Annotated in this window: 117 protein-coding genes and 1 tRNA gene (2 of these 118 cut by a window edge); 59 read left to right on the plus strand and 59 right to left on the minus strand. The window is 64.9% G+C overall.

The features are described from left to right. The 4 genes from clpA to AM2010_RS11160 form a co-directional block, all read left to right on the plus strand. Window positions 1–12, plus strand: the 3' end of a protein-coding gene (clpA, locus tag AM2010_RS11145) for an ATP-dependent Clp protease ATP-binding subunit ClpA (protein ID WP_047807120.1). The gene continues 2364 nt to the left of window position 1, outside the view; the window shows 12 of its 2376 coding nt (coding positions 2365–2376); its start codon lies beyond the left edge, outside the window; it ends in the stop codon at window positions 10–12. 111 nt (window positions 13–123) lie between these two features. Continuing rightward, entirely contained in the window at window positions 124–1128 is a 1005-nt protein-coding gene (locus AM2010_RS11150; protein WP_047807121.1) for a ligase-associated DNA damage response exonuclease, read from the plus strand. Window positions 1129–1130: 2 nt separating this feature from the next. Then, complete coding sequence (locus AM2010_RS11155; RefSeq protein WP_047807122.1) at window positions 1131–2723, plus strand: cisplatin damage response ATP-dependent DNA ligase; 1593 nt, start codon at window positions 1131–1133, stop codon at window positions 2721–2723. 34 nt (window positions 2724–2757) lie between these two features. Next, on the plus strand, window positions 2758–3399 hold the full coding sequence (locus AM2010_RS11160; protein WP_047807123.1) for a YoaK family protein: 642 nt from the start codon (window positions 2758–2760) through the stop codon (window positions 3397–3399). Here AM2010_RS11160 and AM2010_RS11165 read toward each other — a convergent pair. The 6 genes from AM2010_RS11165 to AM2010_RS11190 form a co-directional block, all read right to left on the minus strand. After that, entirely contained in the window at window positions 3396–3689 is a 294-nt protein-coding gene (locus AM2010_RS11165) for a DUF167 domain-containing protein (protein WP_047807124.1), read from the minus strand. The two genes, AM2010_RS11160 and AM2010_RS11165, sit on opposite strands and share 4 nt — an antisense overlap. Then, window positions 3670–4257 carry a gamma carbonic anhydrase family protein gene (locus AM2010_RS11170; RefSeq protein ID WP_047807125.1) on the minus strand — a complete coding sequence of 196 codons (588 nt, stop codon included), beginning with the start codon at window positions 4255–4257 and terminating at the stop codon, window positions 3670–3672. The genes AM2010_RS11165 and AM2010_RS11170 overlap by 20 nt, the downstream gene beginning before the upstream one ends. Continuing rightward, window positions 4239–4796 (minus strand): GNAT family N-acetyltransferase, encoded by a 558-nt coding sequence (locus tag AM2010_RS11175; RefSeq protein ID WP_047807126.1) that lies wholly within the window; start codon window positions 4794–4796, stop codon window positions 4239–4241. The genes AM2010_RS11170 and AM2010_RS11175 overlap by 19 nt, the downstream gene beginning before the upstream one ends. Beyond that, window positions 4789–5346, minus strand: a complete 558-nt coding sequence (locus tag AM2010_RS11180; RefSeq protein ID WP_047807127.1) for a GNAT family N-acetyltransferase — start codon at window positions 5344–5346, stop codon at window positions 4789–4791. The genes AM2010_RS11175 and AM2010_RS11180 overlap by 8 nt, the downstream gene beginning before the upstream one ends. A gap of 2 nt (window positions 5347–5348) precedes the next feature. After that, window positions 5349–6344, minus strand: coding sequence for a porphobilinogen synthase (gene hemB, locus AM2010_RS11185; RefSeq protein WP_047807128.1), 996 nt, complete (start codon window positions 6342–6344; stop codon window positions 5349–5351). Between the two features lie 73 nt (window positions 6345–6417). Then, the gene (locus tag AM2010_RS11190) at window positions 6418–8043 is read right to left on the minus strand and encodes a M23 family metallopeptidase (RefSeq protein WP_236699454.1); all 1626 of its coding nucleotides are present in this window, start codon (window positions 8041–8043) and stop codon (window positions 6418–6420) included. 191 nt (window positions 8044–8234) lie between these two features. Between AM2010_RS11190 and AM2010_RS11195 the strand changes: the two genes are divergently transcribed. The 6 genes from AM2010_RS11195 to AM2010_RS11220 all read left to right on the plus strand — a co-directional run bounded on the left by AM2010_RS11195 (window position 8235) and on the right by AM2010_RS11220 (window position 13617). Then, window positions 8235–10772, plus strand: a complete 2538-nt coding sequence (locus AM2010_RS11195; protein ID WP_420834978.1) for a helicase-related protein — start codon at window positions 8235–8237, stop codon at window positions 10770–10772. Beyond that, a complete protein-coding gene (locus tag AM2010_RS11200) occupies window positions 10772–11095 on the plus strand; it encodes an RNA-binding S4 domain-containing protein (RefSeq protein ID WP_047807129.1) in 324 nt (107 codons plus the stop codon). The genes AM2010_RS11195 and AM2010_RS11200 overlap by 1 nt, the downstream gene beginning before the upstream one ends. Then, entirely contained in the window at window positions 11092–11430 is a 339-nt protein-coding gene (gene fdxA / locus AM2010_RS11205; RefSeq protein ID WP_047807130.1) for a ferredoxin FdxA, read from the plus strand. Before AM2010_RS11200 ends, fdxA begins: the two co-directional genes overlap by 4 nt. 244 nt (window positions 11431–11674) lie before the next feature. Further along, the gene (locus AM2010_RS11210; RefSeq protein ID WP_047807131.1) at window positions 11675–12208 is read left to right on the plus strand and encodes a CarD family transcriptional regulator; all 534 of its coding nucleotides are present in this window, start codon (window positions 11675–11677) and stop codon (window positions 12206–12208) included. A gap of 175 nt (window positions 12209–12383) precedes the next feature. After that, entirely contained in the window at window positions 12384–13214 is an 831-nt protein-coding gene (locus AM2010_RS11215; RefSeq protein WP_047807132.1) for a head GIN domain-containing protein, read from the plus strand. Between the two features lie 67 nt (window positions 13215–13281). Beyond that, the gene (locus AM2010_RS11220) at window positions 13282–13617 is read left to right on the plus strand and encodes a hypothetical protein (RefSeq protein ID WP_047807133.1); all 336 of its coding nucleotides are present in this window, start codon (window positions 13282–13284) and stop codon (window positions 13615–13617) included. Between the two features lie 29 nt (window positions 13618–13646). Here AM2010_RS11220 and AM2010_RS11225 read toward each other — a convergent pair whose 3' ends face one another. Then, a complete protein-coding gene (locus AM2010_RS11225) occupies window positions 13647–14597 on the minus strand; it encodes an L-threonylcarbamoyladenylate synthase (RefSeq protein WP_047807134.1) in 951 nt (316 codons plus the stop codon). Window positions 14598–14637: 40 nt separating this feature from the next. Between AM2010_RS11225 and AM2010_RS11230 the strand changes: the two genes are divergently transcribed. After that, window positions 14638–16383: an acyl-CoA dehydrogenase family protein gene (locus AM2010_RS11230; RefSeq protein ID WP_047807135.1), complete on the plus strand. Its 1746-nt coding sequence runs from the start codon at window positions 14638–14640 to the stop codon at window positions 16381–16383. Beyond that, on the plus strand, window positions 16383–17210 hold the full coding sequence (locus AM2010_RS11235) for an ATP-binding protein (protein ID WP_047807136.1): 828 nt from the start codon (window positions 16383–16385) through the stop codon (window positions 17208–17210). The genes AM2010_RS11230 and AM2010_RS11235 overlap by 1 nt, the downstream gene beginning before the upstream one ends. Window positions 17211–17257: 47 nt before the next feature. On the opposite strand, the gene AM2010_RS11240 is transcribed toward AM2010_RS11235, so the two are convergent. Further along, complete coding sequence (locus AM2010_RS11240; protein WP_053044070.1) at window positions 17258–18715, minus strand: PQQ-dependent sugar dehydrogenase; 1458 nt, start codon at window positions 18713–18715, stop codon at window positions 17258–17260. A gap of 62 nt (window positions 18716–18777) precedes the next feature. Between AM2010_RS11240 and AM2010_RS11245 the strand changes: the two genes are divergently transcribed. Further along, window positions 18778–19260: a GAF domain-containing protein gene (locus AM2010_RS11245; RefSeq protein ID WP_047807138.1), complete on the plus strand. Its 483-nt coding sequence runs from the start codon at window positions 18778–18780 to the stop codon at window positions 19258–19260. Window positions 19261–19379: 119 nt separating this feature from the next. After that, entirely contained in the window at window positions 19380–20285 is a 906-nt protein-coding gene (locus AM2010_RS11250; RefSeq protein WP_047807139.1) for a glycine zipper 2TM domain-containing protein, read from the plus strand. A 90-nt stretch (window positions 20286–20375) separates the two neighbouring features. Here the strand turns inward: AM2010_RS11250 and AM2010_RS11255 are convergent, their stop codons facing one another. From AM2010_RS11255 to AM2010_RS11280, 6 genes are all read right to left on the minus strand, one after another. Further along, entirely contained in the window at window positions 20376–21350 is a 975-nt protein-coding gene (locus AM2010_RS11255; protein ID WP_047807140.1) for a ParB/RepB/Spo0J family partition protein, read from the minus strand. Further along, the gene (locus AM2010_RS11260) at window positions 21347–22123 is read right to left on the minus strand and encodes a ParA family protein (RefSeq protein WP_047807141.1); all 777 of its coding nucleotides are present in this window, start codon (window positions 22121–22123) and stop codon (window positions 21347–21349) included. Before AM2010_RS11260 ends, AM2010_RS11255 begins: the two co-directional genes overlap by 4 nt. Further along, complete coding sequence (rsmG, locus tag AM2010_RS11265) at window positions 22120–22752, minus strand: 16S rRNA (guanine(527)-N(7))-methyltransferase RsmG (RefSeq protein ID WP_047807142.1); 633 nt, start codon at window positions 22750–22752, stop codon at window positions 22120–22122. Before rsmG ends, AM2010_RS11260 begins: the two co-directional genes overlap by 4 nt. Next, window positions 22749–24608, minus strand: a complete 1860-nt coding sequence (gene mnmG, locus AM2010_RS11270) for a tRNA uridine-5-carboxymethylaminomethyl(34) synthesis enzyme MnmG (protein ID WP_047807143.1) — start codon at window positions 24606–24608, stop codon at window positions 22749–22751. The genes rsmG and mnmG overlap by 4 nt, the downstream gene beginning before the upstream one ends. Window positions 24609–24701: 93 nt before the next feature. Further along, window positions 24702–25985 carry a tRNA uridine-5-carboxymethylaminomethyl(34) synthesis GTPase MnmE gene (mnmE, locus tag AM2010_RS11275; RefSeq protein WP_047807144.1) on the minus strand — a complete coding sequence of 428 codons (1284 nt, stop codon included), beginning with the start codon at window positions 25983–25985 and terminating at the stop codon, window positions 24702–24704. 11 nt (window positions 25986–25996) lie between these two features. After that, window positions 25997–26251, minus strand: coding sequence for a DUF6489 family protein (locus AM2010_RS11280; RefSeq protein WP_047807145.1), 255 nt, complete (start codon window positions 26249–26251; stop codon window positions 25997–25999). 136 nt (window positions 26252–26387) lie between these two features. Here AM2010_RS11280 and AM2010_RS11285 point away from each other — a divergent pair, with 136 nt between their 5' ends. Further along, on the plus strand, window positions 26388–27086 hold the full coding sequence (locus AM2010_RS11285; protein WP_047807146.1) for a dienelactone hydrolase family protein: 699 nt from the start codon (window positions 26388–26390) through the stop codon (window positions 27084–27086). A 13-nt stretch (window positions 27087–27099) separates the two neighbouring features. Further along, entirely contained in the window at window positions 27100–28716 is a 1617-nt protein-coding gene (locus AM2010_RS11290) for an FMN-binding glutamate synthase family protein (RefSeq protein WP_047807147.1), read from the plus strand. A gap of 25 nt (window positions 28717–28741) precedes the next feature. On the opposite strand, the gene AM2010_RS11295 is transcribed toward AM2010_RS11290, so the two are convergent. The 5 genes from AM2010_RS11295 to hemE form a co-directional block, all read right to left on the minus strand. Beyond that, entirely contained in the window at window positions 28742–29230 is a 489-nt protein-coding gene (locus tag AM2010_RS11295; RefSeq protein ID WP_053044071.1) for a BLUF domain-containing protein, read from the minus strand. Between the two features lie 52 nt (window positions 29231–29282). Then, window positions 29283–29822, minus strand: coding sequence for an AAA family ATPase (locus AM2010_RS11300; protein ID WP_047807148.1), 540 nt, complete (start codon window positions 29820–29822; stop codon window positions 29283–29285). Window positions 29823–29831: 9 nt separating this feature from the next. Then, a complete protein-coding gene (rho, locus tag AM2010_RS11305) occupies window positions 29832–31097 on the minus strand; it encodes a transcription termination factor Rho (RefSeq protein WP_047807149.1) in 1266 nt (421 codons plus the stop codon). 197 nt (window positions 31098–31294) lie between these two features. Next, window positions 31295–31738 (minus strand): CopD family protein, encoded by a 444-nt coding sequence (locus tag AM2010_RS11310; RefSeq protein ID WP_047807150.1) that lies wholly within the window; start codon window positions 31736–31738, stop codon window positions 31295–31297. Window positions 31739–31769: 31 nt separating this feature from the next. Then, window positions 31770–32795 (minus strand): uroporphyrinogen decarboxylase, encoded by a 1026-nt coding sequence (hemE, locus tag AM2010_RS11315; protein WP_047807151.1) that lies wholly within the window; start codon window positions 32793–32795, stop codon window positions 31770–31772. Window positions 32796–33125: 330 nt separating this feature from the next. Between hemE and AM2010_RS11320 the strand changes: the two genes are divergently transcribed. The 10 genes from AM2010_RS11320 (at window position 33126) to AM2010_RS11365 (ending at window position 39588) form a co-directional block, all read left to right on the plus strand. Then, the gene (locus AM2010_RS11320; protein ID WP_047807152.1) at window positions 33126–33980 is read left to right on the plus strand and encodes a pyruvate, water dikinase regulatory protein; all 855 of its coding nucleotides are present in this window, start codon (window positions 33126–33128) and stop codon (window positions 33978–33980) included. Next, window positions 33977–34555, plus strand: a complete 579-nt coding sequence (locus AM2010_RS11325) for a Maf family protein (RefSeq protein WP_047807153.1) — start codon at window positions 33977–33979, stop codon at window positions 34553–34555. Before AM2010_RS11320 ends, AM2010_RS11325 begins: the two co-directional genes overlap by 4 nt. Then, window positions 34552–35406 (plus strand): shikimate dehydrogenase, encoded by an 855-nt coding sequence (gene aroE / locus AM2010_RS11330; RefSeq protein WP_047807154.1) that lies wholly within the window; start codon window positions 34552–34554, stop codon window positions 35404–35406. The genes AM2010_RS11325 and aroE overlap by 4 nt, the downstream gene beginning before the upstream one ends. Further along, window positions 35403–36002 carry a dephospho-CoA kinase gene (coaE, locus tag AM2010_RS11335; RefSeq protein WP_047807155.1) on the plus strand — a complete coding sequence of 200 codons (600 nt, stop codon included), beginning with the start codon at window positions 35403–35405 and terminating at the stop codon, window positions 36000–36002. The genes aroE and coaE overlap by 4 nt, the downstream gene beginning before the upstream one ends. A 55-nt stretch (window positions 36003–36057) precedes the next feature. After that, window positions 36058–36747, plus strand: a complete 690-nt coding sequence (gene dnaQ, locus AM2010_RS11340) for a DNA polymerase III subunit epsilon (RefSeq protein ID WP_047807156.1) — start codon at window positions 36058–36060, stop codon at window positions 36745–36747. Between the two features lie 44 nt (window positions 36748–36791). Then, complete coding sequence (hpf, locus tag AM2010_RS11345; RefSeq protein WP_047807157.1) at window positions 36792–37361, plus strand: ribosome hibernation-promoting factor, HPF/YfiA family; 570 nt, start codon at window positions 36792–36794, stop codon at window positions 37359–37361. A 128-nt stretch (window positions 37362–37489) separates the two neighbouring features. Continuing rightward, on the plus strand, window positions 37490–37951 hold the full coding sequence (locus AM2010_RS11350; RefSeq protein ID WP_047807158.1) for a PTS sugar transporter subunit IIA: 462 nt from the start codon (window positions 37490–37492) through the stop codon (window positions 37949–37951). After that, window positions 37938–38408, plus strand: a complete 471-nt coding sequence (locus AM2010_RS11355; protein ID WP_047807159.1) for a PaaI family thioesterase — start codon at window positions 37938–37940, stop codon at window positions 38406–38408. The genes AM2010_RS11350 and AM2010_RS11355 overlap by 14 nt, the downstream gene beginning before the upstream one ends. A gap of 1 nt (window position 38409) precedes the next feature. Next, a complete protein-coding gene (locus tag AM2010_RS11360; protein WP_047807160.1) occupies window positions 38410–38748 on the plus strand; it encodes a DUF1491 family protein in 339 nt (112 codons plus the stop codon). 201 nt (window positions 38749–38949) lie between these two features. Beyond that, complete coding sequence (locus AM2010_RS11365) at window positions 38950–39588, plus strand: cell wall hydrolase (protein WP_047807161.1); 639 nt, start codon at window positions 38950–38952, stop codon at window positions 39586–39588. A gap of 48 nt (window positions 39589–39636) precedes the next feature. Here the strand turns inward: AM2010_RS11365 and xth are convergent, their stop codons facing one another. From xth to AM2010_RS11380, 3 genes are all read right to left on the minus strand, one after another. Further along, the gene (xth, locus tag AM2010_RS11370) at window positions 39637–40410 is read right to left on the minus strand and encodes an exodeoxyribonuclease III (protein WP_082132900.1); all 774 of its coding nucleotides are present in this window, start codon (window positions 40408–40410) and stop codon (window positions 39637–39639) included. 108 nt (window positions 40411–40518) lie between these two features. Beyond that, window positions 40519–40848, minus strand: coding sequence for a HesB/IscA family protein (locus AM2010_RS11375; protein WP_047807162.1), 330 nt, complete (start codon window positions 40846–40848; stop codon window positions 40519–40521). Between the two features lie 31 nt (window positions 40849–40879). Next, entirely contained in the window at window positions 40880–41311 is a 432-nt protein-coding gene (locus AM2010_RS11380) for a CBS domain-containing protein (protein WP_047807163.1), read from the minus strand. 89 nt (window positions 41312–41400) lie between these two features. Here AM2010_RS11380 and AM2010_RS11385 point away from each other — a divergent pair, with 89 nt between their 5' ends. Further along, complete coding sequence (locus AM2010_RS11385; RefSeq protein ID WP_047807164.1) at window positions 41401–41700, plus strand: hypothetical protein; 300 nt, start codon at window positions 41401–41403, stop codon at window positions 41698–41700. 33 nt (window positions 41701–41733) lie between these two features. Here AM2010_RS11385 and AM2010_RS11390 read toward each other — a convergent pair whose 3' ends face one another. The 3 genes from AM2010_RS11390 to AM2010_RS11400 form a co-directional block, all read right to left on the minus strand. Further along, window positions 41734–43539, minus strand: a complete 1806-nt coding sequence (locus tag AM2010_RS11390; protein WP_047807165.1) for an AMP-dependent synthetase/ligase — start codon at window positions 43537–43539, stop codon at window positions 41734–41736. Between the two features lie 128 nt (window positions 43540–43667). Next, window positions 43668–45401: a gamma-glutamyltransferase gene (gene ggt, locus AM2010_RS11395; protein ID WP_047807166.1), complete on the minus strand. Its 1734-nt coding sequence runs from the start codon at window positions 45399–45401 to the stop codon at window positions 43668–43670. A 10-nt stretch (window positions 45402–45411) separates the two neighbouring features. Further along, entirely contained in the window at window positions 45412–46440 is a 1029-nt protein-coding gene (locus AM2010_RS11400) for a quinone-dependent dihydroorotate dehydrogenase (RefSeq protein WP_047807167.1), read from the minus strand. A 301-nt stretch (window positions 46441–46741) separates the two neighbouring features. Between AM2010_RS11400 and AM2010_RS11405 the strand changes: the two genes are divergently transcribed. From AM2010_RS11405 to AM2010_RS11450, 11 genes are all read left to right on the plus strand, one after another. Continuing rightward, the gene (locus tag AM2010_RS11405; protein ID WP_047807937.1) at window positions 46742–48547 is read left to right on the plus strand and encodes a DUF885 domain-containing protein; all 1806 of its coding nucleotides are present in this window, start codon (window positions 46742–46744) and stop codon (window positions 48545–48547) included. Between the two features lie 114 nt (window positions 48548–48661). Then, on the plus strand, window positions 48662–49129 hold the full coding sequence (locus AM2010_RS11410; protein ID WP_047807168.1) for an SUF system Fe-S cluster assembly regulator: 468 nt from the start codon (window positions 48662–48664) through the stop codon (window positions 49127–49129). Continuing rightward, window positions 49126–50607, plus strand: coding sequence for a Fe-S cluster assembly protein SufB (sufB, locus tag AM2010_RS11415; RefSeq protein WP_047807169.1), 1482 nt, complete (start codon window positions 49126–49128; stop codon window positions 50605–50607). Before AM2010_RS11410 ends, sufB begins: the two co-directional genes overlap by 4 nt. Next, on the plus strand, window positions 50604–50759 hold the full coding sequence (locus AM2010_RS14230; protein ID WP_156178738.1) for a hypothetical protein: 156 nt from the start codon (window positions 50604–50606) through the stop codon (window positions 50757–50759). Before sufB ends, AM2010_RS14230 begins: the two co-directional genes overlap by 4 nt. Further along, on the plus strand, window positions 50756–51301 hold the full coding sequence (locus AM2010_RS11420) for an endonuclease domain-containing protein (RefSeq protein ID WP_047807170.1): 546 nt from the start codon (window positions 50756–50758) through the stop codon (window positions 51299–51301). Before AM2010_RS14230 ends, AM2010_RS11420 begins: the two co-directional genes overlap by 4 nt. Next, complete coding sequence (sufC, locus tag AM2010_RS11425) at window positions 51301–52044, plus strand: Fe-S cluster assembly ATPase SufC (RefSeq protein ID WP_047807171.1); 744 nt, start codon at window positions 51301–51303, stop codon at window positions 52042–52044. Before AM2010_RS11420 ends, sufC begins: the two co-directional genes overlap by 1 nt. Then, window positions 52041–52442 (plus strand): hypothetical protein, encoded by a 402-nt coding sequence (locus AM2010_RS11430; protein ID WP_047807172.1) that lies wholly within the window; start codon window positions 52041–52043, stop codon window positions 52440–52442. The genes sufC and AM2010_RS11430 overlap by 4 nt, the downstream gene beginning before the upstream one ends. Further along, window positions 52439–53197 (plus strand): SufD family Fe-S cluster assembly protein, encoded by a 759-nt coding sequence (locus tag AM2010_RS11435; protein ID WP_047807173.1) that lies wholly within the window; start codon window positions 52439–52441, stop codon window positions 53195–53197. The genes AM2010_RS11430 and AM2010_RS11435 overlap by 4 nt, the downstream gene beginning before the upstream one ends. A gap of 2 nt (window positions 53198–53199) precedes the next feature. Then, the gene (locus AM2010_RS11440; RefSeq protein ID WP_047807174.1) at window positions 53200–54390 is read left to right on the plus strand and encodes an aminotransferase class V-fold PLP-dependent enzyme; all 1191 of its coding nucleotides are present in this window, start codon (window positions 53200–53202) and stop codon (window positions 54388–54390) included. After that, complete coding sequence (locus AM2010_RS11445) at window positions 54387–54911, plus strand: SUF system Fe-S cluster assembly protein (RefSeq protein WP_047807175.1); 525 nt, start codon at window positions 54387–54389, stop codon at window positions 54909–54911. Before AM2010_RS11440 ends, AM2010_RS11445 begins: the two co-directional genes overlap by 4 nt. Then, window positions 54911–55270: a HesB/IscA family protein gene (locus AM2010_RS11450; RefSeq protein ID WP_047807176.1), complete on the plus strand. Its 360-nt coding sequence runs from the start codon at window positions 54911–54913 to the stop codon at window positions 55268–55270. The genes AM2010_RS11445 and AM2010_RS11450 overlap by 1 nt, the downstream gene beginning before the upstream one ends. Here the strand turns inward: AM2010_RS11450 and AM2010_RS11455 are convergent. The 3 genes from AM2010_RS11455 to AM2010_RS11465 all read right to left on the minus strand — a co-directional run bounded on the left by AM2010_RS11455 (window position 55260) and on the right by AM2010_RS11465 (window position 57116). Further along, window positions 55260–55898, minus strand: a complete 639-nt coding sequence (locus AM2010_RS11455) for a hypothetical protein (protein ID WP_150115280.1) — start codon at window positions 55896–55898, stop codon at window positions 55260–55262. The genes AM2010_RS11450 and AM2010_RS11455 overlap by 11 nt on opposite strands. Before the next feature lie 83 nt (window positions 55899–55981). Next, a complete protein-coding gene (locus AM2010_RS11460) occupies window positions 55982–56245 on the minus strand; it encodes a hypothetical protein (protein WP_420834960.1) in 264 nt (87 codons plus the stop codon). A 163-nt stretch (window positions 56246–56408) separates the two neighbouring features. After that, on the minus strand, window positions 56409–57116 hold the full coding sequence (locus AM2010_RS11465; protein ID WP_047807178.1) for an EI24 domain-containing protein: 708 nt from the start codon (window positions 57114–57116) through the stop codon (window positions 56409–56411). 189 nt (window positions 57117–57305) lie between these two features. On the opposite strand from AM2010_RS11465, the gene AM2010_RS11470 reads away from it, so the two are divergent. Beyond that, on the plus strand, window positions 57306–58247 hold the full coding sequence (locus AM2010_RS11470) for an adenosine kinase (RefSeq protein ID WP_082133001.1): 942 nt from the start codon (window positions 57306–57308) through the stop codon (window positions 58245–58247). A gap of 19 nt (window positions 58248–58266) precedes the next feature. On the opposite strand, the gene purD is transcribed toward AM2010_RS11470, so the two are convergent. Next, on the minus strand, window positions 58267–59559 hold the full coding sequence (purD, locus tag AM2010_RS11475; protein WP_047807180.1) for a phosphoribosylamine--glycine ligase: 1293 nt from the start codon (window positions 59557–59559) through the stop codon (window positions 58267–58269). Between purD and xseA the strand changes: the two genes are divergently transcribed. The 4 genes from xseA to AM2010_RS11495 are packed head-to-tail and all read left to right on the plus strand — an operon-like array spanning window position 59558 to window position 63238. Beyond that, a complete protein-coding gene (gene xseA / locus AM2010_RS11480; RefSeq protein ID WP_047807181.1) occupies window positions 59558–61054 on the plus strand; it encodes an exodeoxyribonuclease VII large subunit in 1497 nt (498 codons plus the stop codon). The genes purD and xseA overlap by 2 nt on opposite strands. Window positions 61055–61072: 18 nt before the next feature. Further along, window positions 61073–61279, plus strand: coding sequence for a DUF2093 domain-containing protein (locus AM2010_RS11485; protein WP_047807939.1), 207 nt, complete (start codon window positions 61073–61075; stop codon window positions 61277–61279). Beyond that, window positions 61276–62238, plus strand: a complete 963-nt coding sequence (locus tag AM2010_RS11490) for a M23 family metallopeptidase (protein ID WP_053044073.1) — start codon at window positions 61276–61278, stop codon at window positions 62236–62238. Before AM2010_RS11485 ends, AM2010_RS11490 begins: the two co-directional genes overlap by 4 nt. Window positions 62239–62254: 16 nt before the next feature. After that, window positions 62255–63238, plus strand: a complete 984-nt coding sequence (locus AM2010_RS11495) for an esterase-like activity of phytase family protein (RefSeq protein ID WP_047807182.1) — start codon at window positions 62255–62257, stop codon at window positions 63236–63238. 105 nt (window positions 63239–63343) lie between these two features. On the opposite strand, the gene rpmB is transcribed toward AM2010_RS11495, so the two are convergent. Further along, a complete protein-coding gene (gene rpmB, locus AM2010_RS11500; protein ID WP_047807183.1) occupies window positions 63344–63631 on the minus strand; it encodes a 50S ribosomal protein L28 in 288 nt (95 codons plus the stop codon). Between the two features lie 133 nt (window positions 63632–63764). Between rpmB and tadA the strand changes: the two genes are divergently transcribed. Beyond that, window positions 63765–64220 (plus strand): tRNA adenosine(34) deaminase TadA, encoded by a 456-nt coding sequence (tadA, locus tag AM2010_RS11505; protein ID WP_047807184.1) that lies wholly within the window; start codon window positions 63765–63767, stop codon window positions 64218–64220. Between the two features lies 1 nt (window position 64221). Here the strand turns inward: tadA and AM2010_RS11510 are convergent, their stop codons facing one another. From AM2010_RS11510 to AM2010_RS11525, 4 genes are all read right to left on the minus strand, one after another. Further along, complete coding sequence (locus AM2010_RS11510; RefSeq protein ID WP_047807185.1) at window positions 64222–64929, minus strand: ribonuclease T2 family protein; 708 nt, start codon at window positions 64927–64929, stop codon at window positions 64222–64224. Further along, window positions 64926–65789 carry a carboxylating nicotinate-nucleotide diphosphorylase gene (gene nadC / locus AM2010_RS11515; RefSeq protein WP_047807186.1) on the minus strand — a complete coding sequence of 288 codons (864 nt, stop codon included), beginning with the start codon at window positions 65787–65789 and terminating at the stop codon, window positions 64926–64928. The genes AM2010_RS11510 and nadC overlap by 4 nt, the downstream gene beginning before the upstream one ends. A gap of 87 nt (window positions 65790–65876) precedes the next feature. Next, window positions 65877–66674, minus strand: a complete 798-nt coding sequence (locus AM2010_RS11520) for a LytR/AlgR family response regulator transcription factor (protein WP_047807187.1) — start codon at window positions 66672–66674, stop codon at window positions 65877–65879. Next, on the minus strand, window positions 66671–67882 hold the full coding sequence (locus AM2010_RS11525) for a sensor histidine kinase (RefSeq protein WP_047807188.1): 1212 nt from the start codon (window positions 67880–67882) through the stop codon (window positions 66671–66673). Before AM2010_RS11525 ends, AM2010_RS11520 begins: the two co-directional genes overlap by 4 nt. 95 nt (window positions 67883–67977) lie before the next feature. Between AM2010_RS11525 and AM2010_RS11530 the strand changes: the two genes are divergently transcribed. Further along, on the plus strand, window positions 67978–68577 hold the full coding sequence (locus AM2010_RS11530) for an HD domain-containing protein (protein ID WP_047807189.1): 600 nt from the start codon (window positions 67978–67980) through the stop codon (window positions 68575–68577). A 19-nt stretch (window positions 68578–68596) separates the two neighbouring features. On the opposite strand, the gene AM2010_RS11535 is transcribed toward AM2010_RS11530, so the two are convergent. The 4 genes from AM2010_RS11535 to AM2010_RS11550 form a co-directional block, all read right to left on the minus strand. Continuing rightward, window positions 68597–69595 (minus strand): PDZ domain-containing protein, encoded by a 999-nt coding sequence (locus AM2010_RS11535; RefSeq protein ID WP_236699457.1) that lies wholly within the window; start codon window positions 69593–69595, stop codon window positions 68597–68599. Further along, window positions 69592–70290 carry a DsbA family protein gene (locus AM2010_RS11540; protein WP_053044074.1) on the minus strand — a complete coding sequence of 233 codons (699 nt, stop codon included), beginning with the start codon at window positions 70288–70290 and terminating at the stop codon, window positions 69592–69594. Before AM2010_RS11540 ends, AM2010_RS11535 begins: the two co-directional genes overlap by 4 nt. A gap of 11 nt (window positions 70291–70301) precedes the next feature. Next, a complete protein-coding gene (locus tag AM2010_RS11545) occupies window positions 70302–71657 on the minus strand; it encodes a M48 family metalloprotease (protein ID WP_047807190.1) in 1356 nt (451 codons plus the stop codon). 91 nt (window positions 71658–71748) lie between these two features. Beyond that, window positions 71749–73230: a PAS domain-containing protein gene (locus tag AM2010_RS11550; protein WP_047807191.1), complete on the minus strand. Its 1482-nt coding sequence runs from the start codon at window positions 73228–73230 to the stop codon at window positions 71749–71751. 226 nt (window positions 73231–73456) lie between these two features. On the opposite strand from AM2010_RS11550, the gene AM2010_RS11555 reads away from it, so the two are divergent. After that, window positions 73457–74794 carry a cytochrome P450 gene (locus AM2010_RS11555; protein WP_047807192.1) on the plus strand — a complete coding sequence of 446 codons (1338 nt, stop codon included), beginning with the start codon at window positions 73457–73459 and terminating at the stop codon, window positions 74792–74794. A 53-nt stretch (window positions 74795–74847) separates the two neighbouring features. Further along, a complete protein-coding gene (gene msrB, locus AM2010_RS11560) occupies window positions 74848–75348 on the plus strand; it encodes a peptide-methionine (R)-S-oxide reductase MsrB (protein ID WP_047807193.1) in 501 nt (166 codons plus the stop codon). On the opposite strand, the gene AM2010_RS11565 is transcribed toward msrB, so the two are convergent. From AM2010_RS11565 to AM2010_RS11580, 4 genes are all read right to left on the minus strand, one after another. Beyond that, the gene (locus AM2010_RS11565) at window positions 75345–75980 is read right to left on the minus strand and encodes a PilZ domain-containing protein (RefSeq protein ID WP_047807194.1); all 636 of its coding nucleotides are present in this window, start codon (window positions 75978–75980) and stop codon (window positions 75345–75347) included. The two genes, msrB and AM2010_RS11565, sit on opposite strands and share 4 nt — an antisense overlap. 122 nt (window positions 75981–76102) lie before the next feature. Further along, window positions 76103–76188 (minus strand) — tRNA-Leu (locus tag AM2010_RS11570). Window positions 76189–76229: 41 nt separating this feature from the next. Then, window positions 76230–76511, minus strand: coding sequence for an integration host factor subunit beta (locus AM2010_RS11575; protein ID WP_047807195.1), 282 nt, complete (start codon window positions 76509–76511; stop codon window positions 76230–76232). A 171-nt stretch (window positions 76512–76682) separates the two neighbouring features. Next, window positions 76683–77024, minus strand: a complete 342-nt coding sequence (locus AM2010_RS11580; RefSeq protein WP_047807943.1) for a GntR family transcriptional regulator — start codon at window positions 77022–77024, stop codon at window positions 76683–76685. A gap of 256 nt (window positions 77025–77280) precedes the next feature. Here AM2010_RS11580 and AM2010_RS11585 point away from each other — a divergent pair, with 256 nt between their 5' ends. The 5 genes from AM2010_RS11585 to AM2010_RS11605 are packed head-to-tail and all read left to right on the plus strand — an operon-like array spanning window position 77281 to window position 82943. After that, a complete protein-coding gene (locus tag AM2010_RS11585; protein WP_047807196.1) occupies window positions 77281–78891 on the plus strand; it encodes a peptide MFS transporter in 1611 nt (536 codons plus the stop codon). A gap of 59 nt (window positions 78892–78950) precedes the next feature. Next, a complete protein-coding gene (locus tag AM2010_RS11590) occupies window positions 78951–80330 on the plus strand; it encodes an amidohydrolase (protein WP_047807197.1) in 1380 nt (459 codons plus the stop codon). Then, complete coding sequence (locus AM2010_RS11595) at window positions 80327–81706, plus strand: amidohydrolase family protein (RefSeq protein ID WP_047807198.1); 1380 nt, start codon at window positions 80327–80329, stop codon at window positions 81704–81706. Before AM2010_RS11590 ends, AM2010_RS11595 begins: the two co-directional genes overlap by 4 nt. A gap of 4 nt (window positions 81707–81710) precedes the next feature. Further along, the gene (locus tag AM2010_RS11600; RefSeq protein ID WP_047807199.1) at window positions 81711–82244 is read left to right on the plus strand and encodes an FKBP-type peptidyl-prolyl cis-trans isomerase; all 534 of its coding nucleotides are present in this window, start codon (window positions 81711–81713) and stop codon (window positions 82242–82244) included. Between the two features lie 24 nt (window positions 82245–82268). After that, window positions 82269–82943 carry an NnrU family protein gene (locus tag AM2010_RS11605; RefSeq protein WP_047807200.1) on the plus strand — a complete coding sequence of 225 codons (675 nt, stop codon included), beginning with the start codon at window positions 82269–82271 and terminating at the stop codon, window positions 82941–82943. Here the strand turns inward: AM2010_RS11605 and AM2010_RS11610 are convergent. From AM2010_RS11610 to rpe, 8 genes are all read right to left on the minus strand, one after another. Next, a complete protein-coding gene (locus AM2010_RS11610) occupies window positions 82869–84179 on the minus strand; it encodes a S41 family peptidase (protein WP_150115281.1) in 1311 nt (436 codons plus the stop codon). The genes AM2010_RS11605 and AM2010_RS11610 overlap by 75 nt on opposite strands. After that, the gene (dxs, locus tag AM2010_RS11615) at window positions 84176–86107 is read right to left on the minus strand and encodes a 1-deoxy-D-xylulose-5-phosphate synthase (RefSeq protein WP_047807201.1); all 1932 of its coding nucleotides are present in this window, start codon (window positions 86105–86107) and stop codon (window positions 84176–84178) included. The genes AM2010_RS11610 and dxs overlap by 4 nt, the downstream gene beginning before the upstream one ends. Window positions 86108–86170: 63 nt before the next feature. After that, a complete protein-coding gene (locus tag AM2010_RS11620; RefSeq protein ID WP_047807202.1) occupies window positions 86171–86641 on the minus strand; it encodes a Fur family transcriptional regulator in 471 nt (156 codons plus the stop codon). Between the two features lie 55 nt (window positions 86642–86696). Continuing rightward, window positions 86697–87368: a peptide-methionine (S)-S-oxide reductase MsrA gene (gene msrA / locus AM2010_RS11625; protein ID WP_047807203.1), complete on the minus strand. Its 672-nt coding sequence runs from the start codon at window positions 87366–87368 to the stop codon at window positions 86697–86699. Continuing rightward, window positions 87365–87502 carry a hypothetical protein gene (locus AM2010_RS14235; RefSeq protein WP_156178740.1) on the minus strand — a complete coding sequence of 46 codons (138 nt, stop codon included), beginning with the start codon at window positions 87500–87502 and terminating at the stop codon, window positions 87365–87367. Before AM2010_RS14235 ends, msrA begins: the two co-directional genes overlap by 4 nt. Window positions 87503–87657: 155 nt before the next feature. Beyond that, the gene (gene purH / locus AM2010_RS11630) at window positions 87658–89247 is read right to left on the minus strand and encodes a bifunctional phosphoribosylaminoimidazolecarboxamide formyltransferase/IMP cyclohydrolase (protein WP_082132901.1); all 1590 of its coding nucleotides are present in this window, start codon (window positions 89245–89247) and stop codon (window positions 87658–87660) included. A gap of 9 nt (window positions 89248–89256) precedes the next feature. After that, window positions 89257–91119, minus strand: coding sequence for a heparinase II/III family protein (locus AM2010_RS11635; protein ID WP_047807205.1), 1863 nt, complete (start codon window positions 91117–91119; stop codon window positions 89257–89259). Continuing rightward, window positions 91119–91781 (minus strand): ribulose-phosphate 3-epimerase, encoded by a 663-nt coding sequence (gene rpe / locus AM2010_RS11640; RefSeq protein WP_047807206.1) that lies wholly within the window; start codon window positions 91779–91781, stop codon window positions 91119–91121. The genes AM2010_RS11635 and rpe overlap by 1 nt, the downstream gene beginning before the upstream one ends. A gap of 270 nt (window positions 91782–92051) precedes the next feature. Here rpe and AM2010_RS11645 point away from each other — a divergent pair, with 270 nt between their 5' ends. Continuing rightward, window positions 92052–92549 carry a DUF2141 domain-containing protein gene (locus AM2010_RS11645; protein WP_047807945.1) on the plus strand — a complete coding sequence of 166 codons (498 nt, stop codon included), beginning with the start codon at window positions 92052–92054 and terminating at the stop codon, window positions 92547–92549. Between the two features lie 52 nt (window positions 92550–92601). Here the strand turns inward: AM2010_RS11645 and AM2010_RS11650 are convergent, their stop codons facing one another. Together AM2010_RS11650 and AM2010_RS11655 are read right to left on the minus strand one after the other, a co-directional pair. Further along, window positions 92602–93492, minus strand: a complete 891-nt coding sequence (locus AM2010_RS11650) for a hypothetical protein (protein ID WP_047807207.1) — start codon at window positions 93490–93492, stop codon at window positions 92602–92604. Further along, window positions 93489–94463, minus strand: coding sequence for a diacylglycerol kinase family protein (locus tag AM2010_RS11655; protein ID WP_047807208.1), 975 nt, complete (start codon window positions 94461–94463; stop codon window positions 93489–93491). The genes AM2010_RS11650 and AM2010_RS11655 overlap by 4 nt, the downstream gene beginning before the upstream one ends. A gap of 84 nt (window positions 94464–94547) precedes the next feature. Here AM2010_RS11655 and AM2010_RS11660 point away from each other — a divergent pair, with 84 nt between their 5' ends. Then, entirely contained in the window at window positions 94548–95762 is a 1215-nt protein-coding gene (locus AM2010_RS11660) for a M20 metallopeptidase family protein (protein ID WP_047807209.1), read from the plus strand. A gap of 113 nt (window positions 95763–95875) precedes the next feature. Continuing rightward, the gene (locus AM2010_RS11665; protein WP_047807210.1) at window positions 95876–98119 is read left to right on the plus strand and encodes a TonB-dependent receptor; all 2244 of its coding nucleotides are present in this window, start codon (window positions 95876–95878) and stop codon (window positions 98117–98119) included. Window positions 98120–98183: 64 nt separating this feature from the next. On the opposite strand, the gene AM2010_RS11670 is transcribed toward AM2010_RS11665, so the two are convergent. From AM2010_RS11670 to glpD, 5 genes are all read right to left on the minus strand, one after another. After that, window positions 98184–99359: a saccharopine dehydrogenase family protein gene (locus AM2010_RS11670; protein ID WP_047807211.1), complete on the minus strand. Its 1176-nt coding sequence runs from the start codon at window positions 99357–99359 to the stop codon at window positions 98184–98186. Between the two features lie 65 nt (window positions 99360–99424). Then, complete coding sequence (gene dcd, locus AM2010_RS11675) at window positions 99425–99979, minus strand: dCTP deaminase (protein WP_047807212.1); 555 nt, start codon at window positions 99977–99979, stop codon at window positions 99425–99427. 83 nt (window positions 99980–100062) lie between these two features. Beyond that, the gene (locus AM2010_RS11680; RefSeq protein WP_047807213.1) at window positions 100063–100593 is read right to left on the minus strand and encodes a hypothetical protein; all 531 of its coding nucleotides are present in this window, start codon (window positions 100591–100593) and stop codon (window positions 100063–100065) included. Window positions 100594–100658: 65 nt separating this feature from the next. Beyond that, window positions 100659–103805: a bifunctional proline dehydrogenase/L-glutamate gamma-semialdehyde dehydrogenase PutA gene (putA, locus tag AM2010_RS11685; protein WP_047807214.1), complete on the minus strand. Its 3147-nt coding sequence runs from the start codon at window positions 103803–103805 to the stop codon at window positions 100659–100661. A 64-nt stretch (window positions 103806–103869) separates the two neighbouring features. Next, window positions 103870–105393 (minus strand): glycerol-3-phosphate dehydrogenase, encoded by a 1524-nt coding sequence (gene glpD / locus AM2010_RS11690; RefSeq protein WP_047807215.1) that lies wholly within the window; start codon window positions 105391–105393, stop codon window positions 103870–103872. A 57-nt stretch (window positions 105394–105450) separates the two neighbouring features. Between glpD and AM2010_RS11695 the strand changes: the two genes are divergently transcribed. The 3 genes from AM2010_RS11695 to ftsH all read left to right on the plus strand — a co-directional run bounded on the left by AM2010_RS11695 (window position 105451) and on the right by ftsH (window position 108596). Further along, window positions 105451–105903, plus strand: a complete 453-nt coding sequence (locus tag AM2010_RS11695) for a MaoC family dehydratase (protein WP_047807216.1) — start codon at window positions 105451–105453, stop codon at window positions 105901–105903. 43 nt (window positions 105904–105946) lie between these two features. Further along, window positions 105947–106543 carry an exopolysaccharide biosynthesis protein gene (locus AM2010_RS11700; RefSeq protein ID WP_047807217.1) on the plus strand — a complete coding sequence of 199 codons (597 nt, stop codon included), beginning with the start codon at window positions 105947–105949 and terminating at the stop codon, window positions 106541–106543. A 91-nt stretch (window positions 106544–106634) separates the two neighbouring features. Further along, window positions 106635–108596 (plus strand): ATP-dependent zinc metalloprotease FtsH, encoded by a 1962-nt coding sequence (ftsH, locus tag AM2010_RS11705; RefSeq protein ID WP_047807946.1) that lies wholly within the window; start codon window positions 106635–106637, stop codon window positions 108594–108596. A 45-nt stretch (window positions 108597–108641) separates the two neighbouring features. Here the strand turns inward: ftsH and AM2010_RS11710 are convergent, their stop codons facing one another. Then, entirely contained in the window at window positions 108642–109721 is a 1080-nt protein-coding gene (locus AM2010_RS11710; RefSeq protein ID WP_047807218.1) for a DUF3667 domain-containing protein, read from the minus strand. A gap of 24 nt (window positions 109722–109745) precedes the next feature. Continuing rightward, the gene (ung, locus tag AM2010_RS11715) at window positions 109746–110429 is read right to left on the minus strand and encodes a uracil-DNA glycosylase (protein ID WP_047807219.1); all 684 of its coding nucleotides are present in this window, start codon (window positions 110427–110429) and stop codon (window positions 109746–109748) included. An 80-nt stretch (window positions 110430–110509) separates the two neighbouring features. Here ung and AM2010_RS11720 point away from each other — a divergent pair, with 80 nt between their 5' ends. Further along, window positions 110510–110775: the start of a ribonuclease D gene (locus AM2010_RS11720; RefSeq protein WP_047807220.1), read on the plus strand. It continues 352 nt past the right edge of the window; the window shows 266 of its 618 coding nt (coding positions 1–266); the start codon lies at window positions 110510–110512; the stop codon falls past the right edge of the window.

Raw genomic sequence — 110775 nt, forward strand, 5'->3', positions numbered from 1 at the left:
AAAAGCGAATAACGCTGCACAACGTCCATTCGATGCACCGAACGCGGCCGCTGCGGCGACCGCGTTCGGGTATCGCCCAGCCCGCCGGCGGAACCGCAACCACGCAGCGCCATTCTTAGCGATATGGCGCGCGATTTCGCATGGATCCGGCCCGAGCCGCACGGCATCCATGTCGTCCCCGCCGACTGCTGGATCGACCCCTCGCAGGCCGTGGACTGCGCGCTCGTGACCCACGGTCATGCCGACCATGCCCGCGGCGGTCACGGACGGACCGTCGCCACGCCTGAAACGCTGGCGATCATGAAGTTGCGCTACGCGACTTCGGATGGGGCAACCCCGGTCGCCTATCACGAAACGATTCGCCTGCCCGGCGGCGTGGATGCGACCTATATCCCCGCCGGGCATGTGCTCGGCAGTGCCCAGATCCTGCTCGAACATGCCGGCGAACGTGTCGTGGTGACGGGCGATTACAAGCGCATGCCCGATCCGACTTGCCCGCCTTTCGCGGTGACGGCATGCGACGTGTTCATCACCGAAGCGACCTTCGGCCTCCCGGTGTTCTGCCATCCGCCGATCGGTGCCGAAATCGGCAAGCTGCTCGACCGCCTGGCCGCCCACCCGGATCGCTGCGTACTGGTCGGTGCCTATGCCCTCGGCAAAGCCCAACGCGTGATCGCGGAACTGCGCGCGGCCGGACACCACGACCCGATCTATATCCACGGCGCGATGGAGAAGATGTGCCGTCTCTACCAGGATTTCGGCGTGGATCTGGGCGAACTGCGGCTTGTGAGCGAAGCGGACAAGGATGCCATGCGCGGCCATGTCGTGGTCTGCCCGCCGTCGGCGCTCAACGACCGGTGGAGCCGCCGCCTGCCCGACCCGATCACCGCCATGGCGTCAGGCTGGATGCGCGTGCGCCAGCGCGCTCGCCAGCGCAACGTCGAACTGCCACTGGTCATATCCGACCATGCGGACTGGGGCGAACTGACCCGCACGGTGGAAGAAGTCGATCCGTACGAGACCTGGATCACCCACGGCCGCGAGGAGGCCCTGCTGCGCTGGCACCAGCTCCACCAGCGGCGCGCCCGCGCCCTCGCGCTGGTCGGTTACGAGGATGAGGACGACTAGCGGTGGAGCAGCTTGCCGCATTGCTCGATGCACTGGTCTATACGCGGAGCCGGAACGAGAAACTGCGCCTGATCGCCGAGTATCTGCGCGAAGCCGGCGATCCCGACCGGGGCTGGACCCTCGCTGCACTGACCGGCGGGCTCGATTTCCCTGCCGTCAAGTCGTCAACCATCCGCAACCTTCTCAGGGAACGGATCGACCCCGTTCTATGGACGTTGAGCCGCGATTTCGTGGGCGATACGGCGGAAGCCGCCAGCCTTCTGTGGCCATCGGGCGAAGTGCCGCACGATCCGCCATCGGTGACGGAGGCGGTCGAAGCGCTGACCGCGATGACCCGCAGGAGCGCCCCGGTCGAGCTCGCGAACCTGCTCGACCGGCTCGACGCCTCGGGCCGCTACGCCCTGCTGAAAATGGCAACCGGCGGGATGCGGATCGGCGTGTCGTCGCGCCTCGCCAAGGTCGCGTTCGCCCGGGCATTCGCCGTGGCGGTGGAGGAAGTGGAGGAACATTGGCATGGCCTCGCTCCGCCCTACTCCGCACTGTTCGCCTGGGCCGCGGAAGGTGCCGCGCCGCCCGATACGGCAAACCTGCCCACCTTTCGCCCCTTCATGCTGGCCCATCCGCTGGAAGACACCGTGGTCGACCTGGCGGACTATGCTGCGGAATGGAAATGGGACGGGATCCGGGTCCAGCTCGTCCGAATCGGGGGCGAAAGCCGCCTCTATTCGCGTGGCGGCGACGATATTTCCGCGACTTTCCCCGAACTTCTCGATGCGCTTCCCGTCGATGCCGTTCTGGACGGCGAGCTGCTCGTGCGGGGCACGACCCAGGGCGGTGAGAAAGGCGGCGCGGCCAGCTTCAATGCATTGCAGCAGCGGCTGGGCCGCAAGACGGTAAGCCGAAAAATGCTGGCCGAGGCGCCCGCATTCGTCAGGTTGTACGACGCGCTGATCGTGGATGGCGAGGATCTGCGCGAATTGCCCTGGGCCAAGCGGCGCGCCCGGCTGGAAGCGCTGATGCCGCGCCTGCCGGCAACCCATTTCGACCTGAGCGATCTGGTCGAGGCGGGCAGCTTCGATGATCTGGCGCAGATCCGCCAAGGCGCGCGTGACGATGCTATCGAAGGGCTGATGCTCAAGCGCCGCGATTCGCCTTACGTCGCGGGCCGCCGCACCGGGCTGTGGTACAAGTGGAAGCGCGATCCCCTGCTGATCGATTGCGTGCTGATGTATGCCCAGCGGGGCAGCGGGCGGCGATCGAGCTTCTTTTCCGATTATACTTTCGGCTGCTGGGACGGCGACCCCGACGCCGGGGCCGACCTGCTGCCGGTCGGCAAAGCCTATTCCGGCTTCACCGACGAGGAGCTGAAGCGCCTCGACCGGCATGTGCGCACGCACACGATCAATCGCTTCGGTCCGGTACGCGAAACCGACAGGTCGCTCGTGTTCGAAGTCGCCTTCGATTCGGTCCACGAAAGCCGCCGGCACAAATCCGGCCTCGCCATGCGCTTCCCCCGCATCCACCGCATCCGCTGGGACAAACCGGTCCACGAAGCCGACCGGATCGAGACACTGCGCGCATTGGTCCGGGATTGAAATCGCGGCAGCTTGGCGGCATGATCTGCGGATCATGCATCGCTACGACGTTTCGCGCCGCTCGCTGGCCTATGGCATAGCGGGGCTGGCAGGCTTCGTGGATGCGGCAGGCTTCCTCGCGGCCAATGGTTATTTCGTCTCGTTCATGTCGGGAAATACGACCCGGCTCGGTGTCGAAACCATCATGCAACCCGATGCAACTCTGTTGCCGATCCTTTTAATCGCGTGCTTCGTGGCCGGAGTCACAAGCGGCGCCGTGGTCGCCGACAAGAGCGAGAAATCCGCGACCACGTCCGTACTGGCACTCTCAACACTATTGATAGCTGCTGGAGCCATTGCCCATGCCGCAGGTACGACCGCCCTGTTTCTGGGCGCCTCGGCGCTCGCAATGGGCGCGATCAACAACGCTTTCCGCCGTGAAGGGGAGGTTGCGGTCGGCGTGACATACATGACCGGCGCACTGGTCCGGTTCGGGCAGGGTCTGGCCGCACGGCTTACCGGCCGGAGGCAACGCGGGGATCTGGCCCATCTTCTACTGTGGGCCAGCCTGGCCGTCGGGGCGGTTCTTGGAGCAGCAGCGACCACGGCGTTGCCGGCCATCGCGCCCTGGATGCCGCTGTTGTATGCAGCCGGCCTGTTCGGTCTCGCCAGACGGGTCGAGCGGGCCAGGGCCTAACCCGCGTCCCGCCCCGGCAACTGAATCAACTTGTCCCGCGAAGTTGCGCCGCGCAACATTCGCAGCCGCGACCCGCCGACACCCAGCGCCTTACTCAACAGCGCCAGAACGGCGGCATTGGCGGCCCCGTCCGAAGGCCGCGCACGCACTTTCACCAGCAGTCGACCGCCGTCGATCACCATACTTTCGCTGCGCGCGCCCGGCGTGACACGCAAGGCCAGGCGACCTTGCCCATCGGCCAGAGCGAAAATCGCCGGTGCGGGTGGAAGCTCAAGCCCTGGACGCGCCATCGAGAGCGGCCGCATGTGCCTTCCCATTTTCGACATAGTGGGCGACGCCGGCCCGCATGCCGGCGATCGCCGCATCGTCGAGGTCGCGCATCTTGCGTGCCGGGCGGCCGCCCCACAGCTCCCGCGCAGCCATGGCCTTGCCTTCGGTGAGCATTGCGCCGGCCGCCAGCATGGCGTCGGAACCGATCACGGCCTTGTTCATCGCGATCGCGCCGAGGCCCACGAAGCCGCGATCCTCGATCGTGCAGCCGTGGATCATCGCCATGTGCCCGATCAGCACATCATCGCCGATCAGCAGCGGCGAGCCGTCGGGATCGCCGGGCCGTTCGGGGTCGCAATGCAGAACGCTACCGTCCTGCACGTTGCTGCGCTCGCCGATCACGATTCGGCTGACATCGGCGCGCAGCACGCAATTGTACCAGATCGAGCTGTCGGCCCCGATGGTCACGTCCCCGATGAGGACACAGCCGGGCGCGACAAAGGCACTGTCATGAATGGTCGGGGTCTTGCCGTGAATCGGAACGATCGTCACGCCGGGGCGGCTGGTCGTCACTGTGCGCTCTCCCATTGGTCTTTCGTGAGCGAATACTGGATCGTCGGGTTATCCTGCGGCGGAAACGCCGGGTCTTCGAAATCGAGATCCTTGCGCCGCACCATGCCCAGCTTCTGCATCAGTTTCCAGCTTCCGACATTGGCCTCGCTGGTCAGGGCAACGACGTGGGGTGCGCCGACACGCGTAAATGCCCAGTCGAGCACCGGCCGCATGGCTTCTTCGGCATAGCCCCTGCGCCAGCGATCCTCGCGCACCAGCCAGCCGATTTCATGGTCGCCCTGATTGGGCGCGAGCGGATTGTCGACCCGCTTGATGCCGCAATGGCCGACCATCTCGCCGCTGGCCTTCTCGATCATGAAGAGGAAGCTGAAGCCTTCTCGCGCGTAGAGCGCCATGCCCCTGGCGTGCTTCGCTTCGATCTCGTGCAGTTCCTTGACGCCGCCAAGACGGGCCATGACCGAAGGCGTGTTCAGCAGACGATACTGGAGCGCGGCGTCGCCTTCCTCGATCGTGCGCAGAACGAGGCGGTCCGTTTCCGCAATAATATCAGCCACTGCGGCTTTCCCACGTGGCGCGGTCGATCGAGTAGACGATGATGAACGGGTCCTGCTCGTCGAATTCGGCACTTTCGAAGTCGAGATCTTCGCGACGGCGCATGCCGAGGCGCTTCATCAGCCCCCAGCTCCCTTCGTTGCGCTGCACGGTAATGGCGATAACCTCGTCTGCATCGAAACGATCGAAGGCAAGGTCGAGCGACGCCCGCGCCGCCTCCTTCGCGTAGCCTTTGCCCCATGCGTCCTCCCGCAAGCGCCAGCCGACTTCCATCATGCCGATCGGGCCGCCGGGCTGGTTCGACCGCTTGAGGCCGCAAAAGCCGAGAATTTCGCCGTCTTCGCGCCGCTCCAGACACCAGAAGGTGTGCCCGTGCTCGCGCCGGTAGGAGAGGAACCGTTCCTGCGCAGCGCGGCACTTCGCTTCATCGCCTACACCGCCCAGCCAGCGCATCACAGCCGGGGTGTTCGTGCCTTCCCAGAAGGCCGGCCAATCCTCCTCGCGCCAGTCACGCAGGATGAGCCGTTCCGTTTCGTGCCGAAATTCAGCCATGCCTAAGCCCCCAGCAGCCGCGCGGCATGGGCCGCGTGATACGTCAGCACGCCGCTGCATCCTGCCCGCTTGAAGGCCGTCAGCGTTTCGAGAACCAGCGCATCGCGGTCGCCTGCGCCAGCCGCGGTGGCGGCCTCGATCATCGCGTATTCGCCGCTGACCTGGTAGGCGAAGACCGGCACCTCGAACCGCTCCTTCACCCGGCGCACGATATCGAGATAGGGCAGGCCCGGCTTGACCATGACGCTGTCGGCCCCTTCGGCAAGGTCGAGTGCAACCTCGCGCAGCGCCTCATCCCCGTTGGCCGGGTCCATCTGGTAGGATTTCTTGTCGCCTTTCAGGAGGCCGCCCGATCCCACCGCATCGCGAAACGGGCCGTAGAAGGCGCTGGCATATTTGGCGGCATAGCTCATGATCTGGACATTGTGGTGCCCACCCATTTCCAGCGCCATGCGGATCGCCTTCACCCGCCCGTCCATCATATCCGACGGGGCAATGACGTCGGCCCCGGCCTGCGCCTGATTGACCGCCTGATCGACGAGAACGGCGACCGTATCGTCGTTGACGACGTAGCCATCGCCGTCGAGCAGCCCGTCCTGCCCATGCGCAGTATAGGGATCGAGCGCGACATCGGTGAGAATACCGATATCGTTTCCGCAAGCATCCCTGATCGCACGGATTGCGCGGCACATGAGGTTGTCGGGGTTGAGCGCTTCCGCGCCGTCGTCGCTACGCCTGTCGGTCTGGGTGTTGGGAAACAGCGCCAGACAGGGAATGCCGAGATCGACTGCCTCTTTCGCCCGGGCGGCAATGCCGTCGAGCGACCAGCGCGACACGCCGGGCAGGCTTGCAACCGGTTCTTCCACCCCCGAACCTTCGGTGACGAACAGAGGCCAGATCAGATCGGCGGGAGTCAGCACGATTTCGCGGTGCAACGCACGGCTCCAGGCGGCCGCGCGCGTGCGACGCATCCGGAGGGAGGGATAGGAACCAGTCATGGCGATCTGTTGCCGGAATTGCCCGCAGCGGACAAGCCGCGAGTCTGACGCCGGGCGATATCGATCGCGCCGGTTACCGAATGCGCTGAGGGTCTTCGAGCCGATCGATTTCGCGCACCGGTTCCGCCGCGGCAGCTTCGGAACTGGTCGGTGCCAGGTTCTCCAGCGCAGCGCCGGGCTCCACCGTTCGAAGATCGGCAAGCGCGGCGCGGAAACGGCGCAGTTCCGCACCCGACAACTGCGCGCGCGTGACGAAGCGAACCGAGGCGGGATTCACCGCGCGCCCATTGCGATACATCTCGTAGTGAAGGTGCGGCCCGGTCGACAGGCCAGTGGAACCGACATAGCCGATAACCTGCCCCCGGCGCACGCTTTGGCCCGACCGCACCGCCATGCGGCTCATATGGCAATAGCGTGTGGCCAGCCCGCCACCATGGTCGAGGCGTACCGCATTGCCGCATCCCCCCGCGCGGCCAGCACTGGTGACGCGCGCGTCGGCCACCGCGACGATCGGCGTGCCGTAACCGGCGCGAAAGTCCATGCCCGAATGCATCCTGCGATAGCCGAGGATGGGATGTCGCCGCATACCGAAGCGGGAAGAGATCGGCCCCGGCACCGGGGCGACCAGGCCGTTGCGCTGTTCGCCCACGCCGGATGCCTCGAAAAATCGCCCTTTGCTGCCCCAGCGCATCAGCTGCGTGCTCGGCTCGCCGCCGCGCTCGATACCCGCGTAGAGAAGATCCCCCGCCTGCCGGTCTCCGGCCGCTGCGCGGCGGTACTGCACGATCATGTCGAAGGTGTCGCTCGAACGCACGGCGCGGTCCATATCGACCTGATCGCTCAGCGCCTTCAGATACTGCTGCACGGCGCTTGCCGGGGCACCGGCGGCGCGCATCGAACGGTAGAGGCTCGATCCTACCGTACCGCGAATGCGCAGCGGCGTATCGTCCACTCGGATCGGCTTGCGTGAGAGAGCGAGGTTGCCGGCGCTATCGCGGGCGATCTCCAGTTCGAGATCGAAACGGGCACGAAATGCAAGCGAATCGAGCGGCCGGGACGCGCCCGGTTGCGGCCGGCGGCCCAGCGTTATGTCGACTTGCGTGCCGGGTTCGATCGTATCGAGCGCGATAGAGCGCGCCACGAGATCCGCGACCCGCTCGGCATCGCCCGTACCGACGCCGGCACGCTGCAACATGCGGGTGAAACTGTCCCCGCGGGACAATGTGGCCAGCAATTCGACCTGCGGCCGTTCGGGCGCGGATTTCAGCGGGACGACGCGCTGCGTTGCCCCCATGCGCCGCCCGCTATCCGCCCCCAGCGCCAGGGGCATGATCATCTGACTGCGAAACTCGTCGCGCGCACTGTCGGTCATGGCCATTGCGGGGGCCGCCTCGACCGGGGTGAAATCGGGCCAGAATGCCATTGCCAGCGCCGCAAGACCGATCATGGTGCCAAGGCCGCGGAACCAGCGCCGGCTACCGATCGCTTCCGCCAGATCGGGGGCAATATCGAGGGCCGCCAGACGGGCGGAGGCATCCTCGCGCCAGGTATCCAGCCTTTCTGCGAATGTCTGCGCCCGCGGGATAACCTGGGACGTTGCGCCGGACAGGATCTGCGCATGCGACAGGGTCGCAGGACGCCACGGATCATCGCCGCAATCGGCGGCAATGCGTGCGTCTCCATCGCCCTGCTTGTACACCGCGCCTCCTCCGGCCGGTTGCGGGGAATGCCGCAACCCGATCTCCGGCGTGACCTAAGCCGCAATCCCTGCCGGATTAAAGTAAACACGCACTTAACCCGCGACAAAGCGAGTCGCGGCCGCGACGATCCGTGGGAACTGCCTCGCCTCAGCGATCGGAACGGTTGTCGCAGACGCCCCGCGATGCCACATTGCCCCGTGTGACCTCCAATCCAGAAGGCTCCCGCATAAAGGCGGTCCTCGGGCCGACCAACACGGGCAAGACTCACCTCGCGATCGAGCGGATGTGCGCCCATTCGAGCGGTGCGATCGGTTTCCCGCTGCGGCTGCTGGCGCGCGAGGTCTACGATCGCGTCGTGGCGATAAAGGGGGAAGCGCAAGTTGCGCTGATCACGGGCGAAGAGCGGATCGAACCGCCCGGCGCGCGCTATTTCCTGTGCACGGTGGAAGCGATGCCGTTGCGCAGCACAGTGCGGGCATCGGGAGACGACGGCTCTCTGGCGTTCGTCGCGCTCGACGAAGCGCAACTCGCGGCCGACCGCGAGCGTGGCCACGTGTTTACCGACTGCCTCCTCCACGCCCGCGGGCGTGAGGAAACGATGCTGCTGGGCGCCGCGACGATCGAACCCCTGGTTCGCTCGCTCGTGCCCGAAGCAGCGATTGAATCCCGGCCGCGCTTTTCGACGTTGCGCCATATCGGCGCGCGCAAGCTTTCGCGCCTGCCGCCCCGCAGCGCGATCGTCGCATTTTCGGTGGAGCAGGTCTATGCCGTGGCGGAAATGCTGCGCCGCTATCGCGGGGGCGCGGCCGTGGTCATGGGCGCGCTGAGCCCCGAAACCCGCAACCGGCAAGTCGCCATGTTCCAGTCGGGCGAAGTCGACTACATCGTCGCCACCGATGCGATCGGCATGGGTCTCAACCTTGACGTCACCCATGTCGCCTTCGCTTCGCTGACCAAGTTCGACGGTGTACGCCAGCGGCGGCTCATCCCCGCGGAGATGGCGCAGATTGCCGGGCGTGCGGGGCGGCACCAGACCGACGGCACGTTCGGCACACTCGCCGGCATCAAGGGCCCGGCACCGGAATTTTCCGAAGAAGAAGTCTACGCGATCGAGGAACATCGCTTCGCTCCGCTGACGAAATTGTTCTGGCGTGAAGCGCAGCCCCGGTTCGACACGCTGGCGACGCTGATTGCCGATCTGGAAGCTTCGCCCGACAGGCCGGAACTGGCCCCGGCAGTCGAGGCAATCGATCTCGCAGTGCTGAAGAGATTGGCCGCAGAAGACCTTGCCGATGGCGTCAAGGGCCCGGGCATGGTGCGCCGGTTCTGGGAAGCCTGCTCGCTCCCGGATTTTCGCCAGCTGGGGCCCGATGTCCATGCCCGCTTCGTCGCCCGGTTGTGGCAGGATCTGCGGGGCGGCTATCTCGGCGCCGACTACGTCGCGGCGCGCATTGCCGAACTGGACCGGGTTCAGGGCGATATCGACACGCTGCAGGGGCGCATCGCAGCCATTCGCAGCTGGGCCTATATCTGCCAGCGGCCGGACTGGGTTCTCGCTCGCGATGAAATGGCGGCGCGTGCAAGGGCAGTGGAAGCGCGCCTGTCCGATGCGCTACACGGTCGGCTGACCGAACGTTTCGTCAACCGAAGGACTGCGATACTGATGAAAACTCTGGGCACCGATCCGGCCCTTCTGCCTGTCAGCCTTGCACAGGATGGAAACCTGCTGGTGGAAGACGAACCGATCGGGCGCATCGACGGCTTCCGTTTCTCCGTGGATCACTCTGCCAGCCATGATGATCGCAAGATGCTGCTGGCGGCAGGTGAGAAGGCGTTGCCCCGCATCCTGAGCGAGCGCGCGGAAACGCTGATCGCGTCCGATATGGCCGACGTTTCCATCGCCGGCGGGGCGCTGCACTGGGAAGGGCACCAGCTCGCCCGGATTGAAGATTCGGGCGACCCGCTCGATCCGCGACTGGACCCGGCACGAGAGCTGGGATTTCTTCCCGAAGCTGCGCGCGCGCGGCTGATGGCAGCCCTCTCGCAATGGCTGGCGGCCAAACTGTCCCCGCTCGCGCCCCTGGCGAAGCTGGCCGAAGCTGCGAAGAACCCGGCAGCGGGATCGCAGGCCCGTGCGCTCCTTCTCAACCTGTTGGCCGGACACGGAGTGGTGGCGCGCGAGAACGCAGGGATCGAGCATTTGCCCAAAGAGATGCGACCTTTCCTGCGTCGCCTTGGCGTCACGTTCGGGGCTCTCGACGTGTTCGCGGGCGCCTTGCTCAAACCCGCGCCGCGCACGCTGCTTCACGCCCTGGGGCGCGATCGTCGGCCAGTGCATGACACGATGCAGCCGGTGATCGAGGCAGGCCGCCGCTTGCCCGCAGGGTACCGGTCTGTCGGCAGGCAGGCAGTGCGGGTCGATGTCGGCGAGAAAATTCTGCGGGCGGCGCACCAGACCCGGGCCGAGAAGGCAAAACGTCGCTTCGTGCTCGATCCCGCTCTGGCCATTTCGACCGGCCTTACCCCTGAAAGCTGGCGGAAACTGCTGGCAGCGGCAGGTTTCCGCTATCAGCCGGCCCGCCAGCTTGCAGAAGGTGCCTTCGGTCCGCCCGCGCCCGGGACCTGGCAATGGCAGCCCGGCCGCAACCGCAAGCCGCCGACGAAACCGGCAGCGAAAGTGCCGGCCAACAGCGCCTTCGCCGCTCTGGCGGACCTGAAGGTGCCCTGATGCGGATCGACCGGCTGCTGTGCCAGTTGCGGTTCTTCAAGACACGCAGCCGCGCGCAGGCGCTGGTCGAAACCGGTCAGGTGCGGCGAAACGGCCAGCGCGTGATGCGCGCCAGCGAAGCGGTCGCCTGCGGCGATACCCTCACTTTTCCGCTCGGCAAGGCGGTGCGCGTGATCGAACTGATCGCCCTTCCCACCCGGCGAGGACCGCCTGAGGAAGCACGTGCCTGCTATCGCGTGCTTGACCCGGAGGGGCAAAGCGCCATAGCAGCGACCGGGCCCCTGTTTCGGGCCCCAGCCAGGAAGGAAAGCGATCCGAAATGACCTATGTCGTCACCGATGCCTGCATCAAGTGCAAGTACACCGATTGTGTCGAGGTCTGTCCGGTCGACTGTTTCTACGAGGGCGAGAACATGCTGGTGATCAATCCCAGCGAGTGCATCGACTGCGGCGTTTGCGAGCCGGAGTGCCCGGCCGAGGCGATCCTGCCCGATACCGAGGATGGGCTGGAGAAGTGGCTCGAGCTCAACACGAAGTATTCGGCCGAATGGCCCAATATCACGACCCAGAAGGAACCGCCGGCCGATGCCGACGACCACAAGGGTGAAGATGGCAAGTTCGATAAGTTCTTCTCGCCCGAACCCGGCGAAGGCGACTAACGCGCGCGCAGCGTCCGCCGCCTCGAACGGGCGGTGAGTCTCATGCCGGACTCGCAATTTTGTTACGAGTGTGTTATATAATACACCAACTGCATCGGCGTTCGTCCGATCGCAGGCGTGACATGTGGAAAGGTCCGGCCCAATCGCGACAGGACAAGTTGGCAGTCGCCCGCGCGTTAGAGAGTGCGGTCGATACCGATTTGACTCGTCGTGTGGAGGCTCCGACCGCAGAAAGGACTTGTGCATGGCCAGCAAGGCTCCCGCCTTCGATGTCGGCGACTATGTCGTATATCCCAAGCACGGCGTAGGCCGTGTGATCGAGCTGCAGAACGAAGAAATCGCCGGAATGCAGCTCGAACTCTATGTTCTCCGGTTCGAGAAGGAGCGCATGACCCTGCGCGTTCCCACGAACAAGGTCGAAGCGATCGGCATGCGCAAGCTGTCGAGCGACAAGACGCTGAAGGAAGCGATGGAAACGCTCAAGGGCAAGCCCAAGGTCAAGCGCACGATGTGGAGCCGCCGGGCGCAGGAATACGAAGCGAAGATCAATTCAGGCGATCTGGTTTCGATCGCGGAAGTGACCCGCGACCTGTTCCGCCCCGACGATCAGCCCGAACAGTCCTATTCCGAACGGCAGATTTTCGAGGCGGCCTCAAGCCGGCTCGCACGCGAACTGGCCGCGATGGAAAAGACCGACGAGCCTGCTGCGCTCGAAAAGATCCTCGCGGTCCTGCGCGAACATGCGCCCCAGTATTACGAAAATGCCGAGGAAGCCTGACGCTTCCCGTTTCGACGAAACGCCGGCGTAAGCCGATCAAGGGCCGCTCTAACGAGCGGCCCTTTTTGCATGACTGTTGCGTAACCCCGAGCGCTGTATTACATCAGCAATACGGGCTGGGAGATCCGAGAGCGTCATGCTGGGCGCTCGGGTCCCGATATGAGGACAAACACGAATGCTGCACAAGATCCTGAAGAGTATGGTTCCGATCGCCGCGATGATACTGGCATCAGGCTGCAACGGAACGATCAACATCGGCGGTTCGGACGGGGTGCCCCTTTCCGAACTCGACACAACCGGCAAGACGCCGGTCGAAGTTGTTCTGGCCGGCCCGGACGACGTTGTCGTGGCCCGGGGCGACACATTCGACATCTCGGTAAGCGGTGACGATGCGGCGATAGACGAACTGCGTTTCACGCTCGACGACGAAACGCTGGGCATCATGCGCGAAAGCGACGGTCTGCGCAGCGCCGATGGAAAGGCAACGGTGCGCGTCACCCTGCCCCGGGTCGAGAAGCTGGTCCTTGCCGGATCGGGAACGATCGAGGCCGACATGCTCGATGGCGATGCGGAAGTCACCATCGCCGGCAGTGGCACTGCGCGCACCGCGAGAGTCGATGCCGGCACCTTGAATGTGACGATTGCCGGATCGGGCACCTATCACGCAGCAGGACGAGTGGATTCACTCGAACTGAAGGTCGCCGGTTCCGGCAAGGCGGAAATGGACGGCCTGCAGGTCGGCAACGCCGAAATCACGATTGCCGGTGCCGGCGATGCGGCATTCGCTTCGGACGGAACCGTCGAAGCCACCATCATGGGATCGGGCGACGTCACGGTTTCCGGCTCCGCCCGCTGCACGGTCAACACGATGGGTTCGGGCACGCTTACCTGCAAGAACGGGAATGCCGCTGGCACAGCCGACAATGCAGCCCCATCGCCGCCTGAGCCGCCGGCCGCACCGGAGCCGCCTGCGGCGCCCGAACCCCCGCAGGCGCCGCAAACGTAACAAAGTTGGCGATCGTTCATCGCACCTGCGCAAACAATCGGCTATGCCGCGCTCAAGGAGGCCTTCCATGCGCGGCATAGCTTTGATTTCGACCCTGCTCCCCCTGTCGCTCGCTCTTAGCGGGTGCCTCGCCAAGACGGCTTTCGATGTGGCGACAGCGCCGGTGCGCGTCGCCGGCAAGGCTATCGACGTCGCTACCACCAGCCAGTCCGAAGCGGACGAGAAGCGCGGGCGCGAACTGCGCAAGCGCGAAGAAGAGCTTGGCCGGCTGGAAAGGCAGTACGACAAGGAAATGCGCGAATGTGCCGACGGCGACCGTCGCGCCTGCGACAAGGCACGCAAGACCTACGCGGAAATTCAGGTTCTCCTGCCCAGCGTTCCGCGCGAGCCTGAACCGCGCTAGCTCGCCCGGCTAGACTCGCACGGCTGCGTTCAGGCGGCTGCGCGGCGAAGCCGGTCGTTGATCGCGATACCGATCCCATCGCCGGGGACCGGCGCAACCGCGATCCGGGGCTTATCCGATCGCGCGGCATCGTGCAGGCAGGAATAGAGGCGCGCAGCCGCTTCCGCCAGATCACCTGCAGCGGACAAGCTGACATCGCCAGGAATCGACCCGAAGCCGATCATAAACTCCTCAGACGTCGGCTCCTGACTGTTCAGCCTGACAGGCTTGCCCGGCGCATAATGGCTGGCAAGCTGCCCCGGTGCCTCCACCGGCGCGCCAGCCGGGTCCGCCGGTGCCCCCGTCGCCGGCAGACCACGCAAAGCGGTGAGATCGAAGGGGCCGGGACGCAGTTCCTCCCAGCTACCATCCTCGCGGATCGCAAGGATGGTCGATTCAACGCCCGCCGGACAAGCCCCGGCATCGAGCACCAGGTCGATCTTTCCGTCGAGCGAAGCCAGCACGTGGGCGGCAGTCGTGGGCGAGATGAACCCGCTGCGGTTGGCCGACGGAGCGGCCAGGGGAAAATCGCATTCGGCAAGCAACGCGCGCATTATGGGATGGCTCGGCACGCGCATCGCCACCGTCGGCAGACCGGCGCTCACCGCCGGCGCCAACCCGGCATCGGTGCGACGCGGAAGCACAAGCGTCAGCGGCCCCGGCCACCATGTGCCGGCAATCCGCGCAGCGGTACCGCTCAGCGTGGCATAGCGTGCCGCCTGGTCGGCATCGCGCACGTGAACGATCAATGGGTTGAAATCCGGCCGGCCCTTCGCGTGGTAGATTTTCTCCACCGCCGGGGCGCTGTCGGCCCGCGCGGCGAGGCCGTAAACGGTTTCGGTCGGGACCGCGACAAGCCCCCCGGCGCGCAGTATCGACGCGGCGCGAGCGATACCCGCCCGGTTTGCCGGTGCCGTTTCCGTAACGTATTTGCCGCTCATGCCCGAGCGCTATATCTGCCAATGCGCAAAGCCAAGAGGAATGCCTGTGAACTACACCCCCGCAACCGCCGATCAACTGCTCGCGATCCACGCCAATGCCGACATCGCCGGGCTCGCCGCGTCCGAACGATTCGCCGCGGCAGAACCCGACATGGTGGAAGCGATCGTTGAGGGAATCGGGCAATTCGCGAGCGGCGAATGGGCTCCTCTCAACCGCTCCGGCGACGAGGCAGGGGCGATCCTCGACAACGGGACAGTGCGCTCGCCCGAAGGCTTTGCCGAGGCCTATCGTCACTATGTCGAGCAAGGATGGAACGCGATCGCCGGCCCGACCGCGTTCGGCGGCCAGGGGCTTCCCTTCACGCTTGCCTGCAACGTGCTGGAAAATCTCGGTACGGCCAATATGGCCTTCAGTCTCCTGCCGATGCTGTCCGTCGGCGCGACCGAAGCTCTCGAACATCACGGCAGCGAGGCGCAGAAGGCGAAATACCTGCCGAAGCTGGTCAGCGGCGAGTGGTCCGGCACGATGAACCTGACCGAGCCTCAGGCAGGCAGCGACCTCGGCGCTTTGCGCGCCACCGCAACGCCGATCGAAGAGGGCGAACACGCCGGCAAGTACCGCATCGCCGGCCAGAAGATCTTCATCACCTGGGGCGAGCACGAACTCGCCGAGAATATCATCCATCTGGTGCTGGCCCGATTGCCCGATGCGCCTGAGGGAAGCCGCGGAATCTCGCTGTTTCTCGTCCCCAAATACCATGTTGCGGACGATGGTACGCTGGGCGCGCGAAACGACCTGCGTTGCGTCAGCCTGGAACACAAGCTGGGCATCCATGCCTCCCCCACTTGCGTCATGAGCTATGGCGACGAGGGTGGCTGCATCGGCGAACTCGTAGGGGCGGAAAATCGCGGTCTCATGGCGATGTTCACGATGATGAACAACGCCCGCATCAACGTCGGCAGCCAGGGCGTGCAGATGGGCGAACGCGCAACGCAGGCAGCGGTCGCCTATGCGCGCGACCGGGTCCAGTCGGCACGCGCAGGATCGGGGGACAAGACCCCTGTGGCGATTATCGAACATCCCGACGTGCGCCGAATGCTCATGCGGATGAAGGCCCTGACGGAGGGGATGCGCGCCCTGCTCTACCACACTGCGGGCCAGGTCGACCGGGGGACGCTGGGCGACGAAGCGGCCCAGCGCAGGGCGGAAATCCTGGTTCCCCTGATCAAGGCATGGGGCACCGATGCCGGAGTGGAAGTGGCCAGCCTGGGCATACAGGTCCACGGCGGCATGGGATTCATCGAGGAAACCGGCGCGGCGCAGCTCTATCGCGACGCGCGGATTGCCCCGATCTACGAAGGGACGAACGGTATCCAGGCCGCGGACCTTGTCACGCGCAAGCTCGGGCTGGAAAACGGCGCTGTTTTCGCCGGGCTGATGGACGATATCGCGCGTGATGCCGGCGGGGAAGACGGTCTCGTGCAGCTGGCGACCACTTGCCGTGCGATCGGTGAATGGATGCGTGATGAGGCCAGCCTGGACGATCGCTTGGCCGGCAGCGTGCCATTCTGCACGATGAGCGCGGTCGCCGTCGCCGGATGGCAACTGATGCGACAGCTGCGCACAATCGACGATGGCGATTTCGCGGGGCTGGCAGACGCCAAGAAGGCCACTGTCCGGTTCTTCCTGGATCGCATCGTGCCCGAGGCCGCCGGCCTTCGCGCATCGGCAACGGCAGGGGCGGAAAGTCTGTACGTGCTCGATAGCGCGCAATTCGCTCGCTGATGGCCGATCAGGGCGATCCGCTTGCGCGCATTGCCGACGCGCTTGAACGTCTTGCCGGGTCTTCGCCAGCCATTGCCGACTGGCGGGACGCACCGGCCTATGTCTGGGATGGGACCACCGGCCGCGCGCTGGAAACGTTCGCGTCCATCAGGCTCGACCTGCTGCGCGGGGTGGAGGCGCAGCGCGATGCGGTCGCCGCCAATGTGGCGCGCCTGGCTCGCGGCCATGCGGCTCACGACATGCTGCTGTGGGGCGCGCGCGGGATGGGAAAATCGGCGCTGGTGCGCGCAGCAGTCGCCGAAGCGCAGAAGGATACCGGCCAGTCGCTCGCTCTGGTCCAGGCCGGCACAGATGCGCTCGACACGCTGCCTCAGCTGTTCTCCGAACTGGCCCGCGTTGAGCGGGGCTTTCTCGTGTTCATCGACGATCTGGGGTTTGCGGACGACGATTCGGTCGGCCCGCGTCACTTGCGTTCATGGCTGGAGGGCGGGGTCGAAGCGCGCCCGGGCAATGTACGGCTGGCGGTGACCGCGAACCGGCGGGCGATCGTGCCGCGTCAGGCCAGCGAGCAGGATGACCCGATCAATCCGCGCGACGCGGTGGACGACAAGCTGGCGCTGGCGGATCGTTTTGGCCTCACGCTCGGATTCCACAATTGCGGGCAGGACGACTATCTCGCAATCGTCGCAGGCTATGCCGAAGAGTATGGCCTCGACTGGGACCAGGCCGAAGCCATCGCCTGGGCACACCGCCGCGGCGCCCGGTCGGGCCGCACTGCGTGGCAGTATATCGTGGAACTGGCCGGTCGTTCAGGGCGCGCGCTCTAGCCAAGCACGACGCCCGCCTTTTGGGCGTTGCACCCTGAGGCCAGGGATTAAGGCTGAACCCCTTCGCGGGCGTAATCGTCGCTGAAGGTCGCGCTGGAATTGCCGCCCAGTTCGCGCTGCGGCGGGAGCGATGTGCCTCTGATCCGCTCTATGGCCGCGGCCGGCTCGGAACCGGGCGCAACCACGCGCCAGATGATCCCGCCTGTGTCGTCGCTGACCAGCAGCGCGCCGTCACCGGCCCACGCAACCCAGGTCGGGCGCCCGCGCGTCGTACCCTCGCCCGTCAAAAAGCCTGTAAGCACGGGCAACGGCTTGCCCAGCGGATTGCCGCGCTCGTCGAAAGCGACATAGACGACGTCATAACCCGCAGCGGGAATACGGTTCCACGAACCGTGGCGCGCGATAAAGGCGCCGCTGTCGAACCGCGGCCCCATTCGCGCACCTTCCTCGCTGAAAGCCAGCCCAAGGGCGGCCACATGCGGGCCCAGGGCATATTCCGGCCGGCGCGTATATTCGACCAGGAAGTTCGGCATCGGGGCGGTCACGCGCCGATCGAAATTGTCTTTCCAGTAGACCCAGGGCCAGCCGTACTGCGCCCCGATCGGCACGTTGGTGAGATAATCGGGCACCAGGTCCGAACCGAGCATGTCGCGCTCGTTCACCGTGGTCCACAGTTCGCCGCTCCAGGGGTTCCAGTCGAGCCCATTGGGGTTGCGAAGACCGGTGGCGAACAGGCGCTGGCGGTCTTCCGCCAGATCATATTCCCAGATGGCGGCGCGGCCTTCTTCGGCCTCCATCCCCTTTTCCCCGATGTTCGACGCCGATCCGACCGCGACGTAGACATGCTCTCCCTCAGGATCGAGCGCGATGTTGCGCATCCAGTGGTTGCCGGCTGCCGGCAATGCCATCAGCTGGCGCGGTTCGGCGGTGATCTGGGTCGAGCCAAGCTCGTACGGCACTGCAATCAGGGCATCGTGATTGGCAATGTAGAGCGTGTCTTCCGCCCAGGCGATCCCCGATGGCGAATCGAGCGAATCGGTAAGGACGAACCGCTGTTCCGCCGCGCCATCGCCGTCGCCATCGCGCAGGAGAACGAGCTGGTTCGGCGAATCACCGCCCGCACCGGCGCGCGACATCAGCAGCCCTGCCACCCAGTCGACGAAACCGCCGCCCTCCTCATTCTCCGGTGCCCGTGTCAGAGTGACAAGCACATCACCGTTGGGAAGGGTGTGGATGACGCGCGGATGTTCGAGCCCTTCCGCGAAGCGCGTGACGGCCAATCCTTCCGCAGCCTGCGGCGACTCGCCCTCATCCCAACCCACAGGCTTGGCGATGCGAACGGTCGGTACCATCTCGGAATCGGGTTCGGCGAGGACCGGATCGGCCCCCGTAACTTCCTCCACCGGAACTTCGGCTTCGTCGCCCTGCAACAGCCACACGACTGCGAAAATCAGGGCGAGAAGAAGGACGAGGACCCAAATCAGGATCTTGCGCTTGGTGCTCATAGAGGCCGGATTTACGCGCTGGGGGGCTTTGCGGCAATGCCCCGGCACCCTACATCGCGCGAATGTACGATTTCTCTGCCGATCCCGAGCTGCCCAAGACCGAACTCTATCGTCAACTGCACGCTGCAGCCGATGCGCTGACGGCTGGCGAGCCGGACGGCGTTGCGAACATGGCAAACGTCGCCGCGCTGATGTGGGAGTTTCTCCCCGACCTCAACTGGGCCGGGTTCTACCGGATGATCGAAGACGAGCTCGTTCTCGGCCCGTTTATCGGGCGGCCCGCCTGTATTCGTATTCCCATCGGCCGCGGCGTTTGCGGGGCGGCCGTCGAGTCGGGCGAAACGCAATTGGTGGAAGATGTTCACGCATTTCCCGGCCATATCGCATGCGATGCCGCCAGCCGTTCGGAACTCGTCGTGCCGCTGCGTCGCAATGGCCGTACAGTCGCCGTCATCGACCTCGACAGTCCCACGCCCGCTCGGTTCGACGCGGATGATGCGGCGGGTATCGGCGCACTCGCCGAACTTATGACTAACCGCATCTGATCGGCTTCGCCCCGAATCGGGACAATCCGCGCGTTCGCGTGGGCTGGAGCGGATAGTAATGGTAGATTTTTCGTTAAGTCCGGGAATAGACCTGGCCTAACGAACAAGGGGAATCGACCATGACTGCCCGCCGTGTGATCTTCCCGGGCGCTGCCGTGGGTGTGCTGCTGACCGCTTTTCCGGCATCCGCGCAGCCGGAGATGACGTATGAATACGCCCGTCCTCAGCCGCAGGGTGAAGTCGTCTATCGGCGCGAACCGGTGGTCCAGCCCGTACCCGCGCCGGCCCAGCCGACGGAAGTTCACCGCAGAGCCGCGCCGTATATCGAGGACGCGAGAGATTACCCGTCTGACGCTGAAGAGTACGAGTATGAATACGAGTACGAGCGCGCCTACGACGATCATGGCGGCTATGTAGAGGCAGCACCGCCCGCCCCTGTCGTGCATGCGCCAGCCGCGCCGCACGGCTACGCCCGGTTCGATCGGCAGGCCTGGCTGGAAGACTGTCGCGATCGGTACCGGTCGCAGGACGGAAAGCGGCGAAATGGCGGCATAATCGGCGGACTGCTTGGCGCTGCGACCGGTGGCTTGATCGGCAATCGCGTTGCCGATGGCGAACGGCTGGCCGGAACGCTGATCGGAGCCGGCGTCGGCGGCCTGGCAGGTCTTGCGATCGGCAGTGCCGTGAATGCGGCGACGGATCGCGATGAGGCTGCGGACTATTGCGAAAGCTGGCTCAACCAGCACCGACAGGCCTACGCCCCTGCACCCGCTCAGGCTTACCCGCACCCTGCCCCCTACGCCTATGCCCAGCCCGCAGCCGGGTATTACGGCGCTGGCTGCGCCTGCGGGCCAGCGATGGCCTATATGCCGGTTCTCGTCGCCGTGCCCCAGCGAGCAGTCGTACGCGAGTATGTGACCGAGGAGTGGGTCGAAGCGGAGCCCGCCCCTCGAGCCAAAAAGCGGCGCATCCAACGGCCCGCACCACGAGGCGACAAGCGCATAAAGTATGTGAAGGGCCACTAGGCCAACACCAGTAACGCTGCCGAGACGGCGTTTGAGGCGACGGTCGATTCCCCGGCCGTCGCCTTATTTTTCAGCTACTTACACCTAGTCTTAGATATCGCCGCCGGTCAGGCGCTGGCAAATAAGATCGAGCTGGTCGAGCGTGCGGTAGCGTATCGTAACGGCGCCCGATCGCGGATCTGCATCGGTCTTGATCTTGACGCTGAGGCCGAGAAACTCTTCGAGATGGCTCTGCACGGCGGCAATATCGGCATCCTTGGCTGGATCGCGCGAGTTGCGGGGCTTGCGTCGTTGTTCGGACGCAAGCGGGCCTGCCGCCAGCTTTTCAACTTCGCGTACCGACAGTTTTTGCTCTGCCGCTCGTATCGCCAGCTCAATCGCCGATTCGTGTCCGATCAGGGCGCGTGCGTGCCCCATGGACAGGGCCCCATCCTCGATCAGGTCGAGCACTTCGGTCGGAAGGCTCAGAAGTCGCTGCAAATTTGCGACATGGCTGCGCGACTTGTCGACGAGACGCGCAATTTCGGCCTGCGTCATTCCCTGTCGTTCGGAAAGCCCCTGATAAGCACGCGCCTCTTCCACCGGATTGAGGTCTTCGCGCTGAATGTTCTCAATGAGCGCGAGGGCCATCACCTCGGTTTCGTCGAGTTCGCGCACGATCGCGGGAATCTCGTGCACTTTCGCCTTCTGCGCCGCGCGCCAGCGCCGCTCCCCCGCGACCAGCTGATAGCGCCCGCCGGCAAGCGGACGGACAATCACCGGCTGAATGACACCGCGTTGCGCGATAGAAGCGGCGAGTTCTTCCAGCGCATCTTCATCGAATCGACGGCGCGGCTGCCCCGGCAGGGGTTCGATCGCCGAAGTCGCAATTGATGCGAGGCCACCACGCACTGCCCCGTCATGGTGGCTGTCGGTATCGCCGCCGTCGGATCGTCCACGCGTAAGCGGTTCTTCGCGCTGGGTTTCGCCCAGCAAGGCCCCTAGGCCACGGCCGAGCTTCCTCTTCCGATCGGCGGAATTGCGGGGCGGTGTGGTTATGCGGATTGGATCGCTCGGGTCGCTCATGCCGCCTTCCTCCGTTCCGGCAAGCGGCCTATCAGTTCGCGCGCGAGGGCGATGTAGGCCCGGCTGCCGGCACAGGCATGATCATAGACGAGCGCCGGAAGACCGTGGCTGGGCGCTTCGGAAAGGCGCACGTTGCGGGGGATGACCGCCTCGAACACCAGATTCCCGAGGCAGTCGCGCACATCGTCCGCCACCTGATCGGTCAGCCTGTTGCGGCGATCGAACATGGTCAAAACAACGCCTACGATCCCCAGCGCGGGGTTGAAGCGCTGCTGCACACGCTCGACGGTCTGCAATAGCTGGCTGAGACCTTCCAGGGCGAAGAACTCGCATTGAAGCGGCACCAGAAGGGTGTCCGCCGCACCGAGGGCATTGAGGGTCAAAAGGCCGAGCGACGGAGGACAATCGATAAAGCAGATTTCATGGCCGCGGTGCTCCTCAAGCGCCGAGCGCAGGCGCGCAGTGCGGTCCTCCACCGAAACCAGTTCTACTTCCGCTCCGCTGAGATCGACCGTCGCGGGCACAATATCGAGCCCCGGGATCGAGGTTCCATGGATACATTCGGCCAGGGGCACCTGATCGACGAGAATGTCGTAGCTCGATCCTTCCCGGTCCGCGGCGGCGACGCCCATGCCGGTCGAGGCGTTTCCCTGAGGGTCAAGATCGACCAGCAACGTGCGCCAACCGGTCGCGGCCATCGCCGTCGCTATATTGATGGCGGTCGTCGTTTTTCCGACCCCGCCCTTCTGGTTTGCAATCGCGATTGTGATCATGACCCCGCCTTTCCGGCCAAGTGGCCGACGATGATGCCCGACCTCGGGTCTGTTTGCGACTGTTCCACGTGAAACAGTGCCCTCTGCCGCTTTGGCAGGTCCTGCAATTCTTGCGCCGCCGACTGCCCCTTGGGCAACAGCCAGAGTGTGTCGCCTGTGGAAAATCGGGAGGACAACCTGATGATACGCTCCAGCGGCGCGAAAGCACGCGCGGAAATGACTGCCGCGGGGAAAGTCTCGACACTCTCCAACCGATCGCCCTCGACCCGGCAATGATCAAGCGAAAGCGTGGCGATCATGCGATCGAGCCATTCGATGCGCTTTTTCCGCGATTCCACCAGGACCACCGGCCAATCCGGTCGCATCGCCGCCACTACCAGTCCCGGCAGCCCCGCCCCGCTGCCCAGATCGAGCCAGACCCCGTCTGTTTCACGTGGAACACAATCCAACAGTTGAGCCGAATCGGCGATGTGGCGCTGCCAGACAGTCTCCAATGTCGAATGAGCCACAAGATTCTGCCGCGCATTCTCCTCACGCAGAAACTGAATGAATCGCTCGATCCTTTCCATCGCGGCTCTGTCGCAGCGCGCGGAGACGAAATCGCGGGCCTCGGATTCTCCGGTGATCACGCGACTTTCTGCCGTTCATGACGACGGGCATGCACGAGCAAAGCTGACAGCGCAGCCGGTGTCACACCCGGCACACGACCGGCGGCGGCGAGCGTCTGCGGTTGAGCCGCCGTCAGACGCTCTATCATCTCGTTTGAAAGCCCGGGGACATCACGGAACGGAAACTCGAAACCGAGCCGAACGACTTCGCTCGCTCGCAAATCGCGCAGTTCAGCTTCCTGCCGCTCGAGATAGGGCGCGTAAACCGCGTCCTCAGCCATTTCCTGCGCGATATTCTCGCCCGGATCCAAACCCTCGGACAGCCACGGCGAGAGCGCCTCCAGATCGACCCCATTGTATCGCAACCACGCTTCGATCGTATTGCCCCCGGCATCGCGCCGCACCGACAAGCCCGCGCCGACCAGCTCCGTCGCCGCAACTTCACGTGAAAATTCGGTTGCCCAGACATTGCGACGCTTTTCGCGTTCACGAAACCATTCGCGCCGTTCCGCATTGACGCAACCGGCGGCAATCGCAATCGACGTCAGACGCGTGGTTGCGTTGTTGGCCCGCAGGCGCAGCCGATACTCCGCGCGCGACGTGAGCATCCGATAGGGCTCGCTGACGCCCTGCAGCGTCAGATCATCGACCATAACCGCAAGATAGGAATTGGCGCGATCAAGCGGTGCCGGATCGCGACCCAACACCCTGGCGGCCGCGTGCATGCCGGCAACAAGGCCCTGAGCCGCCGCCTCTTCATACCCGGTTGTGCCGTTGATCTGACCGGCGCAGTAAAGCCCGGCCAGATTGCGCAGTTCGAGCCCTGGCGTCAGCGAACGCGGATCGACGTGATCGTATTCCACCGCGTAGCCGGGAACGACCATCTCGACATGGCTGAGCCCATCCATACTCCGCAACATCGCCAGCTGGATATCGACCGGAAGCGAAGTGCTGATACCGTTCGGATAGACGAGATTCGTGTCCAGTCCTTCAGGCTCCAGGAATACCTGATGCCCGTCGCGATCTCCGAAACGATGAATCTTGTCCTCAATCGAAGGGCAATACCGCGGCCCCTCGGCATCGATCGCGCCGCTGAACAGCGGCGACCGGTCGAGTCCGCTGCGAATGATATCGTGGCTCTGCGCGTTCGTGCGAGTGATCGCACAGAACACCTGAGGGTTCCGACGCTCGGGCGTAAGCGGAGACATTGTCCAGCTCGCCCCGTCGGAAGGCTGCTCCGGCAAACGCGCCCAATCAATCGTGCGTCCATCGAGGCGCGGCGGGGTCCCGGTTTTGAGCCGCGCCATCGGGAGTGCTGCCTCCCGCAATTGCGCGGCTAGGCGGTGGGCGGCGTTCTCCCCAATGCGCCCACCCTCAAAGCGCTCCTCCCCCCGGAACAGCTGACCGCCGAGAAACGTGCCCGTGCACAGCACAACCGCGGTCGCAGCGACCTGACTGCCATCGCCGAGTTCGACCCCGGCAACGGCCCCGCCGGCTATCACCAAGGCCACGACTTCACCTGGAATAACCTCCAGACCGGCCTGCTCGCGAACCGCGCCCTGCACAGCGGCGCGGAACAACTTGCGATCCGCCTGTACCCGCGGGCCCCAGACCGCACTGCCCTTGGACAGATTGAGCATTCTGTAGTGAATGGCCGCCGCGTCCGCCGCCCGGCCAATCACGCCATCGAAAGCGTCGACTTCGCGTACGAGATGCCCCTTGCCCAACCCGCCGATCGCAGGATTGCAGCTCATCGCGCCAATACTGTCGGGATCGAACGTGATCAGTCCCACCCGCGCGCCCATCCGGGCGGCGACGCTCGCCGCCTCCACGCCAGCATGGCCGCCGCCGACTACCAGGACATCGTAGGAACGCATGGACTGCAGATAGGCGATTGGCAGGACACGGTCAAAGACAGCGTTTCACGTGAAGCGCTTGGATTACCCTACTTTGATGTTCCACGTGGAACACTACTTTCCGATGCAGAACCGACCGAACAGCGTGTCGAGCATATCTTCTGTCGATGCGCGCCCGGTGAGGCGATCAAACGCAGCTCGCGCCAGCCGGAGATGCTCGGCTGCGATCAGCGGATCGAGATCGCCGCGAATACCATTCAGTGCTGCTCGCGCTTCGCTCAGTAATTCAGCGTGCCGATCGGTCAGCGCGACCTCGCCCGGCGCCGGCATGGCCGCACGCGCATGATCGATCAACCGCATTCGCAAAGCGTCCAGGTTTTTCCCGGTGTGCGCAGACACCGCTATAGCCTTCTCACTCTTGACCTCGCGCGTGGCGTCATCGGCTCTCGCATCGACTTCCCAGCAGCCAGAGGGGCCCTGGCCCTCCTCTCCAAGCCAGAGAACAAGATCGGCGCGGGAAAGCTGATCCTCCGCACGCGCAATGCCGATCGCCTCGATCTCGTCGGTCCCCGCCTCGCGTAATCCGGCGGTGTCGACGAACGTAAAAGGAATGCCTGCCATCGCGACGGCGCGCTCGATCACGTCGCGGGTCGTCCCCGCCACGGGCGAGGTTATCGCCGCTTCATTCTCCACCAATGCATTGAAAAGCGTGGATTTTCCAACGTTTGGGGGGCCTGCCAGAACGACCCGAAATCCTTCGCGCAAGACCGTTGCGCGCGGCCGATCGAGCCATGCAGAAAGTTCGGCCGTCAACGTGTTCGCCCTGTCCGTGAACGATGGCGGCAGATCTGCGGCATCTTCCTCGTCCGAAAAGTCGAGCACGCCCTCGACTTCCGCCGACAGCAGAAGAACGTGGTCGCGCCATTCGTCTACTTGGGCTGACAGACCGCCACTTGCGAGCGCCATCGCCGCACGGCGTTGCAGTTCGGTTTCCGATTCCAGCAGATCCGCCAGGCCCTCCGCCTCCGCAAGATCGATGCGGCCATTGGCGAATGCGCGGCGGGTAAATTCTCCTGCTGTCGCGGGGCGAAGACCCGGAAGTTGCCCCAGGGCCTGCTGGACCGCACCCACCACCGCGCGGCCGCCGTGGAGATGAAACTCGGCCACATCCTCCCCGGTTACCGTGGCGGGCCCGGGCAGCCAGATCACCAGCGCATGATCGAGTTCGCTGCCGTCCCCGGCCCGAAGAGTGCGAGCACAGGCCCGGCGCGCGGACGGCAACGTGTCGCCAGCCAGAACGCGGAGCGCCCTGCCCGCGCCCGGGCCGCTGACACGAACGACCGCGATTGCCGCCGGCGGTGCGCCGCTCGAAAGGGCAAAAATCGTATCTTGCGACAAGACCTTCGGCCTCAGTCCTTGCTGCTCTCAGGCTTCTTATCGGCGCGGGAGGCACCTTCGACAAAGCTCTGGAACATCTTCAGTCCCATCTGCCCCATAGGCGCCAGATTGCGGGCATAATCCTGCAGCTGATCGGGATTGCTGACGCCCTTCATCGCCGCGGCCATCATCTCGACATAGACGTCGTTGGCCTTGCCCACGTCCGGCAGGCCCATGAAGGTCCGTGCTTCTTCCGGCGTGCAGTCGATCTCTATATGGACCTTCATAGCGCTTCCTCCGTTGGGGGTCGGGAGATAAACTGGGTTTGGCATTGACCCCGCGCAAGCGTTAAGCCCGGAGCAGACAATCGCAACCGCGAATAGCAGCGCATCCGATGGCGCAAACGACAGAAGGACAAGGGACATGAGCGAGACCGCCACCATCGAAACTCTTTCGGGCTCCGGCAGCTTTTCGGCATATGTGGCCCGTCCCGCGGGCGCGCCGCGCGCCGCGATCATAGTGATTCAGGAGATTTTCGGTGTGAACGCAGGCATCCGGCGCAAGTGCGATCGGCTGGCCGAAGATGGCTATCTCGCGGTCGCGCCAGATCTGTTCTGGCGCCTCGAGCCCGGGGTTGAGCTCGACCCCGACATCGAGCCCGAGTTCAAGCGCGCGCTCGATCTGATGGGGCAGTTCGATCAGGATACCGGCATCCGTGATATCGAAGCGACGATTCACTGGGTCCGGGGCAGCGAAGGCGTGGAGAAAGTTGGCGCGGTCGGATACTGTCTCGGTGGCCGGCTCGCCTACATGACGGCCGCCCGTACCGATATCGACGCCTCGGTCGGATACTATGCCGTCGGAATCGACAACCTCCTGCGCGAAAAGCATGCGATCGCTCGCCCGCTAATGCTCCATATCCCGACCGACGACGGTTTCGTCGACGCCAAGGCCCAGACAGCTATGCATGAAGGGCTCGACGATCATCCCAAGGTGACCCTGCACGACTACCCCGGGCTCAATCACGGCTTTGCAACCGAATTCGGCAAGCGCCGCAATGATGAAGGGGCAGAACTGGCGGATTCCCGTACGGCTGATTTCTTTTCCCGGCATCTCGGCTGAGAACCGCGCAGCCATGATCAATCGCGCGCCCTGGCGGTTCTCAGGCAAGATCGTTGGCCGTTTTGCGGCACCGATCGGGCTGCTCCTTCTATCGGTTTTGCTCGCGATCTGGGGGCCGCTGCGGTGGGGACTAATCGCCACCCTTCCCCTGCTTGCGCTGGCGGTGTGGGATTTCGTGCAGCGCAAACATACGCTCCGGCGCAATTACCCCCTGCTCGCACGGGTGCGCTGGATCATGGAGGACTTGCGCCCCTATGCCCGCGCCTATGTGGTGGAAGGGGATCTGGAAGGGCGCCCCTTCAACCATGATGAGCGCGCGCTGGTCTATGCACGGTCGAAGGGCGAACTCGATTCCCACCCCTTCGGCACCGAGCTCGACGTCTATTCCGACGAATACGAGTGGCTCGCTCATTCGATCGTTCCCAACGAGCAGGCCCCAGCTTCATGGCAAGTGGATGTGGGCAGCTCGCAATGCGCCCAGCCCTATTCGGCATCGCTGCTGAACATCTCTGCGATGAGCTTCGGCTCGCTGTCGGCGAATGCGGTGCTGGCGCTCAACAAAGGGGCCGCTGCCGGCGGCTTCTATCACGACACCGGCGAAGGCGGCATTTCTCCTTACCATCTCAAACATGCCGGTGACCTGGTATGGGAAATCGGCAGCGGCTATTTCGGATGCCGCGATGGCGAGGGGCGGTTCGATCCTGCCCGTTTCGCCGATAACGCCCAGATCGACCAAGTGAAGATGGTCGAAATCAAGCTGAGCCAGGGGGCCAAGCCGGGGCATGGCGGTGTTCTGCCGGGCGCGAAAGTTACCGCGGAAATCGCCAGAACGCGCGGCATTCCCCAAGGGAAGGACTGCATTTCACCCGCCGCCCATTCCACATTCTCTACCCCCGTCGAATTGCTGGAATGGGCGGCACAGTTGCGCGATCTTTCGGGAGGCAAGCCGGTCGGCCTCAAGCTCTGTGTCGGAAAGCCTCACGAAATCTTCGCGCTGATGAAGGCCATGCGCGAAACCGGCATTCGGGTCGACTATATCGTCGTCGACGGCGGCGAAGGCGGCACCGGCGCTGCCCCGGTGGAAATGTCCAACCGGGTCGGAATGCCCCTGCGCGAGGGCCTGATTCTATTGCGCAACGCCCTTGTCGGCTGCGATCTGAAGGACGAAATACGCCTTGCCGCGGCGGGAAAGATCCATTCGGGCGCCGGTATGGCCATGAGCTTCGGACTGGGTGCCGACTGGTGCAATGCGGCGCGCTCGTTCATGTTCGCGCTCGGGTGCGTTCAGTCCATGCGCTGCCACGACGACACCTGCCCCACAGGCATCACCACCCAGGATGCCACGCGCCAGCGCGGCCTGGTGGTAGAGGACAAGGCCGAACGGGTGGCGCGGTTCCATCGACACACCCTGCATGCCCTTCGCGAGCTCGTGGTATCGATGGGCCTCGACAATCCCTGGCAGATCGAACCCGGCAATATTTCCGAGCGGCAGAACAGTGCGCGGTCGGACAGCATCGATCAGATCTACCCGTTCCTCGATCGCGGACAGCTTCTGGGTGATTCTGGAGCGACGCAGTATGCACGCGATTGGCAAATGGCCCGTGCGGACAGCTTCGCCCAGGCGGTTTGATTCGCATATCCGCCAACCACGGCGGCTAGTTCAACGTGGCAAAGTTCGTCACCATCTGGCGGATTTCCGGATCGAGCGCGTCTCGCAGACCCTGGCGCAAGTTGTCGCGCCGCTGATCGAGATCGTCGACCAGGCGAAGGCGACGCATATGCCATTCCGGGCACGCGCGATCTTCCACTGCCTTGTCATAAAGGCGGACCATGCCGTGATGACGGCGATCCTGCGCGAGCCGGTTCATCAGAACGATCAATTCGGCCTGCCCGCCCTCGATCATCTGGAAGAAATTCCGGCCGTTATAGAGCAGAAATCCGGTAATTCCGTTGGTCGCGTTGTTGCGAACAGCGGTTTCCACGATCGCATCGACATCACCCTCCGGAAGGGAAGGTGCAGTGCTGATATAAACGAATTGACGGATTGTCCGATCCCCCGAGCCAAGGCCATTGAGCGCAATCCCGGCAAGAGGAACAGGCGCAGTTTGCACAGCGATGTAACATAGCGCGGCCGTTCTATCCATTGCACAGCGGCCGGCAGGCGCTGCGGGGCGCAAGCACAGTCGCGCAGTAGCGCTATAATTCGCCCGAGATGCGAGAAAGCACGAAATCCGCTCGCTGGCTCACATCGGCCAGCGGCAGATCGATCAGGGTATAGCCATATTCGCGCCACGCAGCCGACACGGCGGCATCGCTGGCGAGTGCCGCATCCCAATCCTGTATCCGCTCCGCATCGCGGCGATAGATCGCATCCCATGGGGGCGCCCTGAAGATCGGCCCTTCGTATCGAAGTTCGCGGCACGCCCTGTCGATCGCAGCGGGTACGGATAACCCTTCGAGATGCAGAAATCCTGCAATATCGGGAAACCCGCGATCGAACAGAACCGGGCCGGATTCCGCCTCCACCCTGCGAAAAGCGGAAAGCTCCGCATCGAACATCGCAAGGGCAAAACCGGCCGGATCATCGGCGCGCAGCGCCATACCGCCTTCTTCGCGCAGAATGGCCCGAGCCACCTCGGGCTCGGTCGCCAAACCGCGCAGTTCCAACGCATCGAGAAGAGTCGACTTGCCGGTGCCAGGACCACCGGTCACGACCATGCGAAGCAGGGCCGCCATCGATCTTCCTTACTGATTCATCGTCGCGAAGAAATCTTCGTTGGTCTTCGAATCCTTCATCTTGTCGAGAAGGAATTCCATCGCATCGATCGTGCCCATCTGCATGAGGATGCGGCGCAGGACCCACATCTTCGACATGATGTCCTTCGAAACCAGCAGCTCCTCCTTGCGGGTGCCAGACTTGCCGACATCGAGCGCGGGGAAGATCCGCTTGTCGGCAACCTTGCGATCGAGGACGATTTCGCTGTTGCCGGTGCCCTTGAACTCTTCGAAAATCACTTCGTCCATCCGGCTGCCGGTATCGATCAGCGCAGTGGCGATAATGGAAAGCGATCCGCCTTCCTCGATATTGCGCGCCGCGCCGAAGAAACGCTTGGGCCGCTGCAGCGCATTGGCATCGACGCCGCCGGTCAGGACCTTGCCCGAACTGGGCACCACGGTGTTGTAGGCGCGGCCAAGGCGCGTAATCGAGTCGAGCAGGATCACCACGTCCTTCTTGTGCTCGACCAGGCGTTTGGCCTTTTCAATAACCATTTCAGCAACTTGCACGTGACGCTGGGCCGGTTCGTCGAACGTGGAGGAAATCACTTCCCCGTTCACGCTGCGCTGCATGTCGGTCACTTCCTCAGGCCGTTCATCGACCAGGAGGACGAGCAGGAACACCTCCGGGTGATTGTCGGTGATCGCCTTGGCGATGTTCTGCATCAGCACCGTCTTACCGGTCCGCGGCGGGGCGACGATCAGCGCACGCTGGCCCTTGCCCTGCGGGGAGATGATGTCGATCACCCGCGCGCTCTTGTCCTTCACGGTCGGATCGAGCGTGTCGAGGCTCAGCTTCTCGTCGGGATAGAGCGGGGTCAGGTTGTCGAAGTTGGTCCGGTGGCGGACCTGGTCGGGATCGTCGAAATTGACCTTGCTGAGGCTGGTCAGCGCAAAATAGCGTTCGCCGTCCTTCGGCGCGCGGATTTCGCCTTCGACGGTGTCGCCCGTCCTCAGGCCCCATTTGCGGATCTGGTTGGGCGAAACGTAGATATCGTCGGGCCCGGCGAGATAGTTCGCCTCGGGGCTGCGCAGGAAGCCGAAACCGTCCTGCAGCACCTCGATCGTGCCGACGCCCATGATCTTTTCGTCGTATTCCTCGTCTTCGGCGAGTTCGCGCAGGATGCAGAACATCAGGTCCTGCCGGCGCATCGTCGAAGCGCCTTCGACGCCGAGTTCTTCGGCCATCTCGACCAGTTCGGCCGGCGCTTTCAGTTTCAGTTCTTTCAAGTGCATTGTTCGGATTTCCGTCGTGGAGATGGCCAGATGGTCGGTTAGGCCCCTCGTTCGAAGACGGGGGGACATGCTTGGGGAAAGCGGACCCGGCAACCGCAAGACAGCGGCGCCTCAGCCGGATAGGTGGAATCGAAATAAGGCTGCGTTGCCGCGCCGTCAATTCGGATTGCGCAGGATCGGTCCGAAACTGGGATGGATCAGAACGGGCGAACGATCACCAGGACAACGATCAGGGCCACGGCGATACCCGGAACTTCGTTGAGCAGGCGCAGCTTGCGGCCTTCCAGCGGCCGCTCGCCCCGTGCCAGCTTGCGCGCATATCCGGCCATCCAGCCATGATAGCCGGAGAGCGCGAGAACCAGCGCGAGCTTGGCATGAAACCATCCCTGGCTCCAGGCGTCGATGCTGAAGGCCAGCAGAAGCCCCAGAAGCCACACCACGGCGATCGACGGCGCCAGGATGATCCGCAGCAGCCGCTGCTCGCGTTCCGCCCACACGGCATTCTCAGGCGATTCTGGGGCCGTTTCCTGATGGTAGACGAAGAACCGCGGCAGCATGAACAGGCCGGCCATCCAGAAGATCACAAAGATCAGGTGGCCTGCCTTGAGCCAGGGATAGATCGTGCCGAGAATCTCCTGCATCGGCGCGATGTAGGGCGCCGGACGGCTTTCGTCACCCCCTCCAGCCGCGCACCGTGTCGATCAGTGCCTCGACATGGGCAATCGGCGTGTGCTGGCCGATGCCGTGGCCGAGGTTGAACACGTGGGGCCTTTCGGCAAATGCACGCAGGATCGCTTCGGTCCGCTCGATCAGACGGTCGCCGCCCGCAAGCAGCAGCAAGGGATCGAGATTGCCCTGAACCGGCATATCGCTCGGCAGCTGACGCGCGATCCAGGCTGGATCGACAGTCTCGTCCACGCCAATCGCGGACACGCCGGTTTCACGCGCATAAGCGGGCAATTTCTCGCCCGCCCCCTTGGGGAAACCGATCACCGGAAGGCCTGGAAACCGTTCCGCAATTGCGCCCGTGATCGCTGCATTTGGGGCAATCACCCAGCGTTCGAATTCGTCAGGGGCCAGGCTGCCCGACCAACTGTCGAACAATTGCACGGCTTCCGCCCCTGCCTCGATCTGTCCGGCGAGATATTCGACTGTCACCGATGCAATGCGGTCGATCAGCATCTGGAAGGCCGGCGGGTCGCGATAGGCCATGGCACGCGCTGAATACTGGTCCCGGCTGCCCTCGCCCGCGACCATGTACGTCGCCACTGTCCAGGGACTGCCGGCAAAACCGAGCAGAGTGGTGGCAGCGTCCAGACGGGCACGAACCCGCCGGACGGTGTCGTAGATCGGGGTCAGCCGTTCGGGAACGGATTCCAGTTCGCCCAGCGCGACGTCGACCAGCGGGGGCGAAAGTCGCGGCCCCTCGCCCGTCACGAACGAGAGGTTCTGTCCCATCGCATAGGGCACGATCAGGATATCGGAAAACAGGATGGCCCCGTCGAAACCGAAGCGATCGATCGGTTGCATGGTGATCTCTGCAGCCGCTTCGCTATCGTAAACCAGGTCGAGAAATCCGCCCTTTTCCGCACGCAGCGCGCGATACTCGGGCAGATAGCGGCCTGCCTGGCGCATCAGCCACATCGGGACACGATCGGCTCGCTTGGCGTGCAGGGTTTCGAGGAGAAGACCGGGCATTCAGGAAGGTCCAATCAAAATAATAAGATTCTTTAATAAGGATTATGGAGTCTGTTGGCCCTGTGGATTTCGGGGACAGCGGCGCACTGCCCGATTTCTCCCGTTCTGAACAGACCTGCGGCGGTCGGGACTCGCCGGGATCGCGCGTCAATCAATCGTTATCCCCGCTGTCCCCAGCCTGTCGACAAGCCTTCGGCGCTGTCCATAAGCCCGACGCGGAAAGGCTGGTAGTGGGCATGAAACAGCCCGGCGAACTTGTCGTCAGACCTGTCCCATGGTTTATGCCGCATATTCTCCACAACCCGTCATGCCAGAACATATATCCCCGAAATGACCCGTCTGCACCTCCACCTCGTCTCGGATTCGACCGGGGAAACGCTCGAAATGGTGGCCAAGGCGGCGCTGGCCCAGTTCGACGATGCCGAGATTGTGCGCCATTTCTGGCCTATGGTCCGTTCTCGCCAGCATCTATCGCGCATATTGCCCGATCTTGCGGATAATCCGGGGCTGGTGCTTTTCACTCTGGTCAATCCCGAGACTCGCGCAACGCTGGAAGACCATTGCCGCCAGGCCGGGCTGCCGGCAGTGCCCGCGCTGGATGCGGTGACCGAGGCTCTCGAAACGCAGCTTGGCCAGGCCGCACACGGTCGCCCGGGCCGCCAGCATGCGATGGACGACGCCTATTTTCGCCGTGTCGACGCGATTCATTTCACCATTGCCCATGACGACGGTGTGGGTTGGGAAGATTGGGACCAGGCGGATATCGTTCTGGCCGGGGTGTCGCGATCGTCGAAGACGCCGACCAGCATCTATCTCGCCAACCGGGGGTACAAAGTCGCGAATATCCCCCTGGTGATCGAAAGCCCGCCTCCACCGGCGCTGTTCGCCCTGCGCCGCCCGCTTGTCGTGGGACTGACGACGGCACCCGAACGGCTGGTGCAGATCCGGCGCAATCGCCTCCTCAGCCTCAACGAGGGGACGGAAACGTCCTATGTCGACAACGAGCATGTGCGCGAAGAAGTGCAATTTGCCCGGCGGATGTTTGCCGACAACGGCTGGCCGGTAATCGACGTGACGCGCCGCTCGATCGAGGAAACCGCAGCGGCGGTGATCCGCCTGCATTCCGAACGTGGCGAGAATCGCAGCGGGGGCGATGCGGGACTGTCGGGCGGCAAGCCGATATGATTGTTCTCGCATCGAAAAGCGCATCGCGAGCGGCCATGCTTGCGGCGGCCGGGGTGCGTTTCGATGCGCGACCGGCGGCAATTGATGAACGCGCGCTGGAAGCCGGCATGAAAGCGGCTGGTCCCGATCAGGTGGCGCTGGCCCTGGCCGAAGCCAAAGCGCTGGCCGTCGATGCGCCGGATATCCCGATCCTTGGCAGCGATTCGCTGGTCGTGGTCGATGGCCAGCGCTTCGACAAGCCGGCAACGCGGGATGACGCAGCCGAGCATCTGCGGTTCTTTTCCGGGCGCCCGATGCATCTTCATTCGGCCGCCGCGATCGCCCGTGACGGGGAAATCGTCTGGCGTCACGCGGCGATGGCGACGCTGCATGTGCGAACACTGTCACCGCAATTCATCGAGTCCTATCTCGCGGCGGAATGGCCCGAAGTCGGCCATTGCGTCGGCGTGTTTCGGATAGAAGCGATGGGTGTGCAACTGTTCGAGAGGATAGAAGGGGATCATTTCACCGTGCTCGGAATGCCCCTGCTCGCTGTCCTCGCCGCCTTGCGCGACATGGGTGAGTTGCCGGAATGACCACACCCTATGCCGAAGTGATCGGCGATCCCATCGCCCACTCAAAATCGCCCGCGATCCATGGGTTCTGGATCGCACAGCTCGGCCTCGCCGCAGATTATCGCGCGCATCGTGTGGAAGAGGGCGCGCTTGGCGATTATATCGAGAGGCGTCGCCGGGACGCGGACTGGCGGGGCTGCAACGTCACAATGCCCCACAAGCAGGCGATCGTCCCGCTGCTCGATCGGATAGATCCATCCGCAGCCTGCGTGGGGGCGGTCAACACCGTGGTTCGCGAAGGTGATCAACTGACTGGTTACAACACCGATGTTGCCGGGTTTCTGGAGCCGTTGAGCGAAGTCCTTGCGGCGCCGCATCTGTTCCGCATGGCCCGTGTGCTTGGCACGGGAGGCGCTGCACGGGCGATAATCTCGGGACTGTCGGGTCACGGCTTCACCATCGTTCTGGCGGGTCGCAATCCCGATAAGGCGCGCGCATTGCTCCATGAGCTTGTGCCGGAAGGCGAACACCACGCCATCGACCTCGCACACTTTGCGCAACCAACCGATTTCGCTTTCGACGATCGCGCGCAGTGCTGCGATCTCGTGGTCAATGCCAGCCCCCTGGGGATGCGTGGTCAGCCGCCGTTGTGTTTCGACTGGAGCCACGCCCCCCCAGGCAGCATTGCCTATGATATCGTGACCGATCCGGCGGAGACCGAGTTTCTCGCCAATGCGCGAAACGCCGGGTTCGGCACGATCGACGGCATGGCCATGCTGATCGGTCAGGCAGCCGCAGCGTTCGAACGGTTCTTCGGCGCCGCCCCTCCGCGCAAGGACGACGCGGAATTGCGCCGGAGGCTCGGCGGATGACGCGGCCGACGATCGTTGGTCTCACCGGATCGATCGGGATGGGCAAATCGACGGTCGCGGCCATGTTCGAAAGGGCTGGCGTGCCGGTTTTCGATGCCGACGCGCATGTTCGGGCGATGCAGGGGCCGGGCGGTGAGCTGGTTGAGGAAATCGAGGCGGCGTTTCCAGGCGCGACCGGCCAGGACGGCGTGCTGCGCGATCGCTTGGGCGAAATGGTCTTCGGCAATGCCCCGGCCCTCGCCCGGCTGGAAGCGATCGTCCATCCTGCGGTGGCCCGGCGGCGTGAGCGGTTTCTGATCGAACATGCCGGTGCCCCGCTGGTGGTGTTCGACATACCGTTGCTGTTCGAAAAGGGCGGGCACGAACAGGTCGACACCGTCGTCGTGGTATCCGCGCCTGCCTCTGTCCAGAGAGCCCGCGTGCTCGCCCGGCCGGGCATGACGCCCGAGAAGTTCGGCCGGATTCTGGCTCTCCAGGTCGCCGACGAGGAAAAGCGCGAACGCGCCGATCATGTGATCGATACCGGCGTTCCGCTGGTCGAGACGGAGAAGGCGGTGCGCGAACTCGCCGCGCGGCTGGGGCTTGCGCAGAAATAAAAAAGCCGTCTGTCACCCCTTGCCACGGGGCTGCCTGAGTCCGATAGATATACCGATGCGTGAAATCGTGTTCGATACCGAAACCACCGGCCTAGACCCTGCAAGCGGGGACCGGATGGTCGAGATCGGATGCGTTGAAATGATCAATCGCGTCCCGACGGGCGAAACGTTCCACGCCTATTTCAACCCGGAACGTGACATGCCGCCCGGTGCCGAAGCGGTGCATGGGCTCTCCAGCGCCTTTCTGTCCGACAAGCCGCTGTTTCGCGACACCGCGGCTGCACTGCTCGATTTTATCGCGGACTCCCCGCTCGTTGCCCACAATGCCGCGTTCGACTTCGGTTTTCTCAATGCCGAACTGGCGCTGTGCGAGCGGGTGGCGGTGTGCACCAGCCGGATGATCGATACCGTCGCTCTGGCGCGCAAACGGCATCCAGGGGCCAAGCTGTCGCTCGACGCACTCTGTTCGCGTTACGGTGTGGACCGCAGCCACCGCGTCAAGCACGGCGCCCTGCTCGACGCCGAGCTTCTGGCGCAGGTCTATGTCGAATTGACCGGCGGCCGGCAGATCGGCCTCGAACTCCCCGCCGAAACGAACACAGGCAGCGATGCCATCGCGGTGATGCGACGCGCACCCGCCCGCCGAACGCCGCGGCCCGCCCGGCCCCATGCGGCCAGCGCGGAAGAGCTTTCCCGGCACCGGGCATTTCTCGAACGGATGGATGCACCGCTTTGGGGAAGTTGACCCGGGATCGGGGGGTCTCGCACTAGCAACGGAGAACACCGTCGATGGATATTCGTGTATCAGGCCACCAGATCGAAACCGGCGCTGCCTTGCAGGATCATGCGACGGACCGGCTCAACGGCATTGTCGACAAGTACTTCAACCGCGCGCTGACATCGCAAGTCACGTTCGGCAAGGCGCCGGCGGGTGCGTTCAGTTGCGATATCGTCACCCATGTGATGCATGGAACGGTGGTGAAGGGTCATGCGGAAGCGCAGGACGCCCACCAGGCGTTCGACCGCGCGGCGGAAAAGATCGACAAGCAATTGCGCCGATACAAGCGGCGCCTGCAGGATCGCCACACCCAGATGGTCCATGCCCAGCAGGAAGAAGAGGCGGGGTATACGATCTTTGCCGCTCCTGATGATGACGAGGATGAAATCGAAGGCGGCGATACGCCGATGATCGTGGCCGAAACGACGGCGGATGTTCCCGAAAGCAGTGTGGCCGATGCGGTCATGATGCTCGATCTGCGCGACACCAATGCGCTCTTCTTCAAAAACGCTGGCACGGGGCGGCATAATATGGTCTATCGCCGGCGAGACGGTTCGATCGGCTGGGTCGAACCTCGTTGACACGCAGGGCATGCACGCCGCGTGCCCTGAAAATCCGTCGGATTGCAGGGATATAATTCCCGAAAGTCGCGTTACTCACGCTTCCACTCGCCGATCCGCGGACCGCTGGACAGAATCACGACCGAACGATGAATGTACATTTCAGACTGATTCCCGAAGCTATCGCAACAAGCGATGCTTCCTCGAAAGCCGGTGTGCTTGCCGATCTCGCGGGCCGTTTCGAACATGCTTACGGCTTCGCGGCGGCGGATGTGCTCGAAGCGCTCGAGGAACGGGAGAAATTGGGGAGCACCGGTTTCGGGCGTGCAGTCGCGATCCCGCACGCCCGGCTTGCCCACGTCAACCGGCCCGTTGCCGCGCTGCTCAAGCTGTCCGCGCCGGTCGAATTCCATTCGGCCGACGGAATGCCTGTGGAACTGGCGTTCGGCCTGATCTCGCCTGAAAATGCGGGCGCGGCCCATCTCCATGCGCTTGCGGCGATTTCGCGGATGATGCGCGAGGAAACGGTCCATCGCATGTTGATGGAAGCCACCGATGCCGAAACGTTGCGCGCTTCGCTCGCCAACGCCAGCGACCGTGACGTTGCCTGACGCTTCCTCAGGCGCTGCCCCGCACCACCGTGCGCTCGAATCGCTCTACAGTTCGGCGCCGGTCAACGCACTGTTCGATTCCCAGCTGAAGATTGTGGGCGAAGGGCAGACGCGGATCGAATTCGTCGTAACCGAGGCGGCCTATCATGCTGCCGGGGCGGCGCACGGTACGATCTATTTCAAGATGCTGGACGATGCGGCCTTCTATGCCGCCAACACCCTGGTGACGGATCGTTTTCTGCTCACCACTTCGTTCAACCTGCATTTTACCAAGCCGGTGCGCGTGGGCAAAGTCTTTGCCGAAGGGCGCTGGGTCAGCGGCAAACGCCGTGTCCTGGTGGCCGAATCGCGGCTGATCGATTTCGAAGGGGATGAAATCGGGCGCGGAACCGGCACGTTCATGCGATCGCGCATCGCCCTGTCGAGTCTGCCCGGCTATCGCTCCAACGCCGGTTGAAGTGGAGCCTGCCCGCCTCCCTGCCCATCTCGAAGCCGGGGCGATTCTCCGGCTGGCGGAGGCGCAGGGTGGCTTCGGCATGGTTATCGCAAAGGGTGAACGCGATGCCGGCACGATTCTGCTTGTAACGATCTTTCGTGATGAGCCCCCACGCCTTTACGAAAGACTGCCCCAGCGCGACGGAACACGCCGCTTTCAACTGATTCGTGAACAGGACGCTGAAAATAAAGAGGAATTTTCCGTGTACCTCGAGCGCAGAAAGCGCCAGGACCCTGACATCTGGATCGTAGAGGTGGATGTCGCGGATAGCGAACGGTTCGTCGCATCCCTGCTGCAATAAGTTGACATAAAGGCGCCGCAATCTATCTAACCCCGCAACTTCCGACGCGCAGGCGGTTCGGGCGGCACGTGGTCGCCTGGCTAGCACGCAGACGGGGAACGGCCGGCAGGCCCGAAACTGGACCAACCCTAAAACGTAAGTAACCGCCTTCAGGTCCCAGCCTGCGCCAGTGCTCGTTCACCGCTGAGATACGACGGATATATGAGTCGCAAGACCCGCTTTTCCATGTACGCGGCGCTCGCCGCTTGCACGATTTTTACGATTGCGAACGCCGAAGGTTCCGGCGCCAATGCCCAACCGGGTGAGAACCAGCAAATTTCCGAAGCGCGGCTGACTGAAGAGGTCGTGCCTGTCTTCGTCGAGAACGAGGTTGTCCAGCCCGTGCCGGAGGAAACGACCGAAGCACCGCTGGAAATCACCGCGCCTTCGCTTGGCGAACTGGTCGCGCGTATGCCCGATCGGGAAACGCTGTCGCAGGAAATGGAGTGCCTTGCGGGCGCCGTCTATTTCGAATCGCGCGGCGAACCGCTGGCCGGTCAGCTTGCCGTGGCCCAGGTGGTCATCAATCGGGCCGATTCGAATCTCTTTCCCGAAAGCTATTGCAGCGTCGTGTATCAGCGCGCTCAGTTCTCCTTTGTCCGGGGCGGCTCAATGCCGCGCATCCGTCGTGGTTCGTCCGCCTGGAAACGGGCGAAGGCAGTCGCGCGGATCGCTCATGAGGCGCTGTGGGAGAGCGAGGCGGACGATGCGCTCTATTTCCACGCGAAATACGTGAAGCCGTCGTGGAGCCGGAGGAAACAGGCCCGGGCGACGATCGAGTCGCACATCTTCTATCGTTGAACGAATTCCATCGCTGATGGGGCAGGCGGGGCATTGCCCCTGCCCCTGTCAGTCGCGCACCTCGACCCATACAGGTGCGTGGTCGCTGGCCTTTTCCCGTCCGCGATAGTCCTTGTCGACACCCGCTGCGGCCATCCGGTCGGCCAGTTCCGGGCTGAGCAGGAGGTGGTCGATACGGAACCCGTGGTCGCGTTGCCATGCCCCGGCCTGGTAATCCCAGAACGTCCACACGCCCCCGCGCGGGTTGAGCGTGTCGATCGCATCCGTCCAGCCGTCCGCCAGCAGGCGATGATAGGCTGCGCGCGATTCCGGTTGCATCAGCGCGTCATTGGCCATTGCTGCAGGTGACCACACGTCCTTGTCTTCCGGAATGACATTGAAATCGCCCACCACGGCGCAGGGGATTTCGAGGGCCCACAGGTCCGCCATGCGAGCTCTCAGCCGCTCCATCCAGGCGATCTTGTAATCGAACTTCGGCCCGGGCTGCGGGTTGCCGTTCGGCAGATAGATGCAGGCGATCCGCACCCCGTCCACATCGGCTTCCAGATAGCGTGCGTGCAGATCGTCCGGGTCGCCGGGCAGGGTTCGCTGTGCCTCAACCGGCTGGACACCGTCGGCCAGGATTGCGACGCCATTGAAGCCTTTCTGCCCATGCCAGACGGCGTGATAGCCGATTTTCTCGAACTCGGCGGCGGGGAAGCCCTCGTCCTGGCTTTTGACTTCCTGGAGGCAGGCGACCTTGGGCCGCGTTTCCTCCAGCCATTCGAGAAGCCGGGGCAGGCGCGCCTTGACCCCATTGATATTGAAACTGGCGATACGCACCGGAGATTCCCCTTCGGCAGGTCGGCCACCGAAGCGGCGCGAACTTACGATACGATCGCAGCTAGACAATAAAGCGGGGGCGCGACAAGCGCAGCGCCGGAGAAACGATCAGATTCCGAAGCTCGATCCGCAGCCACACCCGGCGGCCGCGTTGGGGTTTTCCACCCTGAAGGCGGCGCCGCCAAGCGATTCGACGAAATCGACCGTGCACCCGGCGACCAGATCGAGGCTGACCGGGTCGATCACAAGACGAACGCCGGCGGTTTCGCTAACGGTGTCGCCTTCATCCTCCGCCTCGGCAAGATCGAACCGGTACTGAAAGCCAGAGCAGCCCCCGCCTTCCACCGAAAGGCGCAGAATGGCGGGCTTGGACTGGCGTTCGGCAATCCAGGCGACACGCTTTGCCGCGGCGGGGGTGAGGGATGGGGATTCGGCCATGATCGGGATATGGGGACGGTGTGGCCGCGCCTCAAGCCGTGCGGATATAATCGCGCATGGCGGCGGCTTCGCGCACAGCCTCGTCGATCCGTGACTTGACCAGATCGCCGATCGAGATGAACCCGCACATGATTTCACCATCAACGATGGGCAGATGGCGGATGCGCCGTTCGGTCATGAGCCCGAGCGCTTCGTCGACTTTGGTCGATGGCGTTGCGGTAATGACCGGTGCCGTCATCACATCGCCGACAGTCAGGTCCAGCGCAGCGCCGCCTTCCTTCGCCAGACAGTACAGAACGTCGCGCTCGGATACGATTCCGACTACGCGGCCACCCTCCATCACGGGAAGCGCGCCGATCCGGCGTTCGGCAAGCGTGCCGACGACCTGGCGCACCGGGGTGCCGGTTTCGCAACGCACGATCTCGGCGCTGGCGCGCCCTGCAATCAGGCTTGCTATCTCCATGGGTTATCCGACCTCCTTCGTGGAAGTGTAAAGGATGCCATGAAATGCCCGCCATTGCCAATTGCATCCGTGAAGCCCAAGGGAGGCGAATGGTACCGCCTTCCCCGCTCGACGATTCCGACAAGGCCGCCTTCGCCTGGGCACGCTACAAGCGGCTGATGCGGCTCATGCTTCTGATTACCCTGGTGGTGGTGGCTCTGGTGCTGGTCTATCTTTACATCACCGACAGCGCGCTATCGATCCACTTCTACATTGCCACCGGCCTCGGCGTAGGGGTGGCAATGATGTTGACGGCAGCACTGATGGGGTTGGTCTTCCTTTCCAGCGGCACCGGCCACGATGAAAGCGTGACGGACCTGATGGACGACAGCGACAATCGGCAGTCGTGAGGTCTCGCCAAAGGTTCGCAGCCGATTTTCGCTTCAGCTGCGATAGAGCGCATCGAGCCGCTGGCCGTACCGCTCGCGGATCTTGTGCCGGCGAATTTTCAACGAAGGCGTCATTTCCTCGTTTTCGATCGTGAAGGGCTCGTCCGCGAAGGCGAACTGCCGGATCTTCTCGATCACCGACAGATCCCGGTTCACTTCGTCGATCACCGTGCGGATTGCGCTGCGGAAAGCGGGCAAGTCCTGCAAGGCCTTCAGGTTGAATTTCTCATCATTCGTACGGGCCCATTCGAGCGCCCATTCTGCATCGGGAACGATCAGGCCGACCACGTAAGGCCGCTTGTCGCCACTGACCATTGCCTGGGCGATTTCCGGGCGTAGCGTCAGCATCCCTTCAAGCTTCTGCGGCGCGACGTTGTCGCCCTTGTCGTTGACGATCATGTCCTTCTTGCGATCGGTGATCACGATCCGGCCCTTGTCGTCGAGATGGCCGATATCGCCGGTGTGCAGCCAGCCGTTCTGCAGCGCGCGCTCCGTCTCCGCCCTGTTCTGCCAGTATCCGTGCATCACCAGTTCGCCCCGGCAGAGAATCTCGCCGTCTTCGGCAATGGCGATTTCCACACCGCGAAGCGGCGGCCCGACAGTATGCATCGCGATCCCCGCGCGCGGGCGATTGCAGGCGATGACCGGACCGGCTTCGGTCTGGCCATAACCCTGCAGCATCGTCAGGCCCATTGCATCGAAGAACACCCCGACTTCGGGGTTGAGCGGCGCGCCGCCCGAAACCATCGCCTTGATCCGCCCGCCGAAACGGCGGCGAATTTTCGGGCGGAGAAGTCGCTCAAGCACGAAGTTCAGCGTCTTGTCGCCCAGGCGATAGCGCCCTTCGGCCTTGCGCTGGCCCAGGGCAAGCGCACGGTCCATCAGCGCCTTGGCGGCCCCGCCCTGCTTGTCGATCTGCTTCATGATCCGCTGACGCAGAACCTCGAACAGGCGGGGCACGACGACCATGATCGTCGGGCGCGTTTCCTCGATATTGCTCGCCAGCTTCTCCAGCCCTTCGGCATAGAAGATCTCGGCCCCGACGGCGATCGGCAGGCATTGGCCGCCGGTGTGTTCGTACGCATGGCTGAGCGGCAGGAACGAGAGAAAGCGGTCGTCCGCGTCCAGGCCAAAATCGCTAGCCAGGATTTCCGCCGCCCCTGCCACGTTGCACATGATTGCGCCGTGATGCTGTAGCACCCCGCGCGGGGCACCGCCCGTTCCGCTGGTATAGATGATGCACGCCGTGTCTGCGCGGCCGATCGATGCGATCCGCGCCTCCACTGCCGCGCGCGCAGCGGCCGGGTCGCCCCGGGTCATATCCGACCAGGCGTGGCAGGTCAGGCTGCCCGACTGATACTGGCGAATAGTGTCGATGGGAATCAGATGTTCGGCGATCCCGGTGCGCATGATGGCCGGCAACAGCGGCTGCGACAGCTTGTCGGTCGATACGATAACCGCGCGGGCACCCGAATTGTCGAGAATATGGACATGATCGCGCTCGGTATTGGTCACATAGGCCGGAACCGTTACGCAGCCGGCGGCCATGATGGCCAGATCGGCAATGCACCATTCGGGGCGGTTTTCCGAAACGAGCATGACCCGGTCGCCATCTTCCAGGCCCAGAGCGCGCAGGTTTTCCGCCAGGATACAGATGGTTTCCGCCGCTTCGCGCCAGGATATGGTTTGCCAGGCCCCGTCCCGCTTGACGCCCAGAAAGGTCGCGTCGCCCTTGGCGTCGGCGCGATTGAGAAACAGTTCGACGAGGTTGTTCGCCGAATCGATGTCGGACAATTGCAAGTGTCTCGGCTCCTGATCCCGTGTCCGGCTTCGTCGATGGCCGGTTGCCAACGATTACGCGCCTCGTGCCATGCCAGCAAGCGTGTGCTGTTTGGCGTGAATGCGCAATCCTGCTGGCCGTTCCTGCGTCAGGGGACGACGATCTGCGCTTCGATCCGCGGATCGCGCGCGCCGATCCAGCGCCCATTGCGGTTCAGCACGGCATTGGCTTTCAGGCCGACTTTGCGCGCGCCGACTTTAGCATGTCCGATCGCTTTCAGCTGCGGGATTGCGCCTTCCAGCCAGGTTCCCTGCTCGACCAACACGGCATCGCCGTATGCCATTGCGAAGGGCATGGCGAGCGCGTCTTCCGCGTCCAGCCCGAAGTCGATCACGCCGATGATACTGCGTGCCGTCTGAACCGGTATCGTGCTGCCACCGGCTGCGCCGATTGCCAGCAGGGGGCGCCCCTCGGGGTCCCAGACGACCATCGGCGCCATCGAGCTGCGCGGCCGCTTGCCCGGTTCGACCCGGTTCGCGACCGGCTTGCCATCGATATGCGGCGATCGGCTGAAATCGGTCATTTCATTGTTCAGAAAGAACCCGCCGCTCATCAGGCCCGAGCCGAACGCGCTTTCGACGGTGGAGGTGTAGCTGACCATCGTGTTGCGCGCATCGACCACGGCGAAATGCGATGTTCCGCGCTCTTCGGGCTCGTCGCCGTCGGCGAGTGCGACAGATGCGCCGGCCGGCACGCCGGCTTCGACCGAAGGCATTGCCGATTGGGGATCGATCAGCGCGCTGCGCCGCGCGATATAATCCGCATCAATCAGCCCGGCGACGGGCACGGGCACGAAGTCCTCATCCGCAAGATAGAGTTCGCGATCGGCATAGGCGAGGCGCTGCGATTCGACGAACAGATGCCAGGTTACCGGATTTTCGGCGCCGAGTGCGGCCAGATCGAAGCGTTCGAGCTGGCCGAGAATCTGCAACACGGCAATGCCGCCCGAAGTCGGCGGGCCCATGCCGCATATGCGATAGCCGCGATAAGCGCCGCAAACGGCGTCGCGGGATTTTGCTTCATAGGATGCAAGGTCGGCTGTGCGCATCGCGCCCTCGCGCGGTGTCTCTGCCGCGACGACTTTTGCCAGCTTGTCCGCAATTTCACCGCGATAGAAGACTTCCGGCCCGCCTGCGGCAATAGCTTCCAGTGTCTGGGCGAGTTCCTCGTTCACCACCAGATGGCCGGGTGGAAGGGGTTGGCCGTCGCTGTCAAAGAACAATTTCCGCCCGCTTTCGGTCCAGCCGGCACGATCGGTGGTTCCGGCCAACGATCGGTTGAGACGCGGCGTGATGCGGAAGCCTTCCCGTGCGAGCGCGATGGCGGGTTCGAACAGGGTAGCCCATGCAAGCGTGCCGTGCCGTTCGTGGGCCATTGCGGCCAGAGCCACATTCCCCGGCACCCCGACGCTGAGGCCGCTTTTTATCGACTCGGCAAACGGCGGCACTTCGCCATTGGGGTCGAGAAACCAGTCCGGCGTCGCCCCGGCAGGGGCCGTTTCGCGCCCGTCAAACGTTTCCACGCCACCTTCGGCAGTGCCGCGCACGAGGAAGCCGCCCCCGCCTATGCCGGAGCTTTGTGGTTCGACGACCGTCAGCGCCAGCATCGTCGCGATCGCCGCGTCGGTTGCGCTTCCGCCCTGGCGCAGCATGGCCATGCCGGCTTCCTCAGCCCTGGGATCGGCCGCGCTGACGGTACCGGCAGAAACCGTACTGGATGAGGCCGTACTGGATGCGGCTGGGCTGGCATCGACGGAGGAATAAGTCGCGCATCCTGCGAGAGACAGCGCGGCGGCGAGCGGGAGGAGAGTGTGGCGGATCATGCCGTTCGGGCTATTCGCTCCCGACCGCATCGGCAAGTGTCGCAAACCCATCGCGCCGCATAAGCTCTTCCAATCCCCGGACTATGCGGCGTGCCAGGCCAGGCCCTTCGTACACCATTGCGCTGTAAAGCTGGATCATACTGGCGCCGGCGCGAATGCGGGCCCACGCGTCCTCGGCACTGCCGATCCCTCCCACCCCGATCAGTGGGATTGCGCCACCCGTCGCCCGGCGAAAGTCGCGCAGCCGGGTCTGGGCCAGATCGCGCAGCGGCGCGCCCGAAAGGCCGCCCCCCTCGCCCGCATCGCGCGAGGATAACGGTGGGCGCGAAATGGTGGTGTTGGAAACGATCAGGCCACCGAGCCGCTTCTCAAGCGCGATCCGGGCGATGGCGTCGACATCGGTCGGTTCAAGATCGGGCGCGACTTTGAGAAAGACTGGCGGCCCGTCCATCGGGCGTGCTTCCAGCACGGCATCGAGCAGGGCAATCAGCGCACCTTCGTCCTGCAATGCGCGCAAGCCCGGCGTATTAGGGCTGGAGATATTTACGGTGAGATAATCGGCAACCGGCGCAAACCGGCGCGTCAGCAGGGCATAGTCCGCCACGCGATCAGTCGAATCCTTGTTCGCGCCGATATTGACCCCAACGATGCCGCTGCGCCGCTTCCGCTGCCGCAGGCGGGCTTCTGCTGCCGCTGCGCCGCCATTGTTGAACCCCATCCGGTTGATGACGGCGCGATCCTGAGGGAGCCTGAACAGGCGCGGTTTCGGGTTGCCGGGCTGGGGTAGCGGGGTAATCGACCCAACTTCGACCGATCCGAAGCCAAGGCCCAGCAAGGCATCGGGCACTTCCGCGTCCTTGTCGAACCCGGCAGCCATCCCCACCGGATTGGGAAATCGCAGGCCGGCGATCTCGATCGCAAGCGCGCCAGGCGATGACGGGCGACGCGACGGCGAAACCTTGAGCGCCGCAATCGTGGTGCGGTGGGCGACTTCGGGGTCGAGTGCGAAGAGCGCGGGACGAGCAAAACGGAAGAGCATCGCGCCAGCCTATGGCAAGCGGTCATGCTGCTGTCGACCGGCCTTGCGGCAAGCGCAACCTCCGTCCGGCGAAATGAAGTTTCGCACATGGTTGTCGCATACATACAATCTTTCATCGCCGATTTGTCTACCCGGGCACCGCGACCCGAAGGGGCTGGGCACAGCGATGTGCGAGGCTCCTTGCCTTTCAGGGACGGCTTCCCCAGCGGGAGGCCGTCCTTTTTTCGTCTCCTCTGGCCAGCTTTCGCAATTCGCGGCACAAGCTCCACCGAACTGGAACAATGTTGGAGAGCGCAGAATGATGAAACGGCTGGGATTTCTCGGGGCTTCGGTAACCGCATTGGCCCTTGCCGGCGGCACGGTAGCGCAGAAAGCCGTCACGCCTGCACCGGAAGCGGCGATGCCGCAGCCTGAGGCGGGGATCAACGCGCTGTTCGAAGCATATGACGAAGCGCAGCTCGCGCTCTCGCCGCTGTCGAAGGCCTATCGCGGCATTCGCGACGAAGATTACGGCGAATGGGGCGATTTCAGCGACGCGGCCGAGCTTCGCCAACATCGCCTGTTGCAAACCACGGCTGCAACGATGCGCGAGAACTTCGACCCCGCCGCCCTGCCCCCGCAGGATGGGCTCAGCTATCGGCTGTTCGATGCCCTGGCCGATCGCCGTGCCGCGCTGTTCCCCTTTCGCGACTACGGATACATTTTCGACCAGATGAACGGCGCGCAGAGCGATCTGCCCGCCTTCCTCATCAATATCCATTCCGTTTCGGATGTGGAACAGGCGCGCAACTATATCAGCCGGATCAAGGGGCTCGGCCCGGTGCTCGACACCCTCGTTGCCGAATCGCGCGAACGGGCGGCCAAGGGGGTCATGCCGCCCGACTGGGTCTATCCCTACGTGATTTCCGATATCGAGAACCTGCTGGGCGCCGACGCCGACAACGCCGTGCTGGAAGACTTCGAAAGCAAGGTGGCCGCGCTGGACCTGCCGGCGGCCGAGAGCGCGGACCTGGTCGCTCAGGCGCATCGGGCCTGGGACGGTTCGGCCCGCCCGGCGTACCAGCGCCTGCTCGCGGAAATGCGCCGCCAGCAGCCGACGGCGCCGACCGATGACGGCGTATGGCGCTTCGAGCATGGGGCGCAATACTATGCCGCGCTGCTGAAGAACTACACCACCACCGATCTCACGGCTGACGAGATCCATCAGATCGGTCTCGACAATGTGGCCCGCATCCATGGCGAGATGCGCGCGATCATGGACCAGGTCGGATTCGAAGGGACGCTGCAGGAATTCTTCGAGCATGCCCGCACCGATCCGCGGTTCTATTACGAAACGCGCGAGGAATATCTGGCCGATGTGGAGAAGCACCGGGGCGCGATCGAGCGCGTGCTGCCCGAATTCTTCGCCACCCTGCCGACCGATCCGATGGTGGTGAAACCGGTCGAGGCCTTCCGCGAAAAGAGCGCGGGCAAGGCGTTCTATTCGCGCCCCGCGCCCGACGGCTCGCGCCCCGGCACCTATTACGTCAATCTCTACAACCTAAAGGATATGAGCCGGAACGAGCTGGAGGCCCTGTTCTACCACGAGGGGCTGCCTGGCCATCACCTCCAGCTGTCGATCCAGACGCAGCTGGGCGACGTGCCCGCGTTCCGCCGGTTCGGCGGCGTTACCGCCTATTCCGAAGGCTGGGGCCTCTATGCCGAGGAACTGGGCAAGGACATGGGTTTCTACACCGATCCCTATTCCGATTTCGGCCGGCTGGGGATGGAACTGTGGAGAGCCTGTCGACTAGTTGTCGATACCGGCCTGCACCACAAGCGCTGGAGCCGGGAGGAGGCGATCGCCTATCTGACCGAGAACACGCCCAATCCCGATGGCGATATTCGCAAGGCGATCGAACGCTATGCCGTCTATCCGGGCCAGGCGACCGCCTACATGATCGGCAAGCTCAAGATCATGGAACTGCGCGAGAACGCTCGCGCTGAACTGGGCGAGCGATTCGATATTCGCGGATTCCACGATGCGATCCTGAAGAGCGGGCCGGTCCCGCTTTCGATCATGGAGGAGAACGTCGAGGCCTGGGTCGCATCGCAGAAGGAGACCTGAGCCGGCAGGGCCGGGGCCCGCCACTCGCTAACGACTCGCAACTGGCGGTTTTCCGTTGAAAACCGCCACAGCGGCCCATACGTGCAAATCGGAACGAAAAGGTCTGATTTGCCGATGCGACTGTCCAACCTGGCCGACTATGCCGTCGTGACGATGAGCGCCGCCGCACGCCATTGCGGCGGCGAGCGCACGAGCGCGGCCGAGCTGGCGGTCGAAACCGGCCTGCCGGCACCGACGGTCGCCAAGCTGGTCAGCCGGCTTTCGGCCGCCGGGCTTTTACGTTCCGTCCGGGGCGCCGGCGGCGGGTTGCAGCTCGCGCGGCCCGCGGCGGCGATCACGCTGGCAGACATTATCGAGGCGGTCGAAGGCCCGATTGCGCTGACCCAGTGTGTCGAGGGCGACGATTGCGCGGTTGACCATACCTGCAGCGTCAAGCCGCACTGGCCGATCGTCAACGCCGCCCTGCGCGGCGCGCTCGCCGGCATTCCGCTGACGCAGCTTGCCTCCGGCCCCGTATCGGCGGGTGCTGCCGGGCAGGCGACGGCGGCTCGCGAAAACACTCTATCCGGAACATCTGCATGAACGACAATATCGACATCCAGGACCGCGAGGCCCGCGAGGCCGCGGCGAAAGCGGCCGAGTACGAATTCGGCTGGCATTCCGACATCGACACCGAGTTCGCGCCCAAGGGCCTGAACGAGGACACGGTCCGGTTCATCAGCGCCAAGAAGCGCGAGCCGGAATGGATGCTCGAATGGCGGCTCAAGGCCTTTCGCCTGTGGCAGGACATGGCAGAGCCCGATTGGGCCAAGGTTGGCTATCCGCCGATCGATTATCAGGACGCCTACTACTACGCCGAGCCGAAGAAGAAGCCGCAGCTCGATTCACTCGACGAACTCGATCCCGAGATCAAGTCGGTCTACGACAAGCTTGGCATCCCGCTGGCGGAGCAGGAAGTGCTCGCCGGGGTCAAGGGCGCGCGCAAGGTCGCCGTCGATGCCGTGTTCGACAGCGTTTCGGTCGCGACGACTTTCCGCGAGGAGCTGCAGAAAGCGGGCGTGATCTTCCTCTCGATCAGCGAGGCGATCCGCGAACATCCCGAGCTGGTCAAGAAATGGCTGGGCAAGGTCGTGCCCCAGCGCGACAACTATTTCGCCACGCTCAACTGCGCGGTCTTTTCCGACGGCACCTTTGTCTACATCCCCGAAGGGGTGCGCTGCCCGATGGAGCTTTCCACCTATTTCCGCATCAATGCCGAGAATACCGGCCAGTTCGAGCGCACGCTGATCGTGGCCGAGAAGGGCAGCTATGTCAGCTACCTCGAAGGCTGCACCGCGCCGATGCGCGACGAAAACCAGCTTCATGCCGCGGTGGTGGAACTGGTCGCGATGGACGATGCGGAGATTAAGTATTCGACCGTGCAGAACTGGTATCCCGGCAATGCCGAGGGCAAGGGCGGGATCTACAATTTCGTCACCAAGCGCGGCCTGTGCCAGGGCGCGCGGAGCAAGATCAGCTGGACTCAGGTCGAAACCGGCTCTGCGGTGACGTGGAAGTACCCATCCTGCGTGCTCAACGGCGAAGACAGCGTGGGCGAATTCTACTCGGTCGCCGTCACCAACAATTACCAGCAGGCCGATACCGGCACCAAGATGATCCACAACGGCAAGGGCAGCCGTTCCACGATCATCTCCAAAGGTATCAGCGCGGGTAAGAGCAACAATACTTATCGCGGCCTCGTGCGCGTCGGCCCCAATGCCGAAGGGGTGCGCAATTTCACCCAGTGCGACAGCCTGCTGCTGGGCGACAAGTGCGGCGCGCATACCGTGCCCTATATCGAGGTGAAGAACCCCAGCGCCCAGATCGAGCACGAGGCGACGACCAGCAAGATCAGCGATGACCAGATGTTCTACGCCATGCAGCGCGGGCTGGGCGAGGAAGAGGCGGTGGCCCTGATCGTCAACGGCTTCGCGCGCGAGGTGCTGAAGGAACTGCCGATGGAGTTCGCGGTCGAGGCGCAGAAACTGCTGGCCATCAGCCTCGAAGGATCGGTCGGATGATCGCGATCACCTCCCACCACCATCGTCATGCTGAACTCGTTTCAGCATCCACCCGTCAGCCCGCACCGGCGGAGCAATCGGAGGAATGGACCCTGAAACAAGTTCAGGGTGACGTGTCTCATTTTTTCGTGGGCGGAGGATCTGGTCGATGACCGACCGCAAAACGCTTCAACTCCGCGATCCTTCCGAGGCCGATGCCGCCCCCGCCCTCAAGAAGAAGGGGCGCGGCTGGGAAATCTCGGAGAAGCGGCTCGACGTGCTGCATGAGCAGGCGCGCGAGATGCGGCGCTTTCCGTCCGAGGCGCATACGATGCTGGCCGAGCGATTCAGCAAGGCCGATCTCGGGCGCTATACCTTCAAGCGTTTCGCTGTGGTTGGCAGTGCGATCGTCGATTTCAACTGCCACAATCTCGGCATGGCGATCATCATCGACGAAGATGGCGCGGACGAGACGCTCGCCCGCCGCCGTGACAAGAGCCTCGAGGCCGTCGGCGTGCGCGTCATGCATATCGCGGCGAAGGACGTGCTCGAAAACATCGACGATGTCCTGGCCCGGATCACCGCCGGGATGCGCATGCGCATTGCCGACAAGAGCGAGGCGCGCCGCCAGCACAACGCCAACAATCCCCGGCAGGCCAAGCCGCGCTACGACCGCGCGGGCAACGGTCCGCCGCGCAAGCCCCGGAAAGACTGATGCTGAAAATCGAAAACCTCCACGCCGAAATCGACGGCACGCAGATCCTCAACGGCCTGACCCTCGAAGTGGGAGCGGGAGAGGTCCACGCGATCATGGGCCCCAACGGCGCGGGCAAGTCGACGCTTGCCTATGTGCTCGGCGGCCGGCCCGGCTACGAAGTTACCGCAGGATCGGTGACCTTCAACGGGCAGGACCTGCTGGAGCTGGAGCCGCACGAACGCGCCGCTGCCGGCATGTTCCTCGGCTTCCAGTACCCGGTTGAGATTCCCGGCGTGTCCAACGTCCAGTTCCTGCGCGAAGCGCTCAATTCCCAGCGCAAGGCGCGCGGGGAAGAACCGCTGACCGGCGGCGAGTTCCTCAAGCTCGCGAAAGACAAGGCGGCGCTGCTCAAGCTCGACATGGACATGCTCAAGCGGCACGTGAACGTCGGCTTCTCGGGCGGCGAGAAGAAGCGCGCCGAAATGGTTCAGATGGGCATCCTCGACCCCGTCCTCGCCGTGCTCGACGAAACCGACAGCGGGCTCGACATCGATGCGCTGCGCGTGGTGGGCGAAGGGATCAACGCGATCATGCGCGCGCCGGACAAGGGCGTGCTGCTGATCACGCACTACCAGCGGCTGCTCGATTACGTGAAGCCGGACTATGTCCATGTCCTGAGCAAGGGCCGGATCGTGAAGACCGGCGATGCCGACCTGGCAAAGCGGCTGGAGGCCGAGGGGTACGAGGCCGTCGCGGCATGAAGCTGCTTGCATTGCCTCTCCTGCTCGCGGCCAGTGGATTGCAGGCCCAGCCGGCAGCCCGACCTTCTGCCCCGCAGCCCGCTCCGCTCGATGCCCAGAGCGCCGCGGCCAAGCTGAAGGGGTGGAAGGGCAGCGTCGCGCGTGCAGACGGGCGACTGGTCTGCCGCACGCGCACCAGCACGGGCGATCGCCGGCTCGATGCGATCCGCTGCGGTGCCATGCTGACCTGCGCCCGCCCGATGCAGGGCGAAATCGACCAGCTGATGGCATCGCCCATGGCGGCAGGCGAACGCCGTCTCGCGTTCGACCGCCTGATGGCGACCGCGCGCCCCTGCATGGACCGTTACCAGGACGAAGCTATTGCGCGCCTGCTGACCGAAGAAGGAGGGCGATCATGAACGCCACCACCACCCTGCCCACCCGCAAGGACGAAGCCTGGCGCTATTCGGCGGTCGAGGCGCTCGGCGGCGTCGATCTCGACGACTGGCGCGTAATCGACGTGCCGGCGGGCGATACCTTTCGCGAATGCCTGACGATCGAAGACGGGCCCGGGACCGGCGCGAGTGAGCTACGCCGTCTGCGCGTCACACTGGGCGCGGGCGCGCGGTGCGAGCTGTTCGCCGTCATCGCCGCTGCCGAACTGGGCCGGATCGAGATCGAGGTGCGGCTGGCCGAAGGCGCGCATTTCGAACTCGGCGGAGTCACGCTGGGCGGGCGCGAGACGGTGCGCGAATTCGTCACTCGCGTGGTCCATGCCGAACCCGGCGCAACCAGCAACCAGGTGATCCGCTCGGTCCACTGGGGCCGGGGAACCGGCAATTTCCTGGGCAATATCGATGTCGTGCGCGACGCGCAGAAGACCGATGCCGCGCAGAGTTTCAAGGGTCTGCTGCTGGAAAAGGGCGCGAGCGTGAACGCCGTCCCCCAGCTGGAGATCTTCGCCGACGACGTGAAGTGCGCACACGGGGCGAGCGTGGGCCAGATGGACGAAATGGCGCGGTATTACATGGCCGCACGCGGTCTCTCGCCCGAGCTTTCGCGTCGGCTGTTGGTCCAGGCCTTCATCGGCGATGCTTTCGTTGCGCTGGACGACGATGCGGCGCGCGAGCGCATGATGGGCATCGCGCTGGCCAAGCTGGACAAGCATCTGTGAGCGTGACGGCGACTCTCGATATCGCCCGGGTGCGCGAGGATTTTCCCGGCCTGCGCGCGCGCGGGGGCGCGCCGTGGCATTACCTCGACACCGCCGCCACCGCGCAGAAACCGCAGGCAGTGATCGACGCCGTGTCGCGCGCGATCGGCGCGGATTACGCCACCGTCCATCGCGGGGTCTATTCGCGCTCCGCCGAAATGACGCTGGGTTACGAGGCGGCGCGACGGCGCGTGGCCGCCTTCATCGGGGGGCAGGAAGACGAACTCGTCTTCACCCGCGGCGCGACCGAGGCGATCAACCTCGTCGCCTATTCCTGGCCCGACAAGGGGCGCGTGCTCCTCTCCACGCTGGAGCATCATTCCAACATCGTTCCCTGGCAGCTTGCGGGCTGGCAGGTCGATGTCTGCCCGTTGACCGAAGACGGCGCGATCGATCTCGACGCGGCCGAGGCCATGCTGACGCGCGAGCATACGATGGTCGCCTTCGCCCATGTGTCCAATGTCCTCGGCTCGACGCTGGATGTGGGGCGCGCCGCCGCCCTGGCGCATTCGGTGGGGGCGAAGCTGCTGATCGACGGGTGCCAGGCCGTGCCGCGCCTGCCGGTCGACGTGGCGGCGCTCGGCTGCGATTTCTATGCCTTCAGCGCGCACAAGCTGTACGGGCCGACGGGCATCGGCGCGCTGTGGGCGCGGGCCGAACTGCTCGACGCCATGCCCCCGTGGCAGGGTGGCGGTTCGATGATCGAGAAAGTGGCGTTCGACGGCACGACTTACGCGCCGCCGCCGCAGCGGTTTGAGGCGGGAACGCCGGCCATCGTGGAGGCGATCGGTTTCGCCGCGGCTTGCGACTATGTCGAACGGATCGGCCTAGCGCGCATCCACGCGCACGAATGCGCGTTGGTGGGGCGCCTGCGCGAGGCCCTGCGGGGCATGAACGATGTCACCCTGTTCGGCCCGGCGGACAGTGCCGGAATCGTCAGTTTCGCAATGCATGGGGTTCACCCGCACGATCTGGGCACCATATTGGATGAAGAAAACGTCGCGATCCGCGCCGGGCATCATTGCGCGCAGCCGCTGATGGCCCATCTCGGCGTACCGGCCACCGCGCGCGCGAGTTTCGGCCTCTATTCGCATGAGGACGACCTCGACGCGCTGTTGCGCGGGATCGATCGCACCAGGAGGATCTTCGGATGACCGAAGCGAACGAGAAGAAAAGAGACTACGTCGCCGCCCCGACGCCTTTCGAGGCGGTCGAGAAGCCGCCCCGCGCACGGGTGGAGGATGCGGCCGACGACGCCCCTCGGGAAGGCGCCGGGACCGAAACCGCGCGCGACACGATGACGCGCAAGCGCGATTACCTGGAAGGGTTCCTGCAGAAGAAGCCGGAAAATGTCCCCGACGGGGCACCGGGCGGCGAACTGTACGAGGCCGTCGTTGCCGCGCTGAAGGAAATCTACGACCCGGAAATCCCGGTCAACATCTACGATCTCGGGCTGATTTACGGGGTCGATGTCGATGACGAGGGCGGGGTCGTGGTTACGATGACGCTGACCACGCCGCATTGCCCGGTCGCCGAAACGATGCCGGGCGAAGTGGAACTGCGCGCGGCCAGCGTGCCCGGCGTGCGCGATGCCGAAGTCAACCTGGTCTGGGACCCGCCCTGGGGGCCGGACAAGATGACCGACGAGGCCCGCCTCGAACTGGGGATGCTGTGATGGCCGATACGAAAACCCGCCCCGCGCCCAAGGCCGCGGTCGTCCTGACGGCGGCGGCGGAGAAGCGCATTGCCGATCTCATGGCCCAGGCCCCGGAAGATGCGGTGGGAGTCAAGCTGTCCACTCCGCGTCGCGGGTGTTCGGGCCTTGCCTATTCGGTCGACTATGTGAGCGAGGAACAGGCGTTCGACGAGAAGATCGAAACGCCTGGTGGCATCTTCTATATCGATGGCGCGAGCGTGCTCTACCTGATCGGCAGCACGATGGACTGGCGCGAGGACGATTTCACCGCCGGCTTCGTGTTCGAAAACCCCAATGCCAAGGGCGCCTGCGGCTGCGGCGAAAGCTTCATGGTCTAGCGCGCAGTCGCGCAATATCGTCCAGCAGCAGCGGCCATTCGGGCGAATCGGCCTGCGGGTCGGTGGCGCGGTCGATTTGGTCGAGGACGCTGCATATCTGCGGTGAAGGCGCGACCGTCGGTCCATTGCCGGAACCGAGCAGAATTCGCCGCACGATGCGGCATTCGGCGCCGGTAATGTGGCATGGATCGTCGCTCTTGCCCAAACGGGTGGGGCCGATCCCGTCCAGTACCGCGAGCTGTATCTGCTTCAGGGCATAGAGCCGCAGGCTGTCGGGGGCATCGCCCGCGCGCTCGACCAGGCGAACCAGCAACTCCAGCTCGGCCATCGTGATCGGTGAACCGCCGGTCTCGATCATACCGATCAGCCAGTGCACCTCGCATTCATCACAGGTTTCTGCGGATTCGCCGGTATCCAGGACGAATTCGCACAGAGCATCGACGAAGAAGTCGACCCAGTCGCCGCTCGGTCGATCCAGCGCGCGATTGAGCATCAGCAGCGATTCGGCTTCCAGTCGACCGATCGTGCCGTCGCTCCAGCCCATCTGGCGCAGCGCGATCAGCGTCTGCGGCGTGATCTCGCCGGCCGCCGCGGCGGAGCGTGCCAGCTCGGTAAACCCGATGGTCATCGCGTCGGTCCTTTCGTTCGGGACCATGCGAGTTTCGGCCTGATTTCGTTAAGGGCGGGTTACTTCGCCCCTCCGTCCACCGCCTATCTGCGCCGCAATGCCGCGACGCAGGCTGCCCGATCGACGTCGAACCCGTCGGAAGAGCGCCGCGTATCGACATAGGTCGCAGTCGGCTCCGCCCCGGGTCGTAGCGGGTAGAGATAGACGTCGAGCACACAGGCTTCGCCGGAAAATTGCAGCTTGCGCGCGTCGCCTTCCCACACGTCGAGCCGCGCGGTCCCGAAGGTTCGCTGCAGGGCATCGGCATCGGCGCCGATAACCCCCTCCAGCCCCGGCAGGTCCATCACGCGCGGTGCGCGAAAGCCAGTGGATGGCGGGGGGGCAGTCGGCCGGGTCGGGGGCGGGGCGGGGCGTGTGGAATCGGGGCGCGTCGGTTGTGGTGCGCCGGGGGAAGGGGGCGGAACAGTGGCGCACGCGCCCACCATCGGCAGGATGGCAAAAACGAGGAATCTAGGAAGAACTGGCGACGGCAACGGATATTTCCTTGCGGCGGTGGACGAGGTGTACTGCGGCGGCTGCCCCCAGAACGGGCGCGAGAAGATTGACGAACGGCACGGCCATCAGGCCTGCGATCGTGCCGCCCAGAAGAAACCGTTCGATTGCGGGGAGGGGATTGGCGGCGCCGGCGGACGAGGGGCGATGGCGCGCCCAGGCGAGGTCCTGCAGTTCGCGCCCCAGCAACCAGGCGTTGACCGCCCAGAAGACTATGGCCGGACCGATTGCGGTGAAAACCAGCGGAATGGCGAGCAGCAGGGCGATCAGGTTGGCAATCACGGCGCGAAATGTGGCGCGCACACTTGCGGCCAGTTCCCGGCGCCAGGGAAGGGTTTGCGCGCTTGCCCGCGCATCGGGATAGTGCCGGGCTTCCACTGCTGCGACGATTTCGTCGGCGAAGAATTGCAGCACCGCCAGTGCGACCAGGCGGAACAGCAGCCAGCCTCCCACCAGTGTGAGCAACAGTGCGACCAGCGCGCCCATTCCTTCGCTGCCGGCAATGTCCCACCGGTCCAGCGCGAAATCGATCGCGAAACCGGCCGCGATGCCGGCTGCGACGAACAGCGCCAGCGTGATCGCGATCGACTTGGCCAGAACGCGCAGGATCGCCGGATCGGCCAATTGGCCAGCGGCGCGGCCGAGGGCGGAGGGGAGCGCGAACATCTTGCCGGGGGAAATGGGGCGGCGCGCAGCAACAAGTCAATCACAATCCCGCGGCGCGCCCTTGGCGCGAGGGCTGCCAGCGGCTAGGCGCAGGCTCTACCTTGCGGCTTTTCAGGACCACACGTGAACCAGCAGACGAACGAACCCCGTTACGACGTGATCGCCATCGGCAATGCCATCGTCGACGTCATGGCTCCCTGCAGCGAGGAATTGCTGGACGAGCTTGGCCTGAACAAGGGCGGGATGACGCTGGTCGATGCCGCGCGCGCGGAAGAGCTTTATTCGGCGATGGGCCCTGCACGCGAGATTTCGGGCGGTTCGGCGGCAAACACTCTTGCCGGTCTTTCCGCACTGGGCGCGCAGTGCGCTTTCATCGGCCAGGTTGCCGACGATCAGCTCGGGGCCGTGTTCGCGCACGATATTCGCGCGGTCGGGATCGATTTCGATACGCCGGCGCGGCAGGAGGAGCCGTCCACCGCGCGGTGCCTGATTTTCGTGACGCCTGACGCGCAGCGCACGATGAACACGTTCCTCGGCGCCAGCCAGTTCCTGCCCCCTTCCACGCTCGATGCCGAAGCGGTCGCGGCGGCGAAGATTCTTTATCTCGAAGGGTACCTATGGGACCCGGAAGAGCCGCGAGCCGCGATGCGGAGAGCGATCGAGGCTGCGCGGGCGGCTGGACGCAAGGTTGCCTTTACCCTGTCCGAAGTCTTTGTGATCGAACGCCACGGCGACGATTTTCGCGCCCTGATCGACGATGGACTGATCGACATTCTCTTCGCCAATCACCTCGAACTGGCCGCATTGACGGGGGAAGACACGCTGGAGGCCGGCATTGCCGCGCTTCGCGACAAGGTGCCGACCCTGGTGGTTACGCGCAGTTCGGACGGCGCGGTCGCGGTGCACGACGGGGCGCGGGCCGAAGTGCCGGCCGAACCGATCGACAAGGTGGTCGACACCACTGGTGCGGGCGACCTGTTCGCCGCCGGGTTCCTTTATGGTTACGTTCGCGACGAACCGCTGGAAACATGTCTGCGCCGCGGTGCCATTGCCGCGTGCGAGATCATCTCGCACTACGGCGCGCGGACCGAAGCCGACCTGACCCGCCTGATGGATGAAAAGCTGGGCTGAGCGAACGCGCCAGCCGGTTTCAGCCGCCTTTGCGCTCGCGCTCCATCTCGCGCCAGCCGATGTCGCGGCGGCAGAAGCCGCTCGGGAAATCGATCGCGTCGACAGCGGCATAGGCGGCTGCCTGCGCTTCGGTCACGCTGTCGCCCATCGCGGTGACGTTGAGCACGCGGCCGCCATTCGCCACGAGAGCGTCACCGCTGTGCCGGGTCCCTGCGTGGAACACTTTCGCGCCGCCGGCTTCGGCATCCGCCAGATCGATCGTGCCGCCTTTCTCGGGCGTAGCGGGGTAGCCATTGGCGGCCATGACCACGGTCAGTGCCGTCCGGGGCGAGCGCTGCACCGGATCGCAAGTGCCGAGGCGGTTTTCGGCGCAGGCCAGCATCAGTTCGCCCAGATCGCTTTGCATCCGCATCATCAGAACCTGACACTCCGGATCGCCGAAGCGTGCGTTGTATTCGATCAGCTTGGGCCCGTCTTCGGTGAGCATGAGGCCGGCGTAGAGCACGCCTGAGTAGGGCATTCCCTCGTCCGCCATCGCGCGCACGGTCGGCGCGATGATGCGTTTGAGAACCTCGCCGTGGAGCGTGGGGCTGAGCACCTTTGCCGGGCTGTAGGCGCCCATGCCGCCGGTATTGGGCCCTGTATCGCCGTCGCCCACCCGCTTGTGATCCTGCGCGGTGCCGCAGGGCAGGATCGTCGCCCCGTCGGTCAGCGCGAAGAAGCTGGCTTCCTCGCCTTCGAGGAATTCCTCGATCACCACTTCGGCGCCGGCCGCGCCGAACTGGCCGCCGAACATGTCGGCGAGCGCGGTCTCGGCCTCCTCGCGGGTCTGCGCGATCACCACGCCCTTGCCCGCGGCGAGGCCGTCGGCCTTGAGCACGTAAGGCGCGGCAAAGCGGTCGAGCGCGCCGGTCGCTTCGGCCAGGGACGCGGTCCGAACATATCCGGCGGTGGGGATTCCCGCGCGCTCGCACAGATCCTTGGTGAAACCCTTGCTGCCTTCGAGCTGGGCGGCCGCTTTCGACGGGCCGAAGACCGAAATGCCTTCGGCGCGCAGCGAATCGGCCAGCCCGTCGACCAGCGGTGCCTCGGGCCCCACGACCACCAGCCCGATGCGATGTTCGTCGCAGAATGCGATAACCGCGCCGTGATCGGCGGTATCCAGCGCGACGCAAGTGGCGTGCTGCGCGATGCCGGGGTTGCCGGGGGCGGCGTAGAACTTATCCTCGGTGCGCGAGAGAAGGCGGGATTGCGCCAGCTTCCACGCCAGCGCATGTTCGCGCCCGCCCGAGCCCAGCAGAAGGATATTCATGGCCGCTCCAGATTTCGACGATGGTGGCAGAGACGATGGCAGTGGCGGGCTGGTAGCGCGCCAGCGCCGGGGGGACAACGCCGAGCCGCTTTCGATTAGCGAGGTTTCCAACCTTCTCAAGCGAACGGTGGAAGAACGTTTCGGTTTCGTGCGCCTGCGCGGCGAGCTTTCCGGCGTCAAGCGCGCCGCTTCGGGCCACGTCTACCTGTGCCTGAAGGATGAAGCTGCGGTGATCGATGGGGTCATGTGGCGCGGCACCGCCCAGCGGCTGACATTTGCGCCGGAAGACGGGGTGGAAGTCGTCGCATCCGGCAAGCTGACCACTTATCCTGGCCGCTCGAAATATCAGATTGTCATCGACAGCCTCGAAATTGCCGGCGAAGGTGCGCTGCTCGCGCTGCTGGAAAAAACCCGCGCAAGGCTGGCGGCAGAAGGGCTCTTCGCGCCGGAGCGCAAGCGCGCCATTCCGTTCCTTCCCCGCACCATCGGTGTGGTCACGAGCCCTACGGGGGCGGTGATTCGCGATATCCTGCACCGTCTGGCGGACCGGTTCCCGAGCCATGTCGTCGTCTGGCCGGTGCTGGTCCAGGGGCAGGGCGCGGCGGAACAGGTGGCGGCGGCGGTCCGCGGGTTCGGCGCGCTCGATCCGGCGGGCGCCGTGCCGCGGCCGGATCTGCTGATCGTGGCGCGGGGCGGCGGTTCGATCGAGGATCTGTGGGCGTTTAACGAAGAAGCCGTCGTTCGCGCGATTGCCGACAGCTCGATCCCGGTGATTTCCGCGGTCGGGCACGAAACCGACACCACGCTGGCCGACCATGCGGCCGATCGCCGCGCCCCCACACCCACTGCAGCGGCGGAGATGGCGGTTCCCGTGCGGGGTGAGCTGGCGGCGGCAGTGGCCGATTATGCCGCCCGCAAGCGCCGGGCCATTCTGCGCCCGGTGGCAATGGGGCGCGAACGGCTGGATGCGCGGGCACAGCGTCTGCCCCGGCCCGATGCATTGCTTCAGCCGCAGGCGCAAAAGGTGGACGAGCTGGCGGAGCGTTTGCGGCGCGGGCTGGCGGACCGGGCAGGGCGAGGGCGCGAACAGCTGTCCGAACTGCGTTTGTCGCCAACCGTGCTTCAACGCGGCCTGCGCGACGCGCGCGAACGTTTGGAAGGCCAGCGGCTTACCCCCCTGCTGGCGACTCTCCGCCTCCAGCGCGAGCGAGAGCGGTTCGGGGCGCTCGAACGCGTCCATCTCTCGCTCGACCCCAAGGCGCCGCTGGCGCGCGGTTTCGTGCTGGTGAAGGACGCCAGCGGCCAACTGGTGCGCTCGCGTTCCGCCGCCGCCGCGAAACCGTCGCTGGCGCTCGAATTCGCGGACGGGGTGCTGAATGTCGCCCCCTCCGGTTCAGCAAAGGGTCAAGCGGCCAGGCCCAGGGCAGCGAAGCGGCCTTCCGCTGCGGCGGAAGAAACCGCGCCGCGGCAGGAAGAATTGTTCCGCCGCGAATGACTTGCTAGGGCGATGGCCATGTTGATGAATTCCGGTAGCGGCGGCGAGGCGAAGCTCGCTTACGGCCCCAATGGCTTTCGCGTCTTGCGTGCGGGCCAGCATGTCTTCTGCGCGGTGACCGGGGAGGCTGTTCCGCTGGAGGAGCTAAGGTACTGGAGCGTCGAGCTGCAGGAACCCTATGCCAGCGCCGAAATCGCCACGCGCCGTATGACGCAGGGCGAATGACCCGGCGGCATTTTCCCGTGCGCCTGTTGATCGGCGCTATCGCGACCTTCGCCGTCGCGAGCTGCATTCCCTCGCCCGACGTGCCCGATGCAGTGGTGCAGCCGGTGCCTGCGCCGGTTTCGGCATCCCCGCCACCGTCGCCCGCTCCGCCACCGCCGGCCCCTGAGCCGCAGCCGAACAGCGGCCTGGCGCGCGGGCCGACCACCTTCGTGTTCGAGGGCGAAACGACCCAGGGTGGCTGGATTCGCGGACAGGCACCGGCGGGTGCGGTTACCGTCCGTTTGGACGAACAGGCGCTCGTACTCGATGAAGAAGGGCGCTTCTTTGCCGCCTTCGATCGCGATGCGGGCGCGCGCGCCACACTGCGCGCCGACCTCGCGGATGGGCGAACGATCGAAAGTCCGATCGCGATTGCCCCTCGCGACTGGAATATCGAGCACGTCAACGTCGCGCGCCGCTCCGGCGGACCGAGCGAGGCTTTCATGAAGATCCGTCGGCCGGAACTGGCGCAGATCGTCGCCGCACGCGCGATCGAATCGGAGAGCGACGGGTGGCGGCAGGACTTCATCTGGCCGGTCACGGGCCGTATTTCGGGCCGGTTCGGATCGCAGCGCATCTATCGGGGCGAGCCGGGTAGCTATCATTCGGGCCTCGACATCGCGACCGGGGAAAGCGGCACGCCATTCGTCGCGCCTGCGGACGGTGTCGTGGTGCTTGCGACCGAGCGACCTTTCAGCCTCGAAGGCAACCTGCTGATCATCGATCACGGACAGGGCTTGAACAGCGCTTTCCTCCACATGTCGCGCATTGCGGTGGAGGAAGGGCAAGAGGTGCGCCGCGGCCAGCACATCGGCAATATCGGATCGAGCGGGCGGGCCACCGGGCCGCACCTGCACTGGAGCCTCAAATGGCGCGATTTCCGGCTCGACCCGCTCCTGTTCCTCGGCCCCATGCCCTGAGCCGCCGGCCCGCGCGATGGCCCTGCGTTCGATAACCGTCCGCCGTATCGCGGCGTTGCTCGTCGCCGTGCTTGCTGCCCCGGGCACCTGGCTGCGCTCACCCCTGCCCGATCCTGACTATCGCGCGATCCTGACGTTCGACCCGCTCGCTGCCCGCCCCGGACTAATCGGCGGGTTCGAGATAGCGGGGGTGTGGGAACTGCGCAGCCCCAACAGCCATTTCGGCGGGTATTCGGCGCTGGTGGCTTTGCCGGATGGTCGCCTGCTTGCGGCCAGCGACCACGGCCGCTTCCTGCGTTTCGCACCACCAGACGCCGCCCCGCGCGCGCCTGAGTTCGGGGCGATTGGCGGCAGCGTTCATGCGCGCAAGAATGCCGTCGATGTTGAGGCGCTGACCGCTGCGCCCGGCGCTGCGCAGATATGGGCAGCGTACGAAGGCAGCAATACCATCGTCCGGTTCGATTCGGCACTGCGCGAAGGGGAAGGCGTAGCCCCCGATGCCATGCGCGGCTGGTCGAGCAATGGGGGCCCCGAATCGCTGACCCGCCTGCCCGATGGCCGCTTCCTTGCAATCGAGGAAGGCGCACCGACCGCGGGATCGAGCAGCGCGGCCCTGTTGTTCCCGCACGATCCGGTTGAAGGCGGGGACCCGGTCGCGTTCCGCTACGCCCCGCCGGAAGGCTATCGCCCGTCCGATGCCGCGGCCCTGCCCGACGGGCGCGTGCTGATCCTTCACCGCAGGGTGACGATTGGTCTGCCCTATGCGTTTGCCACGACGATAGCGATTGCCGATCCGGCTGCCATACGTCCGGGCGAAACCTGGCGCGGGCGGGAAGTGGCGGCGATTGCTGCGCCTCTGCCGGCGGACAATTTCGAAGGACTGGCCGTGGTGCCGCGATCCGATGGATCGCTAACGATCTGGCTGATCAGCGACGACAATCGCGGCGTGCTCCAGCGCACATTGCTCTATCGTCTGGAAGTCGACCCGGCCGCGCTGTGATCGCAGCGCTGAGGGCAGACGGAAAGCACGGCGGACAAGCAAAAGGGCGCGCGGATCGCTCCGCACGCCCTTTTCGCTATGCCCGGTTGCCCGGGAACCGCCCGATCAGGCGGCGGCCTGGGCCTTCTTCAGCTCGCGCTTCACCTTGAGCGCGCGCGCGCTGAGCTTCTCGTCGCCGGTCTTGAGCAGCCAGTTGTCGAGGCCGCCGTTGTGCTCGACAGAGCGCAGGCCGTGGGTCGACACGCGAAACTTGAAGCTGCGATCCAGCTTCTCGCTCATCAGCGTGACGTGCTGCAGGTTCGGCAGGAAGACACGCTTGGTCTTGTTGTTGGCGTGGCTCACGTTGTGGCCGACCTGGCGGCCCTTGCCGGTCAGTTCGCAAATGCGCGACATGGGAAAATCTCTCGTTCTTGGCTGCTTGGGAACTGGGCACGCCCGTTCCCGGAAAGCGGCGCGCTTAGCCGGGCACAGGCGAATCGTCAAGCGCGTTGCGGCAGGCAGCGCAAGCGCGTAGCGGGGCCGAGACATGACCCGCTGGCCGATCCCCGATCCCATGGCGCGCGCGCTGGCGCTTGCGCGGTCGGCCGCGGCCGAGGGCGAAGTCCCCGTCGGCGCGGTGGTTGTCCGCGCGGGCGAAGTGATCGGGGAAGGGCGCAATGCCCCGCGCGGCACCCACGATCCCACGGCCCATGCCGAAGTTGCGGCGATTCGCGCAGCCGCCAGCACCATTGGCGACGAGCGGCTGACGGACTGCGATCTCTATGTCACGCTGGAGCCTTGCGCAATGTGCGCCGGGGCCATCGTCCACGCGCGGATAGCCCGCCTCTACTACGCAGCGTCCGATCCGAAAGGGGGCGCAGTCGCGCACGGCGCAAGGGTGTTCGATCATCCGCAATGCCTGCATCGTCCCGAAGTCTATTCCGGGATCGGCGAGGCGGAAGCGGCCGACCTGCTGCGCACCTTCTTCCGTGCGCGGCGGTGAGTCACAGTCCGCGCCAGACCTTCACCCGCGCCGAATCCTTCGCTCCGTATCGTCCGCGGTCGCATTTCGTCGGGCGGAAATCCTTGCCGTAGCAAAGCCGCAGTTCCTGCAGCCATCCGCGGCGGTTCAGCTTGATCCCGATTGCATCGGCGGACCAGCCGCGATTGGCGAGGAGGAAGTTCTCGCGAATCATGCCCGCGGTCAGTGCGTCGTCGCGCGAGAGGCGATCCATGTCGGGGAAGCGCAGCGAATCCCACAGGATGCGGGTGACGCGGAAATAGGTTTCCGGCCGTCGGACCATGCAACTGCCGTGCTTGGCCCACTGCCGGGCGAGCAAGGGCGCGCCGGGCGACATGCACAAGTTGCGCCTGGCCTGCGCCGGAGAGACCTTGCGCACCGTCGGGCACCATTGCGGCCAGGTTCCGCGCCCTTCGGGCCAAAGCCCGTGAACCACAAACCCGAAACGGCCGTTCCGGCCCGAACACTGCATGCGGTGGCGTGCCTCGCCCTCCCGCCCCTTGCAGAATTCCGGCGACCAGGAGAGGGCGAGCGTATAGCCGGTGACCGGCACTTGCCGCGCGCGCGCATCGGGGCGGACCTCCGGCACGGAGATCGCACCCGGTACGCGGCACTGGTAAGCCTGGGCATGTGCCGCACTGCCCGCTGCCAATGCCGCCAGGGCAAGGGCGAGGCCCGGCACCGATTTCACAGCGGGGTAAAGTCCAGGCCGATGTCGGCGGCGGGCGCGCTCTGGGTCAGTCGGCCGACCGAAACGAAATCGACCCCGGTCGCCGCCTTCGCCGCGATGGTCGACAGGTCGATACCTCCGCTTGCCTCTGTCGGAACGCGGCCAGCGACGATGGCCACCGCTTCGCGCAGGGTAGCAGGGGCCATATTGTCGAGCAGCAGGCGGGTGGCGCCCGCCGCCAGCGCGGGTTCGATCTGGTCGAGCCGGTCGACCTCGCAGATAATGTCGCGCACCCCGGCACTTACTGCGCGCCGTACCGCCTCGCCCACGCTGCCGGCCACGAGCACGTGATTGTCCTTGATCATCGCTGCGTCCCACAGGCCCATGCGATGGTTGGCGGCACCGCCCTGCCGTGTGGCGTATTTCTCCAGCATTCGCAGGCCGGGCAGGGTCTTGCGGGTATCGAGCAGCGTGCAGGCGGGGTTGGCCATCGCATCGACATAGGCGCGAGTCATCGTCGCGATCCCGGAAAGGTGCTGGGCCGTGTTGAGCGCGCTGCGTTCCGCCGTCAGCATGGCGCGGGCCTTGCCCGAAAGGCGCATCAGGTCGGTTCCGGCAGGCGCGCGCGCCCCTTCCTCGGCCAGGATTTCGATCTCCATCTCCGGATCGAGCGCGCGGAAGAAAGCGGCTGCGACGGGCAATCCCGCCACGACGATCGGGTCGCGCGTGTCCATTACGCCGGCAAAGCGCGCATCGGCGGGTATCACGCTGTTGCTGGTCACATCCCGCCCGCCGCCGGGGAGCCCGTCACCCAGATCCTCCGCCAGTGTGTCGCGGACGAAGCGGTCGAGGTCGAAGCCGGGCAGGGTGAATTGCGTCATGGCCTGCGTGTGGCGGATTTTCAGGATCGCCTCAAGCTGTGGCGGGCCCGTTATCTCCGCCGCGCCAGCACAATGCCGATGTCCAGACTAGTGGACGAAGCGGGCCACGACGTCGCGGTAGCTCCGGCTCACTTTTACTTCGGCGCCGCTGTCCAGGACGAGGAAGCATTCGCCATTGGTATGCGGCCGGACCTGCCGCACCTGGTCGAGGTTGACGATGGTCGAGCGATGCACGCGCTGGAACTTGCGCGGATCGAGCCGCCGCTCCAGATCCTTCATCGTTTCGCGCAGAATCAGCGAGTTGTCGCCGGTGTAGATGCACATGTAGTCGCCGGCCGCCTCGATATGCTCGATAGAGCCGACCTCGACCCGGAAGATCTGCCCGCGATCCTTCACATTGATGAGCTTTTCGAACCGGTCGTTCGCCTCGCTGTCGTTATCGACGAACTCTTCGGCAGCGTCGGGGGCCACCTCGCTCAACACGTTAAGCAGTTTTTCGGCTTCTTCGGCGGAACGCTTTTCGGACAATCGCAGCCGGACGCGCTCTATCGTGTCGGCCAGCTTGTCCGGATCGACCGGTTTCATCAGGTAATTGACCGCATTGGCCTCGAACGCGCGGATCGCGTGTTCCTGAAAGGCGGTGACGAACACGAACAGGGGCGGTTCGATTTCCATCACGCCCTTGACCACGGAAAAACCGTCGAAACCCGGCATCTGGATATCGAGGAAGACGAGATCGGGTTTTTCGGTCTTGATCTTGCGGATCGCCTCGCGCCCGTTGGCGCAAGTGTCGATCACCTCGACATCCTCGAAGGGTTCGAGCCGGACCTGCAGGCCCTGAATGGCGAGCTTCTCGTCATCGACGATAATGGTGCGAATGGTCATGTTTCGGTTCCGATTGGCCGCTTCGTGGTCGGCGGTGCGGCAGAGGGGGATAAGGATTGTTCGGAAAAACGCTGCTGGGGGGGAGCCGGTTCCGCGCTGTCCGCGGCTTCGTAAGGCAGCTCGATGATCACGGTGAAGCCTCCCTCCGGCGGGGTGCGGATCTCGAACAAGTGGTCGTCGCCATAGGCCTGCGCAAGCCGGTTCCTTATGTTGGCGAGGCCGACGCCGGTGGAAACCGCCTGCCCGTCGCCAGTGAGAGCGAGTGGCAGGCTGGGGCGTATCGGGCTTTGTTGCAAGCCCGGGCCGGTATCGGAAACGGCGATACGCAGACGGTTTCCGACGAGCCGAGCCGTAACGCTGATCCGGGCGCCTTCCTCTTGCGGCGAAACGGCATACTTGATCGCGTTTTCGACCAGCGGCTGGAGCAGCATTGAAGGCAAGGATCCCTGTGCCGCCGCCGGTTCGATGGCGAATTCGGTCCGCAGCCGTTCTTCGAACCGCATGCGTTCTATGCCCAGATAGAGCTTCAGCGTGTCGACTTCCTGCGCCAGCGTTACCTTGCCGCCCGGCTGGCTGATCAGCGTGTGACGCAGGAACGAGGACAGGCGGGTTAGCATGGCATTGGCCGGCTCGGTCTGTTTGAGGAGCACGAGCGTGCTGATCGAATTGAGCGTGTTGAACAGGAAATGGGGGTTCAGCTGATACCGCAACATTGCCAGCTGTGCGCCGGTCGCCTGCGCCTCCAGCCGTTCCAGCCGATCCGCCTGCTCTTCGACCTGGAGGAAGAAATTGATCGCATAATACAGTGCCGACCATGTGCCGAGCAGCGTGAGAGGATAGATGAGGTAGGCGATCAGCAGGGCCGTGAAGCCGGCCTCGCTTTCAGGCAGGGTCAGGCTCTTGGCCCAGACCCCGATAGAGGCGAAGGCCAGCACGGCCAGGGCGAGCGCCAGGGTGGACAGGCCCCAGGTCATCAACGGACGGCGATTGATCAATTCGCGATAGAGCACCGACAGGATCAGGCTGATCGAAAAGCCGGTGATCGTTTCGATTACGACAATCACGAAGAACGAGAAATCGAGCGCGTTGATCGCCCCGGAAACGGCGCGCAACAACAAGGCGCCGCCCCAGCCTGCGAATTGCAGGTTCCAGAACGCGCGAGTCTTGTCCTCGAAAAACGGGGTCGGTCTGAAGGGCAGCATGGCCATGACAGGGGGTCTTAGCCGATTTGCACCGGCTTGGTCAGTTTGTTTTGACCCTTCGCTGCCGGCGGCGCTAGACTTCAGGGCAAGGGAGAGAAACGATGGGCGATGCAGGCGAACGCGCGAAATTTCGCGAGATGAAGGAAGGCACGGCGCAGGACTGGGCCATAATCGGCGGCGAGTATCGGGTTCTCGCGGGCGGACTGGCCGATCGCGTGCTCGATCACCTGCGGTTGTTGAAAGGCGATTTCGGCGGTTTCCCGATCTGCCGGCTGGAACATTCGCTGCAGACCGCCACCCGCGCGCATCGCGACGGACGGGACGAACACTATGTGGTCATGGCGCTGCTGCACGACATTGGCGATACGCTCGGCAGCTACAACCACCCCGACGTCGCGGCTTCGATCATCGCGCCTTTCGTCAGCGACGAACTGCACTGGATCTGCAAGCATCACGGGCATTTTCAGGGCTACTACTATTTCCACTATCTCGGCATGGATCGCGATGCGCGTGAGGCCTTCCGGGGGCACGAACATTTCGATGCCTGCGCCGAATTCTGCGAAAAATACGACCAGGCCGCTTTCGATCCCGATTACGAGAGCGAACCCCTGACGTTCTTCGAACCGATGGTGCGGCGCGTGATGGCGAAACCTCTGGCGAGCCTTTATCGCATGGAGGAAACTGTCGAAGCCGCCGAATGACACCGGCGCGGTTTGTTTCTCAATTCCTGTTGCCGTCGGGGCTTTCGCGGCGGAAGTGATGTGCCCAGTCGGCGGCCGCCCCATTTGCGAGCCGTGCCTCGACCAGGCCAATTTCGGCTTCGATCATATCGGAACGTTCGTCCCAGCTATCGTGCGTTCGCTTGCGGAAAAGGCCGCCTCCATGTCGCGGCCCCCAGCGCCGCATGAAGCGCAGCGCCGCGTGCGGATCATAGCCGGCATTGGCGAGCAGCCAGGGCATGAGGCGGTCGGCCTCGCGCTCGGTCATGCGGATGTCCCGCCGTTTGCGTCCGCGCGCATCGAGCCAGTCGGGGTGCCCCAGAAGGTTGTGCGCCAGTTCGTGCGCGATCGCGGCTGCGAGTTCATCTTCGCGATAGCCGAACCCGGCGAAGTCGCGCCCGATCAGCACCCGCCGTCCATCGGCGACAGCGCTCTCGCCTGTGACGATTTCGAACCGGCTGCGACAGGCAGCAATGCCGGCGATATCCAGCCTGCGGCCGTCTCGGAGCGTCAGTTCGACTTTGCCATCGGCGGCAAGCGATGTTTCGATGATATCGTGCAACCGGACCAGCCGGCGCCAGTCGTTCGCGGATTCGGCGGGGATGTCGGCAACGTCTATCCCATCGATGGCCGCGATCTCATCGCCGGGACGCAGGCCCGCGGCGTGGGCCGGCGCGCCAGGGGCAGCCGCCTGCACTGCCACCGGGCCGGCCAGGCCGAGTGCCGTGCGGACAGCATTGGGCCGCGAATATGCAGCCGTGTCGAGCAGCAGCAGGCCGATCGCAGGGCGCGCCTCGTCGCAGAAGGCGGCATTGCCACTGCCGAGACGCCAACCGATGGCAAGCAGACGCTCGTCCAGGTGGCGGAGCGCCTGCAGATCGGCGACGAGCAGGTCGGGAGCGACGGCTGAAGCGGCTTGGCGCGGAGCCGCCTGCGCGCTTTCGGCGGGAAAACCAGGGAGCGCGGCCAGCAGCAATCCGGCTGCCGCGCGTGCGATCACGATCCGCGCGCCGCGGCCACGGCCTCCTCCAGCCCGTCATAGCCAATGGCCCCTTCGAACACGCGACCGCCGATCACCCAACTGGGCGTACCGGAAAAACCGAGCTTCTCGGCATAATCCATGTTCTTCGCCAGTTCGAAGGATACTTTCTCCGACCCGGCGAACGCTTCGGCCTTCGCCATGTCGAGGCCGGCGGCCTGCGCTGCACGGGCGATGTTCTCGCCCTTGGGCGGGCCCAGTTCGAACATCGCCTTGTGGAATGCGGCGAACTTGCCCTGTTCGGCAGCCGCCAGCGCCATGCGGGCCGCGGCTTCGCTGCCCTGGAATATCGGCCATTCGCGCACCACCACGCGCAAATCGGGGTTCGCTTCGACCAGCCGCGCCACATCGGGCTGGCTCATCCGGCAATATGTGCAGCCATAGTCGGTAAATTCCACCAGCGTCACCGTGCCTTGGGGATTGCCCAGCACGGCGCCGGGGAACGGGGTCGTCACTTCGCCCTTCAGATCGGCCAGTCGCCCCTCGGTCTCACGCGCCTGATAGCGTTCTGCCATCTCGGGGAGGATTTCCGGGTTATCCAGAAGGTAAGCGCGCGTATGCGTGTTGCCGAGGCCGCTCAGCGACCATAGGGCAGCGCCCGCGAACCCGAATATCAGCGCGATGGCCGCGGCAACGATGTAATCGCGTCTTGTCATGGCCAGGCGCGCTACCGCCGCTCCCGCTCGCGTTCAAGCGCGGCGCGCGCCTGCAGCGCGATGTCCTGCGCCCGGATCCAGTCCGGTGATCCCTCGGGCAGACCCGCTTCGGCCGCCTGCGCGCTGCGAATCGCCATTGCGTATTGCCGGCTCATCACCTGCTGTTCGGCACTGGCCAGGCGCGCACGCGGCATGTCGCCCCGCGCGGCATAGACCACGCCGAGCTGATACCAGGCAAAGGGATTGAGCCTGTCGCGGCCGACGGCCGCGCGCAGAATCCGTTCGGCTTCCTCGTAATGGTCCTTGTCCTCGGTCGCGATCAACGCGTGGCCGAACATCGATGCGATCAGCGGCTGGTTGCGAGTCAGCTCGCTCGCCCGGCGCAGGGGGGCCAGTGCAGCCTGCGGTTGACCCGATTCCAGGAGAATCTGGCCCTTCAGTTCGAGAAAATACGGATCATCGGGGGCGGCGGACAGCAGCGCATCGGTTTCGGCCAGCGCGCGATCCATCTGCGCATCCTTGTGCCATGCATAAGCGCGGGCATAGCGCGCCGGAATGCCGGTCATCGTTTCGGGATAGGCCTGCATCGTGCGTTGCGGCGTCTGCTGATACCCGAACAGCTTGGCCTTCACACGTTCGAAACGGCGCTGAAGCTCGGCGTCGTCGGGCGTCTCCCACGCGGGATCGGTGTGATACACTTCGCGCAGGCGAGCGATGCGGTCGCCCGAAAGCGGGTGGGTGCGGGCAAAGCCGGCTTCGTCGCTCTGGCTGTAGCCGTATCGAAATTCCTGATTTTGCAGCTTGCCGAAGAATGCCAGCGATCCGCGGCCCGAAATCCCTGCCTTCGACAGGTATTCCGCACCCGCGGCATCGGCTGAAGATTCCTGCACGCGGCTGAACGCGAGATACTTGCCCAGCGCGGCCTGTTGCCCCGCCATCATCACGCCCATTGCCGCTTCGCCCGCGCCTGCGAGCGCCGCGCCGACCCCCAGCAACAGCGACAGCAGGGAAATGTTGGTTGCCGCGCTGGCGCCTTCCCCGTGGCGAATGATGTGGCCGCCGGTGATATGGCCCAGTTCGTGCGCGATCACGCCCTGAACCTCGTTCGCGGTATCGGCCGCATCGATCAGCCCGGTGTGGATATAGACGGCCTGTCCGCCGGCGACGAAAGCGTTGATCGAACTGTCGTTGATAAGCACGATATCGACATTGCCGGGCTGAAGGCCGGCGGCCTCCACCAGGGGGGCGGCCATCTCGTCGAGCAGCGCCTCTGTCTCGGCATCGCGCAAAATGGATTGCGCGGCGACCGGCTGCGCAGCCAGCGACAGCGCTGCCACGAGCGCGAGGATTCGGGCGATGAGATGCATCGCCACCTTGCTAGCCGTCTGGCGGCTGAACCGCCAATGAAGAAGTGTTCGGACGCGCCAGTCGAGCGCCGGATCGCGGCGGTCCGTTCCGTCAGTTCGCGAGGTGACGTGCGGCCCGCTCAACGAGCGCTTCATCACCCGACACTTCGCCGAGCACCGCAACTTCGCCCGAATCCATTCGGCGGATGACCACAAGGCCGAATTCCTCGCCCTGGGCGGCGATCGCCTCGAACCCGCGTGACGGGAGGGCACGAAGCTTGCGCATCAGCTTTTCACGCGGCTTTCTGGCCTGCGACTGCTGCCCCGCGTCTTCGCGGCGCAACTGGCGCTCCGTCTTGACGACACCCTTGAGGCCGCCTTCCGCTGCGGCCAGGAAATCCGCCAGAGCGCCGCGCGGCAGACCCAGGCGTCGGGCATGGGACAGCGCGGCGGCGTATTCGGTCAGGCGAGTCTTGTCGTAGTCGGCACCGAACACCAGCTTGACCACCGGCGTCATCGGCGCGCGTTCCTGCACCTTGAGGCCGTGGTCACTAACCAGACGCGCAAATTCCTCCGGTGCCTCGCTCGCGGCGAGGCTGACGTCGTAGGCGCGCGAGACGGCGGCATAGAGCGCGCCGCGTGTGCGGTCTTCGCTATTGCGCGCGGCATCTGCGCACTGGCGCGCTGCGGCCAGCGTCTCGGCCAGCCCTCCGTCATTGTGGTCGAGCACGTCGATCGCTGAAGGACCAGCCTCCGCCATAGGCTCCCCGCCCACTTCCACCGGGAAGCTATCGTCGGGCTCGAGCGGAATGGCGTAAGCCTTGCGCGGCGCAGACTGGCGGGCAATCATTTCCGCCATGCGCCAGGGCCCTTCGGGGATCGGCGTAGGCGGCGTTTCTTCGTCGCCCGCGTCCCATTCGCCGGGGCCGGCCGGGTCCGAAGGCCCATCGGCCCAGTCGGTCACCGGATCGGGTTCGCGTGGCCGCTCCGCCTCGCCGCCGTCGAGCGCCTGATCGATTTCCAGCATCAGTTCGTCCGTCGTGTGCTGGTCGGCCAGTTCCTTCCAATTGATCACGCCGTAGATGAAGTCGATCGTGTCGTCGTCGCTCGAAAACGGCAGCAGGATGCCGCGATAGAGGATCGTGGCGCCGCGCTGGTTTACGAATTCCGCCTCGAACCCGATCGGTGCCTGATTGGCCAGAATCTGCATGTAGTGATCGGTGATTCGGCTGAGCAGAGACCGTGCTGGAACGTCGGCCAGCGTTTCGATTCCGTCTCTTGCGTCGCATTCCACCGCAAGCTCGACGCCCAGATAGGGCACCGCCGGATTGTCCACGCCGGACGTGAAGTCGAGCAGGACGCTGTACGGGCCGAAATCGGGCAGGTTCTCGGGATGGAGATCCTCGATCGAAGGGAAAGTGCGCTCGTCCAGAAGGCCGGCCCAGTGGTTATAGGCACGCACCTGCATGCGGCGCTCGTCGGTGCCGATCCCGGCGGGCGGGAGTTCGCGGCCGCTCTCCTCGTCGGAGTAGTCGTAGTCGCGATCCGCTTCGCCGTAGTCGGGCGAATCGAAGTTTCCGCGAAGTGTGTCCATTGCCGTGTCGAAGCCCCCGGATGCGGTGTACGCCGACCGTTCTGGCGCGACGTGGTAAAGTTACGGTTAAGTTGCGCCGGCTCCGCTTTTTCCGGGCGATGCCCGATCGGGGTTGCGATGCGATAGGTCGCAAATCGAAACGCACTATTGACAAGCGGGTAAGCAGGGGCAGGATGGGCAGCGCCACGCACCGGTTCGACAAGCGTGCGGGCGAGGAGAGAGATTTATGGCCACCCAGTTCGCCGAACAGCCCCGGCAGTATCGCACGTCGCCCATCGCGGTCGAAGCCCTGCGGGAACATCTGGCGCTCCACCCAGAGGAGAAGTGGAGCCATACGCACCCGTACGATGTCAGCCGCAGCGATATCTATTTCGAAGATCGCTGGCAGCCGATCTTCGCCGATATGCGGGCCAAGGGGCCAATCCACTGGGTCGATGAAAGCCCGGTGGGGCCATACTGGAACGTGGTCGGTCACAAGGCGATCGGCCATGTCGAAGCGTTGCCGGAACTGTTTTCGTCCAGCTGGGAACACGGCGGGATCACGATCCTCAACCGGCTTGATGAAGAGCAGCTGGCGGCGCAGGGCCGCGAACGCTTCGAACTGCCGATGTTCATCGCGATGGACCGGCCCAAGCACACCGGTCAGCGGCGCACCGTTGCCCCTGCCTTTACCCCAGCGGAAATGAAGCGGCTGGACGATGATATCCGCCACCGCACCGGCGAACTGCTCGATTCGCTTCCGAAAGGGGAGGTGTTCGACTGGGTCGACAGGGTTTCGATCGAGCTGACCACCGGGATGCTGGCGATCCTGTTCGATTTCCCGTGGGAAGATCGCCGCCTGTTGACCTTCTGGTCCGATTGGGCGGGCGATACGGAGATCGCGATGGTGCGCGACCTAGATGAAATGCGCCAGGGCATTTTGCGCGAAATGGGCGCCTATTTCCAGCAGCTATGGGCCGATCGTGCCAATAAGGAGCCGGGACCGGATCTCATTTCGATGATGATCCACTCGCCGGCGATGAACCAGATGAGCCCGCAGGAATTCATGGGCAATCTGGTGTTGCTGATCGTGGGGGGGAACGACACCACACGCAATACGATGAGCGGCATCGTCCATGCGTTCGACACGTTCCCCGACCAGCGCAAGCTGTTCGAGGAGAATCCCGACCTCATCCCCAATGCGGTGCAGGAGTGCATTCGCTACCAGACCCCTCTGGCCCATATGCGCCGGACCTGCACCGAAGATACCGAGCTGTTCGGCAAGAAGATCAAGGCGGGCGACAAGCTCGTCCTGTGGTATCTTTCGGCCAACCGCGACGAGGACGTGTTCGAGAACCCCGACAAGCTCGACATCACGCGCGAGAATGCGCGGCGGCACCTCGCCTTCGGCTACGGCATTCACCGCTGCGTGGGCGCGCGCCTTGCTGAACTGCAGCTGCGTGTTCTGCTGGAAGAAATGCATGCGCGACGCATGCGGGTTCACGTGGCCGGCGATGTCGAGCGCGTCCGGGCAAACTTCGTTCACGGCTTCCGCAAGCTCGAAGTCGAGGTCACGTCTTTCTGACTCTACTGCCCCGTTCCGGCGATGTTCAGGGCGGTGGGCGCATCGTGCTGGCCATGAACAAGGAAATCGCACCGATCGGTCGCCGAGCGGCCTTGCGCCTCGTGGCGCTCGGTTCGGCCGGTCTGGCGCTCGGTGCCTGCGGCAGCGAACGGGCGGAAGCGCGCCGATGGAAGGTCGTGCGTAGCGACGCCCAGTGGCGTGCACGGCTGACCCGCAGCCAGTACCGCGTCTTGCGCGAAGGCTGGACGGAGCGCGCGCATTCCTCGCCACTCGATCGCGAAAGGCGTGCCGGCACGTTCGTCTGCGCAGGGTGCGGCAATACGCTCTATGCTTCGGAGACGAAGTACGACAGCGGGACGGGCTGGCCCAGCTTCTGGAAGCCATTGCCGGGCGCGATCGTGACCGAGGCCGATTTCAGGCTCGGTTATCCGCGTACCGAAGTGCTCTGCGCCGATTGCGGCGGCCATCTGGGGCACGTGTTTGGCGACGGCCCCCCGCCGACCGGCAAGCGCTATTGCATGAACGGCGCCGCGATGGCGTTCCGTCCCGCCTAGCTTTCACCCGGTTGGACAGCCAGAAGTGAAGGACACTGCAGCCGTGCCGTGGTGTGTGCAAGTTCGCGCAAATTGAAGGTCGTATCGAACGAGAGGCCGTAGTGCTGGCGGTCGCGCCAGCGGACCTTGGCGTGAATGTCCGGCAGGCGCCGCGAAACGAGACGAAGCGGCTGGTCGATCGCAAGAAAGGTCGCGCATTCGATGCAGGCGCCCTGCTGCGAAATATTGACCAGATCGCCTTCCAGCACGTGCCCGGTCGATTCGATCCGCAAGGGAAGGCTCACGTCCAGACGCAGGGGGCGCTTGGGATAGTCGCTCGGTTCGGCCAGAAGTTCGGCGACCTCGACTTCCCGGTCGAAACGATAGCCGGCCTCCACGCCGCGGTTCCAGACTTCCTCGATCGTGTAGCGTTCGCCGCTCTGGAGTTCCAGTTGCAGCCCGTCTCCCTGAGGGAGGTGATGAAACCCGCGCAGGCTGACGCCCGTCGCCGAAACATCGCGGATAACGCACAGGAATTGCCCCTGCGGTGCAAGCAGCTTGGCCGCGCGCATTAACAGGGTAAAACGCGGCGCCGCCCGCGCTTCGGCCGAACCGTCGCGTTCGGTCGGTTCCTGGCTGGGAGCCTGTTCCATCTATCGCCTTTCGCCAGCCGCGGCCCGTTTGCATGCCGCCGCTTGCCCAAATCGCATACAAACTATCAGCGATTGGTTGTCAAAGTTCTAAGTGTCTTACCTTAGCGGCCTTTCAGTACAGGTGGTGCGGGCGGCGGGACTCGAACCCGCACGAGGGAAACCTCAGGGGATTTTAAGTCCCCGGCGTCTACCATTCCGCCACGCCCGCAGACGCCTGTCCCGCTTGATCTGTCCGGCAGCCTGGGCGAATCAATCGGCGTTCAGCCGCTCGCGCATTTCCTTGCCGGGCTTGAAAAAGGGTACGCGCTTGGCCGGTACCTCCACTGGTTCGCCAGTGCGTGGATTGCGGCCGGTGCGGGCCTTGCGTTCGCGAGTGGAGAAGGCACCAAATCCGCGCAGCTCCACACGGCCGCCTTCGGTCAGGCGCGCGGCGATCTCTTCGAAGAAGATGTCCACCACCTGTTCGACTTCCTCAGCGCGAAGCTCCGGATTGTCCTTCGCCAGGGCCTGAAGCAGTTCCGATCGTATCATTCACTTCCTCCGGTATGCTCGCATGAACGCGGTCCCGTCGCGATCACTCAAGCAGGCGACCCGATCACCATATGCTGCCGCGCGATCCTGATGTGCAGTTTCGTGCCGTGGGGCATGCCAGATGTGTCCGCCGGGCGCAATCGCCGCGCTGTGCCGCTGGTACCACCTTCGTCACCCGCGTTCGAGCAGCTCGGCCGGATCGATCCCGAGGCGGTTCATCCGGGCGCGCAGTTCGGGCCATTCTTCGGTCAGGAACTGTGCGCGCTCGTTACGGCGCAGCCGCTCGGCCGCGCCGGCGACGACGTACATGCCGACCCCGCGCTGGACTTCCACCAGCCCGTCGGTCTGAAATTGCTGATAGGCCTTGGCGACGGTCAGGGGGTTGGCCCCCTGTTCGGCGGCGAAGGCGCGCACCGAGGGGAGCATTTCCCCTTCGGCATAATCACCGTCGATAATCGCGGCCGCAATCTGGTCGCGCAGCCGGAGGTAAACGGGGCGGCTCTGCTGTGTCATCGGCGCTGGATCATCGGTTTCGTCCTCGGCTGGCGGAGGCGGCACGCCATATGGTGCGTCAGTGACATAATACAGCGCGGCGCGCAAGGTTCCCACTATGCCCCTATCTCGCGATAAATCCCCGGTTTCGCCTGTAACTAATACTTCACATGGAGAAATCTGGCGTTAGGGTGCGCGAGCTGAAACGGGCCTGGGGGGCTCGCGTAGCCGGTCAATCCTGAAGGCCGGTCGATCCGACAAGGGAGGCGCATTCTAGATGGCAACGCAATCCATGCCGCATGGGGACTCCGCGGGAACGATCCTCGGTCATCCCAAGGGGCTGTTCGTCCTATTCTTCGCCGAGATGTGGGAGCGTTTCTCCTACTACGGCATGCGCGCGCTGCTGATCTTCTATCTGGTGCAGCACTGGATGTTTTCCGATTCCCAGGCGTCGATCATTTACGGTGCCTATACCGCGCTGGTCTATATCGCTCCGGTCGTCGGCGGTTATCTTGCCGATCGGTATCTCGGCCAGCGAAAGGCGGTGCTGTTCGGTGCCGTCCTGCTGACACTGGGCCACTTCTTCATGGCGTTCGAAGGGGATGGCGGACAGTCGAACGTGATCATCAACGTGTTCTGGCTGGCACTGGCGCTGATTATCGTCGGATCGGGCTTTCTGAAGGCCAATATCTCGGTGATGGTGGGCCAGCTCTATCCGCGAACCGATATTCGGCGCGACCCGGCCTACACGATCTTCTACATGGGAATTAACCTTGGTGCCGCGCTTGGTTCGCTGATTTGCGGTTATCTCGGCATGCACCCTGACTACGGCTGGTCTTACGGCTTCGGTGCCGCCGGTTTCGGCATGCTGCTGGGTCTTGTCGTATTCATATGGGGCAAGCCGCTCCTTCTGGGCCGTGGTGAGCCGAAGGAACCGGCCAAGCTCAAGCAGCGCCGCGCCGGGCTCAATCTCGAATGGTGGACCTATCTTGCCGGCCTGGCGATGGTCGGGCTCTGCTGGCTCGCAATCCAGTACCAGGACTTGGTCGGTTGGGTTCTCTTCTTCTTCGGGCTCGCGCTCGTCGCCTATGTCGTCTTCATCGCGGTGACCCGTCTCTCGTCGGAAGATCGCGATCGCATTTTTGCGGCGCTGTTCCTCATTTTCGTCTCGATCGTGTTCTGGGCCCTGTTCGAGCAGGCCGGTTCCTCGCTGAACCTGTTTACTGACAGGCATGTGGACCGCTCGTTCTTCGGGATCGAACCGACCGCGGCCCAGTTCCAGTCGCTCAATGCGATCTACATCGTTCTGCTAGCGCCGTTGTTCGCTATCGTCTGGACCTGGCTCGGTCGGCGCGGGTGGGAACCATCCACGCCGCTGAAATTCGGCCTCGCCGTGATCCAGGTGGGGCTCGGCTTCCTCGTTCTCGTCTGGGGCGCGCAGGCCGTGGGCATCGAGAATGCGACGCCCGTCCTGTTCATTTTCCTGATCTACCTGCTGCACACGACCGGCGAGCTGTGCCTGTCGCCAGTGGGCCTCAGCGCGATGAATCGCCTCAGCCCGGTGCATATGGCTTCGCTAGTCATGGGCACGTGGTTCTTCGCCTCGGCAACCGGCAACTTTGCCGCTGGCCTGATCGCCTCCGCGACCGGCGGCGAGAATGTGGGTGAAGAAGCTGGACGCGAAGTCGCGCTGGGCGTCTATCAGACGGTCGGTCTCTACGCGATCGGCATTGGCGTCGTCGTCATGGTTGTCAGCCCGCTGATCAAGAGGCTGATGCATCTCGACACCCTGACCGACGATACGGTGGACGACGATCTGCTCGGCGGTGAGGAAGTCGGTGAGCCGCAGGCTGCCGGGATCCATCCGGCCACGCGCCAGCAGGATTGAGATACTGAATACCGGGGGCGTGGAGCGATCTGCGCCCCCGTTTCTTTGGGGGCATCCATATGAATGCGATTACTCGCCTGTTTTCCGTCGCGGCTGCCGGTGCGCTGCTGGCGGCCTGTAGCGCGGGCGGTTCCGGCAGCAGCCCGGTGGCTTCGGCCAGCGCGCGCGACTATCCCGACACGCCTTATCCTTCGACTTACCGCCCCTATCCCGGCGAACCGACCGCGCTGGTCGGGGCGACGATCTACGATGGCGCGGGCGGCCGGATCGACAACGGCACCGTATTGTTCCGCAATGGGGAAATTGTTGCGGTCGGCGATGCCGCGCTTTCGACCGAAGGCTATACCCGCATCGATGGCAGCGGGAAGTTCGTCACCCCCGGCGTGATCGACATCCACAGCCACCTGGGCGATTATCCGACCCCCTCTGTCGATGCCCATTCCGATGGCAACGAGGCAACGGCGCCCACCACGCCGGATGTCTGGGCCGAACACTCGGTCTGGCCGCAGGATCCGGGCTTTACCCGGGCGCTGGCCAACGGCGGGGTCACGGCGCTGCAGATCCTGCCCGGTTCCGCCAACCTGATGGGCGGGCGTTCGGTGACGCTCAAGAACGTGCCGAGCCGCACGGTTCAGGGCATGAAGTTCCCCGGTGCGCCCTATGGCTTCAAGATGGCCTGCGGGGAAAATCCCAAGCGCGTCTATGGCCGCAAGGGGCGCAAGCCTTCCACCCGCATGGGCAACTTCGCGGTCAACCGTCAGACCTGGTACGAAGCGAAGGAATATGCCGCCGGCGATCGCAAGAAGCGCGATCTGGCCAAGGAAACGCTGGCCGGCGTGCTCGACGGTGAAATCCTGGTTCATAACCACTGCTACCGCGCCGACGAGATGGCGCTGGTGATGGATATGGCCAAGGAGATGGGATACCGCGTCACCGCCTTCCACCACGCGGTCGAAGCGTACAAGATCGGCGATCTCCTGCGCGAGAACGAGGTTTGCAGCGCGATCTGGGCCGACTGGTACGGGTTCAAGATGGAAGCTTACGACGGCATCCTCGAAAACGCTGCCCTGCTGCGCCAGGCTGGTGCCTGCGTGGTGATCCATTCGGACAGCGACCAGGGTATCCAGCGGCTCAATCAGGAAGCGGCCAAGGCCCAGGCGGCCGGTGCGCGCATGGGGATCGACATTCCCGATGCCGAAGTGGTCGGCTGGTTCACGCTCAACGCCGCGAAGGCGATGGGCATCGCCGACATGACCGGCAGCCTTGAACCGGGCAAGATGGCCGATGTCGTGCTGTGGAATGGCGATCCCCTGTCGGTCTATTCGCGGCCGGAGAAAGTCTGGATCGATGGTGCGCTGATGTTTGATGCGCTTGACGCCAGCCGACGACCGGTGAGCGATTTCGAACTCGGCCAGCCGGGCGAAGGAGACGTCAAATGATCCGCGCAGGCATTCTTGCGGCCGCGTTCGGCTGCGCTCTCACCCTCGTTGCCGCGCCCGCCGCCGCGCAGGATTTCGTGATCACCAATGCGACTGTCGCGACCGGTGACGGCAGCGAACCGATCGCGGGTGGCTATGTCGTGGTGGAAAACGGCAAAGTGGCGCAGATCGGCAGCGGAACCGCAGTAACCGATTATCCGGCGATTGACGCCGGCGGCGGCTGGGTGACCCCGGGACTGGTGGCCACCGTGACGTCGCTCGGCCTGTGGGACGTGGGGGCGGTGAGCGAATCCAACGATACGCGCGCCAGCCGCTCGCCCTTCAGCGCCGCGCTCGACGTCGTGCCGGTGGTCAATCCCAATTCGCAGCATATCAAGGTCCACCGCGCGGCGGGGATCACCCGCGCCGCGACCGTCACGATGCCGTCCGGCTCGATCTTCGGCGGGCAAGGGGCGATTATCGATCTCGGCGACGATGGCGATCCGATCACGCGGGCCCGTGCGTTCCAGATCGTGTCGCTGGGCGAGAGCGGAGGGCGCCTTGCGGGCGGCAGTCGCGCTTCTGCCCATGCACTGTTCCGCAACGCCTTGCGCGAAGCGGACCGTTTCGGGCAGGACGCGCGTATCCCTGGCCGCGCCTCGCGCCCGGCGGAACGCGACCCGGGCGACGACATGCCGCTCGATCCGCGCATGGCGACGGGGAACGCGGAGCGCGGCGACGACGTATTGCTGAGCCGCTTCGACGCGGCTGCTCTGGTGCCGGTCGTGCGGGGCGAGCAGCCCCTGTATGTCGAGGTGGAACGGGCTTCCGACATTCGCAGCGTTCTGGCGCTCAGGCAGGAATTTCCCCGGCTCGATCTGGTGCTTGTCGGGGCGAGCGAAGGCTGGCTCGTTGCGAACGAGATCGCCGCAGCCGGGGTGCCGGTGATCGCCGACGGCCTCGACGATCTGCCCGAAAATTTTGAGGAGCTGGCGGCGACCCAATCGAACATCGGCCGCATGGCCAGCGCCGGCGTCAAAGTGGCGATCAACGCCGCGGCCATGGAAAACCCGCGCAATCTCAACCAGTTTGCCGGCAATCTGGTGGCCCTTGCCCGAATGCCGCGGGCGAGCGGGTTGAGCTGGGGCCAGGCCCTGGCGGCGATCACTTCGATCCCCGCAGAAATCAGCGGTCTCGGCGGACGCGCGGGTGTGCTGGCCCGCGGGGCCAACGGCGATCTGGTGATCTGGGACAAGGACCCGCTCGAACTGGGGGCAATGCCCGTTCGCGTGTTCATCGACGGGGTCGAACAGCCCCTGGACAACCATCAGAGCCGGTTGAAGGAGCGTTATCGCGATCTCGACGAAAGCCGGCTGCCCAAAGCATACGACTGGTAAGGCGATGACCGCGAAGAATGCCCAGCAGCCCGCGGGCGCGCTGACCACGCTGGCGGCATTGGCCGCCGCGGTCATGGCAGTTGCCGTGTTCGCGCTGGTCCCGGCGCTGGCGCAGAACACGCCGCCCGATCGGTCGCAGGACGCGGCCTGGCACAACCAGCAGCAGGCAGCTCTGGCCAACCTCAAGCCGGAAGATGGCTGGCGGACGCTCGATGGCGGTCTGCGAATCCGGCGCGTGAAAGGCGACGGAACCGGCCCGCATCCCACGGTGGAGGATCGGGTAACGATCCACTACGCCGGGACGCTGACGGATGGGACCACGTTCGATAGCTCTTGGGATCGGGGGGAGCCGGCCAGTTTCCCCCTCGGCCGCCTGATTCCGGCCTGGCAGATGGCGGTTCCGCACATGGCGGTGGGCGATACCATCGAAATAGTCGTGCCGGCCGATCTTGCCTACGGCCCCGGCGGCAAGGGGCCGATCCCCGGCAATGCGACCCTGCTGTTCACGATCGAGCTTGTTGCTATAGAAGGGCGATAGACAACGACGGGGGAGAACGACTGCATGGACCCGCTAGTTTCGCTGGCTGCCGCCAGCATCGCGTTCGTCGGCACGCATTTCGCCCTGTCTCATCCCTTGCGCGCTCCGATCGTCGGAATGATCGGCGAGCGCGCGTTTCTCGGCCTCTATTCGCTGGTCGCACTGGCCACTTTCGCCTGGATGGTCCTGGCTTTTCGCGCCGCGCCGCCCGCCGATCTGGGCGGATCGGGCGACGAGGGGTGGATCGTGGCCACCGTGCTCACCGTCCCGGCGCTCGTGCTGTTTCTGGGCTCGCTGTGGAAGAACCCGGCCTTGCCCGATCCGCGTGCGGCCGATTCGGCACGGCGTGATCCGACCGGCGTATTCGCCGTCACTCGCCATCCGATGATGTGGGGCTTCGCCCTTTGGGCCATCAGCCACATTGTCTTGTGGTGGAGCGTCCGCACCCTGATCGTGGCCGTCGCCGTGCTGTTTCTGGCCCTCGTCGGGGCGCATATGCAGGACCGGAAGAAGCGCGCGCTGATGGGCGACGCCTGGGCCGGATGGGAAGCGCGAACCCGTTATTGGCCCCGCTGGACCGCGCTGCCGCGCGCCGGCCTTGTCCTCTGGCTGGCGGCCCTGGCGCTATGGCTGGTGCTGACCTGGTCGCACATCCACGCCGCCGGCATTCCCGCCGGCCTGTGGCTCTGGATCGGCTGACGACGTGCGGGGACCATTGGCCGAGGGACAATGCGCTGCGGGGTGAAACCGCTCACGCGGCGTGCCGTCGACCGCCATCAGGCGCTCGTTCGGTAACTTGAAAATGATGTTGCTTTCGCCAAGGCGGAAATCCGTGATCGCGCCGAGAAGTCCGGCCATTGCGTCGCCTTCCACGCAGGCGCCGAGTTCGGCCATCCCCAAAGCCAGGCCTTCGCCCATGCTTCCCGTCCAGCGGCCCACACGCACCGTTACCGGCCCCGAATGATGCCGCCCCTTGCGAGGTAGGACCAGCTCGATCCATTGTCGTGCAATGCCAGTCTGCCGCTCTTCCGCTGGATAGGCGTGCATTTGGTACGCCGTGGGCCGGTCCGCGAACCAGCCCAGAATAGCCCGGGCAACGGTAGTGTTGCCGCCGCTTGGAGTGTCGGTCAGATCGAGCAGAACCGTTTCGCTATCCGCGACTTCCGCCATCGCGGCGTCGAAAGCAGCAATTGTTGCTGCATCGCCGAGTGAATTGTTGAAGCGTATCTGCAGGACGCCGCTGGTCCGTGATACCGACACCGGTGCCAGTTTCTCGCTCTCCGTCATGTACAGGTTGGGAAGGTTAAAGTGCCGGACCGTGCCATCCTGCAATCGCACGCCCAGTTCACGCGCACGGTCGCGCCGCCCTGCGGCGAGAACACGCGCAGCAAAACCGTCGCGAACGTCATTCCCCTGAGTGCCAAGGTCGCCCCAGAATGCCGACACTGCCTGCCCTGTTGGAACCTCGCCGATCGACACGAGTGCCGAGTCGGGGATGATCCCCGCGCGTTGAGCCGGGGAACCGGAGCGCACGGCGGAAATTACGAATTCTCCATCCAGCCGCTCGATCCAGAGATCGGAATAGCTGGGTACGACTGCCCAACTGTTCGCGAAACTGGATCCTGCGATAGCGTGATGATCTGCAAGCAGTAGTAGCGAGCGCTCCACGAAACGGAGCAGATCGCGCTTGTCCTCAATCGCCTCAGCTTCCCGTTGCAAGGGCGGAGTGAGGTCAAAGCGCTGCTCTGGCAGCCGGTCGAGATAGGCGTAATTCGTGTTGATCTCTGTTGCGAGCGAGCGCGCCTCGTCGCGCAAAGCGTTAGCGGAGTTCTCCGGTTGCGCCCCGCTTTCGCGGGCTGCCGCGCCGGAGGGTTCTGCCACACTTATTGTCGCCACCGTTGCTGCGATGGCGATGAGCAGCCGCATCGCGATCATGCCCGCGCCTCTTCCACTCCGGCACTGTTGTGGCGCAGCGCCTTCAGCACCGTATCGACGATATGCGGCGCATTCAGACCGGCTTCGTCGTACTGCTTTTCCGGCGCGTCGTGGTCCTGAAACAGGTCGGGAAGGCGCATGGTGCGGATCTTGAGCCCGGTGTCGAGCAGGCCGGCATCGCTGGCGAAAGTCAGCACGTGCGCGCCGAGCCCGCCGATTGCCGCTTCCTCAATCGTCACCACGACTTCGTGGCTGGCGGTAAGCTGTTCGACCAGTGCGGTATCCAGCGGCTTGGCAAAACGCATGTCGGCAACGGTCGTGGGCAGCCCCTTCGCCTCGAGCTGGTCGGCGGCCTTGAGCGCTTCGTGCAACCGGGTTCCGAGCGACAGGATCGCGACTTTGCCGCCGTTTGCCTTGCCGCGCACGACGCGGCCCTTGCCGATCTCCAGCTTCTCCGGCGCTTGGGGCAGAGGCACGCCCACGCCTGCGCCGCGCGGATAGCGGAACGCAATCGGGCCATCGTCGTACTCGGCGGCGGTATAGGTCATGTGAACCAGCTCCGCCTCGTCCGCCGCGGCCATGACCACGAAGTTGGGCAGGGTGGCGAGATAGGTCACGTCGAACGATCCGGCATGGGTCGCGCCGTCAGCGCCGACCAGCCCGGCGCGGTCGATCGCGAAACGGACCGGAAGGTTCTGGATCGCGACGTCGTGCACCACCTGGTCGTAAGCGCGCTGGAGAAAGGTCGAATAGATCGCGGCGAACGGTCGCATACCCTGCGCGGCAAGGCCGGCGGCGAAGGTGACGCCATGCTGTTCGGCGATGCCGACGTCGAACGCGCGATCGGGGTGCGCCTGTGCGAACTTGTCCACCCCGGTGCCACCGGGCATTGCGGCGGTGATCGCGCAGATGCGCCTGTCGCTCTCGGCCAGCTTCGCCAGCGTTTCGCCGAACACGTTCTGATAATTGGGCGGGCCGCCGCTCGATTTCTTCTGCTTGCCGGTGATGACGTCGAACCGGGCAACCCCATGATACTTGTCGGCGCTGTCTTCCGCAGGGGCGTAACCTTTGCCCTTCTGGGTCACGACATGGACCAGCACCGGGCCCTGTTCGCTGTCGCGCACATTTTCCAGCACGGGGATCAGGTGTTCGAGATTGTGCCCATCGATCGGGCCGACGTAATAGAACCCGAGTTCTTCGAACAGCGTGCCGCCCGTAACCATGCCGCGCGTATATTCCTCCGCCTTTTCAAGGCTGGAATGCACCCGGCGCGAAAGCTTGCGTGCGACTTTGGAGGCGAGGCTGCGCAGGCCGAGATACTCGCTGGAGGATACCATGCGCGCGAGGTAGGCCGACAGTCCGCCGACGGGTGGGGCAATCGACATGTCATTGTCGTTGAGGATCACGACCAGCCGGTTTCCCGCCTGTTCGGCGTTGTTCATCGCCTCGTAGGCCATGCCCGCGCTCATCGCACCGTCGCCGATGACGGCGATCGCCTTGCCCGGCCGATCGTTCAGCTTGTTGGCAACCGCGAACCCCAGCCCGGCGGAAATCGAAGTGGACGAATGCGCCGCGCCGAACGGATCGTATTCGCTCTCGGTCCGCTTGGTGAAGCCCGAGAGCCCACCGCCCTGGCGCAGCGTACGAATGCGGTCGCGGCGCCCGGTGAGGATCTTGTGCGGATAGGCCTGGTGGCCCACGTCCCAGATCAGCTTGTCTTCCGGCGTGGCGAAGACATAGTGGATCGCTACCGTCAGCTCCACCACGCCCAGGCCGGACCCCAGGTGCCCGCCGGTGCTGCCCACGGCATCGATCATTTCGTTCCGCAGTTCGTCCGAAAACTGGCGCAACTGGCTTTTGTCGAGCCGGCGAAGATCGTCCGGCGTATCGACCGTGTCGAGCAGAGGCGTTTCAAGGGTTTGGCTCATGTCAATTGCCTTACACCGGGGAACGCAGGCTGTCGATGAAGGCTGCGCGCGATCCGGTCTGCCTCAGCCCGCGCAGGAATCGCACAGGCCGCGCACCTCGATGATCGGGCGCCGGGTGCGAAACGCGCTTTCGCCCGCAATCGCGCGAACCCGGCGTGAGACGGCTTCGTCGTCGACATGCGTTGCCTCGCCGCATTCGTCGCACACCAGAAAGATGCAGTCGTGCGCGCATCCGGGATGGGTGTTGGCGAGGTAGGCGTTGGCGCTCTCTATCCGCATGGCGAGGTTGTTCGACACGAACAGGTCGAGAATGCGATAGACGCTGTTGGGCGCGACGCGTTTGCCGCGCGCCGCCGAAAGATTGTCGGCAATGTCGTAGGCCGAGGCAGGGCGGTCGTGCCGGGCCAGTTCTTCGAACACGGAACCCCGCATTGCGGTCCACTGTTCCCCCGAAGCGACGAGGGCATCGCGTGCCGCAGAGACGAGATTCTTGCCGCTATGTTCGCGGTGGGCATGATCTTTCACGGTAGCCATGGGGCGGATATAGCGATTGCCAGCGCGGGGCGCCAGCATGGCCGGCCCCGGCGGCTTAGCCGCGCTGGAACCGGGCGCTGTACTGCGCGGGATAAAGGCGCTTGAGCGCAGCAATCTTGGGCAAGTCCCACCGTTTGACGTAGGCGTTGCCGGGATAGCGGACGATGAAGTCCTGATGTTTGCTTTCGGCGGGAAAGAACGCCTGCGCCCGCTCGATGTCGGCCACGATAGGTCCCCGCCACTGGCCGGAGCTTTCCATCTGCGCGAGATAGGCTTTCGCGACCGCGAGCTGTTCGGCGCTGGTGGGGATGAGAGCGGTGCGATAATGCGCGCCGACATCGGGACCCTGCCGGTTCTTCAGCGTCGGATCGGCGACGACGGAGAAGAATATGCGAACCAGTTCGTCATAACGCACGACGGCGGGATCGTACGTTACGCGGACGGCTTCGGCATGATCGGTGATACCCGATGACACGAGGTCGTAGCGGGCCTGACGCTCGGTTCCACCATGATAGCCAGCGACCGCGCTCTTCACGCCCCTGACATGGCTGAAGACACCTTCGACGCCCCAGAAACATCCGCCCGCGAACACGGCGGTCTTCAACCCGCCGGTTTCCCGCGCCGTTCGTTCGGCGGCAGGCGCGGCGACAATCGTTTCGGTTGCATCTGCTGCGGGCTGACACGCGACGATCGCCAGCGAACCCGCAAGGGCGAGCAGCGCCCTCACCGCGTCTGCGCAGCCTCGGCCGGCGGAGCGATTGCACCGACAATGTCCGGGCCGGCCTGCAGGCCGACGAGCAGCGCCCCGGCGACGAAGCCAATGGCGAAATTGCGGAACAGGTCGGTCTTGAACATTTTCATGGCGAGGGGTCTTCGTGCGAATCTTCTGACAGCACGACCTAGCAGGGCGCGCTTTCGACAAGGTGAACGTGGGGTTCGGGTCCCGTTTACGGAAGGGTGCGCCGGGCCAGCGATTCTATCAGGGGGTAAACCTGGCTCGCGGGCCGTGCCGCAACCTAGTGGCGGAAGTGGCGCATCCCGGTGAAGACCATCGCAAGGCCGGCTTCGTTTGCCGCGGCGATCACTTCCTCGTCCCGGATCGAACCGCCCGGCTGGATCACCGCCGTCGCGCCAGCCTCCACCGCGGCGAGCAGCCCGTCCGCGAAAGGGAAGAACGCGTCGGATGCGACCGCACTGCCGACGGTCTGCGGCGTGTCCCAGCCGTACTTCCCGGCCGCCTCGCTCGCCTTCATCGCCGCAATGCGGCTCGAATCGCGGCGGTTCATCTGGCCCGCGCCGATCCCGGCGGTTGCGCCATCCTTTGCATAGACAATTGCGTTGGATTTGACGTGGCGCGCGACTGTCCAGGCGAACAGGCAATCCTGCAGTTCCCGATCCGTCGGTGTGCGTTCGGTCACGACTTTCAGGTCGCCTTCCCCGATCGAGCCGCTATCGCGCCCCTGAACTAGCAGCCCGCCCGTGATGGGCTTGACCGAAAGCCCGTTGCGGCGCGGATCGGGCAATTCGCCGGTCACCAGCAGGCGCAGGTTCTTTTTCCGCGCGAACGCTTCGCGCGCTGCATCGCTGACCGAAGGGGCGATGACGACTTCGGTAAAGATCTCGCAGATCGCTTCCGCTGTCGGGCCGTCAAGCTCGGTATTGACGCATACGATGCCGCCGAAGGCCGAAACGCTGTCGCAGGCGAGCGCAGCATCCCAGGCTTCGCGCAAGCTCGCGCGCTGGGCCACGCCGCAGGGATTGGCGTGCTTCACGATCACCACCGCCGGGCTCTGCCCGCGAAATTCGGCGCACAGCTCCAGCGCGGCGTCGGCATCGTTATAGTTGTTGTAGCTCAGTTCCTTGCCCTGGAGCTGTTCGGCCTGCGCGATCCCGTGCGCGTGCGGGCCGACGGGGGTATAGAGCGCTGCCTGCTGATGCGGATTTTCGCCATAACGCAGCGAGACAGGCGCCCGCCCGTTGAGCGCGAGAAAATCCGGAAACTCCTGCCCCTGATCGGCGAAGGCGAACCACTGGCTGATCATGGAATCATAGGCGGCGGTGGCAGCAAAAGCCTTGGCCGCCATCTTCCGGCGGAAAGGCAGCGAAGTCGCGCCATCGTTGGCGGCCAGTTCTTCCACCAGATCGGCATAATCGGCTGGATCGGTGACGATGGTCACGAACTGGTGGTTCTTCGCGGCAGAGCGAACCATGCTCGGCCCGCCGATATCGATGTTCTCGATGATGTCGTCACGCCCCGCGCCGCGCGCAACGGTCGCCTCGAACGGATAGAGGTTGACCACGACAAGGTCGATTCCGCCGATCCCGTGCGCGTCCATCGCGGCGGCGTGTTCGGGGTTGTCGCGCACCGCCAGCAGGCCGCCGTGGACCATGGGATGCAAGGTCTTGACCCGACCATCCATCATTTCGGGAAAGCCGGTCACTTCGGACACGTCGCGCACGTCCAGCCCGGCGTCGCGCAGCGCGCGCGCGGTGCCACCGGTGGATACCAGTTCGACCCCGGCCTGGGCCAGTCGCGTGCCCAGATCCACAAGACCGCCCTTGTCGGACACCGAAAGCAGTGCCCGCCTGATCGTCACGTCGCTCACAATCGAAATCTATCCCATTTTCTTGAACAGCCAGGAGAAATTCCCCCCGCTGCGCGATGTCATCCCCTGGATGACCAGTTGTTCGACCGGATGGGCCCTGCCCTGTCCGTCGACCCACAGGCTTTCCTCGATCGACAGTTCGCCGTCGTTGTCGCTGCGCGCCAGGCGGAACTGCCAGAAGCTGCCGTCCGGCAAAGCCAGACCCGCGCCGAGCTTGTCGTCCGACAGGCGCACTTCGACCCCGCGACCGAGGTGGAAACGAATCGCATAGCCGATTCTGCCGCGCTTGCCCGTCTTGCCGGCGGGAAGCAACACGTCCTCCCCCCGCAGCTCGTGCCCGTTGTCGCGCAGGATCAGAATGCGGCGGTGCATCAGGCCGTGCCGGGCGGCATAGCCATCGTGGCTCGCTTCCAGCCGGGTCGCACTGCCGCCATTGAGATCGAGCGTTCGGCGGTCGATTTCGACCTCGTTGACGCCGTTGCCCAGTTTGCCGTGGAGAAGGACAGCGGTCGAATTGGCATCGTCGAGCACCAGGGTCGAATGCGCCGCCGTGCCGCGCAGGCCCTGCTCGATCCGCACCGGAACCTGCCCGCCGGCGAATGCGGCGCCCCCGCAATTGCCCACGATTCGTTGACCGTCGGCGGAAAATTCGAAAGCCAGCGTCGATGCGCAGCCGGCGCGTGCGTGGCGGGGCAGCGGCGGCGGCGCGGCGTCGAACACCAGGACGGATTTGCGCGCGGCGACCCGCTGGTAGCCCCACTGGCGCGCGTCCTTGAGCGGACGGGTGCGCACCCCGCTCGCTTCGATCAGCGCGGCGATCCGTTCGGCCCGCACCGCACCGGCCCCCTGCCAGTTGCCCAGCGCCCCATCGCCATGAAGCAGCGACAGCAGCGGGGGCACGAGCAGTTCCAGCATCGTGTTGACGAAAGGCGCAGGCTCACGCTTCACCGAAACGTAGCAGGCGCGCAGATCGACCAGCGCCGCAATGGCGTCAATCTGGGCGAGCGGGCTGCGTGAAAGCACGCCGCCATCTTCAGCCACCAGTTCGCCCAGGGCGCGGGCCAGGCCGGCTTCGGCATAGAGCCGGCGCGGCTTGCCGTCGGGCAGGAGCAGGCCTGCCGCGACCAGCGCCGTCCAGCCGGCAACCGCGCCGAGCCCGTCGTCGGCCCGGGCCACCTTTCGATCGAGCCAGCGGGCGGTTTCGGAAATGGCGGACAGGACCCGGCCGCGCAATTGTGTGCCTTCGCCGGAAAGGATCAGCGGGGCGAAGACGATCCAGTTGCGCAGGCGATTGCCGACATGCTCGATCTCCCACGCCGGCCCCTTGCCCGGCGCGGGGTTCGCGTCCAGCCAGGCGCGCAGCACCCGCTCCGCCGTTGCCACGCATTGCTCGCGCGGCGCACTGGCGGCAAGATCGCGCAGCCATCCGAAACCGTGGACGATCCGTTCGAACGGCGGCGTCAGGCGCGTGCTCGATTCGAATTCCATTTGCGCGATCGGCGCCTTGACGCCGTGAACCAGGAAATGCCCCGCGCGCAGGGCAACCCCGGCCGCCCTGTCGCCTTCCAGCGGGCTTTCCACCGTGCCGATCAGCCGCGGCCGTGCCGCCTTGGCGAAGGGGGCAGTCAGTGTCGTACCGGGCACCCCGATGCGATAGGCGAACCGTATCAGCGCCTCGCCCGCGTCCAGCCGGGGCGGCGCGAGATCGGACAGGACCAGCGCGCGGCCCGGTTCGAGCAGTTCCCGGTGATCGGCTTCGGTGCGGACCAGTGTCTCGTCGACATTATCGCCCAGCGGCAGGGCAGGCGAAACCTCGCGATTGGCGTCGGAACGGCGGACGCCGGGATCTGCCAGCGACGCCGTCCCGGTCATCAATGCGCTCCCTTCAGCGCGGCGATATTGGCGGCATACCGATCCGGCCCGCCCTTGAACGTTGCGGAGCCGGCGACCAGAACATCGGCCCCCGCGTCGATGCACAGCCGGGCGGTATCGCGGTTGACGCCGCCATCGACCTCCAGATGAATTTCGCGCCCCGTGGCGTCGATCATTCGCCGGATCGCTTCGATCTTGCGCAGCTGGCTATCGATGAAGCTCTGCCCGCCGAACCCGGGATTGACGCTCATCACCAGCACCAGATCGGCCAGATCGATCAGATATTCCAGCGCATCCACCGATGTGCCGGGATTGAGCACGACGCCCGCCTTCTTGCCCAGGCCGCGAATGGCCTGAAGCGTGCGATGCGTGTGCGGCCCGGCTTCCGGGTGAACGGTGATGATATCGGCCCCGGCTTCGGCAAAAGCTTCCAGATAGGGATCGACCGGGGCAATCATCAGGTGGACGTCGAACGGCTTGTCGGTGTGCGGGCGCAGGGCCTTCACCACGGCGGGGCCGATGGTGATGTTGGGCACATAATGCCCATCCATCACGTCGATATGGATCCAGTCCGCCCCTGCCGCGTCGATTGCGCGCACTTCTTCGCCAAGCCGAGCGAAGTCGGCCGAAAGGATGGAAGGGGAAACGAGCGGAACGGTCATGAGCGATCGCGTTGCAGCGGTGGTTAACGCTCGCCTAGATGGCGCGCCGAATCGCCACAAGGACCCGGGTAAAGTTTTTCCACACCGTACCTGCGGGCGATGACGCTGCCGACGGTGCGAATTACCCTGCCTGTACGATCAATTCAGCGCTAATTCAGGGCGTTTCGCCCAGATATGCGCTTCACAGGCGGAAAACGCGCCGGCGTGCTAGGGTATGCGGGGCGACCGGATTTCGGCCATTCTCCTGCCACTTACGGAATTGAACGAACGATGACATTCAGGACAACGTTACGCCTCGCTGCCGGGACCGCGCTTGCCGCAGGCCTCGTCGCGAGCCTGCCTGCCAACGCTTATCGGCAGGAAATTTCCAACGACCTGTCGCGCTGTTCCGCGGGGAACGGCCCGGCAGTGAAAGTGACCGTGACCGGGATCAAGAGCTCGCGCGGGACCATGCGCGTCCAGACCTATCGCGGCACCGCGAGCGAATGGCTTGCCAAGGGCAAATGGCTTCACCGGGTGGAGGCGCAGGCTCGCCGCGGCACGATGACGTTCTGTCTGCCCGTGCCGGCGTCCGGGACATACGCAGTGGCCGTGCGCCACGACGTCAACGGCAACGGCGATACCGATCTGCGCGAAGATGGCGGGGGCATGTCCAACAACCCCAGCATCAACATCTTCAACCTGGGCAAGCCGAGCTACCGGAAGACCGCATTTTCCGTCAGTAGTGACGTCAAGCCGATCACCATCGCGATGAAATACTGGGGCTAGGTCCTGTTGAGGCGCCATCGTCTCGTGCCGCCTCATCCTGGCAAGGGGCGCCCTAGCGCGGGCGCTTCCGCCAGACCTGGAACAGGATAGCCGGCGCGGCGAGCACCGGGTGCCGTTCGCGCCAGGGCGTCACCGTGACCGGTACGCCGGTGTGCCGTTCGATCTTCCACGCGGCATAGCGGGCCGCACCGTCGAACGTGGTGCTGGCCTTCAGCAGCCGCGCGACGTTGAGCGGCTTGCCCAGCCGTCGCCGCCGTGACCACCAGCGCAGGATGCGCCGGCGCTCGCCCGGCGGCAGGTGCGGCGCAAGGGTTTCGCCATCGTGTGCAAAGCCGATCTGCTGCGCGGTCCAGGCCAGGGGCAGCAGACCTTCGAAATGCGCGGCGTTCACCGCCAGGATAGTGTCTTCGCGCCCCGCCTTCTCGACCCGGAATTCGGCGCGGTAGGTGGCGCGAAACAGCGCGCGCCAGAAATCCGCAGCCGTACCGGTTTCCGGGCCCAGTGCTGCGGCCAGCCGCGCGGCGGTCTGCGCGGCACCGGCCACTGCGTCGACGATGGGGGCGCGCCAGCGGTCTTCGGCAATCCAGACCAGTGCGCTCGGCTGGACGAAGCGCGCCCAGATCGTGGTGTCGCGACTGTCGCCGCGCGCTGCGCGTTCGAATGTCTTCAGCGCCATTCGCGCGACTTTGGCCCGCAGTATCTGCCCTTCGTATTCCCATTCGTGATAGCTGACCCGCGGCCAGATGCGTTCGTGCTGCTCGCCCGGCAGCAGCAGATAGAAGTCGAGCACGCCCTCCAGCTCTCCGGTCCGCAGGTTCGAGCCATAGAACAGCGCCCCGCAGGCATCCGCATCTTCGGCCAGACGCGCGGCGAAGGCGGCAACGCCCGGGGCGACTGCCGTGTCGAGCTGTTGTCCGATCCTTTGTCGCAGCGTTTCCGTCATGGGACGAGGAAGCGCAGCTCCGGCCCCGACGACAGGCGGTACTGTCCTGCCGGGAAGGCTTCGCCGTCCAGAATGATCTCGTCCGCGACCGTAATGTCGACCGGGTCCGCGTTCAGCCGATGCAATCCCCACTGTTCCAGCCCATCCGGTCCGCGCCCGGTGAGGGCGGCCGGCATTCGCAACAGCAGCCGGCGCTTGGGATAATCCACCACGGTCAGTTTGAGCCCTGCCTGCGCATCGCCGAAAGGCTTCAAACCCGCCGGGAACCGTTCCAGCGTCGAAGCGAGGATGAAATGGCGTCGTGCAGGATCGCCCAGGTCGCTGCGCGGCATGGGCCGCCCTTCCGGCCCCAGGGCGATCTGCATGTCCACCCCGCGCCGCCAGGCGTTGCGATCGGTGCCCAGCAGTCCCTGAAGCACGCCCCATGTCGCGGTGACCCCGACCGCGAGACTGTCGAACGCGCCCAGCCGATGGGCATCCTGCCCGGCGCGGATGCCCAGGGTGTAGGCACCTGCCCCGAAGATGAAGCCGAGCATGGCCGGTGCATCGCGGTCGAGCGGATCGACCCGCAGTGGCCGGCGGACAATGCGGCGGGCGGTCGACCAGGCCGATATGGCGGCGCCGATGGTCCAGCCCGTTGGCGCGCCCAGATCGACATTGAGCGCGTTTGTCTTGCCCTTGGGCAATACGGCAAGGTCGGGCCAGGTATCGCCGAACACCGGCAGGCCGGCGGTCAGCACGTCGCGCACCGTGCCGTCGCCGCCATTGATCGCGAGGTAGTCGATCCCGCGCGCGGCAAAGCGCGTCAATGCATCCTGCAGGCTGGCGGTATCGGCCGGCTGGGCAACGAAGATGTTGGCCCGCACTCCCAGGTTCAGGTCCTGCCCGCGGTTACGGTGGCTGCGCGGGTTGTAGATCACCCCGACCGAGGGTGTCTCGATCCTGGGTGGGCGGGCGTCGGCGGGGGTCATCCCGCAGCCCTTAGCCGCTAGAGGCGGGTGGAATACAGGTCTTTTCGCTTCAAGGCGGGCAACTGCTGCCCTATCCTGGCCATCATGCTGCATCCCGATCTGCTCGATTCCGCCCGTTCGCTCTCCGATCGCATTGTCGCCCTGCGCCGCGCCATTCATGCGGAGCCGGAGCTGGGCCTCCACACTCCGCTGACGATGGCCAAAGTGCGCGCGGCGCTGGCGCACCTGCCGCTGGAATGGCGCGAAGGCACGTCGACCACCGGGCAGGTCGCCGTGCTGAAGGGCCAGCGCGGCGATGGTCGCCGCGTCCTGCTGCGCGGGGACATGGACGCGCTGCCGATGGCGGAGGAAACGGGGCTCGATTTTGCCTCGACCATTGCGGGCCGGATGCATGCCTGCGGACATGATACGCATACGGCAATGCTGGCCGGCGCGGTCGAGCTGCTGGCGGGCCGGCGCGACGAATTCGCGGGCGAAGTCCTGTTCATGTTCCAGCCGGGGGAGGAGGGGTTTCACGGCGCGCGCTTCATGCTCGACGATGGGCTGCTGGGCGGCGATCGCTACGGACCGCTGCCCGATGCCGCCTTTGCGCTCCATATCATGCCCAACGCGCCGCACGGGGTCTTCGCCGGCCGGGCGGGCCCGCTGATGGCGGCAGCCGATCAATTCGACATTGTCGTGAAGGGCAAGGGCGGCCACGCCTCCATGCCGCACGAAACGCGCGACCCCGTACCGGCCGCCTGCGCCATCGTGGGCGCGTTGCAGGCGATGGTCACACGCCGGTTCGACGCCGCCGATGCCGTCGTCGTCACCGTAACTCGCCTCGATGCGGGGACGGCGCACAACATCATTCCCGACTTTGCCCGCCTGCGCGGAACGATCCGCACGCTGTCGGCAAGGAACCGCGCTGCCGTTCACGCGGCAATGGCCGAAGTGGCCGATGGCGCGGCCGCAGCGCATGGAGTGGCTGCCGAAGTGACGATTACCGAAGGGTTTCCGGTCACCCTGTGCGACGAACGTGCAGTGGCGACGGGCCGTGCGGTCGCGGCAGAGGTTGTCGGCGACGGGGCCTGGCGTGAATTGCCGGCACCGATCATGGGGGCGGAAGATTTCGCCTATGTGATCGAGAAAGTGCCGGGGGCGATGTTCTTCCTGGGCGTGGCGCAGGAAGGTGATGACTGGCAGCAGTGCTGCGGCATCCACAGCCCGCGCATGATGGTCGATGAAAGCGCATTGCCGCACGGCACGGCCATGCTGGCCGGCTGCGCGCTGCGGTTTCTCGAACGCGGGTTCGACTGAGGGGTTTCCGTCCGGCCTTGCGCGCCGCGACAGGCGAACGCCGGCCTCGGGCCGCACGGGGGCAGGCAAATCGCGGTGGACACGTAACGACGAATCGCTATTAGGCCATCGATATGTTGTATCGTCATCTTATTTCCGCTCGCTCCCTGTCGCTCCCCGTCGCTCTCGCCCTTGCGGCAATGGCCGTGCCGGGCCAGGCGCAAGACCGTTCTTCTGCGCCCGATCCGGCACCCGCCGGGCCCGACGCGGACGATTTTCACGATCGCCGTGTCGCCCCGACGGGCGAGATCGTGGTGACCGCCACGGGGCTGGAACAGCTCGACGTGCTGGCCGGTACGACGGTGGTCGAAGGGGCGGAGCTGCAGCGCAACCTCGACGGCCAGCTCGGCGAGGTTCTGGCCAAGGTGCCGGGCGTTTCGGCGACAAGTTTCTCGCCCGGCGCATCGCGCCCCATCCTGCGCGGGTTTTCGGGCGAACGGGTGAAAGTGCTGATCGATGGGATCGGCGCGATCGACGCGTCCAACACTTCGGCCGACCATGCGACCTCGATCGACCCGCTCACGGCTGAACGGATAGAGGTGCTGCGCGGCCCGGCTGTGCTGCTTTACGGCAGCCAGGCAATCGGCGGTGCGGTCAACGTCATCGACAAGCGCATTCCGCTGCGCCGGTTGAACGAACCGTTCCACTTCGATGCCCTGGCCGGTGCCGACACGGCATCCGACTTGCGCGAAGGCGGTGCCTCGCTCGACCTGCCGCTGGGCGAACGCTTCGTGGTTCACGTCGACGGCGCCTATCGCAAGACCGGCGATCTGGAGATTCCCGGCTATGTCGCCGCGCCCGAACTGCGTGCCGATCTGCTCGCCGATGCGGCGGAGGAGGAAGAGGAAGGGCATCTGGACGAGGCCGAGGAACTGCGGGAAGCCGCCGATCAGCGGGACCGGCTGCCCAACAGCGGTACTGAGACATGGAGCGCCAATGCCGGCTTTGCCTTCTTCGAAGGCGACAGCAATCTGGGCGCGTCTTTCGGAATTTACGACACGACTTATGGTGTGCCGCTGAGCCCGGGCACAAGCCATCATCATGGCGAGGAAGAGGAAGATCATGACGATGATCATGATGACGACCACGACCATGATGAGGATCACGACGAAGATCACGATCATGAAGAGGAGCACGGCCACGGCGACGAGTTGGTGACGATCGCGCTGCGCCAGTACCGCGCCGATTTGCGCGGGCGCCTGGCGCTGGGCGATGGCTTCTTCTCCGCGCTCAATACCCGTGTCGGCTTCAGCGATTACACCCATACCGAATTCGAAGGCGACGAAGTCGGCACCGTGTTCGAAGTGAAGGGGATCGAAGCGCGCGCCGAATTGGAACAGAACCGCAGTGGCAACTGGGGTGGTTCGACCGGCGTGCAGTACTATTTCCGCGATTTCGATGCCTATGGCGCCGAAGCCTACGTGCCCAAGAATCACACCGATCAGATCGCGGTGTTCACGTTGCAGGAAATCGATTTCCAGCCGTTCCAGCTCGAACTCGCCGCGCGGTACGAGGCGACCGACGTGGAATCGCAAGTGGCCGGTTTCGATCGTTCGTTCGAAACGTTCTCGGGCGCGCTGGGGCTGGTTTACGAAACCGCTGGCGGGCTGCGCTTCGGCATAACCGGCAGCCGCGCAGAACGCGCACCCAGCGCCGAAGAACTGCTGTCGGACGGCCCCCACATTGCAACCCAGGCTTACGAGATCGGCGATCCCGACCTCGATGTAGAGGGTGCCTGGGGCGTCGAGGCTTTCGTGCGCGGCGCGCTGGGCGATGGCACGATCAGCCTCGCGATTTTCCGCAACTGGTTCGACGATTACATCTACCTTGCCGAAACCGGCGAGGAAGAAGACGAATTGCCGGTGTTCCAGTATCTGCAGGGCGATGCCCGCTATTTCGGGGTGGAGGGGCAGCTGACCTATCCGCTCTACAAGACCGAAGGCTTCACGCTGCTCGCCGATCTGCGCGGCGACTACGTCCGGGCCGAACTCGATGACGGTACGCCGCTGCCGCGTATTCCCCCGCTGCGCCTGCTTGGCGCGCTGGAAGCGCAGACAGGGCCGGTGGATGCGCGGGTGGAAGTGCAATGGTCCGACAGGCAGGACAGCGTCGCCCCGTTCGAAAGCGCAACCGACAGCTTCACGTTCGTCAACGCTTCGCTGGCGTGGAAGCCGCTGCGCGGAAACGACAACGTGACCGTCACGCTTCAGGCGAACAACCTGTTCGACGCCGAGGGGCGCCGCCATGCGAGCTTCACCAAGGATTTCGTCCCGCTCGCCGGGCGCAATTTCAAGATTGGCGTACGGACCAGCTTCTGAACGGTACTTCCGGCCGCTCACCTCGCACCTTCGGGGGTGAGCGGCCGCTACCTGCTGGCGGGTCTTATTCTTCTACCGCGAAGCGCAGTTCCGCATGGTCTTCGAGCCGCGCGACCAGGGCTTCACCCAGGAAATGGCCGGGGGTCCCGATGCCGCCCGCGGCTTCGCAATCGAGCAGCGCCATGCCGGTTTCGCCGAGCATGCGGCTGGTTGATCCGTAACCCGGATCGTAACGCCCCTTCACGCCGTAATGCAGCATGGTGCCATCGGCCATCTCGCCGATGAACAGCAAATCGTAGGAACCGGCTTCGCGTTCCGCCTTGCTTGGCCCTTCGCCGGGCTGGGGCGGTTTGGCGCCGAAGGGATTCTTCAGCATTTCGGTTACGGCCTGCGCCGCGGCCTTGCCGGCATCGCCGGGACTGGTGAGCATCATTTCGTCGTATCGAAAGTCCTCACCATAAGGGAAACCGTTCAGGAAGTTGGTCCGGTGGACGTTCTTGACGTTGATCGTCGCCATGATGAACGGCGCGGCCCACTTGCCCAGATCGTCCTCGTAACGGGGGGCCAGGCCCGCCGGCTGGTCCGGCCCTTCGAAGTCTGGCGTCAGGCCGAAGGGGCTTTGCAGCACCGGAATCAGGGCGGGGTTCTTCGCCACTGCTTTCATCGTTGCCCCCAGACTGGCGGCGGTCCCGCCGGAAAAGGTGCCCTGCATCGAACGAACGCGGCCGCGCACGCGCGGGGCCGGTGCGCCGAAACGTTTCACGGCCTCTTTCTGCAGCATCAGCACGCCGAGGTCGAAAGGGATCGAATCGAAGCCGCTGGAAAAGCAGATGCGCGCGCCGCTGTCCCTGGCGGCGGCGTGGTGTTGGTCGATCTGTTCGCGCATCCAGCCGGGCTCGCCGCACAAATCGGCATAGTCGGTGCCGGTCGCGACGCATGCGGCCACCAGCGCATCGCCGTAAAGCTGATATGGCCCGACGGTGGTCAGAACCACGCGGGTGCGCTGGCACATGGCCACCAGCGCCGCCGGATCGTCGGCATCGGCCACGACCAGCGGCGTGTCGGCCGGCGCGCCGATCGCGTCGCGCACTTCCTCCAGCTTGGTCAGGCTGCGCCCGGCCATGGCCCATTTGGGGCCGCTGTCCGCATCGCCGTATTCGCGCACGAAATGTTCGGCGACCAGCCGCCCGGTGTAGCCTGTGGCACCATAGACCACGATATCGAATTCACGCTGTGCCATAAGAACGATTCTCCCTCGACGCGGGAGAATGGAGCAGCGCAGCGCGCCTTACAACCGGCGTGCGGCTAAAGCCGGGGCAGGGTGACGCCGCGCTGGCCCATATATTTGCCCGCCCGGTCGCGATAACTCGTTTCGCACCGCTCGTTCCCCTTCAGGAACAGGAACTGGCAGGCCCCTTCGTTGGCGTAGATTCGCGCGGGCAGCGGTGTCGTGTTGGAAAATTCCAGCGTGACGTGCCCTTCCCAGCCCGGCTCCAGCGGGGTCACGTTCACGATGATCCCGCAGCGGGCATATGTGCTCTTGCCCAGGCAGATAACCAGCACGTCTTCGGGCACGCGGAAATATTCGACTGTGCGCGCCAGTGCGAAGGAATTGGGCGGGATCACGCAGACATCGGTCTTGCGATCGACGAAGGAATTGGCGGCAAAATCCTTCGGATCGACGATGGCGCTGTCGACATTGGTGAAGATCTTGAACTCGTCCGCCACCCGCGCGTCATAGCCGTAGCTGGACAGGCCGTAGGATATGCATCCTTCGCGGCGCTGCGCCTCCACGAACGGTTCGATCATGCCCTGTTCGGTCGCCTGGGTACGGATCCATCGGTCGGAAAGAATCGCCATGCGCCGGTCATTCCCGAGCGGCGCGGACGGGGCAAGCCGCGTGGCGGCGTTATCCCCTTTCGTGCGTCTTCGCGCTGGCGCCGTCAGTCGATCGGGCGTGCGCCGAGCTGGGGATTGAGCGCGGTAATATGGTTGAGCCACTTCTTCGGGCGGCGAAGCATATTGTCCGGATATTCCACCCGCAGCCCCGCGATCTGCGCCATCGCGCCGACGAAGTGGATGCAGTTGCGCCGGTCGAGGTCGTAGTACTTGCCCGGCGCATCACGCCACCGGGCCACTTCCGCGCGCACGCGCCAGTACTGCGCATCGGTCAGCACGACGGTGAAATGGCGGTTGGTCTTGCGGAGGTATTTCTCCTCCTCGGTCATGATCGCGTGTTCGACCGGCCCGCTCAGGATCCGGGTGGAAATGGTCCTGGCGGTGAAGCCGTAGTTCTCCTCCACCGCCGCGCCGGTTTTTTCCAGCGTGCCTTCCAACACGATGAACGTGTGCGGATAGCGGCCGAACAGGACCGAGCCGTTGAAGCTGTGGAAGCTCATCCGCACTTCGGCCGCGGCACCGGCCGACCAGACGAGAGCGAACAGCGCAAGCAGCAAGGTGACGAGGCGACCCATCCCCGACTGCCTAGCAAATCGCCGCGGCGAGAAAAGCCCCTTGCGCCGTCGCTGCCCGTTTTCGTCTAGCTGGCGAGCAGAGTGGCGTTGCCGCCCGCCGCGGTCGTGTCGATGCATACCACCCGTTCGGTCGCGAAGCGCGCGACATAGTGCGGCCCGCCGGCCTTGGGGCCGGTACCCGACAGCCCCTCGCCGCCGAACGGCTGGCTTTCCACGACCGCACCGATCTGGTTGCGGTTGACGTAGAAATTGCCGACCCGGGCGCGCGCCTCGACGAACCGGCGGGTCGCCTCGATCCGGCTGTGGAGGCCGAGGGTGAGGCCGTAACCGGTGGCGTTGATATCCTCGATCACCCGCTCCAGCTCGCTCGCCTTGTAGCGAACGACGTGCAGGATCGGGCCGAAGTTCTCGCGCCGCAGGTCGAGGATCGAATCCATTTCGATGATTGTCGGCGCCACGAAGCAGCCTTGGGCCGCGCCCCGCGGCAGCTTGCGCCGCCAGACCTTGCGGCCGTGCTTCTTGCGCCGGGCGACGTGCCGTTCCAGCGCGGCCTTGGCGTCGGGGTCGATCACCGGGCCGACGTCGGTCGCCAGGTCTTCCGGGTCGCCGATCACCAGCGCCTCGAACGCGCCCTTGATCATTTCCAGCATCTCGTCGGCCACGTCTTCCTGCAGATAGAGCACGCGCAGCGCGCTGCACCGCTGCCCGGCGCTCTGGAACGCACTGTTGACGACATCGCGGGTGACCTGTTCGGGCAGGGCCGAACTGTCGACGATCATCGCGTTCTGGCCGCCGGTTTCGGCGATCAGCGTGGCGATCGGCCCCTCGCGCGCGGCGAGGCTGCGGTTGATGGCCTGCGCCGTCTGGGTCGAGCCGGTGAAGGCAACGCCGGCAATGCGCGGGTCGGAGGTGATCAGCTGGCCCACTTCGCCCGCCCCGGGTAGCAGCTGGAACACGTCCTGGGGAATGCCGGCCTCGTGACACAGCTTTACCGCCAGCGCGGCGATAAGCGGGGTCTGTTCGGCCGGTTTGGCGATCACGGCATTGCCCGCCGCCAGGGCGGCGGCGGCAGGCCCGATGAAGATCGCGAGCGGGAAGTTCCACGGGCTGATCGTCGCGAAGACCCCGCGGCCATGCAGGCTCAGGCGGTTTTCTTCCCCAGTCGGGCCCGGCAGCGGCAGAGGGCCGGCAAACAGGCGCCGCGCTTCGTTGGCGTAATAGCGCAGGAAATCGACCGCTTCGCGCAGTTCCAGAACCGCATCCATCAGCGACTTGCCCGCTTCGCGCTGGCAAAGGCTCAGGATTTCGTCGGTATGCGCTTCGAACATGTCGGCCGCCGCTTCCAGCAGCAGGGCGCGGTTTTCGCCGCCCAGCGCGTCCCACCCGGGCTGAATCGCGATCGCACGCGTGACGGCGACGTCGATCTCCTCCGGCAGGGCGTCGCGCCGCGTTCCGACTTCGTGCGTCAGATCCTGCGGCTGGGTGATCGGCGCCACTTCGCCCTGCTCGGGCGAGCGCAGGGTCGGTTCGGCGTGCCAGCGGCGGGCGTCGAGAACGTGAAGCCGTTCCAGCAGCGGTTCCACCACCAGCGGATCGGCCAGATCGATTCCCGCGCTGTTGCGGCGACCGGGGAAGATGTCCGCCGGCAGCGGGATCTGCGGATTGCGCCGCGGTTCCATCGCGGTCAGTTCCGCCACCGGATCGCCGGTCAGCGCCGTCACCGGCACTTCGGCATCGGCCATGCGGTTGACGAAGCTGGAATTGGCCCCGTTTTCGAGCAGGCGCCGCACGAGATAGGCCAGCAGATCCTTGTGCGTTCCGACCGGGGCATAGATGCGCACCGGCGTCTTGCGGTTGCCTTCCATCTCGCCCAGCTCGGCATAGACTTCCTCGCCCATGCCGTGGAGGCGCTGAAATTCGTAGGACGGTCCCTGCCTGTCCACCGGGTCGCCCTTGTCCGCCAGCGCCTTGACCGCGCCAATGGTATAGGCGTTGTGGGTGGCGAAGGCGGGATAGATGACATCGCGCGCCTCGATCAGCCGCGCCGCGCAGGCGAGGTAGGATACGTCGGTCCCCACCTTGCGCGTGAAGACGGGGAAATCCTTGTATCCGCCCACATGGCTGATCTTGATCTCGGTATCCCAGTACGCACCCTTCACCAGCCGCACCATCAGCCGCCGGCCATGGTGGCGCGCCAGCTTGGCGACCCAGTCGCACAGCGGCACGCCGCGCTTCTGATACGCCTGAATGGCGAGGCCGAACCCTTCCCACGGCGTGCTGCCGGGCCGGGCGAAGATCTCGTCGTCGGCCACCAGCGCTTCGATAATGTCGAGCGACAGCTCCAGCCGCTCTGCCTCTTCCGCGTCGATCGTGAAATGCACGTTGGCATCGCGCGCCTTGATCGCGAGGCCTTTGAGCACCGGCACCAGGGCCTTGATCGCCGCATCGGCGTGAAAATGATCGTACTTGGGATAGAGAGCCGACAGCTTGACCGAAATACCGGGCGAGCGTGCGATACCGCCGTCCACCTCGCGCGCCAGCCGCGCGATCGCGTGCTCGTAAGCCTTGCGATAGCGTTCCGCATCGGGGAACGTCATCGCCGCTTCGCCCAACATGTCGAAACTGTGCGTCAGCCCGCGGGCCCGTTCGGGCGCGGCGCGCTTCAGCGCTTCCTCGATCGTGCGGCCGAACACGAACTGTCCGCCCAGAATGCGCATGGCCTGCAGCGTCGCCTTGCGGATCACCGGTTCGCCCAGGCGGTTCATCGTATTGCGCAGCGTGCGGCCCATGCCCCTCTGCTGTTCATCGGGCCGTTCGAGCACTTCGCCGGTCAGCATCAGCGAGAACGTGGCCGCGTTCACGAATGTGGAACTGCTTTCGCCCAGATGCTCCGACCAGTCGATATCGCCGATCTTGTCGCGGATCAGCGCATCGGCGGTTCTGCTGTCGGGTACGCGCAGCAGCGCCTCTGCCAGGCACATCAGCGCGATGCCTTCTTCGGTAGCGAGTCCAAACTGCTGCAGGAAAGCGTCGATCCCGCTTGCCTTGCGTTCGCGCGCGCCGGCAATCAGCGTGCCGGCAATGGCCGCCGCGTCGCGGTGCACCGCGCTGGCGGGCGCGGCCTGTCGCAGACGATCGGCAACGCAGGCTTCCTCGTCCTGACGGTAGGCGAGGCGGATGGCGGTACGGTCGAGCGGAGCGGAAGCGGGCATATAAAAGCGACTCGAATGAAGGTTGCGATTGATTCGGCGCCCTTGGACGCGCTTTCGGCGGCAATCAAGCGAAGTCGATCTCGATCGTTGCCGCTACGTTTTTGCAAGCATCCGGGGGCAAATGCAGGCCCAGCTTGCTGCGCCGCCAGAGAACGTCTTCGCCTGTCTGTGCGAATTCTTCGCGGTACAGGTATTCGACTTCGGCATCGGTCAGACCGCTGCCGTATTCGCGGCCGAGATCGCCGGGCGATCGCGCGGCGCCGATGACCCGTTCGATCCGGGTGCCGTAAGCGCGCGCCATGCGCTGGGCGGTTTCCGCCGGCAGCCAGGGCCAGAGCGCGCCGACTTCGGCCAGAAACGCATCGAACCCGCCTGCGAAATCGCCGCCTGGCAGCGCCGCGTCGGCGGTCCACGGCTGCCCGGGAACGGGCATGTGGCCGGCCAGCCGCTCCATCGCGTGTTCCGCCAGCCTGCGATAAGTGGTGATCTTGCCGCCGAAGATGCTGAGCAACGGTGGCGCGCCCTCCGGGGCATCAACGGCAAAGACATAATCGCGGGTCACGGTTGCGTTGCTCGCGGCATTGTCTTCGTAAAGCGGTCTGATTCCTGCATAAGTCGAAACGACGTCTGCGGGCCGAACCGGTTCCGAGAAATACTCGCTTGCCGCCTTGCACAGGTAGTCGCGTTCCTCGTCCGATATCGCCACTGCGTCGCGGTCGCCGGCGAACAGCCGGTCGGTCGTGCCGATCAGGGTGAAGTCGTTTTCGTAAGGAATCGCGAAGACGATCCGACCGTCGCGGTTCTGGAAGATATAGGCGTGCGGCCCTTCGAACTTGCGCCGGATGACGATGTGGCTGCCCTGAACCAGCCGCAGGTGCGCCTCAGCCCCGCCTCCGGTGGCGAGCGCGGCAATATCGTCGACCCACGGCCCGGCCGCGTTCACCACCGCGCGTGCCGTTACCGTTTCGTCCCCGGTTTGCGATCGCAGGGTGGCGCGCCAGTGATCGCCGGCCCGCTCCAGCGCGGTGCAGCGGGTACGGGTCATGATCCGGGCCCCGCGTTCGCGCGCGTCGATGGCGTTGAGGACCACCAGCCGGGCATCGTCGACCCAGCAATCGGAATAGGCGAAACCGTGCGCGAAGCGATCTTTCAGGACCGCATCGTGCGGCGGTGCGGCAAGATCGACCGTATGGCTGCCGGGCAAGGAACGGTTGCCGCCCAGGTGATCGTAGAGAAACAGCCCCAGCCGCAGCATCCAGCGCGGCCGCAACCCATCGTCGTGGGGCAGGACGAAACGGAGCGGGCGCACGATATGCGGCGCGATCCGCAGCAGCACCTCCCGCTCGCGCAGCGATTCGCGCACCAGCCGGAATTCGTAATGTTCGAGATAGCGCAGCCCGCCGTGAACCAGCTTGGTACTGGCCGAAGAGGTATGACTGGCAAGATCGTCCTTCTCCGCCAGCGCGACCGACATGCCGCGCCCTGCCGCATCGCGAGCAATGCCTGCGCCGTTGATGCCCCCGCCGATCACCAGAAGGTCGTACATGGCCGGCAGCCCTATCGGTTCGGGCGCGCCAACGCGAGCCATTTGCAGCGCCGGCCGCCGCCGCTATGGCGGCCAGGCGACAAGGCAAGGGAGCGCAGCATGGCAGGCCGCTATTTCGACCAATGGCAGGTGGGCGACAGGATCGAGCACGAGATTCGCCGGACGGTGACCGAAACCGACAACCTGCTGTTCACGACCATGACGCACAATCCCCAGCCGTTGCATCTGGATGCTGTGGCGGCGCGCGAATCCGAATTCGGGCAGATCCTCGTCAACGGCACTTTCACCTTCGCGCTGATGGTCGGCCTCAGCGTGGGCGAAACGACGCTGGGCACGCTGGTCGCCAATCTGGGATACGATAAAGTCGCCATGCCCGCGCCGGTCGCGATCGGCGACACGCTGCGCGCGACCAGTGAGGTTGCTGCGCTGCGCGAATCGAAATCGCGGCCCGAAGCCGGGATCGTCACTTTTACCCACCAGATGCTGAACCAGCGGGACGAGATCGTCTGCCGCTGCGAGCGCTCTGCCCTGGTGCGCAAGTCGGCCGCCTGACCGCGCGGGAGCGGATTGGCCTGCCGGGCGTTGCCGGGGCAGCATGAAAGAAGATCCGCACAGCATTGGGGACGTCCTCGACGGGATCGAGGATCTGGGCGACCGGCGCGAGAACGTCTGCGTCGGCGATGCGCTGGACGCGTTCGACCGGCGCAGCTTCGGGCCGGTCCTGCTGTTTCTGCCTCTGATCGAGCTGTCGCCGATCGGGGGTATTCCGGGCGTACCGACGTTTCTGGCCGCGACTATCGCGCTGATCGCCGGGCAGCTTCTGTTCGGGCGGGATCATGTCTGGCTGCCCCGGTTCGTGGAACGGCGTGCGATCAAGGGCGATCGGCTGGCGGGCGCGGCGCGCAGGCTGGACGGGGTGGCGGGCACGATCGACGGCTGGTTCAGGGGACGGCTCGGCCGGTTCACCAAAGAACCCTGGCCGCGGATCGCGGCACTGATGGTGATTGTGCTGTGCTGCGCTGTGCCGCCGCTGGAATTCCTCCCCTTCGCCAGTTCCGCGCCGATGATCGCAATTGCCGCGTTCGGACTGGCGCTGATGGTGCGTGACGGGCTGCTGATGCTGATCGCCTTCGCGCTTTCGCTGGGGGCGGGCGGGCTGGTGATTGCCCTGCTGGCGTCTGGCAGCGGCTGAAGCCGGCCGAACCGCCCGGGCCGCGCGGCGGCGTTATCTTGCCATTCACCGTGCCGCGCCTACATTGGCAGGCGAAAGGATCACGTTTCCGATGAACGACGACAAGCAGCCCGACGGCCCCGAGAATGGGGGCGGTCCCAACCCCTGGATGAAAAGCCTCATGGTCTGGGGCGGGATTTTCCTGGCGCTGGTTCTGCTGGTGTCGATGTTCGGCAATGCCGGGCAGCCGGCAGGCAAGGAAATCGGCTATTCCACCTTCCGCGAAAATGTGGAGGCCGGGCTGGTCAAGGATGTGACCATTTCGCCCGAACAGATCACGGGCACGATGAACAACGGCGATGCCTTTTCCACCGTCCCCGTCACCAACGATACGCGGCTGACGGAGCTGCTCGATGCGAACGGGGTCGAATATACCGGCAGCGCGCCTGAACGGATGAACCTGCTGATGGCGGTGCTGATCCAGTCGCTGCCGTTCATCCTGATCCTGGGCATTGCCTTCTTCGCCCTGCGCCAGGTGCAGAAGGGCGGCGGCGGCGGCGCGATGGGCTTCGGCAAGTCCAAGGCCAAGATGCTGACCGAAAAACAGGGCAAGGTTACCTTCGACGACGTTGCCGGGATCGACGAAGCGCGCGAGGAGCTGGAGGAGATCGTCGAATTCCTCAAGGACCCGCAGCGTTTCTCCAAGCTCGGCGGCCAGATCCCCAAGGGCGCATTGCTGGTCGGCTCGCCCGGCACCGGCAAGACCCTGCTGGCCCGCGCGATCGCGGGCGAGGCGGGCGTGCCTTTCTTCACCATCTCGGGCTCCGACTTTGTCGAGATGTTCGTCGGCGTCGGTGCCAGCCGCGTGCGCGACATGTTCGAACAGGCGAAGAAGAACGCGCCGTGCATCGTCTTCATCGACGAAATCGACGCGGTCGGTCGCCATCGCGGCCACGGCCTCGGCAATTCGAATGACGAGCGCGAGCAAACGCTGAACCAGCTCCTGGTCGAAATGGACGGGTTCGAGGCGAACGAAGGCATCATCATCATCGCCGCGACCAACCGGCCCGACGTGCTCGACCCTGCGCTGTTGCGCCCTGGCCGGTTTGACCGGCAGGTCGTGGTGCCGGTGCCCGATATCGAAGGGCGCGAGAAGATTCTCGACGTTCACATGAAGAAGGTGCCGCTCGCGCCCGACGTCAATCCGCGCACGATCGCGCGGGGCACGCCCGGCTTCTCGGGCGCGGATCTCGCCAACCTCGTCAACGAGGCGGCGCTGCTGGCCGCCCGGCGCAACAAGCGCCTGGTCGCGATGCAGGAATTCGAGGACGCGAAAGACAAGGTCATGATGGGCAGCGAACGCCGATCGATGGTTATGACCGACGACGAGAAGAAGATGACCGCCTATCACGAGGCGGGCCATGCGCTGGTCGGCCTGAACGAGCCGGCTTCCGATCCGATCCACAAGGCGACGATCATCCCGCGCGGCCGCGCGCTGGGCATGGTCATGCGCCTGCCCGAGCGGGATAACTATTCGTATCATCGCGACAAGATGCATGCCGACCTGTCCGTCGCCATGGGCGGGCGCGTGGCGGAAGAGATCATTTTCGGCCACGACAAGGTGTCGAGCGGCGCATCGTCCGACATCCAGTACGCGACCAAGCTGGCGCGCAACATGGTCACCAAATGGGGCATGAGCGACAAGCTGGGCCCGCTGCAGTACGAGGAAAGCCAGGAAGGCTACCTCGGCATGGGGCAGACCGCGCGCACGATGGGGTCGGGCGATACCAACAAGCTGATCGACGCGGAAATCCGCAAGCTCGTCGATGGCGCGCACAAGCGGGCGACCGAAATCCTGACGGATCAGGAAGACAAGCTGCACCTGCTGGCCCAGGCAATGCTCGAATATGAAACGCTGACGGGCGACGAGATCAAGGAACTGCTGGATAACGGCAAGATCCATCGCCCCGATTTGCCCAAGGGCCCCACGGTCCGCCCGGTCACCGGCTCCGCGATTCCCAAGGCAGGCAAACGGTTCGGCGGCAGCGGCGAAGGTGCACCCCAGAAAGCCTGATGCTCCCAGCCTGATGCTCGGGGGACCTGGGCGCCGCCGTGGCGATCAGGTCCCTGCCATCACGCCGATCAGGCTGAGGAACAGGCCGATCGCGATCCATGCGAACAGGCTCAGCGCCAGCATACGCCACAGCGCTCCGAACCTGCCCAGGGCATAGGCACCGCGCAGCTGGCGGTACATGTGCCACGGTGCGTACAGCAGCAGCAGGCCGCCCACGGCACCCGCGCCATAGAAGATCAGCAGGCTGGAAATGGCGGCAAGCGCGATCATGAAGGTGATCGAATACGTCGCGAAAACGGTGTGGTCGTATCCGCGGAACCGGCGGCTGAAAGGAAACAGCAGCCAGACGAACGGCACGCTCAGCGGGATCAGCATCCAGCTGAACTTGTAGGCATTGGTCTGGATCTTGTAGATCGCCAGCTGCGGGTTGGCGCGAACCTTGTCGATCGATTGCGCGATGGCGCTGCTTTCCGGCAGCGGATTTTCCGCGAACCCCTGCTGAAAATCGCGTTCGAACGTGTCGCCGATATTGCCCAGCACCATTTGCAGGCCCTGCTGGTCCTCGGTCAGCGAGGCGATGCGCGCTTCGATTTCCGCCAGTTCCTGCGGATCGCTCTCGTTCGCCTGATCGGCTTGCAGTTCGGCCAGTTCGGCCTGGTTGGTGGCATAGGCCAGCTTGACCTGTTCCAGCGCATCCGCTTCCGGCTCGAACGCTTTCGAACCGCCGATCAGGCTGAACACCGCGAAGCTGAGGAACACCACGAACAGGAACAGCGCGATCGGGCTGACATAGCTCGCGCGCCGTCCGTCGATATATTCGCGGGTCAGCTTGCCCGGCTTCCACAACAGCAACGGCAACGTTCGCCAGGTCTTGCCTTCGAAATGCAGCACGCCGTGCAGCAGATCGTGGAAGAAAGCGCTCAACGTGCGATGGACATGGGCGCGCTGGCCGCAATTGTGGCAGTGCGGGCCGGTGAGGCGAGTGCCGCAGTTGAGGCACGCCTCTTCCAGCGTATGCCCGTCCGCGTCCGCCACCGGGCTTCCGCCCGCGTCCGGTTCAACGGACCGTGCGGCCATGCTGCCGATGGCGATATCCGCCATGCTTTCCCCGATGTCGCCCGCCATAGGGTACCTTCTAGCGGGCTCGATCTAGACCCGCCAGTCGATCGTGCCGCGTCCGTGCGCTTCCAGGAAAGCGTTGGCCTGGCTGAACGGACGCGAACCGAAGAAACCGCGATGGGCCGACAGGGGGCTGGGGTGGGGAGAGCGCAGGACCAGATGCCGCTCGGTCCCGGCCAGCTCGGGTATTCGCGCGGCCTTGCCCTGGGCGTGGCTGCCCCACAGGATGAAGACGCTCGGCTCCGCCTGCGCGGCGACCGCGGCGACGCAGGCATCGGTGATCGCTTCCCACCCCTTGCCCGCGTGGCTTCCCGCCCGGCCGGCTTCGACAGTCAGCGCATTGTTGAGCAGCAGAACGCCCTGCCGCGCCCATGCACTCAGATCGCCGTGGCCGGGTCGCGGCAGGCCCAGATCGCTTTCGAGTTCCTTGTAGATGTTCAGCAGGCTGGGCGGGACCCTGACCCCTTCGGGCACTGCGAAGCACAGCCCCATCGCCTGGTTCGGGCCGTGATAGGGGTCCTGCCCCAGGATCACCACCCGCACCTGGTCGAGCGGGGTCAGGTCGAGCGCCGCCAGCCGCGTGCCGCGCGGGGGATAGATGGTCTGCCCTGCATCCTCTTCTGCCCGCAACCATCCGCCCAGGCGGCGCGCCTCGGGCGTGGTCAGCACGGGATCGAGCGCCAGGCGCCAGCTTTCGGGGATCGTTTCGGTCATGGCGATCAGGATAGTGCGGGCACGGCACGCTCGCCAGCAGCCCTTTCCCTCAATCCCCAATCGGCCTAAGGGCGGGCGCTATGGCAGTGCATTTTCATGAAGAAGACCTCCCCGAAGGCGTTCTGGCCCCCGGCCCGGTCGCCGTCGACACCGAGACAATGGGCCTCGTTACCCCGCGCGACCGCCTGTGCCTGGTCCAGATCAGCGATGGGCAGGGGGACGAACACCTCGTGCGTTTCGCGGTCGACAGCGCCTTCGCCGCGCCCAATCTCAAGGCCGTTCTGGCCGATCCGGCACGGTTGAAGCTGTTCCATTTCGCGCGTTTCGACCTTGCTGCGATCGAACA

The sequence above is a fragment of the Pelagerythrobacter marensis genome (genome assembly GCF_001028625.1).
Lineage (GTDB): Bacteria > Pseudomonadota > Alphaproteobacteria > Sphingomonadales > Sphingomonadaceae > Pelagerythrobacter > Pelagerythrobacter marensis.

Bases quoted from the DNA above. Each gene is read 5' to 3' on its own strand.
- AM2010_RS11150 (WP_047807121.1), top strand. From the start codon at position 124: ATGGCGCGCGATTTCGCATGGATCCGGCCCGAGCCGCACGGCATCCAT.
- AM2010_RS11160 (WP_047807123.1), top strand. From the start codon at position 2,758: ATGCATCGCTACGACGTTTCGCGCCGCTCGCTGGCCTATGGCATAGCG.
- AM2010_RS11165 (WP_047807124.1), bottom strand. From the start codon at position 3,689: ATGGCGCGTCCAGGGCTTGAGCTTCCACCCGCACCGGCGATTTTCGCT.
- AM2010_RS11170 (WP_047807125.1), bottom strand. From the start codon at position 4,257: ATGGGAGAGCGCACAGTGACGACCAGCCGCCCCGGCGTGACGATCGTT.
- AM2010_RS11180 (WP_047807127.1), bottom strand. From the start codon at position 5,346: ATGGCTGAATTTCGGCACGAAACGGAACGGCTCATCCTGCGTGACTGG.
- hemB (WP_047807128.1), bottom strand. From the start codon at position 6,344: ATGACTGGTTCCTATCCCTCCCTCCGGATGCGTCGCACGCGCGCGGCC.
- AM2010_RS11200 (WP_047807129.1), top strand. From the start codon at position 10,772: ATGCGGATCGACCGGCTGCTGTGCCAGTTGCGGTTCTTCAAGACACGC.
- fdxA (WP_047807130.1), top strand. From the start codon at position 11,092: ATGACCTATGTCGTCACCGATGCCTGCATCAAGTGCAAGTACACCGAT.
- AM2010_RS11210 (WP_047807131.1), top strand. From the start codon at position 11,675: ATGGCCAGCAAGGCTCCCGCCTTCGATGTCGGCGACTATGTCGTATAT.
- AM2010_RS11215 (WP_047807132.1), top strand. From the start codon at position 12,384: ATGCTGCACAAGATCCTGAAGAGTATGGTTCCGATCGCCGCGATGATA.
- AM2010_RS11220 (WP_047807133.1), top strand. From the start codon at position 13,282: ATGCGCGGCATAGCTTTGATTTCGACCCTGCTCCCCCTGTCGCTCGCT.
- AM2010_RS11225 (WP_047807134.1), bottom strand. From the start codon at position 14,597: ATGAGCGGCAAATACGTTACGGAAACGGCACCGGCAAACCGGGCGGGT.
- AM2010_RS11230 (WP_047807135.1), top strand. From the start codon at position 14,638: ATGCCTGTGAACTACACCCCCGCAACCGCCGATCAACTGCTCGCGATC.
- AM2010_RS11235 (WP_047807136.1), top strand. From the start codon at position 16,383: ATGGCCGATCAGGGCGATCCGCTTGCGCGCATTGCCGACGCGCTTGAA.
- AM2010_RS11240 (WP_053044070.1), bottom strand. From the start codon at position 18,715: ATGAGCACCAAGCGCAAGATCCTGATTTGGGTCCTCGTCCTTCTTCTC.
- AM2010_RS11245 (WP_047807138.1), top strand. From the start codon at position 18,778: ATGTACGATTTCTCTGCCGATCCCGAGCTGCCCAAGACCGAACTCTAT.
- AM2010_RS11250 (WP_047807139.1), top strand. From the start codon at position 19,380: ATGACTGCCCGCCGTGTGATCTTCCCGGGCGCTGCCGTGGGTGTGCTG.
- AM2010_RS11255 (WP_047807140.1), bottom strand. From the start codon at position 21,350: ATGAGCGACCCGAGCGATCCAATCCGCATAACCACACCGCCCCGCAAT.
- AM2010_RS11260 (WP_047807141.1), bottom strand. From the start codon at position 22,123: ATGATCACAATCGCGATTGCAAACCAGAAGGGCGGGGTCGGAAAAACG.
- mnmG (WP_047807143.1), bottom strand. From the start codon at position 24,608: ATGCGTTCCTACGATGTCCTGGTAGTCGGCGGCGGCCATGCTGGCGTG.
- AM2010_RS11280 (WP_047807145.1), bottom strand. From the start codon at position 26,251: ATGAAGGTCCATATAGAGATCGACTGCACGCCGGAAGAAGCACGGACC.
- AM2010_RS11285 (WP_047807146.1), top strand. From the start codon at position 26,388: ATGAGCGAGACCGCCACCATCGAAACTCTTTCGGGCTCCGGCAGCTTT.
- AM2010_RS11290 (WP_047807147.1), top strand. From the start codon at position 27,100: ATGATCAATCGCGCGCCCTGGCGGTTCTCAGGCAAGATCGTTGGCCGT.
- AM2010_RS11295 (WP_053044071.1), bottom strand. From the start codon at position 29,230: ATGGATAGAACGGCCGCGCTATGTTACATCGCTGTGCAAACTGCGCCT.
- AM2010_RS11300 (WP_047807148.1), bottom strand. From the start codon at position 29,822: ATGGCGGCCCTGCTTCGCATGGTCGTGACCGGTGGTCCTGGCACCGGC.
- rho (WP_047807149.1), bottom strand. From the start codon at position 31,097: ATGCACTTGAAAGAACTGAAACTGAAAGCGCCGGCCGAACTGGTCGAG.
- AM2010_RS11310 (WP_047807150.1), bottom strand. From the start codon at position 31,738: ATGCAGGAGATTCTCGGCACGATCTATCCCTGGCTCAAGGCAGGCCAC.
- hemE (WP_047807151.1), bottom strand. From the start codon at position 32,795: ATGCCCGGTCTTCTCCTCGAAACCCTGCACGCCAAGCGAGCCGATCGT.
- AM2010_RS11320 (WP_047807152.1), top strand. From the start codon at position 33,126: ATGACCCGTCTGCACCTCCACCTCGTCTCGGATTCGACCGGGGAAACG.
- AM2010_RS11325 (WP_047807153.1), top strand. From the start codon at position 33,977: ATGATTGTTCTCGCATCGAAAAGCGCATCGCGAGCGGCCATGCTTGCG.
- aroE (WP_047807154.1), top strand. From the start codon at position 34,552: ATGACCACACCCTATGCCGAAGTGATCGGCGATCCCATCGCCCACTCA.
- coaE (WP_047807155.1), top strand. From the start codon at position 35,403: ATGACGCGGCCGACGATCGTTGGTCTCACCGGATCGATCGGGATGGGC.
- dnaQ (WP_047807156.1), top strand. From the start codon at position 36,058: ATGCGTGAAATCGTGTTCGATACCGAAACCACCGGCCTAGACCCTGCA.
- hpf (WP_047807157.1), top strand. From the start codon at position 36,792: ATGGATATTCGTGTATCAGGCCACCAGATCGAAACCGGCGCTGCCTTG.
- AM2010_RS11350 (WP_047807158.1), top strand. From the start codon at position 37,490: ATGAATGTACATTTCAGACTGATTCCCGAAGCTATCGCAACAAGCGAT.
- AM2010_RS11365 (WP_047807161.1), top strand. From the start codon at position 38,950: ATGAGTCGCAAGACCCGCTTTTCCATGTACGCGGCGCTCGCCGCTTGC.
- AM2010_RS11375 (WP_047807162.1), bottom strand. From the start codon at position 40,848: ATGGCCGAATCCCCATCCCTCACCCCCGCCGCGGCAAAGCGTGTCGCC.
- AM2010_RS11380 (WP_047807163.1), bottom strand. From the start codon at position 41,311: ATGGAGATAGCAAGCCTGATTGCAGGGCGCGCCAGCGCCGAGATCGTG.
- AM2010_RS11385 (WP_047807164.1), top strand. From the start codon at position 41,401: ATGGTACCGCCTTCCCCGCTCGACGATTCCGACAAGGCCGCCTTCGCC.
- ggt (WP_047807166.1), bottom strand. From the start codon at position 45,401: ATGATCCGCCACACTCTCCTCCCGCTCGCCGCCGCGCTGTCTCTCGCA.
- AM2010_RS11400 (WP_047807167.1), bottom strand. From the start codon at position 46,440: ATGCTCTTCCGTTTTGCTCGTCCCGCGCTCTTCGCACTCGACCCCGAA.
- AM2010_RS11405 (WP_047807937.1), top strand. From the start codon at position 46,742: ATGAAACGGCTGGGATTTCTCGGGGCTTCGGTAACCGCATTGGCCCTT.
- AM2010_RS11410 (WP_047807168.1), top strand. From the start codon at position 48,662: ATGCGACTGTCCAACCTGGCCGACTATGCCGTCGTGACGATGAGCGCC.
- sufB (WP_047807169.1), top strand. From the start codon at position 49,126: ATGAACGACAATATCGACATCCAGGACCGCGAGGCCCGCGAGGCCGCG.
- AM2010_RS14230 (WP_156178738.1), top strand. From the start codon at position 50,604: ATGATCGCGATCACCTCCCACCACCATCGTCATGCTGAACTCGTTTCA.
- AM2010_RS11420 (WP_047807170.1), top strand. From the start codon at position 50,756: ATGACCGACCGCAAAACGCTTCAACTCCGCGATCCTTCCGAGGCCGAT.
- sufC (WP_047807171.1), top strand. From the start codon at position 51,301: ATGCTGAAAATCGAAAACCTCCACGCCGAAATCGACGGCACGCAGATC.
- AM2010_RS11430 (WP_047807172.1), top strand. From the start codon at position 52,041: ATGAAGCTGCTTGCATTGCCTCTCCTGCTCGCGGCCAGTGGATTGCAG.
- AM2010_RS11435 (WP_047807173.1), top strand. From the start codon at position 52,439: ATGAACGCCACCACCACCCTGCCCACCCGCAAGGACGAAGCCTGGCGC.
- AM2010_RS11445 (WP_047807175.1), top strand. From the start codon at position 54,387: ATGACCGAAGCGAACGAGAAGAAAAGAGACTACGTCGCCGCCCCGACG.
- AM2010_RS11450 (WP_047807176.1), top strand. From the start codon at position 54,911: ATGGCCGATACGAAAACCCGCCCCGCGCCCAAGGCCGCGGTCGTCCTG.
- AM2010_RS11455 (WP_150115280.1), bottom strand. From the start codon at position 55,898: ATGACCATCGGGTTTACCGAGCTGGCACGCTCCGCCGCGGCGGCCGGC.
- AM2010_RS11465 (WP_047807178.1), bottom strand. From the start codon at position 57,116: ATGTTCGCGCTCCCCTCCGCCCTCGGCCGCGCCGCTGGCCAATTGGCC.
- AM2010_RS11470 (WP_082133001.1), top strand. From the start codon at position 57,306: ATGGCTCCCTGCAGCGAGGAATTGCTGGACGAGCTTGGCCTGAACAAG.
- xseA (WP_047807181.1), top strand. From the start codon at position 59,558: ATGGCCGCTCCAGATTTCGACGATGGTGGCAGAGACGATGGCAGTGGC.
- purD (WP_047807180.1), bottom strand. From the start codon at position 59,559: ATGAATATCCTTCTGCTGGGCTCGGGCGGGCGCGAACATGCGCTGGCG.
- AM2010_RS11485 (WP_047807939.1), top strand. From the start codon at position 61,073: ATGTTGATGAATTCCGGTAGCGGCGGCGAGGCGAAGCTCGCTTACGGC.
- AM2010_RS11490 (WP_053044073.1), top strand. From the start codon at position 61,276: ATGACCCGGCGGCATTTTCCCGTGCGCCTGTTGATCGGCGCTATCGCG.
- AM2010_RS11495 (WP_047807182.1), top strand. From the start codon at position 62,255: ATGGCCCTGCGTTCGATAACCGTCCGCCGTATCGCGGCGTTGCTCGTC.
- rpmB (WP_047807183.1), bottom strand. From the start codon at position 63,631: ATGTCGCGCATTTGCGAACTGACCGGCAAGGGCCGCCAGGTCGGCCAC.
- tadA (WP_047807184.1), top strand. From the start codon at position 63,765: ATGACCCGCTGGCCGATCCCCGATCCCATGGCGCGCGCGCTGGCGCTT.
- nadC (WP_047807186.1), bottom strand. From the start codon at position 65,789: ATGACGCAATTCACCCTGCCCGGCTTCGACCTCGACCGCTTCGTCCGC.
- AM2010_RS11520 (WP_047807187.1), bottom strand. From the start codon at position 66,674: ATGACCATTCGCACCATTATCGTCGATGACGAGAAGCTCGCCATTCAG.
- AM2010_RS11525 (WP_047807188.1), bottom strand. From the start codon at position 67,882: ATGGCCATGCTGCCCTTCAGACCGACCCCGTTTTTCGAGGACAAGACT.
- AM2010_RS11530 (WP_047807189.1), top strand. From the start codon at position 67,978: ATGGGCGATGCAGGCGAACGCGCGAAATTTCGCGAGATGAAGGAAGGC.
- AM2010_RS11540 (WP_053044074.1), bottom strand. From the start codon at position 70,290: ATGACAAGACGCGATTACATCGTTGCCGCGGCCATCGCGCTGATATTC.
- AM2010_RS11545 (WP_047807190.1), bottom strand. From the start codon at position 71,657: ATGCATCTCATCGCCCGAATCCTCGCGCTCGTGGCAGCGCTGTCGCTG.
- AM2010_RS11550 (WP_047807191.1), bottom strand. From the start codon at position 73,230: ATGGACACACTTCGCGGAAACTTCGATTCGCCCGACTACGGCGAAGCG.
- AM2010_RS11555 (WP_047807192.1), top strand. From the start codon at position 73,457: ATGGCCACCCAGTTCGCCGAACAGCCCCGGCAGTATCGCACGTCGCCC.
- msrB (WP_047807193.1), top strand. From the start codon at position 74,848: ATGAACAAGGAAATCGCACCGATCGGTCGCCGAGCGGCCTTGCGCCTC.
- AM2010_RS11565 (WP_047807194.1), bottom strand. From the start codon at position 75,980: ATGGAACAGGCTCCCAGCCAGGAACCGACCGAACGCGACGGTTCGGCC.
- AM2010_RS11575 (WP_047807195.1), bottom strand. From the start codon at position 76,511: ATGATACGATCGGAACTGCTTCAGGCCCTGGCGAAGGACAATCCGGAG.
- AM2010_RS11580 (WP_047807943.1), bottom strand. From the start codon at position 77,024: ATGACACAGCAGAGCCGCCCCGTTTACCTCCGGCTGCGCGACCAGATT.
- AM2010_RS11585 (WP_047807196.1), top strand. From the start codon at position 77,281: ATGGCAACGCAATCCATGCCGCATGGGGACTCCGCGGGAACGATCCTC.
- AM2010_RS11590 (WP_047807197.1), top strand. From the start codon at position 78,951: ATGAATGCGATTACTCGCCTGTTTTCCGTCGCGGCTGCCGGTGCGCTG.
- AM2010_RS11595 (WP_047807198.1), top strand. From the start codon at position 80,327: ATGATCCGCGCAGGCATTCTTGCGGCCGCGTTCGGCTGCGCTCTCACC.
- AM2010_RS11600 (WP_047807199.1), top strand. From the start codon at position 81,711: ATGACCGCGAAGAATGCCCAGCAGCCCGCGGGCGCGCTGACCACGCTG.
- AM2010_RS11605 (WP_047807200.1), top strand. From the start codon at position 82,269: ATGGACCCGCTAGTTTCGCTGGCTGCCGCCAGCATCGCGTTCGTCGGC.
- AM2010_RS11610 (WP_150115281.1), bottom strand. From the start codon at position 84,179: ATGATCGCGATGCGGCTGCTCATCGCCATCGCAGCAACGGTGGCGACA.
- dxs (WP_047807201.1), bottom strand. From the start codon at position 86,107: ATGAGCCAAACCCTTGAAACGCCTCTGCTCGACACGGTCGATACGCCG.
- AM2010_RS11620 (WP_047807202.1), bottom strand. From the start codon at position 86,641: ATGGCTACCGTGAAAGATCATGCCCACCGCGAACATAGCGGCAAGAAT.
- AM2010_RS14235 (WP_156178740.1), bottom strand. From the start codon at position 87,502: ATGAAAATGTTCAAGACCGACCTGTTCCGCAATTTCGCCATTGGCTTC.
- AM2010_RS11635 (WP_047807205.1), bottom strand. From the start codon at position 91,119: ATGACCGGGACGGCGTCGCTGGCAGATCCCGGCGTCCGCCGTTCCGAC.
- rpe (WP_047807206.1), bottom strand. From the start codon at position 91,781: ATGACCGTTCCGCTCGTTTCCCCTTCCATCCTTTCGGCCGACTTCGCT.
- AM2010_RS11645 (WP_047807945.1), top strand. From the start codon at position 92,052: ATGACATTCAGGACAACGTTACGCCTCGCTGCCGGGACCGCGCTTGCC.
- AM2010_RS11650 (WP_047807207.1), bottom strand. From the start codon at position 93,492: ATGACGGAAACGCTGCGACAAAGGATCGGACAACAGCTCGACACGGCA.
- AM2010_RS11655 (WP_047807208.1), bottom strand. From the start codon at position 94,463: ATGACCCCCGCCGACGCCCGCCCACCCAGGATCGAGACACCCTCGGTC.
- AM2010_RS11660 (WP_047807209.1), top strand. From the start codon at position 94,548: ATGCTGCATCCCGATCTGCTCGATTCCGCCCGTTCGCTCTCCGATCGC.
- AM2010_RS11665 (WP_047807210.1), top strand. From the start codon at position 95,876: ATGTTGTATCGTCATCTTATTTCCGCTCGCTCCCTGTCGCTCCCCGTC.
- AM2010_RS11670 (WP_047807211.1), bottom strand. From the start codon at position 99,359: ATGGCACAGCGTGAATTCGATATCGTGGTCTATGGTGCCACAGGCTAC.
- dcd (WP_047807212.1), bottom strand. From the start codon at position 99,979: ATGGCGATTCTTTCCGACCGATGGATCCGTACCCAGGCGACCGAACAG.
- AM2010_RS11680 (WP_047807213.1), bottom strand. From the start codon at position 100,593: ATGGGTCGCCTCGTCACCTTGCTGCTTGCGCTGTTCGCTCTCGTCTGG.
- putA (WP_047807214.1), bottom strand. From the start codon at position 103,805: ATGCCCGCTTCCGCTCCGCTCGACCGTACCGCCATCCGCCTCGCCTAC.
- glpD (WP_047807215.1), bottom strand. From the start codon at position 105,393: ATGGCTCGCGTTGGCGCGCCCGAACCGATAGGGCTGCCGGCCATGTAC.
- AM2010_RS11695 (WP_047807216.1), top strand. From the start codon at position 105,451: ATGGCAGGCCGCTATTTCGACCAATGGCAGGTGGGCGACAGGATCGAG.
- AM2010_RS11700 (WP_047807217.1), top strand. From the start codon at position 105,947: ATGAAAGAAGATCCGCACAGCATTGGGGACGTCCTCGACGGGATCGAG.
- ftsH (WP_047807946.1), top strand. From the start codon at position 106,635: ATGAACGACGACAAGCAGCCCGACGGCCCCGAGAATGGGGGCGGTCCC.
- AM2010_RS11710 (WP_047807218.1), bottom strand. From the start codon at position 109,721: ATGGCGGGCGACATCGGGGAAAGCATGGCGGATATCGCCATCGGCAGC.
- ung (WP_047807219.1), bottom strand. From the start codon at position 110,429: ATGACCGAAACGATCCCCGAAAGCTGGCGCCTGGCGCTCGATCCCGTG.